Source organism: Salmonella sp. 5800 (assembly GCF_046558195.1).
In the GTDB taxonomy this organism is placed as follows: Bacteria; Pseudomonadota; Gammaproteobacteria; order Enterobacterales; family Enterobacteriaceae; genus Salmonella; species Salmonella enterica.
Genome location: NZ_JBGDOX010000006.1, coordinates 1 through 111,304, shown reverse-complemented (window position 1 = coordinate 111,304; position 111,304 = coordinate 1). Strand labels below are relative to the sequence as shown.

Here is a 111,304-nt window from a genome sequence, read left to right as displayed (position 1 = left end):
AGAGTACTCGGCTACGAACCGAGCGGTCGGAGGTTCGAATCCTCCCGGATGCACCATCTCTTACTTGATACGGCTTTCACCGCGGTATCAATATCGGCAGTAAAGCAAGTTTTCCGATGCATCCGTAGCTCAGCTGGATAGAGTACTCGGCTACGAACCGAGCGGTCGGAGGTTCGAATCCTCCCGGATGCACCATATTCTCCGTACTTTCAGTGATGAAGATACGGATAAGATAGCGGTAATCACCGCTGGCACCAGGAAGGATAACGTTGCGTCAGCAACGGCCCGAAGGGCGAGCCGTAAGGCGAGTAATCCTCCCGGATGCACCATCTTATTTAGTGTGGCAGTAAATGCGACATCAAATCTTGTAGTAAACATCATTTCCAATGCATCCGTAGCTCAGCTGGATAGAGTACTCGGCTACGAACCGAGCGGTCGGAGGTTCGAATCCTCCCGGATGCACCATATTCTCCGTACTTTCAGCGATAAAGATGCGGATAAGATAGCGGTAATCACCACAGGCACCAGGAAGGATAACGTTGCGTCAGCAACGGCCCATAAGGCGAATAATCCTCCCGGATACGTCACTGCCCTGCAATCGCTTTTCCCCTTATCCTGAATATACCTCTTCATCTCTATTAGCGACAAAATCAACCAATTGCGATAAAGTACTGTCTGGTTATTCGGTTTGCGAGAACACGATGTACGCACGTTATGCTGGTTTGATTTTTGATATGGACGGTACTCTCCTGGATACCGAACCCACGCATCGCAAAGCGTGGCGTGAGGTTTTGGGGCGCTATGGTCTTCGTTTTGATGAACAGGCAATGGTCGCGCTTAACGGTTCGCCAACCTGGCTTATCGCCCAGTCAATCATTGAGCTTAACCATGCCGATCTTGATCCCCTGTCACTGGCGCGTGAGAAAACCGACGCGGTAAAAAGCATCCTGCTGGACTGCGTAGAACCGCTGCCGCTGGTTGAGGTGGTTAAAGCGTGGCATGGGCGGCGTCCCATGTCGGTCGGTACCGGTAGCGAAAGCGCTATCGCGGAAGCCTTGTTAGCGCATCTGGGGCTGCGTCGTTATTTTGATGCGGTTGTGGCGGCAGATCACGTACAGCATCACAAACCTGCGCCTGACACCTTCCTACTGTGCGCCCAGCAGATGGGCGTCATGCCGACGCAGTGCGTGGTATTTGAAGATGCCGATTTTGGTTTACAGGCGGCGCGGGCGGCGGGAATGGATGCCGTGGATGTTCGACTATTGTGAGTGACGGACTGTCGCTCCTGTCTCTGTTTGCCAGTAGTTTTCTCAGCGCGACGCTGTTACCCGGTAATTCTGAGGTGGTTTTGGTTGCTATGCTGGTCTCCGGCGTCAGCCATCCCTGGGTCTTAGTCTTAACAGCAACAATGGGTAATAGCCTTGGAGGGGTAACTAACGTTATTCTTGGGCGTTTCTTTCCGCTGCGCAAAACGTCGCGCTGGCAGGAAAAAGCGACTGGCTGGCTAAAGCGTTATGGCGCAGCCACACTATTATTAAGCTGGATGCCGGTCATCGGTGATTTGTTGTGCCTGTTAGCGGGATGGATGCGCATCCCGTGGGGGCGGACGATCTTTTTTTTGTGTCTTGGTAAGGCGCTGCGCTATGTTGCGCTCGCAGCGGCGACGGTTCAGGGCATGATGTGGTGGTAATAATTGTAGGTTTGGCATGTATGGCCGCCATTACAGTTATGCTTATTAAAACGATTTGGACAGGCGGGAGGTCAATTTGATCCCGGACGTATCACAGGCTCTGGCCTGGCTGGAAAAACATCCTCAGGCGTTAAAGGGGATACAGCGCGGGTTAGAGCGCGAAACGCTGCGTGTCAATGCTGATGGCACGCTGGCGACAACAGGTCATCCTGAAGCGTTAGGTTCAGCGCTGACCCATAAATGGATTACCACGGATTTTGCGGAAGCCCTACTGGAGTTTATTACGCCAGTCGATGGCGATATCCAGCATATGCTCACCTTTATGCGCGATCTCCATCGGTATACGGCCAGGAAACTGGGCGATGAGCGGATGTGGCCATTAAGTATGCCCTGCTATATTGCGGAAGGGCAGGACATAGAGCTGGCGCAGTACGGCACATCCAATACCGGGCGTTTTAAGACGCTCTATCGCGAAGGGCTGAAAAATCGTTATGGCGCCTTGATGCAAACCATCTCCGGCGTACATTACAATTTTTCATTACCGATGGCGTTCTGGCAGGCGAAATGCGGCGTTACGGAAGGCGAAGCGGCAAAAGAAAAAATTTCTGCCGGCTATTTTCGTCTGATTCGCAACTATTACCGTTTTGGCTGGGTCATCCCCTATCTGTTTGGCGCGTCTCCGGCCATTTGCTCCTCTTTCCTGCAAGGAAAGCCAACCACATTACCGTTTGAAAAAACGGACTGCGGCATGTACTACCTGCCGTATGCGACGTCGCTGCGTTTGAGTGATTTGGGCTATACCAATAAGTCGCAAAGCAATCTCGGAATTACGTTTAACGATCTACATGAATACGTTGCAGGTCTGAAGCGCGCGATTAAAACCCCTTCCGAGGAGTACGCGCGGATTGGTGTGGAAAAAGACGGTAAGCGGCTACAGATTAACAGCAACGTTCTGCAAATTGAAAATGAGCTGTACGCGCCCATTCGTCCCAAGCGCGTGACGCGCAGCGGCGAATCGCCTTCTGACGCGCTTCTGCGTGGTGGTATTGAGTACATCGAAGTTCGTTCTCTCGATATTAACCCGTTCTCACCGATCGGCGTAGACGAGCAACAGGTGCGCTTCCTCGATCTGTTTATGGTCTGGTGCGTATTGGCCGATGCGCCGGAAATGAGTAGCGATGAGCTGTTATGTACGCGTACTAACTGGAATCGCGTTATTCTGGAAGGGCGTAAGCCGGGCCTGACGTTAGGCATTGGCTGTGAAACTGCGCAGTTCCCGCTGCCCAAAGTAGGGAAAGATCTCTTCCGCGATCTGAAACGCGTGGCGCAAACGCTGGACAGTATCCACGGGGGAGAGGAGTATCAAAAGGTGTGTGATGAGTTGGTCGCCTGCTTTGATAATCCTGAACTGACATTCTCCGCCCGGATCCTACGGTCTATGATTGATGAAGGCATTGGCGGCACCGGGAAAGCGTTCGGTGAGGCTTACCGTAATCTGTTACGCGAAGAGCCGCTGGAGATTTTACAGGAAGAAGAGTTTATTGCTGAACGTGACGCTTCAGTACGTCGTCAGCAGGAGATTGAGGCGGCGGATACCGAGCCGTTTGCCGCGTGGCTTGCAAAACACGCCTGACCCAAAAGAAAAAGGCCACTCACGGAGTGGCCAAAATTTCATCGCTGAAAACAGGGATGATGATAACAAATGCGCGTCTTTCATATACTCAGACTCGCCCCGGAACAAAGAGTTCAGTTTATTTTTAAAAAATTATCGGAGGTGACTAAATGCCATTATTAGATAGCTTCGCAGTCGATCATACCCGGATGCAAGCGCCGGCGGTCCGGGTTGCAAAAACGATGAACACCCCGCATGGCGACGCAATCACCGTGTTTGATCTGCGTTTTTGCATTCCGAACAAAGAAGTGATGCCGGAAAAAGGGATTCATACGCTTGAGCATCTGTTTGCTGGCTTTATGCGCGACCACCTCAACGGTAACGGCGTTGAGATTATCGATATCTCGCCGATGGGCTGTCGCACCGGCTTTTACATGAGCCTGATTGGCACGCCGGACGAGCAGCGTGTTGCCGACGCCTGGAAAGCGGCGATGGCGGATGTGCTGAAAGTGCAGGATCAAAACCAGATCCCGGAGCTGAACGTTTACCAGTGCGGTACGTATCAGATGCACTCGCTCAGTGAAGCGCAGGACATTGCCCGTCATATTCTGGAGTGTGATGTGCGCGTGAACAGCAATAAAGAGCTGGCGCTGCCGAAAGAAAAACTGCAGGAACTGCATATTTAGTCTTATTGGTAAGCGTTTCCAGTATTTAAATTAACCCCGGTCTATGGCCGGGGTTTTTTATTGCTTAATATAATTTGCGTTTATTATATTTGCGGCGAGAATACATTTTAAATTAAGTAATGCCTGGCCTGTTAAATAATAAAATGTGATCTGGTAAACAGAAAAGGCGGATAACTCACGATGCCAGAGTGTATTGATCACATAAACTAAAAATCATAAATAATTAATAGAAAAACATAATGGAATGCGCCAGATATCCAGGTAATAACAAGACTCTACTAATAGCCGGTCGATGGGGTTTTTAGCAAATCTTATCTGGTATACATCAAACTTAAGGGATAAAAAATGAAGGCTAAATATTTGGCGCTGATGATCGGTGCTTGCTTTTCTCATAACCTTTGGGCAGCGAATAATATCACTATTGAGCAGCGTCTGGCTGAACTGGAGCAACGTGTTGTTAATGCTGAAAAACGGGCATCCGATGCCGAGGCGCAAATTCGCTCGCTGAAACAGCAGCAGGTCGCCGCTACGCCGACGGTGAATGTCCAGTCCGCCGAGCCCATTGCAGCAGGTAAAACGCCGCCGAAGCTGACCTTATCCGGATTCAGCGATATTAAGTTCTATGGCGATGTCGAATTTAATATGGATGCGGCAAGCCGTTCCGGTAGCCTGACCTCGATGAGAACGTCAGCGAATAAAGATTGGGCATCAGGAACCAATGAACGCTGGGATATTAACGGACGCCTGTTGTTGGGCTTTGATGGCTACCAGCGGCTGGACAACGGTAATTTTGCCGGATTCTCTGTACAGCCTCTGGCGGACCTGACCGGAAAAATGAACCTTGATGATGCCGTTTTCTTCTTTGGTCGTGAGAATGACTGGAAAATTAAGGTTGGTCGTTTTGAAGCCTACGATATGTTCCCGCTGAATCAGGATACGTTTATTGAATATTCGGGGAATACAGCGAACGATCTTTACAGTGACGGTTACGGCTATATCTATATGATGAAAGAAGGACGGGGACGTAGCGACAGTGGGGGTAACTTCCTGCTGAGTAAAACCATCGACAACTGGTATTTCGAAGTTAACACATTGCTGGAAAATGGCAGTACGTTATATACCGAGAAGCAGTACCACGGAATGGATTTAACCAACGATAAAAACGTGGCTTACGTCCGTCCGGTTATCGCCTGGCAAAACGGGCGTTTTTCAACGGCGATAGCGATGGAAAGTAACGTTGTTAACAACGCCTATGGCTATTATGAGAATGGGAAGTGGATCGATCAGTCAGATCGTACGGGCTATGGTTTTACCATGACCTGGAATGGTCAAAAAACTGACCCGGAAGATGGCGCAGTGATTAACCTGAATACCGCCTATATGGATGCGACCGATGAGACAGATTTTACCGCTGGGGTGAATGCGCTGTGGCATCGATTTGAACTGGGTTATATCTATGCGCATAACAAAATCGAAGCCTTCAATGCTACTAATATCGATGCCGTTTGTGAGGACGATTGTTGGATCACCGATCCCGGCAATTATGACATTCACACTATTCATGCCTCATATTTATTCCCCAACGTGATGGATATGAAAAACTTTAACATCTACCTCGGTGCCTATGCTTCATGGGTAGAGGCCAATCCGAATAATGGCGATAACAGTGAAGATGCGCGTTACGGCGGGCGTCTGAGATTCAAATATTTCTTCTGATTGTTGGTCTACTAAAAAAGGGATCCGCAGATCCCTTTTATCAGATAGTTAGTGCGCGCCGCCACCGCCGCCGCCCGCACCGAAGGGCGGTTTGGCGAACCACACCAGGCCGAGCAGCACCAGGAAGATCCCCGCCGACATCCAGAAGATTTCGTTGGCGGAAATAATCAGCCCCTGATTCGTGATTTGCTGGGCTATCCAGCCTGACGCCTGTTGGTGCGTCATCCCTAAGCCTTCCAGTTTATCGTACATAGCCTGAGCGTTTGGATTATACGCCGTAACCGACTCCGTGAGCTGAGCATGGTGTAGCGACTCACGATCGGTCCACATAGTGGTGGTAATCGAGGTGCCAATTGAACCTGCCAGCGTTCGCGTGAAGTTCGACAGGCTTGATGCCGCCGCCAGCCGTTCTGGCGGTAACCCGGAGAGCGTAATGGTGGTCAGCGGCATAAAGAAGCAGGCGACGGCAAATCCCTGAATAAACTGCGGCCATGCGGAAGCGCCGAAATCCATACCCGGTTCGAACGTCCAGGCGCGCCAGTAAAAACAGACGGCGTACATAATGAAGCTGAACGTGACCAGCCTGCGCATATCCAGTTTATGCGCGAAGCGTCCGATAATCGGCGACAAAATTACCGGAATAATGCCGACTGGCGCCGACGCCAGACCTGCCCACGTTGCGGTATAGCCGTACACCTCTTGCAAAAGCTGCGGCAGTAGAACAATGGCGCCGAAATAGAGCATATAGGCAAGGCTGATGCACAAGCAGCCAATCGTGAAGTTACGCGATTTAAAAAGAGAAAGATCGACGATAGGGTGATCGTCGGTCAGTTCCCAGACGATCAGGAAACTGATGGCGATGACGGCGACCACGGTCAGGATGATAATTTCCTGTGAGGAGAACCAGTCCAGCTCTTTACCGCGATCGAGCATAATTTGCAGGCTGCCGATGCCAATCACCAGTAACGCCAGCCCGACGGCGTCAATACGTCGCCGTTCGGTATGCGTTTCACGTCCGCGCAGCGTGTGTAACGTCATCAGGACGACGGCGATGCCAATCGGCACGTTGATGAAGAAAATCCATCCCCAGTGGTAATTATCACTGATGTAGCCCCCCAGAATCGGGCCGCAAATCGGCGCGACAATGACGGTCATTGACCAGAGCGCCAGCGCAATGGAGCGCTTTGCAGGCGGATAGTTATTCAGCAACAGGCTTTGCGAGAGCGGAATCAGCGGCCCGGCGACCACGCCCTGCACCACGCGGAAGAAGATAAGCATATTCAGGCTGCTGGATACGCCACAGGCCCAGGAGGCCGCGGCAAAGGCGACCGTCGACCACATGAACAGTTTGACTTCGCCAAAACGTTTCGCCAGCCAGCCGGTTAAGGGAATCGAGATAGCGTTCGCCACCCCGAAAGAGGTGATAACCCATGTCCCCTGGCTTAGGGAAGAACCCAGGTTCCCGGCGATGGTCGGAATCGCCACGTTGGCAATGGTGGAGTCCAGCACCTGCATGAATGTCGCCAGCGACAGCGCGATCGTCATGATGACGAGCTGCGCGCCCTCCAGCGGTTTTTGCTGTTGCATCACACGCACCTCAGGATTAACCCGCGTTAGCCTGTACGATGTCGTCGATCAGTTTATTGACCGGCGCGAGATTAATTTCGCGTGCGTTACTTTCGGCAACCGGCGTCGTTCGTACCTGGCTGGCCAGTACCTGACCGTCGCGATTAGCGGTATCCACGGTGACCAGCGTCGATAAACCAATACGCAGCGGATGTTGTTCTAACTGGCGGGCGTCCAGTTCGACGCGTACCGGCAGACGTTGAACCACTTTAATCCAGTTACCCGTCGCATTTTGCGCGGGCAGCAGGGAGAAGGCGCTGCCTGTTCCCATATCCAGACCGACGACTTTACCGGTGTATTTTACGTCGTCGCCATAAATATCAGTAATCACCGTCACTGGCTGCCCAATGCGCATATTCGCTAATTGGGTCTCTTTAAAGTTAGCGTCCACCCACAGATCGGTTGCAGGCACCACGGCCATCAGCGGCGTGGTGGGGCTGATTTGCGCGCCAGGCTGGACGGCGCGGCGAGAGACATAACCAGTCATTGGGCTGACGATGCGGGTACGCTCCAGCGCCAGCCAGGCGTTACGCACTTCGGTCGCCGCTTGTTGAACCGCGGGCTGATCTTCCAGTTTACTGTTGAGTATCATTGCCTGGTTGGCATTGTACTGTTGAATGGCGACATCCAGCTGTGCCTGCGCGCTGGCGACGGCATCGCGGGCGTGTTGCAGCTCTTCACGACCAATAAGATTGGCATTACCCAGCGGCACACGACGGTTAAGGTCGCTTTGCGCTTGCGCCAGGGCGGTTTTTTGCACGTCGATATTCGCCTGCAACTGCTTGCTGTTAATCATCAACTGGTGCGTCTGACGCACGCTGGAGGCCAGCGCCGTTTTGGCTTTTTCAAACGCTTGTTTGGCGTCAGTCTGATCGAGCGTGACCAGAACATCGCCCTCTTTTACAAAGTCGGTGTTATCAGCCCAGACTTTCGTCACGCTGCCTGACACCTGCGCCATGATTTGAACCTGGTTCCCTGCCACGTAAGCATCATCTGTCTCTTCAATATGACGCAATACTAAAAACCAATAAATTCCATATGCCACGGCAATAATAACAAAGAGCAAGGTAAGAAGTAGCAGCGCTGTTTTGCGTTTGCCTTTCTTCTTAGCCGGTTGCTGCGGGGTTTGGATCTCCGCATTTGCGCTCATGTTGTTCTCCACGATCTTATTATTCACATCGGCTGAGCCGACCTGTTGTCAGAAAGGCCAGCAGTAACGCGTGCCGGCCTGTCCGCTTTCCTGTTATTAATCTGGATTTTTGAGCGGGTCGGCGCTTTAGCGCAGCGCCTCAAGAACAGTGCCTTCCTGCTCCATTTGATCAAGACGCGTCAGGAGTTTACGAGTGATGTGCTCAAGTTGATCTTTTTCGGCAGTGCTAAGTGATGACCAGAGTTGATGCAGACAATGATGCTGAGGCGGAAGCACTTCTTGCAAAAATGCCTGACCTTTCTCCGTTAATTGCAGATGCAGGCAACGGCGGTCGTTATCGCTCTCACGACGCTCAATCCAGCCGCGTTTTTCCAGCTCATCTGCAATGCGTGTCGCATTGGTGCGAGATGAACCCAGCGCGCAGCTTAATTCAGACGGCTGAATACTGTGGTTTTCCTGAGACTCCAGCGTAATCAACGCCATAAACAACGTCTCGTTAATCCCTTGAGCCTTCAGCATCTTATTGCGGTTTTCCAGGAGCTTGCCTTGCATGTGCATACAAAGACGAGTCAAAAGAATTTCCTGATAAGGAAAGTCTTCGTGACGGCTGGCGCGAAATTTTAGCATTTGTTCAATGGGCGTAAACGAACTATCCATTTGGGCATGACCTCATTAATTTCAGCCGATATAGTAACGACAGTGACAAATAAAGTAAATGTATTATTAATACAAAATCATTCTTTCAGGCTATAAAGCAACCAATGATACGCAGACTGAGACGCCAGCGGGAACATTGGGCCCGGTAAAGCGCCGCCTGCGGCAAATCCAGGAATGACGAGAAAAGCGTGAGTGCCTGCATGAAAAAATCAGGAGAGAACGATAAGCGGGAGGGGCGAAAGCCGGGTAAACGGCCTTACAACCCGATGCAAAAGCCACCGGAATATCACGGATAGCTATCGGTGAACGACCTTCGAATCCTTGAACGGGCGCTATTGGCCTGGGAGCAGATGGGGATGCAGGGCTTTCCATAGAATTATATTATTCTTCACCGGTATAAAAATAACCATGATAAATGAATAGCATAACCTTAACAGACTGGGGAGCTCCTTAACACCCTAAGGAGCTTAAACAAAGGTAAACGCTCACTATCCGCTTAATTTACGGCTTCCTGTCGGTGAAAACCTCGCCACCAGACCAGTAAATTAAGTAAGGCTACCGTGACACCCGCCAGACAAACGCCGGCCCAGCCGGCATGTTGCCAGGCGGAGGCGGAAATCAGCGACCCCGCGGCGCCACCGATAAAGTAGCTGGTCATATAGCCGGCGGTGAGCCGGTTACGCGCATCCGGATGCAAACGATAGATGACCGTCTGATTGGTGATATGTACCCCCTGAACGGTGAGGTCCAGTACCAGAATGCCAATAATCAGCGCCAGTACCGAGGTGTGCCCAAGCCAGATAGCCAGCCAGGAGAGTAACAGCAGCAGTAAGCCGAATGTGGTGGTGAGGTGAGATTTACCTTTATCGGCAAATCCGCCCGCCGGACGCGCGCCTAAAGCGCCGGCGGCCCCCGCCAGGCCAAACAGGCCAATCATCCCCTCGGAATAGCTAAACGGCGGCGCGGCGAGCAAAAAGGCCATTGACGTCCAGAGGATGCTGAAATTAGCAAAGGTCAGACAGCCCAGCAGCGCGCGGGTACGCAGCAGCTTATCGTGAATAAACAGGCTGAATACAGAACCCAACAGCTGCGGGTAGTTAAGATGGGTGTCGGATTTGAGCTTTGGCAGTCCGCGCCACAACGCAACGGCCATCAGCGCCATCAGCGCCGACGCTACCCAAAATACGGTGCGCCAACCGCCGAGGTTTGCCAGCAGTCCGGCGACCGTTCGCGCCAGCAGGATCCCCAGCAACAGGCCGCTCATAATGGTGCCGACCACTTTACCGCGGGTGGCGGGCGTCGCAAGCGTGGCGGCCAGCGGAACCAGAATCTGCGCCACCACGGAGAACAGTCCGGTTAAGGCCGTTCCGAGTATCATCATGCTAAGCGACTGACTGCTGGCGGTGATCAGCATTCCGCCAGCTGCCAGCAACGTCATGGAGACAATCAGCGTTCGGCGTTCAAACATGTCGCCGAGCGGCACCAGAAACAACAGGCCAGCGGCATAGCCCAACTGCGCGGCGGTAACGATAAACCCTGCGGAGCTGGCGGAAAGCGAAAAGTGATGCGCGATGGTATCAAGCAGCGGCTGGGCGTAGTAGTTGCTGGCGACCGCCAGCCCCGTGGCCACAGACATTAAAACGATCAGCGCCGGGCTAAGCTCATGAGTGGGTTTCGTCATTATGGTAATCGTGATTCAGATAATTATTTCCTGGGAAAACAATCATAGCGGATGTTGATGAATAAAGGGGAACGGTGACGTGATGAATCGTGCGCTTTGAGGAGAGATTGCGTTGGCCGGATAGCGGCGCATGAACTGCGCTTTATCCGGCATAAAAAACGATCTTATTTCTGCGCGGCCAGCGCTTCTTTCACCCAGCCGTCAAACTGCTGCTGGTGGGCGTTGATCCAGCCGTCCACGTGGCCCTGAACATCGGCTTCAGACGATTTACCGGCATGCATCATGGCGTTCTGCGCGTTGATATCCGCCAGCGGCAGCTTCATGATGGCGAACAGTTTCGCCGCCGCCGGGTTTTTCTCCGCCCATGCCTTATTGGCGACAATATGCATGGTATTAACCGGGAACCCATAGTTCGCGCCGTTCGGCAGTTTAGTATCAATATTTTTCTGTTCGCCCGGCAGAGAGGAGAACGGCACCTGTAGCCAGACGACATCTTTACCCGGCTTCATTACGTCGCTCACCCAGTACGGGGTCCAGGTGTAATACAGCACCGGCTTGCCTTCTTTAAAACGGGTAATGGTATCAGCCATCATCGCCGCATAGTTACCGTGGCTGACCTCAACGGTTTTTTGCAGATCAAACGCTTTATTCTGGTGATTGATCACGGCTTCGCAGCCCCAGCCCGGCGAGCAGCCCATCATGTCCGCTTTTCCGTCGCCATTGGTATCGAAGATTTTGGCGATTTTCGGATCTTTTAGCTGAGCGATATTGGTGATGTTGTACTGCTCGGCGGTTTTTTTATCGATCAGATAGCCCTGCGCAGCGCCGGAGACGAAGACGCCCTCGCGGTAAAACTTGTTGTCTCCGCCTGCTGCGGCATACATATCATCATGCAGCGGCTGCCAGTTCACGGCGGTAAACGTCGCATCGCCAGAGGCGATGGAGGTATAGCCTACGTTGTAATCGACTTCACTCGGCTTATTTACGGTATAACCCAACTTTTCCAGCGCCCGGCTGACCAGTAACGTCTGGAAGGACTCTTCAGAAATCGTGCTTTGGATAGGTTGAACGGTAATGCCTTTGCCAGGCAGGTCGGCAGCGAAAGCGCTGGCGGTGACAAGGGTGGCAAACGCTGAGGCAAATATCACAGTATGTCGCATCGTTGTTCCTTTAATTATGGTAGGGAGTTGTAAGCCCGGTAAGCGCAGCGTCACCGGGCGTCAGGAGAGTTACTTAACGAAAGGGCGGGTGATTAGCCCAACAGGACCGGTGGTATACCAGCGACGGTTACCGCGGCTACGCGAGTCGCGCCCGACGGCCTGCGTCAGACGGTCCAGAATAATGGCGAGAATCACAATGCCGACGCCGCCCACGGTTGCCAGCCCCATATCAAGACGACCAATGCCGCGTAGTACCATCTGGCCAAGCCCACCGACCGCAATCATCGAGGCGATGACGACCATCGAGAGAGCCAGCATCAGCGTCTGATTAACGCCTGCCATAATGGTGGGCATCGCCAGCGGTAGTTGCACTTTGAACAACATTTGGCGCGGGCTGGCGCCGAACGAGCGCGACGCTTCAATTAAGTCGGCAGGCACCTGGTTAATGCCCAAGATCGTCAGGCGTATAATCGGCGGTAGAGCAAAAATAATCGTCACCACCACGCCCGGCACGTTACCGATGCCGAATAACATGACAATCGGCACCAGATAGACAAACGCGGGCGTGGTCTGCATCGCATCCAGCAGCGGACGAACTATTTTGGCCGCACGCGGGCTGCGCGCCAGCCAGATTCCCATCGGTAATCCGATCACGACGCAGAACAACAGGGCGGTCAATACCAGCGCCAGGGTAATCATCGCCTGCGACCAGGCGCCGATCGCGCCGATGGCGATCAGCGATATCAGCGTTGCGATCCCCATGCCCACGCCGGAAACCTGCCAGGCAATCAGCGCAAAGAGAATAATCGCCACAGGGGCGGGCATTCCCAGCAGCAGTTGCTGAAAGCCGTTAAGGATGTAATCCACCGGCACACGAATCCCCTGAAAAAGGGGACGGAAATGGGTGACGACCCAGTCGATTCCCTCTGTGACCCAGCTATCCAGCGGGATAAGCGTCTTATGGAACGGGTCCAGAAGAGAAAAGTGTTCAGGGGCTGGCGCGGGCGCGCTGTTCAACCAGTCGGTACTGCCGCCGTCCGTGGCTACGCCTGCCGGTGTTCCCCAGGCATCAGCCGTTTGCGTCGTAGTATCGGCCACCTGTGCGGTATCCCACGGATTCGTTTGATCAGCCATTGTTACCCCCCTCGCGATCTAAAGCCTGTAGCAACATACGTTTTGAAATAATGCCAACATACTGGTGTTCTTCATCGACAACCGGCACCGCGCAGGGCGCCTGGCCGACGTGAGAGAGCAACTCGCTGAGTGGGGTTTGCGCATCAACGACTAAAGGGTCGTCGATAAGCGCCGCTTCAATCCCTTGCGCCTGGCTTAATGCCGCTTTTAATGAGTCGATGGACACGACGCCCACGAATTTATTGCCACGCTCAATGACGTAACCATATTCACGGTCTTCATCCTGTAATAATTTCAGTGCCGAACGGGGACCAAAACCTGGCGTTTTACGAATTAAGCCGACCGGACTGCGACGGGCAATATCTTTGGCGCTAAAGACCTGACTAATATCCACGCCACGGAAGAACGTGCGGACATAATCATTTGCCGGATTATTCAGGATCTCATCCGGCGTACCAACCTGTACGACCTCGCCATTTTGCATAATGGCAATCCTGTCGCCAATACGCATAGCCTCATCAAGATCGTGGGAAATAAAGACAATGGTGCGCTGATGTTTCGCCTGTAATTTCACCAGCTCATCCTGCATTTCGGTACGAATTAATGGATCGAGGGCGGAAAACGCTTCATCCATTAATAAGATATCAGGGTTGATTGCCAGCGCGCGGGCAAGCCCAACACGCTGACGCATCCCACCGGAAAGTTCATCCGGATAGGCGTGAGCGTAATTCTCAAGCCCCACCTGACGCAAGGCGTCCAGCGCTTTTTCGCGACGCTCTTGCGCCGCGATGCCCGCTAATTCCATACCGAATGCCGTATTATCCAGCACGGTCATATGCGGCATGAGCGCAAATGACTGGAAGACCATCGCAATCTTTTTCCTGCGCACCTCGCGAAGCTCAGCGTCTGATATTTTGGCAATATCAACGCCGTCAATCAGTACCTGTCCGCGGGTGGGTTCAATCAGGCGATTGAGAAGGCGTACCATTGTGGATTTACCCGAGCCGGATAATCCCATGATGACAAATATCTCGCCTTCTTCAATGGCCAGACTGGCGTCTTTAACGCCAAGCGATAGCCCCGTTTTTTCCAGTATTTGCTCTTTCGATAGTCCCTTTTCAATATATTTGAAGGCACGCTGCGGATGCTCTCCAAATATTTTATACAGATTCTTCACTTCTAATTTAATTGCCATGCAATAGAATGATTCCTGTTATTTACTTATGTCGATATGTTACCTGATAGAAATAGTTACCTTTTTCTACCCTAACATACTCAGAATCTGAGACAACCCTGAATTTGCTTCTGGCATGAATATTGCGAGGTGCTATCGGCTGTGATTTCCCATGATATAAGGGCTGAACGCGAATGGGGAGGGAGAGATATTTTTTGAGACAACCAGCAAAAATCCACCTGAATTGGAGGAATCCAGGTGAATAATGTCACTCGTATTGAGTGTAGGACATGTTGTAATATTTGCGCGATTTAACCCGGTATTGATTGAAATAAAGGCATGGAAAATGTAACGTTATTTCCCATGCCCGTAAGGTTAAAAATTCCAGTCTTCGTCTTCGGTTTCGACTGTTTTCCCCATCACATAAGATGAACCTGAGCCGGAAAAGAAATCATGGTTTTCGTCGGCATTCGGCGAGAGCGCGGCAAGGATTGCGGGATTCACGTCTGCCATCTCCGGCGGAAATAACGCCTCATAACCCAGGTTCATTAAGGCTTTATTGGCGTTGTAGCACAAGAAGGCTTTGACGTCGTTAACCCAGCCGGTTTCCGCATATAACGCTTCTGTGTAGCAGATTTCGTTGTCGTACAGTTCCATCAACAAATCCAGCGCGAAAAGCTTTAACTCTTCACGCTCGATTGCCGATAGTTTTTGTAGTGCTATCTGATACTTATAGCCAATATAATAACCGTGAACCGCTTCATCGCGAATGATTAAACGAATCAGGTCGGCAGTGTTCGTGAGCTTACCGCGGCTGGAGAAATACATCGGCAGCCAGAAGCCGGAATAGAACAGAAAAGACTCTAAAAAGACGCTGGCAATCTTTTTCTTTAGCGGTTCATCACTGACGTAATGAGCCAAAATAATCTGCGCCTTACGCTGAAGCGGCGGGTTTTCTTCGCTCCAGGCGTAGGCGGCATCAACCTCTTTCGTCTGGCACAGCGTGGAAAAAATAGAACTGTAAGAGCGGGCGTGTACCGCTTCCATAAAGCTGATGTTCGACAGCACTGCCTCTTCATGCGGCGTGATGGCATCTGCCATTAACGACGGCGCGCCTGCGATGTTCTGGATAGTGTCGAGCAGCGTAAGTCCCGTAAACACGCGAATGGTGAGCTGCTGTTCGGCGGCGCTCAGCGTCTGCCAGGCCGGAATATCATTCGATAACGGCACTTTTTCCGGCAGCCAGAAGTTACTGGTCAGCCGGTTCCACACCTCCAGATCTTTGTCGTCCTGGATCTTGTTCCAGTTGATGGCGCTAATACGAGATAATTTCATATGGCTTTCCTTATAGCGCGCAGGATACGCAGCCTTCAATTTCAGTACCTTCCAGCGCCAACTGGCGAAGCCGGATGTAATACAGGGACTTAATACCTTTTCGCCAGGCATAGATCTGCGCCTTGTTGATATCGCGGGTCGTGGCGGTATCGGAGAAAAACAAGGTGAGCGACAGCCCTTGATCGACGTGGCGCGTGGCCTCGGCATAGGTATCAATAATTTTTTCCGGACCGATATCGTAAGCATCCTGATACATGTCCAGATTTTCATTGGTCATAAACGGCGCGGGGTAATACACACGCCCGGTTTTGCCCTCTTTGCGAATCTCAATTTTGGCCACAATCGGATGAATGCTGGAGGTCGCATGATTAATGTAAGAAATCGAACCGGTCGGCGGCACCGCCTGCAAATTTTGGTTATAGATGCCATAGCGCATCACATCGTCGCGCAGCTTTAGCCACATTTCTCGTGTGGGCAGCGTAATGCCGCTGCGGGCAAATAGCGTCCTGACTTTCGCCGTTTTCGGTTGCCAGTCGTCCTGTAAATACTGCGTAAAATAGTCGCCGCTGGCATAGCGCGACTGCGCAAATCCGGCGAAGGTTTTGCCGCGTTCGCGGGCCAGCCGCATTGAAGTATGCACGGCATGCCAGGTAATGGTGTAAAAATAGAGATTGGTGAAATCCAACGCCTCCGGCGAACCGTAGGCAATGCCTTCTCTCGCCAGATAGCCGTGCAGATTCATTTGGCCCAGACCGATGGCATGAGAGGCGGCATTACCGGCGGCTATTGAGGGCACGCTGCGTATATGGCTCATGTCCGACACCGCCGTCAGGCCGCGAATAGCGGTTTCTACGGTACGGCCAATGTCCGGTGAATCCATGACGTGAGCGATATTCAGCGAGCCGAGATTGCAGGAGATGTCATGCCCGATGTGGGTATAGTCAAGGTTATCGTCGTAACGGGAGGCGCTATTGACCTGTAAAATTTCTGAGCACAGGTTGCTCATATTAATGCGACCAGCAATGGGATTCGCGCGGTTTACCGTATCTTCAAACATGATGTAGGGATACCCGGATTCGAACTGAATCTCCGCCAGTGTTTGAAAAAAGTCACGGGCGTTAATATAGGTTTTACGCACGTGCGGATCGGCAATTAATTCATCGTACCGTTCGCTAATGGCGATATCGCCAAACGGTTTGCCGTAGCGTCGTTGTACGTCATAGGGCGAAAAGAGCGCCATTTGCGCGTTTTCTTTCGCCAGCCGGAAGGTGATATCCGGGATCACCACGCCGAGAGAGAGCGTTTTGATCCGGATTTTTTCGTCGGCATTTTCCCGTTTGGTATCCAGAAAACGCAGAATATCCGGATGGTGCGCATGGAGATAAACCGCGCCGGCCCCCTGGCGCGCGCCAAGCTGGTTGGCATACGAAAACGCGTCTTCCAGCATTTTCATCACCGGGATCACGCCGGAAGACTGATTCTCAATGCGTTTGATCGGCGCGCCCGCCTCGCGCAGATTGGAGAGTAAAAACGCGACGCCGCCGCCGCGTTTGGAGAGTTGTAGCGCCGAATTCACCGCCCGCCCGATCGACTCCATATTGTCTTCGATACGGAGCAGGAAGCAGGAGACCAGTTCCCCACGCTGCTGTTTACCGCAATTTAAAAAAGTCGGGGTAGCGGGCTGAAAGCGACCAGAAAGCATTTCATCGGTCAGTTGGGTGGCCAGCGTTTCGTCACCCTGCGCCAGCGTCAACGCCACCATAGTCACCCGATCTTCAAAGTGTTCCAGATAACGTTTGCCGTCGAAGGTTTTCAGCGTGTAACTGGTATAGAACTTCCAGGCGCCAAGAAACGTCTGGAAGCGAAAGCCGCTGGCGTGGGCGTGCTCGAACAGGCGAAGGACGAAGGCGCGGTCGTAACGCGCGAGGACGGCGTCATCGTAATACCCTTCCCGAACCAGCGTCTCCAGACGTTCATGCTGGCTGGCAAACGTCACGGAATGCGGGCGGACGTGAGCGGCAAAGAAGGCGTCGATCGCCTGCTGGTCCTTGTCGAACTGAATATGGCCTGCTTTATCATAAAGATTCAGCATCGCGTTCAGGGCGTGGTAATCCATGGTTTCCTGCATTACGCGCTCCGGGGTAGTTGTTGCCAAAATTCATTTACTCCTTTTCGGACGTTATCGATGTCGCGTTGTGTGCCCATGAGCTCAAAGCGGTACAGCCAGGGGACGCCGCATTTTTGTGCTATCACATCGCCAGCGCATCCCCAGGCATCGCCGAAATTGCGGTTACCGGAGGCGATGACGCCGCGAATGCGCGCCCGGTTGTGTTCATCATTTAAAAAGCGGATCACCTGTCGCGGCACCGCACCGGCCATCCCGCCGCCGCCGTATGACGGCACAACCAGAATGTACGGTTCGTCTACCTGAATTCGCTCCCGTTCATTGAGCGGAATACGCGTGGCAGGCAGCCCCAGACGCTGCATAAAACGGTGCGTATTTTCAGAGCTGCTGGAGAAGTAGACGAGCGCGCTCATGCGTTTGCCGCGTGGGGTGTCGGGTGCAGACGGTTAATCATGTCCGGGCGGAAGCCAGACCAGCTCAAATCGCCCGCCATCACCACCGGTAATTGACGAAACCCTTGCGCCCGGAGCGTATCCGCTGCATCCGGCACCAGATCGACGTTCACCATCTCAAATTCAAATCCACGGCTTTCCATCGCCCGCTTTGTGGCGTGGCACTGAACACAGTTATTGCGAGTGTAAATAGTAATGCTCATGATTCGTATTTCCATTTAAAATGAGGAAACGGCGCGATGAAACGCGTCGGATTGTCGTGTGTTGATACAGGAAATACTAGATGTAGTTGAATTAAGATTCAACCATACAAGATATGGGAATTTTCGATTGATTTTAACGCCGCTGATGAACGCAGCGGGGTAGGGGCGGCATGGCTAATTTTTGCCGGATGGCGGCGTGAACGCCCGATCCGGCCTGCAGGTTGACGCATAACAGAGTTGGCTGACATCTGCGCCATCCGGCAACAATGCGTCACATTCGCATACCGATCGCCAGACGGTTAAAGCAGTTCATTAAACCGATGGCGAAGGTCAGATCGCTGATTTCACGCGCGCTGAAATGATCGAGCAGCGGCAGGTAAACATTATCTTCGGCGTGGGTTTCAGCAATGTGCGTCACCGATTCCGCCCAGGCTAACGCCGCGCACTCTTGCTCGCTGAAATGGTGGCTTACCCGCCATCCTGCCAGCGCATCTAATTTAGCTTGATTTACGCCAGCCTTACGCAGCGCTTTACTGTGCATCTCCAGGCAAAATGCACAGCCATTTATTTGCGAAACACGCAGGTAAATCAGCTCCATCAGAGTGAGGTCAAGCGTGCTCTTTTCCAGCGCGTTTTTCGCCTGCACCAGAGCGCTATAAACCTCCGGGCTCAGTTCATAATAGGGTTGGCGTAACGTCGTCATCATGTTTCTCCTCGTGTTGATGACGAGCACTGTAGCACTATAATGGTCTGTAAAAGAGAGCCATATTTTTACAGAAAAAGCAGACCATATGCCGCGCTATCAGCACATCGCTCGTCAGTTAAAAACGGCCATTGAGCAAGGAGAACTCGCGCCCGGAACGCGTTTGCCGTCCAGTCGGACGTGGGCGCAGGAACTGGGCGTTTCTCGCGCCACGGTGGAAAATGCCTATGGCGAGCTGGTGGCGCAGGGCTGGCTGGAGCGACGTGGCCAGGCAGGCACGTTTGTGAGCAACGCTCTACGGTTTGAGACGGCGCCGCCGATACCCGTTGTTTTTGCCGGAGAAAGTCCGGAACCGAAACCCTTTCAGATGGGGTTACCGGCGCTGGATCTCTTTCCACGCGAGAAGTGGGCGCGAGTAATGGGGCGTCGGTTGCGCACGCAGACACGCTTCGATCTGGCATTAGGCGACGTCTGCGGCGAGGCGATTTTGCGCCAGGCGATAGTCGATTACCTGCGGGTTTCGCGTAGCATTGAATGTCTGCCGGAACAGGTATTTATTACCTCCGGTTATGCAGATTCTATGCGGCTAATCCTGCGTACATTGTCTGTACCGGGAGACAGCATGTGGGTGGAAGATCCCGGTTTTCCGTTAATTCGCCCGGTGATAACGCAGGAGGGGATTACGCTGGCGCCGATTCTGGTCGATGCCGATGGGCTGAATGTCGCGGCGGGGATGCGGGATTGCCCGCAGGGACGCTTTGCATTGGTGACGCCCGCCCATCAAAGTCCGTTGGGGGTGGCGCTGTCGTTAACTCGCCGACGGCAACTTCTGGCATGGGCGGCGAATGTGCAGGCCTGGATTATTGAAGATGACTACGACAGCGAATTTCGTTATCACGGTAAACCGCTTCCGCCGCTCAAGAGTCTGGATGCCCCGCAGCGAGTGATTTACGCCGGAACGTTCAGTAAGTCGCTCTTTCCGGCATTACGTACCGCCTGGCTGGTGGTGCCGATAAAGCAGATTGAGCATTTCCGCCAGCAGGCGTCGCTGATGCCCTGTAGCGTACCGTTGTTATGGCAGCACACGCTGGCTGATTTTATCCGTGATGGCCATTTCTGGCGGCATCTGAAAAAGATGCGTCAACATTATGCTCAGCGACGGTTATGGATTGAAGAGGCGCTGGCAGAACAGGGATTTGTCGTGACATTACAGAAAGGCGGTATTCAATTGGTTATTGAGGTTGAAGGTGATGATAAAGCGCAGGTAGCAAAAGCGAATCAGGCCGGACTGGCGGTACAGGCGCTAAGCCGTTGGCGAGTGGTTTCGTCAGGAAAGGGGGGCATTTTACTGTCGTTTACCAATATTACTTCCGCTGCCATGGCGAAACAGGTCGCGTGGCAGCTTCGACAGGCGATACAGTAACCGTTTCGCCGAATGGCGCGACCTGGGCCTGCGGCAATGATGCAGGCCCAATAAAGTATGTCGCCATCCGGCAGCGCACGTCGTTAGCGACGCAGGCTAAGCAGCGCCCCGATAAAAATCCCTACCGCTGCGGCGGTTCCTACGCTGCACCAGGGTTTTTCACGCACAAACGTATCCGCGCACCCCATCGCATCACAGGCGGCTTGTTTTACGCGAGTACGACCCTGCATCCGCGCCCGGGTCTCTTTCAGCAACGCCTGTGCTTTACGTCGCGCAGCCTCGGCTTCGTCTTTCGCATCGCTTCCCCAGGATTTAAGGACATCTTCCAGACTGTCGGCTAATCGATTGACATCATTCTGAATATCCTGAACACCATCATCGACGTCGTTTCGGTTCGGTTTGTTAAGCATATGATCCTCCATTGATTTCGATGTAGCTTTCAGTGTAGTTCATATTTTTACCTGCTGAGGCTTGTTACGGCGATATCATGCGTTTCTGGACTTTTCTGAAAGCGTTGATAACGCGCTATCGGGTAAGGTAAGCCCGCAGTAAAAGAGAATGAGGATAAAATATGTATTTACGACCTGACGAGGTGGCGCGGGTACTGGAAAAGGCAGGGTTTACCGTCGATGTGGTGACGAATAAGACGTATGGTTATCGACGCGGCGAGAATTATGTTTATGTTAACCGCGAGGCGCGTATGGGGCGTACCGCGCTGATCATTCACCCCAGATTAAAAGACCGTAGCTCATCACTGGCTGACCCGGCTTCGGATATTAAAACCTGCGATCACTACCAAAATTTTCCGCTCTATTTAGGCGGCGAGACCCACGAACATTACGGTATTCCCCACGGCTTTAGCTCCCGAATAGCGTTAGAACGTTATCTGAATGGGCTTTTTGGCGACGAAAAAACCGACTAAAAGCGCGACTGGCAATGCCAGTCGCGACGCTAACTTACGCCTTAGCCTGATGATAGCTGCTCACTTTAAACAGGCGGCGACAATAATCCAGGAAGTAGCCATAAACCGCGCCCATTAACATTGAAACAACAATGTTTGAACTCACGGCGGCCACTATCTGATGCCAGCCGGCGCCGACGGTCAGCAAGATGATAATATAAACGGGTGACTGAAAGGTGACATAGGCCAATACATCCGCCAGGTTTTTGGCCCATCCCGCCGGGCTTGCCTTACGCGCGACGCGCATAATCAGATCGCGGTAAACGCCGTATGGCCATGCAATCAAAATGTTGACAGGTATCGCCACCAGCCTGGAAGAAAGCGACTGCTCAAAGCTCATTCCGGAGAGGAATATCTCGATCAACATGTTCACAACAGAACAGTAAACAACCATCGCAAACGTGTCTGCTACGGCATGACGCAAGCGTGACTGTGGAGAGAACATGTTAATGCTCCTTGTAGCGTATCGATCAGAATGAGGTGATGGTTGGTAGTGAAATCATAAAGCACTTTTGTCTTTGCATAGAGTATATCCCTATATAATAACTATCAACTAGTGCAATATTTTTATTTATAGACTTTTTGTCGATAAAATACTCTGTGGTTGTGTGTTTTTTGCTCGCGGCGAGATTTTCGTTGTTGTTAGTTATTAATTACTTTTAAATCAATGCATTATAATGCATTGTTTTTCTGGCGATTTTCAGCCACATTCCAAATGTTGTCAGATGCGATGTATTCTCGGCTAACGGCACGCGCTCTACTTTTCTCAGCATAATTATAGCTATTGCAGGCTGATTTTTAGCATAAAGCTCTGATGATGATTTTTGAATGGTTAATCTCTTATTGTGCTGAAATATTCACTTCTGTATAAGGTCAGCCACCGTGAGGGTCACCGTGGTTACTGAGATACGCAATACGCTATATACGCTATGGATTTCGAGTTGCTTAAAGGCGGCAAGGGAGTGAGTCCGCGGGAGTATAGATAACGATGTGACTGGGGGGAGCGACAAATCTGCCGGGAGCAGATTTGAACGTCGCGTGCGACGACCCGTCAGGGCGAGGCCCATGGATGAGCCGGGTAATCCGTAGCCAACACATAAGCAACTTGAAGAATGAAGGGTATAAACAGCCGAACGGGAAACCTACAGATATACCGTAGGCAGAATAACCTGAAACACACAGGGGGTAATGAATATAACCTTCTGGTTAACAGATTAATATAATTAATCGAGTTATACTGAGTATATCTGTATGAACTTTAGGATCTGGAAATATAATCAATAATCGCATACAATACCGCCTGTAATAGTTTTTGTTTTCTGCGTTAAAAGGTTTTTATTGATATGAATTTGATGTTACAGAACTTAAATAATATCCGCACGCTGCGCGCTATGGCTCGCGAATTCTCCATTGACGTTCTTGAAGAAATGCTCGAAAAATTCAGGGTTGTCACTAAAGAAAGACGCGAAGAAGAAGAATTGCAGCAACGCCAGCTTGCCGAGAAGCAGGAGAAAATTAATGCCTTTCTGGAGCTGATGAAAGCAGACGGTATTAACCCGGAAGAGTTATTTGCCATGGATTCAGCAATGCCGCGTTCTGCTAAAAAGCGCCAGCCGCGTCCGGCAAAATATCGTTTTACTGATTTCAATGGCGAAGAAAAAACCTGGACCGGACAAGGTCGTACGCCTAAACCGATTGCCCAGGCGCTGGCGGCGGGGAAATCTCTGGATGATTTCTTAATCTAATCACGGATAACCTTTAACAGATGGCGCTGCGTTTCCTGTCTCTATTAACCGGGACTCAGGGAACGTTGCGCCATGCTCATTCTGATAAATCAGCACACGCCAAAATCGCCCTCTTCGCAATAGGGGGTGACATCTGCCGCTTTGAGGATCAATTTTTCGCCCTGCTCATTACCGACCTGTACCGCGACAATATGATCCTCGTTGACTTCAATCACTTTCAGTTTCGGCCCACCCATTCGGGGCTGTACGATATCGCCTGGTGTGAACATCACGCTCTCCTGTTGAACAATGGTATAAACCCGCCTTCAGTCTACTACACACCTACCGACGCGCGGTGAAGGTACCGCTTAATGAGTACGGGTATTCCAGGGCATTTTTTCCAGTAGTCGCGCCATTCCGCAGAAGCCGGTCATGCCTGCCAGCATTAACCCGGCCCCGACAAAACCGCTAATGAGGAAAAAGCCGCCGTGGACCGTATAGCCCAGAATCACCCCAAGCAACGTCAACCCGCCGGCGGCGATTTGCACCTGACGCATCAGTGGCAACGGTTGCGATTTGTCTTCTGTGACGGGCAATCCTGCCGCTTTCCATCCGTCGATACCGCCTTCCAGTAGACTGACCTGAGCTGGGGCGGCAATGGCCTGTAGTTTTGCTGCATTGCTGCTGGTTCGTTTACCTGACTGACAGTGAAAAATAATCTGTTCCGCTCGCAGGTTGGCGGGCAAATCGCCCTGTTCAAGCCGGGAGAGAGGCGCCAGTTGCGCATGTGGAATATGCTCGCGCAGATATTCATCGGCGTCGCGTACATCAATCAGTTTCGCGCCTTGCGCTATCAGCGCTTGCGCCTCACGGGGGGAAACTATCCCAATGGACATCGTGCCTCCTTATGGACAATAGAGATTCTTTAACGTGGCGATAATCGTATTAACCGCCTCATTTTTAATGAAATAGTGAATGCGCTGGGCATCGCGTTGACTATCAATCAGTCCTTCTTCCCGCATCCGCGCCAGATGTTGCGACGTCGCGGAGGGGCTTAGCCCGGTAATGCGCGCCAGTTCGCCTGCGCTGGTTTTTGGCGAACCGCAAAGCATACATAAAATCAGTAATCTTTTTGGGTGGCTCATCGCTTTGAGCAGGGCCGCCGCCTGTTCTGCGCTGGCCTGAAGTTGTTCAAGCTCTGTCATAGTTATTTAAGCATTTTCTAAATTTAGTTAATTCTAAAATAAACGTCAACCTAATGCCAGCGTAAAGAGCGTAAAGGAGGGTAAAAGCGCGGCGCGCGACTGGCAGGCTCAGGTAAACTGACTATGCTTAGAGATAAAATCTCTTTTTAAACAATGACTAATTTTGCTTGTATGGAGTGTATATGGGTTTCTGGAGAATTGTATTTACGATTATTTTGCCTCCGCTCGGCGTACTTTTAGGAAAAGGGTTCGGTTGGGCATTTATCCTTAATATCCTGCTGACATTACTCGGATATATTCCGGGGCTTATCCACGCATTTTGGGTTCAGATGCGTCATTAATTACCGGCCACCGGCGGCGCATAAGCGCCGCTTATCAGGATAACCTCATTCCCTCTGCTACACTTTTCTTTGTGTATATTTTTGACAAGCGAGGTGAATATGGGACTTTTCAATTTTGTAAAAGATGCAGGTGAAAAACTCTGGGACGCGGTAACCGCTAATCATGATAAGGACGATCAGGCGAAAAAAGTCCAGGAACATTTAAATAAAACGGGAATACCCGACGCTGACAAAGTGAATGTGCAAATTGCTGATGGAAAAGCGACAGTGACGGGGGATGGGCTGAGTCAGGAGGCAAAAGAAAAAATTCTGGTTGCCGTGGGGAATATCGCCGGGATTAGCAGCGTTGACGATCAGGTTAAAACCACGACGCCGGCGGCTGAAAGTCAGTTTTATACCGTAAAATCAGGCGACACCCTGAGCGCTATTTCAAAGCAAGTGTATGGTAACGCCAATCTGTATAATAAAATCTTCGAGGCAAATAAACCGATGCTGAAAAGCCCGGAAAAAATATATCCGGGACAAGTGTTGCGTATTCCTGAAGAATAATGGCTATCAAGCCGCGCCTGGCTACATTTTTCCTGCCATCGCCTGGCGAATAATGGGAATCGGCGTCAGCAAATGCTGACGCATTAATTCGCTGGCGCGTGCCGCCTCGCGCGCCAGTATCGCTTCGGTTAGCGTGTGATGCTGGATATGTTTATCTTCCAGCATCTCGACGGACAGAACGGTTTCACGTAACCAAATAAAGCGGTAGCGGGCCGCCAGGTCAAATAAGCGTTCGCGCATCTGTAGCAGATAGTGGGAGCCGCACCCGGCGACAATGGCGGAATGAAAGGCCTGGTGGCGCTGATCCCATTCATCGAGCATATGTTCACTGGCATCGCTGGCTTCCAGTTTGCTGAGCATATGCGCTCGCGCCAGGATCTCCGCCTCCCACGCATCATCGCCGCGTTCAATCGCCAGGCGTACCAGCATCGCTTCCATATTGGCGCGCGCGTCAAAAATATCGAGGAGTTCCGCCTCTGACATGGACGCCACGCGATAGCCTTTTTGATTCACCACGGTGACCAGCCGTTCCGCCACCAGTTGTGACAGCGCCTCGCGCAGCGGCCCTACGCCGAGCGCATAGCGGGCGGTTAATAAACTCATCCGCAGTTTCTCATCCGGCTGATAAGTGCCGCGAATAATGTCATTTTTAAGCCAGCGATAGCCATCTATGGCCGTCGGTTGGGAAAGGGCGGTCATCTTTTACTCCTGAGAAGCTTCCCGGCTGACGCCGGGAATAACTAACGTAGGTTTTGCAGGGGGGCTTTTTGCCACCTTATCAGTTTTTTCCAGCGAGACATAATGGGGACAGTACCTATTATGCCCAGCCCTAACAGCCCCGTCGAAATGACTTCTAGTTGCTGTGCTGGTCGAAACAGCATCACCACCAGGACAAAGCAGATAAAGCCGATAACCAGCCAGGTGAGCCACGGATAAAGCCACATTTTCAGCTTAATTTCTCCGCCCTGCGCCAGCAGAATTTTACGCATCCGCAATTGCGAAATCGCAATCACCAGATAGACCAGCAGCGCGATGGCGCCAGAACTGTCGATAAGAAATTTAAACACTTTTGCCGGGGCGTAATAATTGACGATAACGGTTAAAAAGGCCGCGCCGGTAGAGAGGAGAACCGCTACCCAGGGCGTTTTGCTACGGTTAGTTTTTCCCATTATCGCAGGCGCATCGCCGCGGCGGCTAAGGGAATAGAGCATCCGGGACGCGGTATATAATGCGGAGTTCAGACAACTGGTCACCGACAACAAAATCACGCAATCCATAATGAATTTTGCGTGCGGAATATGAAGCAGCTCCAGTACCGAACGGTACGAACCTACGCTTTTCAGACCCGGCATATTCCACGGGATCAGCGCCACCACCACAAAAATGGAACACAGGTAAAAGATGGAAATTCGCCAGATAACAGAATTGGTGGCGCGTACGATATGTTTATCCGGCGTATCGGATTCCGCGGCAGCAATAGTGACGATTTCCGCGCCCATAAAAGAGAACATGGTGATCAACATGGCGCTTAACACCGCGCCGAAGCCGTTAGGCATAAAACCGCCGTGATCCCAGAGCCGGGAGATACCGCTTACCTCGGCATACGGATAAAAACCGCTAATCGCCGTCGCGCCCAGCGCGATAAACGCCAGAATGGCAATTACTTTACATAGCGCCAGCCAGAATTCGAACTCGCCGTAATTTTTGACGCTCAATAAATTGCTTCCGGTTAAGGCAAGCGTAATCACTAATGAAAATAGCCACACCGGAATACCCGGTATCCATGAATTCAGAATAATGGCGGCAATATTGGCCTCCAGCGGAATAACCAGCACCCAAAACCACCAGTATAACCAGCCGATGGTATACCCGGCCCAGGGGCCGATCGCTTTATCCGCATAGGTGGAAAAAGATCCGGTATCTGGCGTGGCGACGGCCATTTCAGCCAGCATTCGCATAATCATGACGACTAAAAGTCCTGCGAACAGATAGGCCAGCAGTACCGCAGGGCCGGCCTCCGCAATCGCCACGCTGGAACCGACAAACAGGCTGGCGCCGATGACGCCGGCGATCGATAACATGGTGACGTGGCGTGATTTCAGCCCGCCCCCTAATGCATGTGATTCTGACAATTGCCCCATCCTAAAACCTCTTTATTGTTATTGCGCTCGTTTACCGGATGGCGCCTGGCTTATTCGGCCTACAATCGAAACGGTTTTTGTAGGCCGGATAAGACAGTTACGTCGCCACCCGACGCTGCTTATTGGACATTACGCTTGTTTCGCCTCATCAAAGCACTGGGCGATAATCTCCAGGCCTTGCCGAATCTGCGAGGCCTCAATAGTGAGTGGAACGAGGATGCGCAAGATGTTGTAGTAAGGACCGCAGGAGAGCAGAATTAACCCTTTCTCGCGGGCGCGGGCCACAATGTCGGCGGTCAGAGTCGCGTTCGGTTTGCCGGGGTCGCCATTTTCGAACAACTCAATGGCGATCATGGCGCCCAGTCCGCGCACGTCGCCAATCTCACGGTGCGTTTCCGCTATCTCCATCAGGCCATCGCGCAGCGTTTTGCCAAGCGTATTCGCCTTTTGCAGTAGATTTTCCTGCTCGAAAATGTCCAGTACCGCCAGCGCGGCGGCGCAGGCAATCGGGTTTCCGGCATAGGTGCCGCCCAGCCCGCCCGGCGCGATAGCGTCCATCACGTCTGCCCGGCCGGTAACGCCTGCCAGCGGAAAGCCGCCGGCGATCGATTTCGCAAACGTGGTTATATCTGCCGCAACGCCCATCTGTTCCATGGCGAACAGCGTACCGGTCCGGCCCGCGCCGCTTTGCACTTCGTCGGCAATCAACATAATGCCGTGTTGGTCGCATAGCGCGCGCAGTCGCTGCATAAACGCGGGAGAGGCAGCGTAAAATCCGCCTTCGCCCTGTACCGGCTCAATAATAATGGCGGCGATATCTTCCGGCGCGGCATCATTTTTAAAGATGCGTTCAATGCTTGCGATCGCGTCGTCGTCGCTGATGTTGTGTAGCGGGCAAGGATAAAGCGCGCGGTAGACATGGCCTGGCATCAATCCCATACCAGCAGAGTACGGGTGTACTTTCCCGGTCAGAGAGAGCGTGTAGTGGGTACGACCGTGGTAAGCGCCGCTAAACGCGATAGCGCCGCTGCGTTTTGTCGCCGCGCGGGCGATTTTCACGGCGTTTTCAACCGCTTCTGAACCGGTCGTGACCAGCAACGTTTTTTTGGCGAAATCGCCCGGTACCTTCTGGTTCATGCGTTCGCACAACGCCAGATACGGTTCATAGGCCAGCACCTGAAAACAGGTATGGGACAATTTCTTCAACTGCGCTTCGACCGCTGAAACAATGCCCGGATGTAAATGACCGGTGTTCAGGACGGCAATGCCGCCCGCGAAATCGAGATACTCACTGCCTTCGACATCCCAGACCCGACAATTTTCCGCCCGCTCGGCGAAAATCGGGTGAATCTGGCCCACGCCGCGAGGAACGGCGTTATGACGGCGCTGCATTAAAGCGTTATTGGTATTCATTAGCGACTCTCCTGTTAAAGGCCGATGCACATATATTTGATTTCTAAATAATCTTCGATGCCGTATTTGGAACCTTCACGGCCTAATCCGGAGGCCTTAATACCGCCGAAAGGCGCGACTTCGTTGGAGATAATGCCGGTATTAATACCGACGATGCCGTATTCCAGCGCTTCGCCGACGCGGAAAACGCGGCTTAAATCGCGTGCATAAAAATAGGCTGCCAGGCCGAACTCGGTATCGTTAGCCTGCCTGATGACATCCGCCTCGTCGCTGAAGCGGAACAGAGGCGCGAGCGGCCCGAATGTCTCTTCTTTGGCGACTTTCGCGTTATCAGGGACATCCGCCAGAATGGTCGGTTGAAAGAAGTTGCCGCCCAATTTGTGCGCTTCACCGCCCGTAATGACGCGGGCGCCTTTTTCCAGCGCGTCGGCGATATGCTCCTGGACTTTCGCCACGGCTTTTTCATCAATCAGCGGCCCGATAGCAACGTCGGCTTGCAGACCGTCGCCGACCGCGAGCTTATTTACCGCCTGGTTGAGTTTTTCCGCAAAACGATCGTAAACGCCGTCCTGTACATACAATCTATTGGCGCAGACACAGGTCTGCCCGGCGTTGCGAAACTTCGAAGCCAGCGCGCCCTCGACGGCTTTATCCAGATCGGCATCGTCAAAGACGATAAACGGCGCATTACCGCCCAACTCCAGTGATACTTTTTTAATGTCTTTGGCGCATTGTTCCATTAGCTGGCGGCCAATCTCCGTCGAGCCGGTAAACGACAGTTTGCGTACCAGCGGGTTGCTGGTCAGCTCGCCGCCAATATCGCTTGCCGAACCGGTAACGACGTTAAATACGCCTGCGGGAATTCCGGCGCGCTGGGCCAGTTCCGCCAGCGCCAGCGCGGAAAACGGCGTCTGGCTGGCGGGTTTGAGTACCATTGTGCAGCCTGCGGCCAGCGCGGGGCCGGCTTTACGGGTGATCATTGCCGAGGGAAAGTTCCACGGGGTAATCGCGGCGGTGACGCCGATGGGCTGTTTAATCACCAGCAGCCGTTTATCGGCCTGATGACCTGGAATCGTGTCGCCATAGATACGCTTCCCCTCTTCGGCGAACCATTCAATAAACGAGGCGGCGTAGCTAATTTCGCCTTTCGCTTCCGCCAGCGGTTTACCCTGTTCCAGCGTCATCAGACGCGCCAAATCGTCCTGATGTTCCATCATCAGATTGAACCAGCGACGCAGGATATTGGCTCGCTCTTTGGCGGTGAGCGCGCGCCAGGCGGGCAGGGCGCGATTGGCGGCGTTGATGGCGTCGCGCGTCTCTTCCGCCCCCATTTTGGGCACATTGCCGAGCGGTTTCCCGTTGGCGGGGTTGCTCACGGGGATGACATCGCCGCCGCGCGCGTCGCGCCAGTCGCCATCGATAAAGGCCTGCTGGCGGAACAGGGTAGAGTCGTTAAGTTGCATAATTGCTTCCTGTCTGAAGGGTTAACGGGTAAATGCGGCGTGTAATGCGTCCACGCTGCGTGCCGCACGCAGCGCACGTCCGGGGTTGCTCTGGCTTGCGCGTAGCGCCTGAACTTTGCTGACGATATGCGCGCCGATAGGTATCGCGGATGTCGCCGCCGGGGAGGGGGCGTTACAGGTGTGAATGGAACGCGGCGTCGTGACAAACAGAAAATCATCAATCAGTTTGCCGTCCGGTGAAACCGCCTGCGCCCGCACGCCTGCCGGCCAGGGCTGGAGATCGTTGACGGTCAGGCTGGGGCAATACTTTTGTACTCGCCGCAAATAGCCGCTTTTGCACAGCGAGTTTTTCATCTCGCCTAGTCCGGAAAGCAGATGGTTTTGCAGTACGCGGCGAATGCCGGCGGAGCGGAAAATCTCCAGGGTGTCGGTGAAGGAAACGTCGCGCTTACGGTAGCCTTCGCGTTTAAGCGCCAGCACCGCATTCGGCCCGACCGTAACGCTGCCATCGATCATGCGGGTAAGATGGACGCCGAGAAACGGCATTGCCGGATCGGGGATCGGGTAGATCAAATGGTTAACGATCCGGTTGTGTCGCGGGGCCAGACGAAAGTACTCGCCGCGGAAAGGGCAGATAATAAAACCGGGCTCCACGCCCAGCATTTTGACCAGCCGATCCGCCATCAGTCCTGCACAGCCGATAAGCGTAGCGGTTTCTATTTCCCGACCTTGCGAGGTGCGAATAACAATGCCAGCGGCATGTTCTGTCAGCGCGCTGACCTCGGCATGGTAGATGATCTCGCCGCCTTTGGCCTGAAAGCGGTTCGCCATGGCCGTCGCGACATCGCGATAGCTGACAATCCCGCTGGAAGGGACAAAAATCCCGCCCAGGCCAATGATATTGGGTTCGCGTTCACGCAGCTCCGCCGCGCTTAACCACTCGCGCTCTAAGCCGTTGGCCGCCGTCCGCTCCCATAGCGCGCGCATCCGCGCCATTTCCAGCTCCGAGGTGGCGACCAACATTTTGCCGCAGGTGTCGTAGCGGATGTTGTTTTGATCGCAAAAGGTTTTGGTCGCCTGATTGCCCGCCAGACAAAACCGCGCTTTGAGGCTGCCGGGCGTGTAGTACACCCCGGCATGGATCACGCCGCTGTTATGCCCGGTCTGGTGGCAGGCTGGCGCGGACTCTTTTTCCAGCAACGCGATGCGCGCATCCGGGTAGACATCAATAAGTTGCATGGCGGTCGACATGCCGATAATGCCGCCGCCGATAATCACAAAATCATACATCCGCGTAATTCCTTCGCCGTGGCGCTTATTGGTGAGTTTGATAATGGCTGGCGGCGTAGGCGAAGTAACCTCGCTGGCGCATCAGCTCGCGACGCAAGTCAGGATGCGGCGTAAAACGATCGCGTCCATGTAGCCAGAACAGATTGTTAATCAGCAGGAATTTGCCGACCGGTACCGGCACGGAGAGGATGTTTTGACTGGTTTCCAGCGCGTCTGAAAGCTCGCTGAGCCAGACGCCTTCTTCAAAGTCTTTTGGCTGGACGAACTGGTCGATATAACGCATGACCGGGCGGCCTTGTTGGTCGACATCAAACACCGGGTGCCAGACGTCATGGCTAACATTCTTGCTTGGCGGCGCCGCCCAGCGCATGACGCGACGCGCCAGCGGATGGGTAAAAAACGACTCCAGATGTTCCCAGTCATCAAGGTGCAGCAGCAGCGAATTACCGCCTTCCATATTCTGTTCGTCGATTTTCATCATCAGCACGTAGTCGGTCACCTCCTCAACATAGGTACCGTCATTGTGCAGTTCCATTACGCGGTGGGGCTGGCGCAGGTAACTGTCGGAGTTGTCGACGTTTTTGACCACGAAACGCGCGTAATACTGGCCGCTCATCGCATCGTAGTTGGAGCGACCAATAAGATGCGCCACCGCCGTCGCCAGTTTGACCATCTCTTCTGCCTGTGCGACATCATCGATCCCTTCGGCGCTGATCAACAGCGCGCCTTGTGCACGGTTGAGGAGCGTTTTGATCAACAGTGGTTGTAGCTGATTGCCGCACAGATCGTCGAGGATCTTGCCGATTTTGAAACGTAAGAAAGATTTGTATTCCAGCGCCTGCACCGGCCACTGCGCAACCTGATGGAGAAATTGTCTTGTGGTATCCGCCGTAAACGTTAACGCCAGCAGGCGCGGCGACTGCGCCGAAGGGGCAAGGGTGAAACCAGTATGGCGTTGGGCTAAATCATCTGTGTTCGCTTTTACGGCAGTCAGTGCATTCATCAGAATCATTCCTCTCGGTAGATGGTCAGGGAGACATGGCGATGCTCATTTCGTAGCCATAAATTAAAAATATCGACATTTTTCAGGAACGCGTATGAAATAACCGCTTTTGTTTAATTATTGTGATCAAAAACAACAAATATTTAACAATGCGAAAGGTGAGGTTAACGGCGCCACGAGCCTGACAACGGCAAGAAGGGGGGAAAATGAGCGAGTTATGGGGAGAGTGATGCTGGCGGGGTTGCCCGGCCTGGCACATGAGCGCGTAGGCCGGACAAGTACAACGTATTTCAGCAGTCAATTAACCGGCGTCAACCTGCGGTTTACGGCTGTGTTTACGGATCAGACGTAACACTGGCGGTACGACAATGACCATGATCGCCATGATCAGCAGGGCTTTGGCAACGCCGCTTTGCCACAAAATCGCCATATTGCCGTTACTGATGGAGAGTGCGCGACGCAGGTTCTGCTCCAGCATTTCCCCTAGTACGAATCCCAGGATCAGCGGCGACATGGGGAAGTGCATTTTACGTAAAATGTACCCTAACACGCCGAGCGCGACCATCAGCACCAGATCGAAGGTGGTGCTGTGTACCGCATACACCCCTACCGCCGATACGGCAGCGATGGCGGGTACCAGGAACCACAGCGGAATGGTGAGCATACGGGTGAACAGACCGATCAACGGGATATTCATGATCAGCAGCATCACGTTCGCAATCAGCAGCGCAGCGATGAGTCCCCAGACGATATCCGGCTGTTCGGTGAACATCGCCGGGCCTGGCGTGATGTTGTACAGCGTCAGCGCCCCCATCATCACTGCCGTAGTGCCGGAACCGGGAACGCCCAGCGTCAGCATCGGGATGAAGGAGCCGCAGGCAGAGGCGTTGTTTGCCGCCTCCGGCGCCGCGACGCCGCGAATATCCCCTTTGCCGAAGCTATCGCTGTTGCCGCTGAGTTTTTTCTCGGTCATATAGGTAATGGCGCTGGCGATGGTCGCCCCGGCGCCGGGCAATACGCCGACAAAAAAGCCGATTACCGAAGAACGCAGGGTGGTGCCGATACACTGCGCGCCTTCTTTCAGGTTGAACAACATTCGACCCGTTTTGCGGACCATTGTTTGCCCGCTGCTGGTATGTTCCAGCATTAAAAGTATTTCTGATACCGAGAACAGGCCGATCACCACGACGATAAACTGTACGCCGTCGGAAAGATGAACGCTGTCAAAGGTAAAGCGATAAACCCCGGTGTTGGCGTCCACGCCGACGGTCGCAAGGCCAAGACCGATCAGCGCTGCCAGAAATGATTTAAGCGGGTTTTGCGCCATCATGCTGCCAAGACAGGCGATGGCAAAAACCATTAAGGCGAAATATTCCGCCGGACCAAAGGCCAGCGACCATTGCGCCAGTAAAGGGGCGAACAGAATGATGCCGCCGATAGCGATTAATGAACCGAAAAATGAGCTGACTGCGGAAATCGACAGCGCTACGCCGCCTTTCCCTTGCTGCGCCATTGGGTAACCGTCCAGCGCCGTCATGATCGCCGCCGCATCGCCGGGGACGTTGAGCAATATGGAGGAGATCCTGCCGCCATACTCACAGCCAATGTACACCGTCGCCAGCAGAATTAGCGCCGACTCCGCAGGCAGATGCAACGCAAAGGCCAGCGGCAGTAAGATTGCCACGCCGTTGATCGGTCCTAGGCCCGGCAGCAGACCGACGATCGTGCCCACGAAGCAGCCAATCAACGCGATAACCAGGTTTTCCGGCGTCATCGCCACCGCAAAGCCCTGAGAAAGATATATCCAGGTATCCATCGTTGCTCCGTTAACTCAGCCAGGCGCCGAGAGGTAAGGTGACATCAAGCAGCCGGTCAAAGGCATACCACAGCAGAATACCCAATACCGCGCCGGAGATACCCGCCGCCGGAATCGTGGCGCCGAACAGCATCCCGATAACCATGGTGAGAAGCGCGGTGGCGATGGGAAAACCCAGCCATTCGAATCCCCAGGCATACATCAACAGGATGATGATCATGGTAATTAGCTTTTGCAGAACATGGCGGCGCGGCCAGCTAACCGTGTCGGGATGGCGCAATAACAGCGCCAGCGCGCAGAGCGCCATCAGGCCGATAATCCCCAGCGGAAAAGGGCGGGGGCCGACGGGTTCATAGCTGTATTCGCTTTGGATCTGCCAGGCGATGAATAGCCCGGCGATACAGAGCAACAGCCAGATACCCGCAAAGATACGATCGCTCATCATTGCCTCCGCGATTATTTCGCGAGTCCGAAGGCTTTCGCCTGTTCACGGTAATCAGTAACCTGTTTTTTCACGTAGTCATCGAGCTGCTGGCCGGTCATGTCGAACTCAAACAGGCCGCGCAGATCGCGCTGCTTTTTAAACTCGTCGGTTTGCTGGAGCTTCTTGAAGGTATCCACCCACCACTGGTAATCGGCATCGCTGACTTTGGGCCCGACGTAGAAGCCGCGAATAATCGGCCACACCAGGTCGTAGCCCTGTTCTTTAGCGGTAGGGATATTGGCAAGCTGGCCCGGCAGACGATTTTCTGAAAAGACGGCAAGTACGCGGATTTTGTCGCCGCCCAGATAAGGCACCATTTCACTGAGATCGCCGGAGACAACCTGAACATGGTTGCCCATTAATGCCGTCACCGGCTCGCCGCCGCCCTCAAAGGCAACGTAGCGCATCTTGTGCGGGTCGACGTTCGCCTTTTGCGCCAGCAACGCCGACTTCATCCAGTCCTGGCTACCAATAGAGGCGCCAGCGCCAATGACCACGCTGTTGGGATCTTTTTCCATCGCTGTCATCAGATCTTTCAGCGTTTTCCACGGGGAATCCGTACGCACGGCGATCATGCCGTAATCAGTGCCCACGCTTGCCAGCCAGCGCACATCATCCACGCCGTAGCGACCAAATTTCCCCTGCGACAGGTTGAGCAGCGAACCGCCGGAAAAGGCGACCACAGTCCCGGGTTCGCCAGGGCGTTGGGCGACTATCGCGTTATAGGCCACAGCGCCGACGCCGCCAGGCATATACGTTACCCGCATGGGTTTCTCGATAGCGCCAGTCTCCAGCAAACTCACCTGAATCAGCTTACAGGTGAGGTCGAAACCGCCGCCAGGTTTGGCTGGCGCGATACATTCCGTTCGCGACGGCGCCTCCTGCGCCAGAACAGAGGTACTCATTAATAAAATGCTTGCAGTAAGGGTACGAAGTAATTGTTTTTTCATTTTTTATCCTCACGCCGGACGTCCGGATTTTTCAGGTTCGGAAGAAGATTTTTGTGATTATGTGAGCCGACATGTAGCAGTTCGGTTGCGTGATTGTTAAAACAATAACCTTTCAATTCCCTTTCAATGCGGCAGAAACTTTACAGGATGTGATATGCGTCTCTTATTGGCGGAAGATAACCGTGAGCTGGCTCACTGGCTGGAGAAAGCGCTGGTGCAAAACGGCTTTGCCGTGGACTGCGTATTTGACGGCCTGGCGGCTGACCATCTTCTGCACAGTGAAATGTACGCGCTGGCGGTGCTGGATATCAATATGCCGGGAATGGATGGACTGGAGGTGGTGCAACGGCTGCGTAAACGCGGTCAGACCTTGCCCGTTTTGCTGCTCACGGCGCGAAGCGCGGTGGCGGATCGTGTAAAAGGTCTCAACGTCGGCGCCGATGACTATCTGCCGAAACCCTTTGAACTGGAAGAGCTGGATGCTCGTTTACGGGCCTTGCTGCGACGCAGCGCTGGGCAGGTTCATGAAGTTCAGCAACTGGGTGAATTGATCTTTCATGATGAAGGGTATTTTCTGTTACAGGGACAGCCGTTAGCGCTGACGCCGCGTGAGCAGGCGCTCTTAACCGTATTGATGTACCGACGAACGCGGCCGGTTTCGCGTCAGCAGCTTTTTGAACAGGTGTTCAGCCTGAACGATGAGGTAAGCCCTGAAAGCATCGAACTTTATATTCATCGACTGCGTAAAAAACTCCAGGGAAGCGATGTACGAATTACGACGCTGCGCGGCCTGGGTTATGTGCTGGAGCGCGGCGATGAAGTGGGTTAAGCCGCAATCGTTGTACCTGCAACTCTTACTGTTCCTGGGGTTGCCGCTGATTCTGCTATGGGGGCTATCGGCGTTTAACAGCTATGTCAATGCGCTACAGGCCGCTACTCAGGCTTATGATCGCACGTTGCTCTCCTCGGCGCGAACGGTATCGGAACGGCTGGTGGTGCGCAATAACCATCTGGAAGTTAACGTGCCCTGGGTGGTGCTGGATAGCTTCGAGCTTAATATGAATGATCGACTCTATTACAAAGTCGTCGACCCTTCCGGAAAGGTCATTTCCGGTTATGACGATCTGCCCGCCATGCCGCCCGCTACGCCCCGTACCCGGCTTTATCCGGCGCTGGCGTGGTTCTATCATACCGAGTATCGCGGCGAGGCGATCCGCGTGGCGCGTTTGCTACAGCCGGTCAACGAAGGCGGCATTATCGGCATGGCGGAGATTTATGTCGCAGAGACGCTGCAGTCCCGTCGTTATCTGGCGGGCCAACTGCTGTTCTCTTCCTGGATCTCACAGGGGCTGCTGGTGTTGCTGACCCTGGTGCTGGTTGGCTGGTTATTACGCCGGATCCTGCGCCCTATGCGTCAACTTTCGTCATTAATGGTACGCCGCGAACCGGGTCTGCTAACGCCGCTGCCGGAACTGCTGCCGTGGTCGGAAACACGCTTGTTAATCGTGGCGTTTAATCGCTACATTGACAGGCTCCGCGGCATCCTTTCCCGGCAGGAACGCTTTAGCGCCGATGCTTCTCACCAGTTAAAAACGCCGCTGGCGGTGTTAAAAACGCAGGCGGCGGTGGCGTTAGCCAGCCGGCACCCTCATCACTGGTACGAAAGTCTGCAGGCGATGAGCGTAACGCTGGATAGCACCATTCAGCTCACGGAAAGATTGTTGCAACTTTCTGCGGTAAAGCATAAAGAGCAGGGCGAGCGGCGTTTTTCCCCGGTGAATCTGTACGATATCGTACAGAGCGGCTGTTTTACCCGCCTGGCGCAGGCGCGGAGTAAACATATCGACCTGGGCTACGAAGGCGAACAGGAAGCGATGTGGATCGAGGGGGATGAGGTACTGCTTAGCGAGCTGTGCGGAAACTTGCTGGATAATGCGCTGAAATACACGCCTGAGCAAGGCATCGTCACCGCGCGGCTTGAACGGGATGGCGATGCCGTGACGCTGGTTGTCGAAGATAGCGGCCCCGGCATTGATGATGAACACATCCATCTGGCGCTACAGCCGTTCCACCGGCTCGATAACGTAGGAAATGTGGCCGGGGCGGGCATTGGTCTGGCTTTGGTCAATGATATCGCACGCCTGCACCGTACTCATCCCCATTTTTCCCGTAGTGAAGCGTTGGGAGGGTTATACGTTCGGATACGCTTTTTAAGCCTTGTTCCGCAGTAATGCGCACAAATGTGTCAGCGGTAAAGCACGTTTACAAAAAGTCGCATCTTGAGGTGTGACGTTTTAATCAAATGATCATACATTCCCCCTACAAACCGTAGCGTTAATTAAAAATATAGTGGGTGCAGGGGCATGAATAATCATACTAAACGACGGGGAATAGCATTAACCGTCTTTCTTGTTGGGGTTAACATCCTGGCCTGGATTTGGGCGTTCTGTGTTTTTCATCACCATGCCGTCATGCTAAGCGCAGCCATACTGGCGTATAGCTTTGGGCTGCGTCATGCGGTTGATGCCGATCATATTGCGGCCATTGATACCGTCACCCGTAAACTGATGCAGCAGGGTAAAACGCCTTTAGGCGTGGGGGCGTTTTTTTCATTGGGTCATTCGACCATTGTCGTTCTGGCATGTCTGGCGATTGTTGTGACGTCGATGGCATTTCGCGATCGTATTGATGTTTTGCATCAATATGGTTCATTGATCGGTACGGCTGTTTCCGCTTTTTTTCTGCTGGCGATGGCCCTGCTTAACCTGTTTATTTTGTTCAACGTCTGGCGGCAATTTCGCTCGGTTACCCGCGGCGAGTCAGTGAGGGCGCATGACGAGGCGATACCTAGCGGGCTGATGACGCGTATATTTCAGCGTACGTTTCGTTTGGTCACTTCCAGTTGGCATATGTATTTTGTCGGTTTTCTGTTTGGTCTGGGATTTGATACCGCAACCGAGGTTGGATTGCTGGGCATTTCCGCTTCAGCAGCCAACCAGGGGCTATCTCTCTGGTCGATGATGATTTTTCCTGTGCTGTTTACCGCCGGGATGGCGCTGGTGGATTCCCTGGATAACTTTGTCATGGTCGGCGCTTACGGTTGGGCTTTCTCGCATCCATTACGTAAGCTTTATTATAATATGACCATTACCGCCGCATCCGTCATTGTCGCGCTGGCGATTGGCGGGCTTGAGGCGCTGGGGTTGATTGATGATGCGTTACAGTTAAGCGGAACATTTTGGCAGACCGTAAGCACGCTTAACGATCATATGGGGAATGTGGGCTTCTGGGTAGTGGGCGCTTTCGTGCTATTCTGGCTGCTCTCGTTGTTGAATTATCGCTGGCGCGGCTATGATAAAATCACCCTCAATACCTGATTGATTTCTGTAAAAATAGCATTTCGGCAGTGGTGTCATATCATTGCCGAAGCATTTTATCTCCTGAGAGTATATTCTTCCTGGTAAGTGCGTTATTTTTCATGCTTGCCTTTCGTTATCAATTTAAGCAATCCGATATAACATACAATACCAAAAATAATAATAACAGTTGTATACCCAAGAATCAGCCAGTCTGCATGTGTCATAATATAATCCAGTTATCAGGTATCCCGTGTTAAGGCGATCTTTAAGCCTGTTGTCAGCAAGAACCACTGTACCCGTTCAGTGCTGTTGGCAATAACGTATTGTTTATGCACAAGAGCGTTGTTACAAATAACGTATACATTGAGCATAGACCTCACCCACATTTTTGTAATGCCATAAAGCAAGGCTACACCTTTAATCTACTGACGGTATGCCAGGCCAGAAGAGATAAAAGGGTAGTTGTCATCATCATCTGTTCCTGACGCCAGGTTAATGACACATACATATGAAAATGTATAACCGCTGCACGCTTTTTAGCACGTTATCTGTAACATACCGTGTTAATCAATTCCGTAAAACCGAGTGTAGTGTAAGTGAATTTCGAGTAATTGTCATTATGATTATATGGTGGTTAACTTATTTTTCAAATTATGATTAAACTTTCGTTTTTTATCAGTTCATCAGGACTTATGAAAAATCTGGACGTAAAAAACATATTTACGTCCAGGCTTTCTTTTTAGCAAATCGATTTTCCGGTAAAATAGGGGGTCGACCACATGCGCTTATATTCCCATTCAGGCCTTAGTATGCCGATGGAAAAAAGTAATTTTTTTTGTCTTTCCTGGCAGTAATGTCTGGCGCGGTTAATATTTAGCCACATTAGTATGCTGCCGGGACTGAGTGGCCTGAACTCATTTTTAATTGCACCATTAGATACGTCAAAGTAGACGTTCATCTGGCTTTCAGATTTCAGTACGATATCAAATGCACAGGGTATCCCTTCAATATAAAGAATATGCCCAAACAGAAGGTGATGCAGTTGACTAAAAAAGTTGGTAAGGTTATCAGCGGGATAGCAGGATGAAGTATTGCCGAAACGAGACCGAAATAACTCGATAAAAATATGAGTCAGTTCATCAGAAGAACAATCAGCAACGCTTTTTACACTTCCGCCTTTTTTAAGAAACCGCTGATATTCATTACGGCGTGTTTTTTCAAACTTAGAAGAGAACGTTTCTTTGACCAGACAATTTTGTTTCTTTCTGGCGAGTTTCCATATGGCATTGCGTATTTGTGGCTGATGCAACGCCGAAAGTCGGTTAGTACGATCGGGCAAGAAGCAGCGTAAATCTGGCGCCATCGGAATAAGTATCTCATCTGAAGATAGCGGGAAGGTTCTGCGCGTCAGGATGCCAATATTCTGATCATTACAGATAAAGTAGGCGCCTTTAATCTTATCATCTTCTTTATAGTGGAAGAATTTAAAATGCCAGTTATAGCGCTTCATGAAATAATCCACAATATCTGGGTGCATATTGATACTACCGCCGTATTGCGTAAACACCTCCCGGTATAGGGAAAAGGAAGACGGTTGCCAGCGGGTTAATATACGCTTAACTTCTTGTATTTTCACCAAAACTCCTGACTTAGCTTACTGAAAATTCTATTTTGTATTATTTTTTCGCTCAACCAAATAAAAAAGTGAAAAATGTTTAGCTTGTATTTAATGGTTAACATGCTAATCGATGACGTTATGGTGAAGGGAATAAGATTAAGATGTTGATCATAGCATGAGTGAAAGCGACGGTTTAATGCCGCGCTTTTCACTCGCAAGCCATTCTGTATTTAACCATCCAGTAGCGATACAGATTTCAAAGAGATCCGCTGAACGGTAGCAGGATCTGCGCATCCGCGTATGAAATAGTTCTACCGGGAGAGGCTGTTAACCTCTTGTATTATTGTATCCAGAATATGATAGCGTTTCCGATACTCTGCGCGTTTTTTGCTGGGGATACTTTCAGGCGCTTTACGCATCACCTGTGATGGCAGATGATATAAGGCACCTTTCTTAACGCCGTTTAGCGACTCCCAGAATTCACTATAGCTGGCCACAAAAGTTTTTTTCTTCTGGAATAAGTACCGGAGTTGACGATAAACATGGTTGTTTTCACTTACCGCATAAATCTCGTCGACATTACAGGCCAGCATCAATGTCGCAAATGCTTCATACAGCATCCGTTTAGGAAAGAGACCGTAACAATCTTTGGTGGCGTTACGTATGACTTGTGGGCCGACATGTTTACTGGGCCCTTGTAACCCGGCAACCAGCGCTATTTGCTTCCCTTCATGGCGTATAAAGGAAAATGATAAACGTGCCAACGGCGTATCATTGAAGCACAGCGTTAATGTCAGTTCACCTTCTCTGTCATAGCCGCAGGGACCGCAGTAGATATCTACCAGAGCACCGTTTTTTCCTTCCAGGTGAGCGAGTAAGATTTGTTCCTCGGACAGAAGGATCTTTTTAATTTTACTTTCCGGAAAGGACTGAACGAACTGGTAGTGTTCCAGAATAGCCCTTGCCCGGCAACGTATGCTAAGTCCGGTATACAAATAGGGCCGCTGGATTTTTGCCGGCAATAGGGGACGATGAATGATCAGCGTTCTGGGCTGAGACAGATGGCATAATTCATTGAAGTATTTAATTGTCGTTACGGGGTTAATAAGGCAACGTAATACAAATTTATAGCGAAACTTACGCTCTCCCCAGCGTTTATGGCGATAAGGCGTCTGCGCCATGACTTCTTTTAACATTAATAATGGATTATATCTTTCCATATCACTTTGCTGCATCGTCATACTACGTCCCTACTACTCGATAGACTTATAACCGAGACGGTAGCCTGATTGAGTTAAACGTAAAGGCAACGAAGAAGGCCTGTACAGACGACGTTGTTAAACAGTTTATCAATGGCAGCAATAAAACGCCTGAACACGCTTTTTAATAGATTTTCTGCTAATGAGTGGGATGAGTCCTGAACGTAGTATTAAAACGAATGCCGTGTTTATTATTTTAAATAATGTTTATACTCTAAATAATTCGAGTTGCAGGAAGGCGGCAAGCGAGCGAATCCCCAGGAGCTTACTAAAGTAAGTGACTGGGGTGAGGGAACGCAGCCGCAGCACATGCAACTTGAAGTATGACGAGTATAAGCCAATATATTTATTTGGCTGGTATTGTGTAAGTCAGACAGCAAAGCGTCGTGATGCGTGATTATGTAACCAGACGCAAAGGGGGTATTCACCTTATCTCTAAATGCAAATCTATATGATAAATTTTATCATGTACTATGTTGCTCTCTGGGAGAAAATATTATGCAGCGTTCACTCGGTAGTCTGGCCGGTATGGCTACATCTGCTTTTGGCGCGGGGACTTATGCTGCTATGCGGCAAGCCACCTCTCCCAAAACTATTCTGGAACATATCATTAACTTTTTTACCTGTGGTGGGGTACGTCGGAGAAATGAAACACAGTATAAGGAATTGATAGAGGTTATGGCTGATACATTGAATAGTTCAATGCCTGGCAGAGGTGCTCCGTTGCCAGAAAACATTATACTGGAGGATATGGGCGGGTGTCGTGTCGAATTTAATCTTCCTGGTGAGAATAACGAAGCTGGACAAGTTATTGTACGAGTCAGTAAAGGCGACAATTCTGAGACAAGAGAAATTCCGCTTGTCTCTTTTGAAAGAATATGTCGAGCTTTACTATTCAGAACCGAGTTTTCTCTCCCTCAGGATTCTGTAATATTAACTGCCCAGGGAGGCATGAATCTTAAAGGCGCTGTCCTTCCCGGAGCAAATCTGACGGCAGAAAATTTATGTGACGCAGACTTAAGCGGCGCAAATCTATCGGGAGCATTATTAGGCAACAGTAACTTAACGAACGCCTGTCTGGAAGATACTATTATGTGTGGCGCTATCCTCGATCACGCTAATCTTACTGGCGCCAATTTACAACACGCGAGTCTGTTAGGCTGTAGCATGGTAGAATGTAATTGTTCCGGTGCGAATATGAATCACGCTAATGTTTCAGGCGCAAACCTTATACTTGCCGATATGAGCGGTGCGACATTAAAGGGTGCTACTATAATGGCTACTGATATGGAAGGCGCTGTCTTAACCCGGGCAAACCTGCAAAAGGCGAGTTTCATTTCTACTAACCTGGGCGAGGTTGATTTGTCCGAGGCTAATTTAAAAAATACCAGTTTTAAAGATTGTACACTAACCGGTTCATGTACCGAAGACGCCACAATGTCTACGAGTACACAAGCACTTTTTAACGAATTTTATAGTGAAGATATTTAGTCCTTTTTGACGTAAATCGAAAATAAAAGCAATGTAAGAATAACAATCTGCTACTGAATAGTAGCTGAGAGTTAATTATTTACAGTATCTTTTATTATTACAGGAGTATGCGACGGTAAAAATATCTGAATAACCATTTCTATTTTCTCAAGTAGAACTTCCAACTAAAGCGAATTGTTTGAAAAGGAAAACGTTATGCCTGGATGTATAAGTGCCTGTTCGTGCGTTGCCAGCCCGACGCCTCCCGAGCCTAAGGGCCCCCCCGCGCCTAAATGGATAGAGTTAAAAGGTTATTGTGTTACATGTACTCATGAGTCTGATATTCGCCCGCCTTCTGAAAGGGAAGACAAACGACAGAGAAAAGTGCAGGCGATTGAACTTTATTGGTTGCGGCGTCTCCTGGACGACTTGGGAATACAAGAAGGTACTTCTCAAGACACGGCAGTAAAACCCACTAACTGTGGGTTGTCATATTTTCCAGTAGCTTCTGGAGAACGAGAAACCGATGTTTGATGGTTTTCTGTCTGCAAAGCGCCTGATAATTATTACCAGGCGCTTTGTATTTTGGCGCCAACATCACTTTCATTGTCATATATCGAATGACTACAATCGTATCCGATCCCGCCATTACCCTGACGGAAAGTCTCTGGCAAACTGTAAGAACGGTTCGCCGTCTGCAGGGAAGCGGCGGTGAACCCTGAACCGCGCTATACCATCTTACCTGGTTGTTTCTTGTAATTAACGCATTGAAAAATAGTTTTATTTCTCTATTCCTGTTTTGTAAAACTTCCGTTCAGTAGGCGCATTCTGCCACCCTTCCCGGATTTACTGGCAAAGTGGAGCCCGGACAGAGAGTCATATTGCAAAATCCCATTTCCGTTTTTTATTACCAGATTTTTGCGGTCGAAAGATTGCCTTTTTCTTAATTGAATGATAATTATTATCATTAGCATATGATAATAATTACTATATAGACGTAACCTGGCAAGGATGTGAGCTTGAGGGCAACAGCGCTACTTTAGACATTATTTAGGGAATGGGTATGAGAGTTAAGAAGTTCATCTGGTTAATAACCGTGGTTTCTACAGGGGTTAATAGTCCATTATCAGCAGCAGAATCTACTGACGACAACGGCGAAACGATGGTGGTTGAATCCACCGCCGAGCAAGTATTAAAGCAACAGCCGGGCGTTTCGATTATTACTCGTGACGATATTCAAAAGAATCCTCCCGTTAACGATCTTGCCGATATTATTCGTAAGATGCCTGGGGTTAATCTTACCGGCAATAGCGCCTCGGGGACGCGCGGAAATAACCGACAAATTGATATTCGTGGTATGGGGCCGGAAAATACTTTAGTGCTGATTGACGGCGTGCCGGTGACGTCGCGAAATTCGGTTCGCTATAGCTGGCGCGGAGAACGCGACACCCGTGGCGATACAAACTGGGTACCGCCGGAGATGGTAGAACGTATTGAAGTGATCCGTGGGCCCGCCGCCGCTCGCTATGGCTCCGGTGCCGCAGGCGGGGTGGTGAATATCATCACCAAACGCCCCACTAACGACTGGCATGGTTCGCTGTCGCTCTATACCAACCAGCCGGAAAGCAGCAAAGAGGGTGACACCCGGCGGGGTAACTTTAGCCTTAGCGGCCCGTTGGCTGGTGATACGTTGACGATGCGCCTGTACGGTAATCTCAACAGAACCGATGCCGACAGCTGGGATATTAACTCCTCCGCCGGTACCAAAAATGCCGCCGGACGGGAGGGGGTCACCAATAAAGATATTAATAGCGTCTTCTCATGGAAAATGACCCCGCAGCAAATCCTTGATTTTGAAGCGGGATACAGTCGGCAGGGGAATATCTATGCCGGCGATACGCAAAACAGTACTTCAAACGCAGTTACCAAAAGTCTGGCGCAGTCCGGGCGGGAGACCAATCGCCTGTACCGGCAGAATTACGGTCTAACTCATAACGGCATCTGGGACTGGGGGCAAAGCCGCCTGGGGTTCTACTATGAAAAAACCGATAACACCCGCATGAATGAGGGGCTCTCCGGCGGCGGCGAGGGGCGTATTACCAACGACCAGACGTTCACCACTAACCGCCTGACCTCGTATCGCACCAGCGGCGAGGTGAATGTTCCGGTGATATGGCTATTTGAGCAAACGCTCACCGTCGGCGCGGAGTGGAACCGCGATGAGCTGAACGATCCTTCCTCTACCAGTCTGACGGTTAAGGATAGCAATATCGCCGGGATTTCCGGTTCGGCGGCTAACCGTAGCAGCAAAAATAAATCGGAAATCAGTGCGCTGTACGTTGAAGATAATATCGAACCCATGGCCGGTACCAATATTATTCCGGGTCTGCGTTTTGACTATTTGAGCGAATCCGGGAGTAATTTTAGTCCCAGTCTTAACCTTTCCCAGGAGTTAGGTGAATACGTCAAGGTGAAAGCCGGTATTGCCCGGGCCTTTAAGGCACCGAACTTGTATCAAACCAGTGAGGGGTATTTACTCTATTCGAAAGGCAACGGTTGTCCAAAAGATATTACGTCGGGCGGCTGTTACCTGGTCGGTAATAAGAACCTCGATCCTGAAATTAGCATCAATAAAGAGATCGGGCTGGAATTTACCGTAGACGATTACCACGCAAGCGTCACGTATTTCCGTAACGATTATCAGAATAAGATTGTCGCAGGTGATAAGATTATTGGCAGAAGCGCATCTGGCGCTTATGTATTGCAGTGGCAGAACGGCGGTAAGGCGCTGATTGAAGGTATTGAAGCCAGCATGGCTGTTCCGCTGATGCCGGACCGTCTGAACTGGAATACCAATGCGACTTATATGATTGCTTCTGAGCAAAAAGATACCGGCAATCCCTTATCGATAATCCCGAAATATACGGTGAATACCTTCCTCGACTGGACTATCACCAGCGCGCTCTCCGCTAACGTCAACTGGACGTTATACGGCAAGCAAAAACCGCGAACACATGCGGAGTCGCGTAGTGAAGAGACCAAAGGATTGTCCGGGAAAGCGCTGGGGGCTTACTCACTGGTCGGTGCTAACGTTAACTACGATATCAATAAGAACCTGCGTCTTAATGTCGGTATCAGCAATATCTTCGATAAACAGATCTATCGCTCCGCCGAAGGGGCAAATACCTATAACGAACCGGGTCGGGCTTATTATGCCGGTGTGACGGCCTCGTTTTGATAGGTTATGCCCGCCGCTGGCGGGCATATTCTGGCGACGGGTTAATGGCAGCGTGGTTTTTGGCTTGCCGGTTCGCGACTGATATCCAGCAATGCATTGCGAAAAGAGGCGTTAAACATGGGCCCGTGGCCCAGGCCCGGGTAATGCTGCAGGGCCGCGTTAACGCCGTTGTTCTCAAGCGTTCTCACGGTCTCCTGAACTTTTTGCAGGAGCTCGGCCATCTGGCGTTGCCTGCTATCTCCATTCGACGCTGAACCTTCCATTATAATGAGTTTTTTATGGCAGAACGGCGACGGCTTCACTGTCGTAAGGCGATTCAACAGGGCAAAATTATCCCTGCTGAGTGACGGGCTGGCGCTGTAATAGATATGAAAGAAGGATGACGACAGCCAGGAGTCCAAAACGAACAGGCCGCCATAAGAATGTCCCCATACCCCGCGCCGTTCGGGGTTGATGGTTATTCCTTGTTCCACCTGCGGCGCGATATGTCTCTCCAGTAGCTGGCGGAACGCTGGCCCGCCGCCGGTTTTACGATGAAAACGCGGGTTATTTTCACTGCCTTCGCGATCGATTCCCGGCGCCGGCGTATAGTCATAAGCTCTGCCGTTAAGATCAAACGGCAGGTTAGTCTGATAGCCAATCGCCACAATCACCGGCGGCGAGCGGTCTGCCAGTTGTTTGAGCAGCGCCTCCGGCAGCCTGTCCATCACTGCATTGCCGTCCAGCATATATAAAACAGGATAACCCGACGGCGGGGCGGCTTTATTGGGAATAGCGGTCCATACCCGGTAATGTCTTGCGCCATCGGCAGATTGAAAGTCATTGACCCTAAAATGGTAATATCCCGAACCTTTATCAGCAATATTCGGCCCTAATGGCTGCATATCCGGCTGCGCATAACTCAGCGCGCTAAAACAAAAACTCACTAAAAATAGCGCCATGCGATAGCACTTGTTGTGGTACTGGCGACCATACATCGGATGTGATTCCTTTTTGGCAGGTGAAGTTTTATCGGGGCAGTAGACGTAATCCGTCAATCAGCGCGCCGCGCCACCAGGCATAATCGTGACCGCCGGTGTACACGCTGCAATGGCTTTCAACGCCGGCGGCGCGCAATTTTTCATGCAACTGTTTGACCTGCGGGACCGTCGAACCTTCCAGCGATCCCACGCACAGATGCGTACGTACGGCTGGCGAGGGCGCGGATAACACATGTTCACTGACCCATGAGCGCTCTTCTGCGCTGAAATGGGGCGGGCGATTGCGGTTGTCCGGCGTCCACCACATAGAGGGGGAGTGGCTCAGCACCAGGCCGAAGCTCTCTGGCGCGTGGCGGGCCGCCATCAGCGCGGTCACGCCGCCGAGGCTTTGTCCTGCCAGCACCGTTTGTGTACGGTCCGCCCACTGTCGTTCCGGGTATTTGGCGCGAAGGGTTGGCAGCAGGCGTTCGGCAATGTCGAGCACCAGCTCGCGGCGACCGCCGAGGATTGCGACGCGTTCACCCGCGTTGATGTTATCAATGCCGAGTACGGCCACCGGCGCGATGCGTCCGCTGCGGATGGCGGCGTCAATGGCGGCGCTTACCCCAAGATGGTCGAACCAGATCTCGCCATCCGTGAGTACCAGTAAGCCCAGCGGTTGTACGACAGGAACGTCAGGAAGATACAGCCGCACACGGCGACGTTGTCCGGCAAGCCGATGTTCTGAGGTGAAAAGCTGCCCGGCGTAAGCGCGACAGCCTGACCACTCCTCCTGTGCCGGGGCATGATCCAACGCCAGAACAGACTCCTGCGTATTACCCCGAACATTTATTCCCGGCGTGCTGTTCAGCGGGTCCGCCCTCCCGACAAGGGAGGCGAAACGGCTTCCAAGCTGCAACACCGTCTCGTCCGGGGTTTTCGGTGGTATTTCGACCATCGTATAGGAACCGCAGTAGGACGTCGGTAAGCGAAGCGTCAGATGCCAGATATCCGTTGTGGGCAGTTGCGTCATCATACCTTTCGCCACGTTATCTTTATCGGTGACACGGTTCAGGCGAACATAAACCCCCCGCAGAGGAGAGGCGGCACGCCACAGGAAGGTGACTTCCCGTTCATCGTCTGCGCCGTTAATGGCTGTCACCAGCGGCAGCGCGAGCGAGTTTGCTTCTCGCCAGAAGTGAGAAGCGTCAACCTGTCTTCCGGCGGCGAGTTGGCGGCGAAGGCGCGTAGCGGTCTGTATAGCGACAGGAGCGACGGGCGGGCTCAGTCTCATTCTTTGTATTCCATCTCGTTTATATTTCGGTCAGTATCAATAGCTAAAGCGGCTGTTACAGGAACAGCCGCTTGCGGGCTTTCTTTTGCGTAAATCGTGGCGATAAAAACTATCCTACGACCTCTCCTTGCGTATCGCGTGTCTGGCCGACGCTGGCCCGCCACAGACGAGCATACAGGCCATGAGCCGCTATCAACTGCTCATGGCTGCCATATTCAGCGATACATCCTTTATCGATTACGACAATCACATCGCAGCGGCGAGCGGTGGTCAGTCGGTGCGCGACGATAAGCGCGATGCGTTTCTCGGTATGCGTCACTCCGGTAAGCGAGGTTATTAAGCGCTCCTCGGCGCTGCGGTCGATACGCGCTGTCGCCTCGTCGAGCAGCAGAATGTGCGCCTGCGCCAGTTGGGCGCGGGCGAGGGCAATCAACTGACGCTGGCCCGCGGACAGATCCGTGCCGCCGTTATTGACCGGAGTACGAAACCCCAGCGGCAGATGTTGCACAGTTTCAAAGAGTCCCGCCTGTCGCGCCGCGATCTCCACCTCCGTGTCGCTGCTGTCTGGCCGCGAATAGCGGATATTTTCGGCAATATCGCCGCTAAATAATGCGACATCCTGAGTGACCAGCCCCGTCTGGCGACGATAATCACTAAGCGACGCGGCATCAATTAGGCGCTCACCGACACGGATTTGCCCGCTGCCAGGAGAGTAGAGCCCGGCCAGCAGCTTGATCAGCGTCGATTTGCCGGCGCCGCTACGTCCGACCACCGCGACTACCGTTCCTGGCGGAATGGTGAGCGAGAGCTTATCAAGCACAGGTTGCGTTTTTTCGGGATAGCGGAATGTCAATGCCTCCAGACGTAGCGCGCCGCCAGTGCCAGGCGTTATGGAGGACGGTTCAATATTCTCCGTTTCCTCAGTCGCCAATAGCGCATTGATATGTTTGCCGCTGGCGGTCGCCTGCTGCCAGGAATCGACAATGCCTGACAACTGCTGTACCGGGCCATAAAATTGTCCCAGTAGCAGGAAGAACGCCGCCAGTATCCCGGGCGTCATTTCGCCTCCGGCGACCCGGGTCGCCCCGATTAAAAGCACGGCGGCATAGGCGGCCTCGGTGCAGAAGGTCAGGAACGGAAAATAGACAGCAAGGTATTTTTGCGCCCGCACGCGGGTGGCGCGGAAGTTGTCTGATAACGCCCGTAGCCTGGCGGCTTCCTGCTTCTGTTGACCGTGTGACTGCACTACCCGCATACCGGAGACCTTTTCCTGAAGCGTACTGTTCACCTTACCAATTTCCAGCCGTGCCTGGGCGTAAGCAGGCGAGCTCAAACGGCGGTAAATCCACGTCGCCAGTATCACTACAGGTACGGCGCTTAATGCCGTTAACGCAAGAATGGGGTCAAGCCAGAACATTGCCGCGGCGATAGCGACCATCGTCACGATGCTGGTGGCCGCGCTGGCAAGACCGTTTTGCAGAAATCGGGCGAGTGAATCAACGTCGACGGTCATGCGAGTAAGACGCGAGTCGATGTGCTTCTCGTGCCAGGGAAGACTCAGGCGTAGCAGGTGGCTGAAGCTGCGTAAGCGTACCGTATGCTGTACCGACTCTGCCGCGCGGGCGGCGAAGATCGTTTGCAGCGCATAGCAGCACCAACCGATCGCTACCAGACACAGCGCGAGCAGAGCGCATATGCCAATAGTCGACATATCCCCTGCGGCAACGCCTGAGTCAATACCGCGCTGCAAAAGCACCAGCACGCCAACGCCTGCGGCGGAATCAAGCGCGATAAGCAGGGCGGCGATGACGAACATCCAGGCTACTGGCGTCAACAGCGATGAGACTTGACGCCCGTGGCCTGCCAGCGCCATCTGTACGGCGCGTTCTGGAACGCGCGTCATCCGGTCGACAAAACCTTTTCCGGCGGTTGTCTGGCGCTCATGCGCGTCGTCGGATTTTACCGCCTGCGTTGTTGGCCATAGCGTACGTTGTTCTGCCGGGGCAAGGGCGAGAAAATCCCCCTCGCCGCTCATCAGCGAGCGAAACGTCGGACACCTTGCATCCAGCTCCGCCTGGGTACCGATATCCACGACGCGGCCTTTATCCAGCACGACGATCCGATCGGCTAACTGCAGTGTTGAACGGCGGCGTGCAATCACCAGCAGCATATGCTCATTATCGGCATAACGACCAAGAGCCGTGTTAATTTCCGCTTCAGTACCGGCATCGACCGCCGAGGTGGTGTCATCGAGAATCAGCAGTTCCGGCGCGGTAATCAGTGCCCGGGCTAGCGCAATACGCTGGCGTTGGCCGCCGGAGAGGTTGCTTCCGCGTTCGGTCAGTCGGGTGTTGAACCCCTGCGGTAGCGCATTGATGAACCCGCTGGCGCCTGCGGCATCGGCGGCGCGTCGAATGTCGTCCTGAGTCGCTTGCGGGTGCCCATAGGCGATGTTTTCCGCCACCGTACCGGCAAACAGAAACGCGTCTTCAAACACTACGCCAGCGCGACGACGAAGCGCCGTCAGTTTCAGGTCGCGAATATTCTGTTGACCCGTAGTGGTGTTGAGCCATACTCCGCCGGAGGTGGGATCGTAAAAGCGCGCCAGCAACATCAGCAATGTTGATTTTCCGGAGCCGGAGGCGCCAACCACCGCCACGGTTTCACCGGCGTGAATGGAAAACGAGATCTCATTGAGGATACGGTTACCGTTGTCGTAGTGGAAACTCATCTTCTCCACGTCCAGCCCGATAATCTGACCCTCAACCGACTCAGTACCGTCTTCCATGCGAGAACGCGTGTCGATAAGCGCGAAGACGCGCTCTACCGACGCCTGTGTGCGCTGTGCGATAACCAAAAACGATGCCAGTACGCGGGTAGGGCCGGTCAGCATAGCGAGAAAACTCGCGAACGCAACGAAGGTTCCCAGATCGATGCGCCCATTCATTACCGACCAGCCGCCATAGCACAGCAGGACGATTTGCCCTATCACTGGTAGCGCCAGCATGGTTGCGCCCGGCATCGCCTGCGAGATAGCGGCGCCGATGCGTACCCGCACCATCTGCCGCGACTGACCATCGAGCCAACGCGTTTCGCGTAACTCCGCCACGCAGGACTTCACCACTGAGATCTGTTCCAATACTTCGCGCATATGTTCCGTCATGTGCGCCAGCCGGTCTGAGGCAAGCCCCGTTTGCGCGAAAACACGGCGACGGGCGCGCAGGGCGGTAATAGCAAGGGCGGCCAGTACGCAAATCACGATAAGCGTCATGGATGGCGACATCCATAGCATCACCGCGATACCGGCCACATAGTAAGTGAGCACCGCCAGCGGCACCGGACACATCTGTAGCAAGGTGTGTACCTGTTGAAGATCGCTGTTGGTACGCGAAATGACCTGCCCGGTACGCAAGGCGTCCTGGCCTGCGCCGTCCAGTTTCTGAATACTGTCGAACGCACGGCTACGTAACGTATGCTGAACCCACAACGAGAGTTCTCCGGCATAGCCGCGGCGCACGTAATTCCCGATAAAATCAAAAAGGGCAATTAACAGCAGGCCGCAGGCAAGTAACGGCAGGTGGGTCGTATCGCCTGCTATCGCGTCATTGACGGCCTGACGCGTTATTAGCGGCGTCAGCGCAGCCAGTAAAATGGTCGATACTGATGCTACGATGACAATGATGCTCAGTGTTTTACGTTCCCAACACACGCGGGCAAGGCGAACTATCCAGGCACGAGCGGGCATGGGGGAATGAGTCGCGGGCATTAAGCCTCCTTATCGGTGAAAGATGAGATATGGCGACACACGCTGGGTTCAGCCGCCATATTGTCATTGCGCTGCCGCGGTTAGCCGTGTTGCAGCATGGCGATCAGTTTTTTTGCCACCTCGGTCGGGCAAGGCTGGGCCGCCATTTCCGCCGCGACCTCCTGTGACGCCTCGCGAAGCGCGCGATTACCGAGGAAGGTATTGATCATGCTGCTCGTAAGCCCGCTCTTACCGGGAATAATTCCGCATCCGCGCTCGACCACGGCGCGGGCATTGACGGGTCTGTCGGCACCCTGGCCAAAGACTATCTGCGGAATGCCGGCATGCAGCGCCGTCAGGGTGTTGCCTGCGCCGCCATGGTGGATAAAACCGTCGGCGCCGTTAAGGAAAACGCCCATCGGAAGCCAGTCGACCAGACGGACATTCGGCGGCAGAGAACGTAAATCCGAGCGGGCGTTTGCCGAAAGATGCAGGATGATTTCGGCATCTACTTCGCCGGCAGAATCCATTACCCAGGAAATCAGATCCAGGCCATCCACCATCGGTTTGACGGTGCCGAGGCTGACCAGAAGACGCTTGCGATCAGGTGTACGTTCCCACCATTCTTCCCAGACGGCGCCGCCGTTATACGGGACGTATTGCATGGAGATAACCGGCTCTCCGTCATTTTGCAGTATGCTCATGCTGGGCGGTGTGACGTCTATCCACGCCAGATCTCTTGGTGGCGCGCTGACCCCATGGCGGCGGTAGGCGTCAGAAAGTGATTTCGTCACGCCTTTGATGTGCCAGGGCGTATGACCGAAGCCGACGGTTTGCATCACTACCGGAATGTCATACTTAGCGGCAATCAGTGGTCCAACGACCCCAAGAGGAGGGTAGACGATGAGATCTGGCCGCCACTGCCCGGCGAACGCGACCAGCGGGTCAGTCATCTCTTCGCTGAAGAATGAGAAGTTCCCCATTTTTGTTCCAATGTTATTTTCTTTTCGTAATGCCTCCTGACGGCGATAACCCGCTTCCGAATCGAAACCAGGCGCAGCGTCAAATACCACCAACCCAGCTTCGGCTGCTTTCTGTGCAAATTTTCCACCGCTTGCAATCAGCACTTCATGGCCATTAACACGAAACGCTTGCGCCAGGGACAGCACAGGGTATAGCAGTCCATACAGTGGTGGACCGACAAACAGAATACGCATGAGAAATCCTCTCTCTCCACGTCATACATCGAATAAGTCGCTAATGAGAATGATAATAATTACCAATATCATTTGGAAAATGCAATAACTAATACGACACTTGAGCATGTGATGATTTTTTGCGTAAAAATCGGGAAAGAGGAGAGCGTTAAGCGGTGAAGTTTGGTTTCAGGCTTATTTACGTGCGTATGGTCGCAAAGGCAAAGCGCCAGGATTGGGGAACTGGATTCGCATACCAGACGCCCGTGGATTATTAATGATAACTTCGCAAATAACCTTTCAGACAATGAGGTAAACGTACCGACAGCAAGGTAACGGGAAACGTCGGTAGTAGTATTGATAACACGTTGCCGGGCAATTTAATGGTATCCGGCGGCAGATCGTGTTCTGTGCAGACTTTCCGGCGTTAAATCCCGTATCACCTGCGAGCCTGGACTATCTCTGTGGTATCAACTCTGTAGTAATTTTGTCCCCTTCGTCTTCATTAACCAATGAAACCAGCTTTACGTTACCGTTCGAATGTTGCGAACGAACAGCTCCTTATGCGGATATCGTCACCGCTCTGCGATTTTTATAGCGCATTAGCCACACGATTTATTGGTTCTTGAAAACCAAGGTTTTTGATAACCAATGTTATGCCAGGCTTACCTGTGTCATCCAGGTTATCGACACTTGAGGCATAAACTTTACTATTTTTTCTGTCCGTAATTGCTTACATCTAACATTTTGATTAAAAAGCCTTTCCAGGTGAATACTGTGTCTGGTAGTGTTTTGAGCGATGTCGTCTATAGCTGGATGTAACATAGGCCTTATCGTGAGCGCGCTACACTATATATGTTAATGCGTTGAATTTTTTTCTCTTTTTAATTAGATGCTGTCTTTTTCGTATACCCTTTCGGTTTATTTATGCCATACGCCTGTATTACAAAAATGTTATATCCATCCTGTTGTAATTTTTATTTTAATTCATTCGTTTTTTTATGCGGCTTGCCGGAAAATATCTGTATAAGGTAGATACGCCAATACCAAAAATAATAGCTAGTTGCTGCCGAGGATGGCCTTTCTCTAATAGCCGACTAATCTGTTCCTGTTCATGTTTGTTGATCGCCCGAGGGCGCCCTCCCAGTCGTCCTTGCGCTCTGGCGGCAGCCAGTCCGGCAAGGGTTCGCTCGACAATTAATTCTCGCTCCATCTCGGCCAGTGCTGACATTACATGAAAAAAGAATCGCCCCATCGCGCTACTGGTATCAATACTATCGGTTAAAGAATGGAAGTGAGCTCCACGTTCATGTAATTCTGATATTAACGCCACCAGGTTTTTCACGCTGCGGCCCAGTCTGTCTAATTTCCAGACGACAAGAGTATCGCCTTTATTTACATACTTTAACGCCCGTTTCAGGCCGGGGCGGTTTGCAATCTTGCCACTGATACGGTCCTCAAAAATGCGGTCACAATTTGCACTAGTAAGCGCATTACGCTGTAAATCGATATTTTGGTCAATTGTTGACACCCGAATATACCCAATAGTAGCCATGATTTTCTCCTTTACATCAGATAAGGAAGAATTTTAGTCGCTTTTCTCATGGGAGATTGCTTTATCAAAAACCTTCCAAAAGGAAAATTTTATGGCACAAGTAATCAACACTAACAGTCTGTCGCTGCTGACCCAGAATAACCTGAACAAATCCCAGTCCGCACTGGGCACCGCTATCGAGCGTCTGTCTTCTGGTCTGCGTATCAACAGCGCGAAAGACGATGCGGCAGGTCAGGCGATTGCTAACCGTTTCACCGCGAACATCAAAGGTCTGACTCAGGCTTCCCGTAACGCTAACGACGGTATCTCCATTGCGCAGACCACTGAAGGCGCGCTGAACGAAATCAACAACAACCTGCAGCGTGTGCGTGAACTGGCGGTTCAGTCTGCTAACAGCACCAACTCCCAGTCTGACCTCGACTCCATCCAGGCTGAAATCACCCAGCGCCTGAACGAAATCGACCGTGTATCCGGCCAGACTCAGTTCAACGGCGTGAAAGTCCTGGCGCAGGACAACACCCTGACCATCCAGGTTGGCGCCAACGACGGTGAAACTATCGATATCGATCTGAAGCAGATCAACTCTCAGACCCTGGGTCTGGATTCACTGAACGTGCAGAAAGCGTATGATGTGAAAGATACAGCAGTAACAACGAAAGCTTATGCCGATAATGGTACTACACTGGATGCCTCAGGCCTTGATGATGCGGCCATCAAAGCGGCCATTGGTGGTACGACTGGTACGGCTGCTGTAACGGGTGGTACAGTTAAATTTGACGCAGATAATAATAAGTACTTTGTTACTATTGGTGGCTTTACTGGTGCTGATGCCGCCAAAAATGGCGATTATGAAGTTAACGTTGCTACTGACGGTAAAGTTACACTTGCTACGGGTGCAACTAAAACCACAATGCCTGCTGGTGCGGCAACTAAAACAGAAGTACAGGAGTTAAAAGATACACCAGCAGTTGTTTCAGCAGATGCTAAGAATGCCTTAATCGCTGGCGGCGTTGACACTGCCGATGCTAATGCCGCGACATTGGTCAAAATGTCTTATACCGATAAAAATGGTAAGACAATTGAAGGCGGTTATGCGCTTAAAGCTGGCGATAAGTATTACGCTGCAGATTACGATGAAGCGACAGGAGCAATTAAAGCTAAAACCACAAGTTATACTGCTGCTGACGGCACTACCAAAACAGCGGCTAACCAACTGGGTGGCGTAGATGGTAAAACCGAAGTCGTTACTATCGACGGTAAAACCTACAATGCCAGCAAAGCCGCTGGTCATGATTTCAAAGCACAACCAGAGCTGGCTGAAGCAGCCGCTAAAACCACCGAAAACCCGCTGCAGAAAATTGATGCCGCGCTGGCGCAGGTGGATGCGCTGCGCTCTGACCTGGGTGCGGTACAGAACCGTTTCAACTCCGCTATCACCAACCTGGGCAATACCGTAAACAACCTGTCTGAAGCGCGTAGCCGTATCGAAGATTCCGACTATGCGACCGAAGTCTCCAACATGTCTCGCGCGCAGATTCTGCAGCAGGCCGGTACTTCCGTTCTGGCGCAGGCTAACCAGGTCCCGCAGAACGTGCTGTCTCTGTTACGTTAATTTATTTCGTTTTATTCAGCCCCGTGAATCCGGGGCTTTTTCATTCAGCATAGATGAATATATCTTTATGGAATGTATAGCTGTAAATGATATTTCCTACGGGCGAGAGGCTGAAATATGGCCGCGGGATTATTCTATGCTTGCTCGTCGAGTTCAATTTCTACGTTTTAATGATATCCCTGTTCGATTGGTGAGTAATAATGCCCGGATAATCACAGGCTACATTGCGAAGTTTAATCCGAGGGAAAATTTGATTCTGGCTTCGGATAAACCTAAAGGAAATAAGCGCATTGAAGTTAAATTAGAGTCACTGGCAATTCTTGAAGAATTATCAGGTAATGACGCTTTTAATCTTTCGCTGGTGCCGGCTGACGAATTTAATCTTCAGCAATATACTCCATCAAGAAGAGATTATTTCTCGATTTGCAATAAGTGCTATAAACAGGGGGTCGGTATCAAAATCTATATGAAGTATGGACAGGTTTTGACTGGCAAAACGACAGGTGTAAATGCGTGTCAGGTTGGTGTGAGGACATCCAATGGCAATCATATGCAAGTTATGTTTGACTGGGTGAGCAGGATCACGTCTTCGGATTATGCTGAATAACGCATACGGTAATAAAAAATTCCGTGAGAAAATATTGCTCCTGGAGGAACAGAGACCATTCGACAGCGCATAGATAGTTTCGCCGCTGCTCGTGCCACTACGGCCAGGACGCTTAAAGCAGCTGACAGAAAAGAATTGATCATTAAGCTTCGCAAAGAAGGTCTGCTGAATCTTCGCAAATCTATGGATACCGTAGCCCAACATCCTGGCGTCTCACGGGCAACTGCTTATCTTTATGCTCGACAGTCTGACTGCGAGCTTTGCCCCAGCCAGCCAGGACTCTCAGTGAGTGTTCTATTTTCTTTGACTCTCGTATTCCAATTCTTTCGGGAGTTATTGGTGAGACTTTTGGCGTTTTGCCCTGTCACCCATCGCGCAGCCGCTTTACCCACCGCGTCATTTGACTCCAGTGTCCGTAAGGTTCTCTGCAATCCTCACCAGGCGGCAATGGACGTAAAAAAGCCCGCAGAGCTTGTGCTATACGGGCTTAGTAGACTTTACTGAACTTCAGTACATCAATATTTGGTGGGCTGGCGGAGTCTGAATAAATTTCCCAACCTATTAAAATTAAGAGATTTTTTCGTATTCAACTTTCAGTTGTGTACCTAAGCGTGTACCAATTTTCTCACAGTAGCAGCGTTGTATCTCGTATAAACAGGGAACTAAATATGCTGTTAATCATGGGGCAGCATCATTAGGAGGGTATACATTGACCGATGTGCTTACACGATGAAACTCTAGTATGTTGCCAGTATGGTGACCAGGGATAGCTTCAAACACCCCAAGAAATCGGTACAGTGTCCTGTTCAACTCATCACGAGAATGTGCCATAACAATTCGTTTATCCCAGCGTTCTGTGTATCCCTCATCATCTTTTATATTCCGCTCTATGATTTTGTTACCATCATCAGTCAATTCATTTCCCCAATCTGAATTTCCATATAGTTTTGGAAACCAAACCATGCATTTTCCTGATAGACCCATTGCTTCACTTATGTGAGAAGGAATGCTCCAACCGCCAGACTGATGATGTCCTTTGTTGTAACCGAAACAGTTCAAAGCATCCCGGTGGTATCTGAAGACGGCATCTGGACCTACAGATATCCTTCCTGCCTTAAGATGAGGACGAGCTGTATATTTATTATCATAATCCCATTCTTTGAATTTTTTATCTTTAATCATTCTATTTTTACGATTGCGTATCAACTCAATAAATTCATTGATATAACGATCGAAAATTTCAAGACTTATTTCGCTGGCGGGAATTCTTTTCTCTAAAAATCCTGTGACTTCAGTAATATCCATACGACGTTTCGCATCATCTATTTGTGATTGCTCACTGTTGTGATGCCCTTCATCAATTTCAAGATAAAGTTCCAGTTGTGGGAAAAATAAATCTGCCAAATAGATTTTCCCATTTTCTTTTCTGACACATTGCTGGCAGACAAATTCAATATCGGGATCATTTAAAAGATGATAAATGCGAGTTACTGCATAATGTTCCCATCGTTTTTTTGAGGTTTTCGTAAGTGAACGCAGGATGTAATCAGTTTTATCCATTTATATGTCTTCCTTCTTAGTTCTTCATGTAATGTGACTTTTCTTATGAAGATAGTGTTACCTATCGCCATAAGATGCGTAAGTATTTTTTTAATCTAACTGTTTATACTGTTAACTTCGATGATTTTCTATTTTATATCATGTGGTTAAGCGGTGGTGAGTTGGTGAGGAGTGAAAAGTCGACTCTTCCCCTTTGTGATTTTTGCTCGTTCTGGATCTGCCCGGTCAGGCGATGTGGTGGGGGGATAAAAAGTTTTTTTAGGTTTTACTGTTCACACTGTTCACCTTTGGTTTTTTATTAATAATTTCATGGTGATACAGGGTGAATATACGGTGAAGGGTGAACAGTGGATTGTTCACCTTGTGGCAATGGCCAGAAAGGAAAAGACCGGCTGTTGCCGGTCTGAGTGAGGTTATGTTGCTGCGGGTTCGTCGCACTTCGGCAGCCAGTCGCCGTAGCTTTCCTCTTTCAGCGACAGATTGGTTTGTATCCCCTGCTTGGTATGCCGCTTCTCATAATTCAGGCCGAACTCTTTCAGCATCATGGGCAGTCCCAGCCCGAACATTTTCAGGCTGAGCACGTTCCTGTATCCGTTAGCCTCCATATAGGCCAGATACGCGTGATAGAGATATTTACGATAATTACGCGGGATGATGCTGGCATTCCCCATAAACATCCCGTTGGTCTGCGGGAGCATTTCCAGATAGCCGCAAAAATCAAACGTCGGGTCAGCATCGCGCTTGATGTTGAGCGCCTCGTCGGAATTCTGCTGTGACTGGAGCAGTGCGCGGGCTGCCATCGGGTCGCTGAACTTCTGCATGAGCTGGCGCACAATCACGGCCAGCTCGCGCGCAATTTTATCCCTGAGCTGCGGGTCGCGTTCCTCCGGCGCAATTTGCTCCGGGAAGTGAATAATCACCCGGCGACGTGACACACCACCGCTGCGGTCGGTGAAGCGCATGGGGTTATTGTTCACGGCCAGAATCACCGCCGGAATATGGGTGGAGTACGCATCCTTGTATTTCGGGTCAACGGAGACCGCATCACCGCCGGTGATGGCCTTGAGTCCTGCCCCGTCACCGCTCCATTTCTCCTGGTCAGGCAGACGGATAAGCGAGAAGCCAATCAGGGAGGCACGCTTGCGCGGGTCTTCCAGTGTGTCGATATCGGCTGACGTGGCGTTATCCTCCCCGGCGAGCAGGGTCGCGATTTCAGCCAGAATACTTTTGCCACTCCCGCCGGGACCGGTCACTTCGAGAAAGAGCTGCCAGTCGTAACGGTTCGCCAGCACCATAAACAGCGCGGCCAGAATCACGTCGCGTTTTTGTGGATTTTTGCCGGCTGCACGGTCGAGCCAGCGCCAGAAATCCGGCGCGTGCGTCTCCAGCGTTTCCCCCTCCACCGGCGGGGTGAAATCCACATCGCATAAGGTGCGCAGCCAGTGCGATTTGTGGTGCGGGCTGAATACGCCGCTTTGAGTATCGAGTACCCCGTTGCGAAAGCCAATCAGACGGCGCGCCGGTGTATCCTGCTGCGGAATAATCAATTTCAGGGTCTCCACCACCGAGGCAATTTTCCCCGACGAGAACGGGGCGCGTAAGCGCTGGAATAAATCAGCCACATTCCGTGAAAAAGTGGCGGCAGGGATATTTTTCCAGATGCCGTTTTCATAGCGGGACAGGAGCTGGCCGTTCGCATCCACCGCCAGCGCTTCGCCGTAGTGCTCATGCACCCGCAAAGCCTTGTCGCTGGCGCTCATGGCGGTAAATTCCGCCTCGCTCATGGTGTCGAATGGGCTTTGCGCCGGTGGCCGGATGGCGTCATAAATGGCTTTCCGCGTGGCCTCCTCGCCGTACTGTATAAACGCATCATTCCAGTCACCGAACACCGGCGGCAGGGCAACAATGCCCTCACAGGCATCTGCGGCCGCAGCGGCTTTACTCTGGCCGTCGCCGTTAAGGTCACGGTCGGCAGCGAGCACAATCTGACAGGCCGGATATTTCTGACGGGCAAGGCTCGCCAGAGAAAAGAGGTTCACGGAGGACAGCGCCACCATGACGGTTTCCCCGGTCAGGTGATGCACGGTGAGTGCGGTCGCATAACCCTCTGCAATCCACAGGCGTTTTCCGGCCTGTTTTTTCCCTTCGATGATATGACATGCCCCTTTGACCTGACCGCCTTTCAGGGTGCGTTTGAGACCGTCAGCATTGATAAGCTGAAGGTTAACCAGTGCGCCGGTATCGTCATGCAGCGGCACCACCACATCCCCGGCGCGGAACGTCACGCCGCCGGTTTTATGCATGACGGTGAGCGTCAGACATTCCAGAACGGGGAAACCCTTGCGGGTGAGGTAGGCATTGCCAGTGGTCGTGTAGGTTTTCTCCATCAGTTTTACGGAAAGCTCTGCCGCCGCTTTCCGGTCGGCCTCCGTTCCGGCTTCTGCGGCTGCAATCATCTCCGGGGCAACCGGTGACAGATTGCCGGTCACGGCGTTCACCTTCCCGGCGGCCTCAGAGGCTGATACACCGAACACCTTCTCGACCAGTTTCAGTCCGTCACCCGCGCCGCACTGGTTACAGAACCACGTGCCGCGCCCCTCTTTATCGTCAAAGCGAAAGCGGTCAGAGCCACCGCACACCGGGCAGGACTGATGGCGGTTTTTAATCACCTTCACACCCAGCGCAGGGAGAATGCGCGGCCAGTGGCCGCACGCCTGTTTTACCGTTTCTGTTACGTTCATTTTCATGGTTATTTTCTCCCTCAGTGCAGTACCGGCGACGTGATATGACGGGCGCAAAGCTCATCCATCACGGCCAGCCCGAGAAAGGACAGCGACGGCGCGGCTTTGAGTGGTCCGGCTTCCATTAAATCTTCCAGCAGGGCACAGGCAATCTGGCGGCCTTTTTCCTCGCCGTACTGGCGCAGATAAAACCCTTCGAGCTCGGCGGCAATGGCGCTTTCCAGCGCGTCTAGGGTGAGGTGCGGGTAGCGGTGCTGGCGTTCGCACAGGGTCAGCCATGCACAGGCCACTGCGCGACGATACAGCGCGGCGCGTAATACGGGCGGTAATGGCTTTTTCATACGTTACCCTCCCCGGTAAGCCACTGCTGATTGCAGCGTTCGACCACGCCGTCGAGCTGGGCGGTCATGAGGTAAATCACGGAGGTGAGCTGTAAGTGCTGCGCCGGGTCACGACGAACGGTGGCGCAGTCCTGCACCTGCATCAGGTCGCCGACGAGCTGGCCGACATTGCGCATGTGCTCCAGACATTCGAGGTCACGGGCGGTAATGGTAGTGTGTCTCATGCGCGCACCTCCGCAACCGGCAGACGGCCAGCAAACGAGAGGACGTAATCGCGAACAAGAGAAAGGCGTGCGGCGTGCTCATCACCGGCAACGGTGCGAAGCATACAAATACGGGGTTTACGGTCTGCGCGACGAACAGCGGCAAATACAAAGACAAACTGCGGGTGTGACGGGGTGAGGGTCGTAGCCATAGTGGCAACCTCCATTGAGTAGCGGTTATTGCCACCACCGGAGTTCCTACGCTCATGGGTGGTGACCCGAACGGGGGTAGGAATACCGGCCTCAATGAATACCGGCCAGCCCGAAGGCTGCCCCGCCCGGATCACCATTACCTGACAGGGGCTAAGGTGTAAACACCACAGCCCGAAAAATGGGTGTGCCTGAGCAACGACGTAAAAAAAGACGCATGGCGCGTCCGGTGTCGCCATTGAGTAACTCGGGTTCCTACGCCCGGCTGCCGATTTTGCGACAGCGGGAAAACTATACCTGGAAACGGCGAAAAGAAGCAAGCCAGAAAAAGGGGCTGTTTGCTGAACGGTCATCATCATGCGTCATAGCCCCGGTTACGTTCGGCAATGCGATCCGCCATCCATGCAGTGATTTCAGACTGCGCCCACGCCACATTTTTTCCGCCGAGGGAGATTTGTTTCGGGAAGGCTTCCCGGCTGATGAGATCATAAATGGTCGAGCGGGACAGGCCGCACAGATGCATCACTTCGGGCAGACGGATAAAGCGCTCGTGAACGGTATCAGAAACCGGCATCAGCGGGGCGGCAGGGGCAGAAGACGGGGAAGAAAAAGCGATGTGCATCGGGCTACCTCACAAAGTCCATACAGTGCCGGTCGTGTCCGTCCGGCTTCGGGTAGCTCTCTATTTTGTGAATATTTTCCCTCAGGGCAACAAGTCATTTTGTACTGCTCCACCACACAACAGAGCGTTTTTTATACAGTGGCAAACGTTGGCCGTTTTTTGGCAAACGTTGGCAAACCGGTGGCCCATTGCTGATTACTTTTGTTTATATATTTATTATTTTTAATCACTAAAAAGTCTAAGTGGCTGACTGGCTGAACAAACTGAAGGGTGAACAGTGGTGAACAGACGGTGAACAGTCAGACCTTCAACTGTTCACCCTTTAACTTACTGTATTACTTATCTTTTTATTTAAGGTGAACAGTGGTGAATAGTTATAAGTAAAAAAACAAACGGTGAGTAAGGTTTTCCTGCGACCTTTCCCTGGCCAGCCTGATTTTAAGGTCTGTTTGTGCCAGCACTCTGACAACGGCAATGAATCGTGTTGTTGTGCAGGAGGCGTCAGAATCATTTCAGGTTGAACACACGGAGAGCCTGAACATGAAACCCGAACTCATTATCAAAGCCATGCAGACCGTTATCAGTAAACAGGATGAAGGCGCGGAACAACGTATTGCCGGTGCGCTGGCCGCACTTAACGAAGCAAAAGACGCACACACGGCCAGCATGGGTAAACTCAGCGACATTGAGGCTTCCATTCAGCGTTGTGAGCAGGAACGACAGACCGCGCTCAGTGAAAGTGCACAGGCCGAACAGGACTGGCGCAGCCGCTTTCGAACTCTGCGCGGCAACCTCACTCCCGAACTGAAAGCTGAACACAGTAAACGTATCGCCAGCCGCGAACTGGCTGATGAGTTTACCGGTCTGATTACCGAGCTGGAGAAAGACAAAAACCTCGCCATGCTTGGCGCATGCTCCTCCGGTACGGCTTACATCAGCGCCCATGAAAAAGCGTTCACTACCTACGCCAACAGCGAGTGGAAGAAGGCGCTGACCGGTATCAGCCCCGCACTGTTACGTGTCTTTCTGTTGCGTATACGGTCGCTGGAAATGAGCGGAGAAACCTCGCCGCGTGCGACCGTGACCCGCGAGCTGGGTGATGCCCTGAATCTGCAGTCAGCCCTGTATCATTTTGATATGGAGCAGGAGCCGGTTCTGTCCGTAACGGGCATGAATCGCCCGGTCATAACCGGGGTTGATATGGCGCTGTTAAGAAGCCCGGCCAGACGGATGAAGCTTGCCGCTGAACTGGCCGCAAAAGACCACGAACAGGCAGAGGGCTGAATCATGTTTCACTGCCCGTTCTGCAAAAAGACCGCGCACGTCCGTACCAGCCGGTATCTGTCGGAAAACGTCAAACAGCGTTATCACCAGTGTACCAATATCGAATGCTCGGCCACTTTCCGCACCATCGAGTCGGTTGACGGTGTGATACGTGCCGCACCGGAGAAACCCGACCCCGCGCCGCGTAAAGTACAGGGCTGCTACAGTTCGCCGTTCCGGCATTAATCAGGAGAGAGACACGTGACCACTGTGACAATACAGCAGGCCTTTGAGGCCTGTCAGACGAACAAAAATACCTGGCTGAAACGTAAAGCCGAACTTGCAGACCTTGAACGGGAATACCGTGAACAGCTCCTTGCCGGTGACGAACAAATCCCGCGCAGAATGCAGGATTTGCGCGACAATATCGATGTGAAAAAATGGGAAATTAATCAGGCCGCCGGTCGCTATATCCGCTCACATGAGGAGGTGCAGCACATCAGCATCCGCAACCGTCTCCATGACTTTATGCAGCAGCACGGCGCGGAGCTGGCCGCCACGCTGGCACCTGAGCTGATGGGGTATAACGAACAAATTCCCGCAGTAAAACAGAGCGCCATGCAGCACTCGGTTGATTATCTGCGTGAAGCCCTGTCGGTGTGGCTGGCCGCAGGTGAAAAAATTAATTATTCCGCGCAGGACAGCGATATTTTAACGGCCATCGGATTCAGGCCTGATGCGGCCTCGCGGGATGATAATCGCCAGAAATTCACCCCGGCACAGAACCTGATTTACACCCGCCGACGTGCAGAACTGGCCGCACGGTAGCACGCAAAAAAATCCGCAAAATTCCGCTATTTTTTCCGAAAAAAGCCATGCATCCATAAGGTGCATGGTTTTGCATGCAAATCCCCGTATTTTATTTTCCCCACCGCGGCAGTACCGGCGCGGCCTGAGCCGGTTCATGCACCTGCATTAAAAGCGACCTCTTAAGCGGGCAGGCGTGGCGGGGAGAGCATTGCGCGCAAACATATGTAGATATATTAATCTGGTAGAAAATAACAAAGGCTCAGCTAAGTGATAGTTGAGCCTTTGTTAATCTAGATACGAATGCTCGCAGAGTCTTTTTGTTGTGCATCAATATGAATAATCTTTGAGGCTCTTAAACCTTCATTTTCTGCTGCAATTCTAGCCTGCTGGACCTTTTGGTATTTTTCTCCTAAATGACCGATATCAACTATTACGAAAAATGCTCGATCTGTATCATCACCATTTCTATAAATTTCTAATTGCTTTTCATATCCGTGCAGTAATTTACCATTGGATGATAACTTAACTTCAACTAAAACTTTCTGCTCGAATCCTTGCGAGACTTTGAAGTCAACAGGTCCATTACCAGAGTCAGCCTCAGGGCTAATGTCTAAGTTATTGGCTTTGCAATATGAATAAGCTACTGCAAAAAGTAAACGTTGAGCCGCTTTTTCTTTTCTTGGTTTTTTATCATCTGCCCACATTTCCTTCCATAGACCTTTGTTTTCAATTAGATCTTTGAATTGGGTTAATATCTCATCAACCAAATTTTCTACCTCATCTAAGGTTAGTTTTTTATTAAACTTAGAAAGATTGAAAGGGTATTTTTTATCTATTGAAGATACAAGTCTTGACCAAAATAATTCACCATTCTTATCAGCTTTAAAATCGTAAGGCTCTTTTTCTACTTCTTTTATTAATTCTAGGAGGTCTTCAAAATATTCTTTTTTCTCTAAAGCTCGTCGCTTGGCTTCAGCTTTTTCTTTTTGGGTCATTGATGCGAGCAGTTTACCAATGTTGGTATTAATTCTGTCACGTAGGTCCGTGTTTTCTTTCATTGTACTGACTGCACCGCTCCAGTCAGTGGATATAGGCAAATCACGGACAACATCTTTAGGAACTAATATTAATGGTTTATCTGTTAATGGATTATGAGGGGCAATGTACTTTTTCCCTTTAAAAGAAAATTCTTTTGTCGGGATTTGAAGGGTTTGATTAACTCTTTCTGAGAATTTCACTAAGGACTCAAATATTATATTTGTAGTCATGTCACTAATTCTATCAGCCCCAATACCTTCTTCAAATAACGACATGACCATAAATAAGTCAGGATCATCAATATCCATGTTGATAATTTGATAGGCAGTATTCATTGTTGTGTTCACAAGGTGTGGCCCGAATCCTGAGCCTTTGGCTGATGAGCCATAACCCAAACATGTCCATCCTATTTCGGAAAATGAAAATAACTTTTTGGCTGCCTTCCAAGCAACATCATTATCATTCTGAACCTTAGATGCTTTAAGTAATTTAATGATATTTGTGAAAGTATCTATGTATTTCTTATCAGCATCCACTTTCATTTCAGGATGCTTACTTTCAGGGAGGAGCATAGGGTCAATGAAAAGCAACGTATCTGACTCTAATAAAACATCAACAACATCAAGTTGATCAAGAATTGATGGCGAAATGTTAAAGTGTGATGAAACGGTATCAATATTTTTTACTGTGCTCATGTGCAGTCCTTTATCATCTATTAGTAATCATAACAAAATTACCCCACCAGTCCATTAGCTCAACTCTTTGTTTCAAATAAATGGACCGATTGTACGCTTTCCTAACCTCATTCTTATCTGTGTGTGCCAGCGCAGACTCAATCACATCAGAATTAAAATTAGATTCGTTGAGAGCTGTACTGGCTATTGAACGTAAACCATGTGCAACTAATTTTCCACCATAACCTATACGTTTTAAAGCAGCATTAGCAGTCTGACTATTCATCGGCCGCTTTGGATCATTTCTACTAGGGAAAATATGTTCACGATGAGCGCTGATTGGCTTCATTACTTCCAAAATATCTAAAGCCTGAGGTGACAAAGGGACAATGTGTTCACGCTTAGCCTTCATTCGTTCGGCGGGAATCGTCCAGAGTTTGGCATCGAGATCGATCTCGACCCACCGAGCACCAGAAGCCTCAGAAGGGCGCACTAGGGTCAGGAGCTGCCACTCAATAAGACATCGAGTCGAAACAGACAGATTCGACATGACCAGAGAACGCATCAGCTTAGGTAATTCTTCTGGTCGTAGCGTGGGCATGTTCTGCTTTTTGGGTTTCTCAAATGCCATTCCAACACCTGATGCCGGGTTAGTATCGATCAGGCCGGTGTTGACTGCGTAAATCATTATTTCGTTAATGCGCTGGACCAGGCGACGAACAGTCTCTAATGCGCCGCGTGCTTTGATTGGTTCCAATGCTTCAACTATCGTTCTGGCCTTAATCTCCTGAACAGGTATCGCGCCTATTGCTGGAAATACGTCTTTATCTAGAGAACGCCAAATATCCTTCGCGTAGTCCTCTGTGACGCTTTTGCTCTTCATTTTGAACCAGTTGGAGGCCACAGTTGAGAAAATGCTATCCAGCTCAATCTGACGTTGCTCTGATGCTTGCTCTTGTTGCTGTTGCGGATCCATCCCCTGCGCGAGCGTAGCCAAATATTGGTCGCGTATCTGACGAGCTGCTGCGAGTGTAAGGGCAGGGTATGAGCCGAGACTCAGGTTAGTTCGGCTATTACTTACTGGACGTTGGTATCGGAAGCGCCAGAGCTTTTTACCAGATGTTTTCACGAGTAAGAACAGGCCGTCCCCATCATGCAGAGTGAAATCTTTTTCTCGGGGTTTAGCTTTAAGGATCTCGTTGTTAGTGAGGGGGCGTGTGATGCGCGCCATGTCTGGATTCCTTCCATAATTGGTACACGTTTAATGGACCACAGTATAGCGTGTACCTAAACGTGTACCAATTTTCTCTGGATTTAGCCGGATGTTCTCGGACAATGACAGACACAAAAAAGCCCGCAGAGCTTGTGCTGTGCGGGCTTTCTGTACTTCACCGGACATATCCGGATCATCATTTGGTGGAGCTGGCGGGAGTTGAACCCGCGTCCGAAATTCCTACATCCTCGGTACTACATGCTTAGTCTGTCTTTACATTCGCCTGGCACCTGCGGACGGACACGCCACTACCAGACTAGCCTGATTAGTTTTAACGCTTCAACCCCAGGCAGGGCATCCGCGCGATCTCTTTTGGGTTTGACCTCTCTTGATCCCCGTCCTAAGAGCGGAGGCTAGGGAGAGAGGGCTCTAAGCAGGTTATTAAGCTGCTAAAGCGTAGTTTTCGTCGTTTGCGACTATTTTTTTGCGGCTTTTTACGAGGCCAACCGCCCCTCGGCATGCACCTTGGGTTTCGCAAATCCCGTCGAATCCAGAATCAGCCCCAATGTGTAAGGTAAGTATAACAGACTTGTGACACGCGTGACCAGCCCCCGTATCTTCTTATCTTCAACGATTTACCGCTCGCGCAGCGCTTCTTTCGCGCGATTAAACGGTTTGATTAAATAGTCGACAATGGTTTTTTCACCGGTTTTGATATCCACCGTGGCGATCATGCCTGGAACAATCGAAAAACGGCGTCCTGATTTATTTTGTAGATAGTCTTGGTGGGTGCGGATAAATACGCGATAGTAGAAAATTTCCGGTTTCACTTTATCCTGAATGGTGTCCGGTGAAATGGTCTCCACCACGCCGTCAAGCCCGCCGTAAATGGCGTAATCGTAAGCAGTAATTTTAACCAATGCGCGTTGGCCGGGATGAATAAAGGCGATATCACGCGGCGAAAGGCGGGTTTCAATCAGCAGACGATCGTCTACCGGCACTATCTCCATCATCTCGCCGTTAGGCGGGATCACGCCGCCAATCGTCGTGACCTGGATATTTTTAACAATGCCGCGTACCGGCGAACGCACGGTGAGGCGGGTGACGGAATCCTCGCGTCCTTTTAAAATGGCGGAGAGCATATCGACCTCAGCGTTCGCTTTCGATAACGCTTCGCGTGCCTGCACATAATATTGTGAGCGCAGATCGGTAATTTTTAAGCCTAAATCGCTTTTTTGTCGTTGCAGGCGTAGCACTTCAACATGACTGGCCGCGCCGCTTTTCTCCAGCCGCTGGGTAATGGTCAGCTCTTTATTAACCGACGCCAGCGCATCCCGTAGCTCGGCTTCGGTATCGGCCAGCTGCGCGCGGCGGCTTTTATAGAGACGCGTCTCTGCGGCAATCAGATCCGGCCAGCCGTTCAGCTCAGCGGGGAAGGCGAGAGGTAAGTCGCTGACTTCGGCGGTTAACCGTGCGCTGGAGGCGAGTGAAGCGCGATATTTTGCCGCACTTTCACCCACATTGGACGCCAGACGCGTCGGATCAAGCCGGGCGACAATCTGGTTAGCCTGAACTCTGTCGCCTTCCCGCACCGTCAACTGCGCCAGAATGCCGCCATCCAGCGACTGCAGAACCTGTTCGCGTGAACTGGGGATCACTTTCCCGTTGCCGGTGGAAACCTCATCCAGTCGGCCAAACCACGCCCAGATGCCGAGAATGAGAAATAACAGTGAGCTGATCAGAACAATACGACCCGCGCCGGAAAACGCCCGTTCACGCTGAATATCGGGATCGTCCATCGCGGCATCATGCTGATTGATTTTCATTTTTCCACTCCCGACGGTGACTTTGCATCCGATCCGCGTTAAGCGCCTGCGCTTTTGGCGCATCCATCACCAGTTGTCCTTCTTTCAGGACAACGACACGCTCAACCAGCTCCAGTATTGGTACCCGGTGCGTCGCGACGACCAGGGTTCGATTGCCAAGCCACTGATGTAACCGCTGAATAAACTCTCGTTCCGTATGCTCGTCCAGCGAGGCGCTGGGTTCGTCAAGTAGCACAATATTGGGGGAGCGCAGCAGCATTCTCGCCAGCAACAGGGACTGACGCTGCCCACCGGACAGGCCGTTACCACCCTCCATAATGGGATGATCCAACCCTTTTGCCAGCCGCCTGACGAAGACGGCGCCGCCGCTGACTTCGAGCGCGTCAAAAATCTGTTCATCGTTGGCGTGCGGCGCGCCGAGCGTCAGGTTCTCTCGTAGGGTGCCGAAGAAAAGCCGCGCGTTCTGGCTAAGAAAGCCGATGTTGCGGCGTAAATCCGCCATATCGATGTGCGACAAGCTGAGATTATCAAGCCGGGCATCTCCCTGAATCATCTCCAGGCCGCCCGCCATCGCCTGTAAAAGTGTGGATTTACCCGCACCGTTACGCCCCAGTATCGCAATCCGCTCGCCTGGCATGATCTCCAGACGCACGAGGCGCAGCGGTATGCGTTGATCGTCGTTATGGTAACGAAACTGAGCGTTTTCAAAGAGGTAATGCCCGTGGAGGATGTCGCGGTGTATCAGGCTATCGTCATGCTGTGTCTCGGTGGGCAGTTGCATAATGTTGTCGAGACCCATCTTCGCCGCTTTCACCTGCTGCCAGCGCGCCAGCACGCCGCACAGGTTAGCCATTGGCGCGATCATCCGCGAGCCGAGCATCGACGCGGCGACCACGGCGCCGGTAGTCATACTGCCTTCAATAACCATCGGCGCGCCGAACATAATCACTGCGGCATACACCAGACTTTGTACCGACATCCCCCAACTGATAAGCCCTTGCGTGAGTTTGCGGGTGCGTAGACCCGACTCGCCGGTAATACGGATATAGCTATTCCACTGCTGAAGAAAGCGGTTCTCCGCCTGCATCAGTTTAATATCTTCCAGCCCCTGAACGCTTTCGACCAAGACTGCATTGCGTAGCGTCGCTTCGTGGGCGGCCTGGTTGGCGAGGACAGCCAGTTTTTTTTGCAGTGCGACGCCCGGCAGGATCATCAGCAGAGCCGCCACGGGCGCTATCCATGCCAGCGGTGGGGCAATAATCGCCAGGACTATCATAAACAGGAAAAAGAAAGGCAGATCGACAATGGTCGCCAGCGTTGAAGAGGTAATCATCTCGCGGATCTGCTCCAGTTCGCGTAACTGCGAGATAAAACTGCCGGTGGAACGGGGAATAGCGCTGTTGCGCAGCCTTAACGCATGACCGAATACCCGATCGGAAATGCGCATATCGGCGCGTTTACCGAGCACGTCCATAATGTGCGTACGCGCTTCGCGCAGCAGAAAACCGAACAGCACCGCTACCAGCACGCCGAAGGAGAGCACGTACAGGGTAGGATATGACTGAGCGGGGATCACCCGATCGTAAACCTGCATAGAGAACACAATCCCGGCCAGCGACAGCACGTTAATCAGAAAGGCGGCGACCATTACCGGTAAATAAGGGCGAATATCCTGCAGAACCAGCTCGCGCATCCAGTCGGGTTTAAAGCGGGAGATATAGCGATCGACGCGGCTATCCTTGAGTGCCGATAGCGGGCGTAGCGCGGCAACATAGAGGATCTCCGGCAATAACTCGCTGAGCGTCAGGCGGTTACGCTGACCCTCTTCTTCAATCACAAAAACGTCTGCCGCATCTTCGCCATTAACATGCTCGATGACCAATAACTGCCCGTCCCGGAGCTCGACAACTAACGGCAATCGCCACTGACTAAATGCCGTTTTGTCTATGTCCGGCGCATGAAAGGATAAACCCGCCTGCCGCGCGAGCTGCGTTAAGGCGGTCGTTCTGCTTTTACCCCTAAGCCACGGGGCGTTGGCCTGAATTGAACCGGGAGAACAGGCAACGCGATAATGACCGGCGACATAGCTGATGGCCTGCGCCCATTGGCTTAGCGCACGCTCACTGAGTACCTCTTCTACATCGGGGGCGGCGCGGGTCATGGCTGGATCTCCACGGATTGAATGCTGCGATGATTTAACGCGAACGCCTGACGAAGCGCGCCGGTGTTATACAGACAGTTCAGTTGCAACTGATGCAACTGGCTTTCCGTTTGCAGTTCGGCAAAACGCGCCTGGTAAACTTCCTGCTCCGCATTAAGTACGTCGAGCAGCGGTCGGGAACCGAGGTCAAGGTATTGTTGCTGATACAGTTCGCGCGTGCGTTCGCTAAGCTGCTGTTGCCGACGAAGGATTTGTAACGCGCTGGCAAGACTCATTGCCTGGCTGCGCGCCTCCATCAGTTTCTGGCGGACATCAAGCCGGGTGCGCTGAATGGTCGACTGAGCCGCGTCTACCGCATGGCTGGCGGCGTTGCGTCGGGCAGTCAGCCCTCCGCCCTGATAAAGCGGCATCTCAACTTTTACCCAGGTGGAATACTGGGTTTTATCCAGCACTTCATGACTGGGATATTTATCATTAAGATAATGTTGTACAGAAGGTTCGAGCGAAATCGTCGGCGTCATTTGCGCGCTGGCATAGTCCAGATTCGCCCGCGCAACGTTGGCCTGCGCCCAGGCGGCCAGTACCGCGGGCACCAGTCGATCGTCGGGAGTCGCCGTCTCACAGCTGCGAGCAAGTTTCGCCGGGAAGTCATTATTGATGCCGTTAAGCGAATTCCAGCCCAGCCAGCTCATCAGTGAGGCTTTCGCACTATCGAGATTGGCCTGATACTGCGCCAGTTGCGAGCGGGCGGATTCGATTCTGGCTTCGGTTTGCACTACGTCAGAGAGCGACGTAGCGCCTTCATCGCTGCGCTGCCGGATAAGTTTACCGATGCTGTCCAGCGCGACGAGCTGTTCTTCCGCCGCGTCTACCATTTGCTGCCAGCTCTGCGTTTGTACAATAGCGTTGGCGGTTTCGTGCGCGACGGTATCAATACTGAGCAACACATTGGCCTGTTGCTGCGCTGCGCCTGCGGTTTCGGCGCGAACCTGGCTTGCCACTTTGCCGAAGTCATAAAGCATTTGCGATACCGACAGCACCAGCGAGGGGCTATACCCGTGATCGGTGTAGGTATTGCTGTACCCATTGTTCACGCCAGCGCTGACTTGCGGATAATATTTCGATTTGGCGACCTCTATTTGTTCATTCTGTGCGAGCAGTTTGCCGACGGCTTCGCGAATAGAAGGATGCCAGTTAACGGCGCGATTGACCGCGTCATTGAGCGTCAGGTTGCCCGGCGCGGCGGCGCTGAGCGGCAACTCAGCGGCGGAGCCATCCAGCGAAGGAAGCATCTGGTCCGTTGCTAATCCTTCGGATGTAATCATTGGCGGCGCTTCTGCGCCCCGGGGCTGGTGATGAAACAAAGCAAATGCCAGTACGATGGCGACAGGCGCGACTCTTCCCATAGTTTATCCCTTTTAAATATCACCGCTTGTTGCCCCGAACGTCGTGGCGTTCGGGGCTTTTTTATCAACCGCCGGTTATCAGGTGGTTGTTCTGCAACAGATCATTTAGCGTGAGCTGCACATTCTCCAGAGTGACAAGGTCAGTGGATTTAAACGCACTGCCGGCGCCGTCGCGATCGACGGATATCACCGTATTGGCGCCGCTGGTATGAACCTGAATAAAGTTACCCAGCGTCGCCGCCTGGTGATCCCATCCCGTCAGCAGTTCGTGGATATCGATCTTGTCGCCCTGCGCGGTAGAGAAGTTTTGCCAGCGATCGGCGCCGTTGCCGCCGGTCGCGTCCGCGCCGTTTAACAGGTGGTAAATCAGCGTATCGCCATAGGCGGAGCCGATGAGAACATCGTTTTGGTTGGTACTGACGATTTGTGGCGCCATATCAATGGTCAATGTGGCGCTATCCGTATGACCCATCTTGTCATCCAGTTGATAGGTAAAGACCTCTTTACTGGTGATGGACGACATCGCGACGCCATTATTCAGGGTGTAGGTGTAAGCGCCATCAAGGTTAATTTGCAATGTGCCGTAATGTCCCTGAATCGTGGCGCTGGTGGTATTCGCCGCGGCGTCCAGCGTGGCGGCGCTGCCGTTATACCCGCTAATGCTCAGGCGGGTATTCACCGTATTAAGCTGATCCATCGCCCCCGCCGCATCGCTGCCGTCAAAAATATTGCCGAGAACGGTATGCGTTCCGGACGTTTCAAAATTATCCAGATCGACGGTGGTGCCGATGACGCGTGGCGTGATCGTCGCCGCCCCGGCCAGGGTATTGGTGCCGGTAAAGTTAAGCGTGTACGTTCCGGCATCCAGCTCCAGGCCGCTCAGGTTGACGGTCACCGTCGCGCTGCCCAGCGTGATATTCGCCACCGGAACGGTTCCGTTGCGTATGACGGTCCCGTTCTCCTGAATGGCCCAGCTAATATTCAGATTGCCCAGCGTAATGAGCGTGGAGACATCAAAGACCAGTGACGCGCCTTTAAGTACGGTGCCCGTTGCAACGTCAAAGGTGCCGCTCCCGCTGCCCGATTTGCCGAGTAGCCCCCAACTGGCGCTGCCGACGCTGGAGTCCAGCCAGGCAGAGGTATCCTGAAGCGTGGCGACGCTAAGGGTATCGCTGACATCATTAATCGCATCCAGCGCCCTGGCGGTTGGCGTGATATTGAGCGAGGCCGTATCGGTATCGCCGTTTGGCGCTTTGACCGTATAGATAAAGCTGTCCGGCGTTTTAATGCTGTCGGCGCCGACGCCATTCTTCAGCGTGTAGGTATAGTTGCCTCTTGCGTCAATGATGAGCGAGCCATACAGCCCGTTTACCTCCGTCGTGCCGGTCGCCGCAATCGCCACGCCGTTTACTTCAGTGAGGAGGGCGCCCGTAGGGGCGACATCATTGGTCAGTACGTTGCCGGTGGTGTTGGCGGTGATACTGTCAACGGCATAGGTGTGGTCCTGGGAAATCGCCAGCGTATAGCCAGTGAGGACGCTAATGCCGCTGGCGGTATTCAGCACGAACAGGTATTCGCCGCCAGGCAACGTCAGGGTCAGCGGCTGGGACTGTCCGGCTAACAGCAGGGTGTTAATCCAGCCCTTTTGCACCCGGAACTGCTCATATTGCTGAATGGCATCGTTGAAGCGATAAACGTACAGATCGAACGTGGAAACCAGTGAGACGCCGCCGACGGTTCCCTGTAACGTCATGGTTCGCGTAGCGCCTTCTTCAACGTTAAAGATGATCGGATTAGTCATATCATCAAGCAGATTCGCGTTCAGTACATTACCAAGTCCGACGCTTAATACCGTGACGCCGCTTTGTGTCGAGGGACCGTTGTTGACGTAGCTAACGTGAGTATCAAAGACCAGAGAGGCGTTATTGTCTGTCGCTATCACGCTGCCCGGTACAGGCGCGGGACCCAGATTGATAACCAGTTGCGCGGCGCTGCTACCGACGCCATTCTGGGTAATGGTGTAGGTGAAGCTCTCTTTATGTCCGTATCCCGCCGTGGGGTTAGTCAGCGTGTAGGTGTAACTGCCATCCTGATTAATGTGCAGCGTGCCGTATTGTCCCTGGATATCCACGCCGCCCGCGCCGACCGGCGTACTGACACCGTTGGCGTTGGTGATGGCGGTGACCGTGGTGCCCGTCGGCGCGGTATCATCAGCCATGACGTTGCCGGTACTGATGGTTGGCCCGCTAATAATACCTGCGCTGGTCTGGTGTACATCGACATCCAGGCTGGTATATGACCCGGTAGCGAGCAGACTGGTGTTATAAGTGAGTACCCGGTACTGGCCTTCGCCCAGGCCGCTCAGGTTCAGGGTAACGCCGCTCCCGGTCAGGGTAAGCAAATTCGCGAAGTCGCCAACGGCGGTGTTGACAATCGTCGTCCAGGCGCCGAGGCTGGTGTCGTAGCGCTGTACCACAATCTCCTGAGTACTGAGCAGCGAAAGCACGATTCCCGTTGCGGCGGCATCGATGGTGACGTCGCCCGTACCACCTTCAGCAATGGTGAACTCAACCTGAGCGGTATCGTTACCCAAAACCGAGGCGACATTGCCAAGCGCGCCAACCAGCAGCAGGCCGTAATCCGAATAGTTTTGCGTGCTGGTGACGGCGGTCGAAGTCAGATCAAGACTGGTGATGTTATCCCTTGCCGCCAGCGGCAGAACCGGCGCGGTAATGCCTAACGCGCCGGAGGCATTACCCGCAGCGTCAGTGGCCGTCACGTTAATGAGCTGACCTTCAATTTGTTTTGTCGGCAAGGTGAGAGACCATGCGCCGTTGCTGCCGGCGGTGGTGGTGAGCGTCACGCCGCCCGCCAGCGTGACGGTTACGGTGCTGTTTGCCTCTGCCTGTCCGGAAAGTGAACCGCCATCGGCGCTGAGCGTACCTGACGGCGTACCGGGCGCCAGCGTATCGACAATCACTGTCGCGGCGCTGGAGACGCTGCCTGTTCCGTTGGCGTTAGTCGCGGTGGCGGTGAAGGCGTGGCTGCCTTCGGTCAAATTACCTGTCGGGGTAAAGCTCCAGTTTCCGCTGGCGTTCGCCGTGGTGGTGCCGAGCAGCGCCCCGTTGTTATAAATGCTCACCGTGGCGCCCGCCTGAGCGGTACCATTCAATGTGGGTTGTGCGTCATTAGTGACCTGACCGTTGGCGATAGCGCCGGTATAAATACCCACATCATCCACTACGTTGGTGATGATCGGTGCCTCCGGCACGCGCGTATCGGGCGCGGTAAATCCGGCGGCAATGCCAGTGTTGCCTGCTTTATCCTGGGCAAATGCCAGTAGCGGCTGACCATTGGTCTGCGCGGGCGTGAGTGTGGCGGTGAAGCTACCTGTACCGTCGGCGGTGGCGGTTCCCAGTACCACACCAGTCTCAGAGGTAATCGTCACTGTACTGCCTGCTTCCGCGGTGCCCGTCACGCGATTACCGGTAGCATTGATGACCAGGTTGCCGGGCGCGCCGGGCGCAATGGTATCCACGAGAATCGTTGTCGATGGCGAAGCGGCGCTAACGTTGCCAGCCGCATCGGCGGCGCTAACGCTATAAGCGTGACTTCCCTGGCTGAGCGCGGCGGTTGGCGTCCAGCTCCAGTTGCCGCTGGCATTGGCGTTCACGGTCGCGACCAGCGCGCCATTATCGAAGATGCTTACCGCGCTGTTGGCTTCCGCGGTACCGTTGAGCGTCGGCTGTGTGTCGTTGGTCGATTGTCCATTGCCAATGGCGCCGGTATTGTTCGGGACATCATCAACGATGCTGGTTATAAGCGGAACCGTTGGCGCAAGGGTATCGACCACGATAGTAAAACCGCTGGTGGCCGGGCTAACGTTGCCTGCCGGGTCGGTGGCGGTCACTGTTAATGTGCGCGTGCCGTCGTTTAACCCTGTCGTTGGCGTGAAGCTCCACGCGCCGCCCGCGTTAGCCGAGGTGACGCCAAGCAGAGTGTTGCCATCATAGATACTGATCACGCTGCCCGCTTCGGCAGTGCCGTTCAGCGTGGGGCGGTTATCATTGGTTATCTGACCATTAGCGAGATTTCCTGTGACCCCGCCCGCGACGTCATCCACCACGGACGTCAGGATTGGCGTTTGCGGCGCGGTGGTATCGACCGTCAGGGTGAAAGCCGTACTGTTCGGGCTGCTGTTTCCTGCGGCATCGGTGGCGACGGCGGTGATGACGTGCGTTCCGCTTGCCAGCGTTGAGGTGGCGACGCTCCACGCGTCGTCAGGCTGAGCCGTTGTCGTGCCAATGACCGTACCATTTTCATAGAGCGTAATCGTGGCGCCGGCTTCTGCGGTGCCGCTGAAGGTTGGCGTAGGATCGTTGGTATTTTGGCCGTTCGCGATCGTGCCGAGGCCTGGCGCCTGATCGTCACTGACTGATGTGATTACCGGCGTCAGCGGCGGCGTGGTATCGACGACGAAATTAACGCTGTCTGAAACGGGACTGGCGTTGCCTGCGGCATCAACGGCAATGACGGTAATTACATGGTTGCCCGTCGCCAGCGAGGCATCGGGCGTGTAGCGCCAGCTACTGCTATTGTCGGCGGGAATTTCAGCCAGCAGCGTGCCGTTATCGTAGAGACGAATAGTTGTGTTGGCTTCACGGGTGCCGCTAATGACAGGGCGCGCCTCGTCTGTGATCTGCCCTGAACTCAGATTGCCGGTAATGGGGCCCGTACCGTCGTAGACCGTATCAATAACAGGCGCGGCGGGAGCCGTGGTATCAATAGTAAACGAGCGTATTTCGGACGCGGCGCTGGTATTGCCTGCCGCATCGGTTGCTGTCGCCGTCAGGTTCCAGACGCCCGCGCCCAGCGAGGTAGACGGCGTAAAGCTCCAGCTACCGTTGGCCTGAACTTGCGCCGTGCCGACCAGCGCGCTGCCATTATAAATCGAGATGGTTGTACCCGCCTCACCGGTACCCGAAAGTGTTGGTCGGGTTTCGTTCGTCGAGCCGCCGTTGGGGACGATGCCCGTTACCGGCGCCGTATTGTCTGCCACGCTGGCGATAACCGGCGCGGCGGGCGGTGTGGCGTCAATCGTCAGCACAAATCCGCTGGACACCGCGCTGCTATTACCCGCCGGATCGGTGGCGCTAAGGGTGAACGTGTGGCTACCGTTTGCAAGCGGCGTCTGCGGCGTGAAACTCCACGTGCCGTCGCTATTCACCGTCGTGGTACCGATGGACGCGGGATTACCGTCAAGATAGACATTAATCGTCGCGCCTGCCTCTCCGCGCCCGTTCAGGGTGGGCGTCGCATCGTTCGTTAGCTGCCCGCTTACCAGGTTGCCGGTAATACCGGGCTGGTCATCCACGACGGAGGTGAGAACCGGGATCGCCGGAGGCGTAATATCGACCACGATCGTCCACGGCGCGGAGACCGCGCTGGTATTGCCCGCCGGATCGGTAGCGCTAACCGTCAGATTATGGCTTCCCTCTGACAAATTGCGGGGCACCGGGAAGGTCCAGCTACCGTTTTCGCCTACCTGAGCTGTGCCAAGCGGCGTACCGTTATCAAAAATGGTGATTGTCGCGCCAGGTTCGCCAGTTCCGTTCAGTATTGGCTGCCGATCGTCGGTGGATTGCCCCGGTAACACCGGAACGGTCGGTTGATTGTTATCGTCAATCACGGACGTGATAACTGGCACATCTGGCGCCTGCGCGTCAATGCTCAGCGTAAAGCCGTCCGAAGGCTGGCCGCTATTGCCGGCGGGATCGGTCGCCACGGCGGTAAAGATATGTGCGATGCTCTCCAGCGGCGCGTTCGGGGTGAAGCGCCAGTTGCCGCTTTGATCTACCGTAGCGGAACCGATTTCTACGCCGTTATCCAGAATGCGGATCGTGGCGCCTGCTTCTCCCGTTCCGTTGAGCGTCGGGCGTGAATCATTGGTGAGCGCGCCGTTATCCAGCGTACCGGTCATGCCGGGGACATCATCCGTTGCGCTGGTAATAACCGGTTGCGCCGGCGCGCTAAGATCGACAGTGATCCCGACCGGTGCGGACAGGCCGCCCGGGCCATTCGCATTGGTTGCCTGGACGGTGAAGTAATGTGTGCTTTCGCTTAATGGCGTCTTGATCTCAAAGATCCAGTTCCCTCTGGCGTCAACGGTGGCAAAGCCTGCCGAATCGCCATCAATGAAAACTTCAACGGTAGAGCCGATATCCGTGGTGCCGCGCAGTGTCGGCGTGGTGTCGTCCGTGGCGCCGCCCGCCGCAATATTCCCCTGTACGCTCCCGACATTATCTTCAATCGCCGTGATGGCCGGGACGGCGGGCAGACCGCTGTCGGAAGCGGGAAAATTCGTAGCCGGGCCGTTATTCCCCGCGCGATCGATAGTAATTGCCGTCAGCGTACCGCCATCGGTTTGCGCCGGACTGAGCGTAACGACGAATTCACCGGTGCCATTAGCGACAGCGCTGCCGACCAGGGTGCCATCGGCATGGTGAATTTCAACGGTAGCGTAAGGATCGGCAAGTCCGGCGACGCGCGTGCCATCGTCGTCCACTGTCTGGACTGTTGGCGCGGGCGGGGCGGTGATATCCACGGTAATGGTGATCGGTTGGGTTTGCGCCGTGGTATTTCCAGCGTCGTCAGTCGCGCTGAAGGTTAGCGCATGGCTGGCTTCTGATAATTCGGGCGTATTGAATGTCCAGGTTCCGTCGGTGACGAGCGCCGTCCCGATTGCCACGCCATTGTCGTAAATCGTGACGGTGCTGCCGTTTTCGCCGCTGCCGTTGATAGTCAGCGTCCGATCGTTAGTAAAGGCGCCATCGGTTAATGGCCCGGTCACTGGCGCAACATCGTCAAGGATTTCATTGACGACGGGCGGCTGCAACGGAACGGTGTCGACGGTGAAGGTAAAGCTGCTCGATACGCCGCTGCTGTTTCCGGCGGCATCGGCGGCAATGGCGGTCAGGGTGTAGACGCCATCCGGCAACGCGCTGGTCACCGCTAGCGTCCAGGTGCCGGTCTCATCGACGGTGACTACGCCTAAAACGCTGCTGCCGTTATAGAGCGTAATAATGCTGCCGATGTCGCCAGTGCCGTGAATGACCGGCGTATTGTCGTCAGTGGTTGCGCCGCTGACAATAGTATCCTGGACTTCGCCGACGTTATCTTCTGCAAAAGTGATAACTGGATTGGCGGGCGCAGTGGTGTCTAGCGTAAAAGTGACTGAGGCGGAAGGTGGACTGATATTGCCCGCTATATCGGTTTCCGTGACGGTAATGGTATAGGTTTCTGGCGTAAGTGCCGCAGGCGTAAAGTTCCAGCTACCGTTATCGCCTACCGTTGTGCGACCAATTTCACTGCCATTATTGTAGAGAATAATCGTGCTGCCGATCTCTCCCGTGCCGCTGAAGGTCGGCGTGGTATCGTTCGTTGCGCCATTATTGCCGATGTTGCCGATAACCGGTGCGACGTTATCGCTGATTAGCGGCGCGTCAGGCTGCGCTGGAGGCTGGGTATCAAGGGTAACGGAGAAAACGCTGGAGGTGGGGCTACTATTGCCTGCGGCATCCGTGGCGGTGGCCGTCAGGATGTTTAACCCTTCGCTCAGATTACGGGTTAGCGGATAGGTCCAGCTACCCTGTGGATTGACCTGGACGGTAGCCAGTTCTACGCCGTTATTGTACAGGGTGATGATGGCGCCGGGTTCGCCGGTGCCGCTGAGGGTCGGCATACGCTGATTGGTAATACTGCCGTTTGCCAGTAGCACCTCGCCTTCTCCACCTGTGATGGCGGCTGACACGATCTGCGGCGCATCCGGCGCCTGGGTATCGATGCGTAGGGTAAAGCTGATGGATTCGGGACTTTCGTTCCCCGCCGGATCGTTGGCGCGAGCGGTCAGAAGGTGGTCGCCGTCGCCCAGCGCGGCAGGCGGCGTAAACTGCCAGCGCCCGTCCGTGCCGACCAGCGCCTGACCTATGGCATTGCCGTTATCGTAAAGGATGATTATGTCGCCTGCGGTGCCGCTACCGCTCAACCGGGGCTGGGATTCCTGGGTAATCTGATTGGTATCAATCGTATTTCCGTCGCCGTCAGCTACGCCGATAACGCCGGGGGCGGCAGGGGCCTGGGTATCAATGGTAATCGTAAAATCGGTCGAAAAAGGCGTGGTGTTGCCGTTACTGTCGCTGGCCGTCACGGTAAAGGTGTAGGTGTCGTCCGCCAGTGGCGAGGCCGTGGTGTAGGCGTAGCTCCAGACGCCGGAATTACCGACGATAATATCTGCTATCCGGGCGCCATTCTGATACAGGTGTACTGTGGAACCCGGTTCACCTGTACCGTTAATCGTTGGCGTGCTGTCGTTAGTGAGCCCCAGATGCGCGACGCTACCGAGAATACCTGGCGCATCATCTGTAATGAAGGTGATTACCGGTTGCTGCGGCGATTGCGTATCGACCACCAGGTCGAATGACGCGGCCGGACTTGCATTGCCTTTAGCGTCGGTTGCGATTACGGTCAGTCGATGCGCGCCTTCACCTAAATTTTGCGACGGCGTAAACGTCCAGGCACCGTTGGGCTGTAGAGTGGCGAGTCCCAGTGAAACGCCGTTATCAAAGACTTCGACACGCGCGCCGGCCTCCGCCGTACCGCTAAGGGTGGGATGGTTGTCGTTGGTGGTTTGTCCGTTAACCAGCGGCCCGGTGAAGCTTTCAACATCGTCCAGCACCTGAGTGATAATGGGCTTATCCGGGGCGGTGATATCGGGCGCTTGCGCTGTGGTTGGCGGGCTGACGTTGTTGGCGCTGTCGGTGGCGGTGACGGTAACCTGTTCGCCGTTGGTCTGTGCGGGGACGAGGGGAAGGGTAAAATGACCTTCGCCATCTGCTTTGCCGCTGCTAAGCGGCTTGCCGTCCGGCGTGGCGATCGTGATGGCGCTACCCGGTTCGGCGGTGCCGCTGATACTGGTGCCATCCTCACTAATTACCACGTTTTTCGGCATTTCCGGCGCGGTACTGTCCGGCGCGATAACCGTCGCGGCGGCGCTTTCGTTTTTCGCGACATCGGTGGCGGTAGCGATAAGCGCCTGGCCGTTAGTCTGCGCCGTATTCAGCGGAACGATAAATTGTCCGTTGCCGTTAGCGACGGCGCTGCCAAGTACGGTGTTGCTACTGTCGCGGATAGTGACCGTTGCCCCGGCTTCCGCCTGACCGCTTACGGACAGACCGTCGGTCGCCACGATAAGACCGTCCGGTGCCGCAGGCGCAGTTTTATCCGGCGCGTTCAGCGTTTCTACCGGACCGCTATTCGCGGCTTTATCGGTAACGCTAATGCTTAATGTTTCGCCGTTAATTTTCGCCGGGCTAATACCTATTGAGAAGGTACCGTCGTCGCCTGCCGTTCCACTACCGAGCGTATTTCCCTGGCTGTCTTTGATAACCACAGTACTGCCAGCTTCCGTAGTGCCGGTAAGTCTGTCGCCGACGTCGCTAACCGCCAGGCCTTCCAGCACCGGTGGCTGCGTGTCGATATCAATGGTAAAGGAGACGGACTGCCCGCTGGTGCCGCGATCGTTGGTCGCGGTAGCGGTAAAGACATGGTCGCCATCGGCAAGTGCCAGCGAGGGGGTAAAGCTCCATTTGCCGTCAGCGTCAGCGACAATGGGCGGAAAGGTCAGTACAGGAAAGCCATTATCGTTAATCGATATCGTACTGCCTGGTTCAGCAGTACCGCTGAGGGTTGGGCGGTTATCATCTGTGGCATCGCCATTTTTCAGTAGCCCGGTAACGGCGCCAGCGTCATCCGTCACGGTAAGGATAGTCGGCTGGGCAGGATACTGTGAATCAGAAGCGGTAAATTCCGTGGTGGGGCCGATGTTACCGACGGCGTCCTGAATACGCGCTTCCAGACGCTCGCCGTGGGTCTGGGCCGGATTCAGCGTGATGCTGAAGTGGTTATTTTCTCCGGTAATCGTGGAGCCCAGGTAATTTCCCGCCGGGTCATAGATCGACACGGTACTGCCAGCTTCAGCGGTACCGCTAACGGTTGTGCCGTCTTGCGCGACATTATCAATGATAGCGGCGTCAGGCGGCGTGGTGTCCACAATGATAGTAGGCGTTGTCGTCACGCGGCTCGTGTTTCCGGCTTTGTCGCTTTGTTCGACGGTAAAGGTATGTTCGCCATCGCTTAACGGCGTAGTCGGGGTAAAGGTCCAGCGTCCATTTTCGTCTACGGTAGCGCTGCCGATAACGGTTGAACCCTCTTTAATCGTGATGGTATTGCCTGCCTCTCCCTGCCCGGAAAATAGCGGTTTTGCCTCGTCAGTCCGGTCATTATTCTGTAGCGGCCCGGTGAGCAAACCGGTGTTATCGGCAATCAGTTCAACGCGTGGGGCATCGGGGCTGAGTGTGTCGATAGTCAGCGTAAAGCGGGCTGATTCGCTACTTTCGCCTTTAACGTTAGTCGCAATGGCGGTGAAATGATTTTCCCCATCCGCTAGCGCGCTGGTAATGGCAAAACGCCAGCTTCCGCTGCTATCAACCGTTGTGGAGCCTATTTCCTGACCATTGGCGTAAATATGGATGACTGTGCCTGCGCTGCCGGTTCCCTCCAGCGTGGGGGCATTGTCGTTCGTAAACTGATTATTGCTCAGCGTGCCGGTGAGGGGAGCGGCATCATCGATAGCGGCGGTGATAGCTGGTGTATCGGGGAGAGGAATGTTGGGCGCATCAATGGTTGCGGATGGGCCGGTATTGCCGGCATCGTCAGTAGCGGTCACGGTAAGTTGTTCGCCGCTAATCTGTGGCGCTGTTAGATCAATACTAAATTTACCGTCGCTATCCGCTTTGCCCTCGCCAACGACGTTACCTGAAGGATCTTTGATGGTAATGGTACTGCCCGCTTCGGCCTCGCCGCTCACCGTTTTTCCGTCCCCTGAAATCAACAACTTGCCGGGAGCGAGAGGCGGGGTAGTATCTACAGGATTACTGCTACCTGGAGTATTGCCGTTAGGGTTACTGCCGCCGGGATTGCTGTTATCAGGGGGATTACCGTCAGGATTGGTGTTATCGGGGGGCGGATTATCGCCATCCGAATGATGGTGGGAATCGCCGCCGCCGGAAGACGCGATAGCGGCAATGCCGCCAGCCGCCACCGCGCCAGCCAGTACCCACGGCCAAACGGCGCCGCCTGCTTCATGGGAAGCGCCGGAAGTGACCAGCAGCTCATTAATATCAGCGATTTGTTCAAAATGTAGCCCGGCTTGCGGATTTTCTACCCACCATAACGTGCCATCGTTTTCCGCCAGTACCAGCTGGCTTGCGCCCAGATCGTTGGTAACGTAAAAGTTTTTAATCGTGATCGTTTCGCCGGAATGGAGCGTCACCACCAGATCCTGATTAATGCGCGTAAGTTGACTAATTTCCTCCCGGGCCACTGATAATTTAACAATTGACGGGGCGTTAAGAGTGACCGCTGAGGATTCCACAGTGGTGGAGACGCCAGTCAATTTCGAAACCACGGCGAGTAGACGCATAAATTAGCTCCTGATGGATTTGCTCTGTGTATTAATTAACGGGCACGACGTTCAGGGCAAAATGCGTAGACGAGCCTTCCCGTTCATCATGAGAGATGAATTTCCGTAGCCATATTCTTTTTTATGAGCGTAGGTGAAGGTCTGGTTTTCTCGCCGAATAACCCTTTATTTTTTGTGCCTGACTAGTGCTTTCGTATTAGATGATATAGTCAGAAAAAAATCTTTCTGCAAATTAAGATCTATTGATAAAGGTGTTAGTGCGTCTGAAATATAACGGAGTTTGTGTTAAGGAGAGGTGGGGTGGGCTAACAACGTATGATGATTTTTTATTTATCTTTATGTTTTATAATGAATTTTAATTTCTTCTTCTTTTTCTTTTTTAACATAAAAACAATACCTTTTGTGAAGGTATTCAGCAATATTAAATTTTATAAAAATCATTTGAAGTATTGTGTTATTAGGCTATAAAAATTTTTTAAACGAAGAATATATTCTTGTTGTGGTATTTATTGCTATTGATAAGCGTCAGACACAGAGAATATATTTTCAAGGCATGAATGAGATATGAATATTGACCAGCTTCATACTGAGAAGCTGGTCACAAAAAATGTCTATTATCGGCCTGCATTTTTCATAATGCGTGCTTTATCCAGTTGCCACTCACGTTCTTTAAGATCGGAACGTTTATCATGTTGTTTTTTACCTTTCGCCACGCCGATCTTCACTTTGCACCAGGCATTTTTCCAGTACAGAGAAAGCGCGACGACAGTATAACCTTCACGATTAATACGGCCATACAGCGAATCAAGCTCACGCTGATTTAACAACAGTTTGCGGGTTCGGGTTGGGTCGCATACAACATGTGTCGAGGCGACCGCCATCGGCGTAAAGTTTGCACCAAACAGCCAGGCCTCGCCATCTTTGAGGATAACGTAACTGTCGCCGATATTGGCTTTTCCTGCGCGCAGAGATTTTACTTCCCAGCCTTGCAGGGCGAGACCAGCCTCGAACTCTTCTTCGATAAAGTATTCGTGCCGGGCGCGCTTATTCAGCGCGATGGTGGCTGAGCCCGGTTTATGTGCTTTTTTCTTCGTCATAAGTGTCGTGAATTCATAGGTAATCTGATATCGAAAACACCCCATTACGTCCTGATGAGGTGCAAAAATCTATCTTAGCATGAGTTGGGCTATGCACGCACAATTAAGGCATGACGGTTGGGGACAGCATTTTTTTTACTCGCTGATAAGTGGTATTATTTACACGATTTATGTTGATGGGAATTGCTATGCCTCAGATTAGTCGGACTGCTTTAGTCCCCTACAGTGCGGAACAGATGTATCAGTTAGTGAATGACGTGCAATCGTATCCCCAGTTTTTGCCTGGGTGTGTTGGTAGTCGCGTCCTGGAGTCATCGCCAGCACAGATGACGGCGGCTGTTGACGTGTCGAAGGCGGGTATCAGCAAGACGTTTACGACGCGTAATCAGCTAACGCGTAACCAGAGCATTCTGATGCATCTGGTGGATGGCCCCTTTAAAAAGCTGATCGGCGGCTGGAAATTTACCCCGCTCAGCCCCGAGGCGTGCCGCATTGAGTTTCAGCTTGATTTTGAGTTTACCAATAAACTCATTGAGCTGGCGTTTGGTCGTATATTCAAAGAGTTAGCGTCCAACATGGTGCAGGCGTTTACGGTTCGCGCCAAAGAGGTTTACCGTGCCGGATAAACTTGTGGTTGAAGTGGCTTATGCGCTGCCGGAAAAGCAGTATTTGCAGCGCGTAACGCTGGAGGAGGGCGCGACGGTCGAAGAGGCGATTCGCGCTTCCGGCTTGCTGGAATTGCGCACGGATATCGATCTGGCGAAAAATAAAGTGGGTATCTATAGTCGTCCGGTAAAACTCACCGATACGGTGCAGGATGGCGATCGGGTTGAAATTTACCGTCCCTTAATCGCCGATCCAAAAGCGTTACGCCGCCAGCGCGCCGAAAAATCGGCTGGCAGATAATTAGCCTCTTTTGCCGGATAACGGTGTGAAAGCCGTACCACACCTGAAGCACAGGCGTGCCTGTAAGCCAGATAAACGTAGCGCCATCAGGCAAATTCGTACCAAATGGCGGGGGAGAGGTTTGCAGGCCTGATGAACGTAACCTCATCAGGCGGTATCACAAAATTACTTCGTCAACGCCGGTTTGTTATCAATATTGGTTAACACGCCGCTGCTGTTAAAGGTGAGCGTCAGAGTCTGCTGCGTCACGTTCTCATGTCCTGGCTGCTGGCGGAAGACATAAAACCAGGTGTTCGTACCAAAAGGATCGGTCATCATCGGCGTGCCTAAAGCATACGCAACCTGTTGTTGCGTCATACCAACACGCACTTTGGCGACATCCGTAGGTGTAAGATAGTTCCCCTGATTGATGTCAGGTCGGTAAACCACTCGCTCCAGAGTGGAACAGCCTGCGGTCAACATCAGGAGTACTGCTGCGGCAGCAGTCAGCGTTTTACAGCGCATAGTGATTGGGTTCCTTTTCGGGCCTGAGCAGTACGTGGCTCATATTAATATGCCGATGATAATAGACCTTTCATCACTTTAAAACCTTTTGCTGTCGGGTCTTACGGCGTTTTTGTTGTGAACTCAGACCTTCGGGAGATAAAAAAGTTTACGCCGCCAGCAGTTCTTTTGCGTTTGCCAGCGTATTACGCGTAACTTCACTTCCTCCCAACAGGCGGGCCAGTTCTTGTAAACGCGCACGTTTATCCAAAGGTTGCATATGGGTTTCGGTCATTGCCCCGTCTGTTTCTTTACTGACAAAGAAGTGCTGGTGACCGCACCCGGCTACCTGTGGCAGGTGAGTGACGCACATCACCTGAGTGGATTCGCCAAGCTGACGCAGGAGTTTACCGACCACGGCGGCGGTTGGGCCGCTGATGCCAACATCGACCTCGTCAAAAATTAGCGCCGGCGTTTCCATTTTGCGCGCGGTAATCACCTGAATAGCCAGCGCAATGCGCGACAGTTCACCGCCAGACGCGACTTTAGCGATAGGCTGCAGCGGCTGACCCGGGTTTGTCGTCACTTTAAACTCCACGCGATCGGCGCCGTCGTTGCTCAGATGATGCTCATCAAATTTCACGTCGATAGTAAACAGACCGTGCGGCATCGAAAGTAAATGCATACTTTCAGTGATCAACTGCCCCAGCTCCTGGGCGTAAAACTGACGCTGTTGATGCAGCGCTTGCGCCGTTTCCAGCGCTTGTTGGTGATGCTTATTAACCGCCAGCGTCAGCGTTTCCAGCGAATCGGCCTGATCGTCGAGCTGCTGCTGTTCTTCGAGCAGTGACTGATAAAGCTGCGGCAGCGCTTCCGGGCTGACGTGATGTTTTCGCGCCAGCGAAATTTGTTTAGCGATGCGCTGTTCAAGCTCAAACAGGCGATTGGGGTCTAAATCCAGACGCTCGCAATAGTGGCGTAATTCATCGCTGGCTTCGGTGAGTTGGATAGTGGCTTCTTCCAGCATATCCAGGATGCCGGAAAGCTTGCTGTCCATACCCACCAGCTCGCTAACCAGTTGTTTTGCGCTATATAACTGGCTTTGCAGGTTAACGTCTTCGCCGTCCGCGAGTAGCGCCAGAGCGTTCTGGCTGGTCGTAAGCAACTGCCCGCTGTTGGCCAGCCGTTTGTACTCTTCGTCAATTTGCTCGAATTCGCCGGCCTGCGGGTTAAAGTCGTTCAACTCTTTTAACTGATATTGCAGCAGTTCCGCGCGCGCGGCGCGTTCCTGGCTTTGTTGTTGGTGATGGGCGAGATCGCGGCAGCTTTGATGCCATAATTGGTAGCGAGCAGCCATCTGCTGCGCTAAAGCGGCTTCGTTGGCATAGCTATCCAGCAGCGATTTTTGCTGTTCGGGTTTGGTAAGCTGCTGGTGCGCATGTTGACCATGAATTTGAATCAGCAACTGACCGAGCTCGCGCAATTGAGACAGGGGCACAGCGGTGCCGTTAATAAAGCCCCGTGAGCGGCCATCGCTGCTGATAACGCGGCGAAGTAAGCATTCGCGACCTTCTTCAAGCTGGTTTTCTTCCAGCCAGCGCAATGCCGCAGGCGTGTCTTTCAGCGCAAAGCGGGCACACAAATCGGCGCGGGTCGCTCCGCTACGGACCATATCGGCCTCAGCGCGACCGCCCAGACACAGACCCAGGGCATCAATCGCAATAGATTTACCCGCGCCGGTTTCACCAGTAATGACGGTCATTCCGCTCTGAAAATCGATCTCAAGCTCACGAACGATAGCAAAATTGCTGATGGTCAGTTGCGCCAACATAGCTGTTTTCCTGTATGAAAAACCATGACTGTAATTAAATACAGTATAAACTGGTTTTTTATACAGTAAAGAGGCTAACGTAAAATTAGAATAATTTTTTTGACCAACCGAGTTTTGTGCTTAATGTATTGAAATAGCTATAGTCTTTGGGATGTATGAGGTTGAGATGGTAATCGCAGCGGCGAATCAGCACATCTTCTCCTTCCTGAATAGGCAGCGCTATCTGGCTGTCGCAGCTAATTTCCAGATCGCTACGGCGATGCGAAAAACGCAGACGAATCGTGCTACTGCTGTTAATGACTAACGGGCGCGCCGACAAGGTATGCGGGAACATCGGCACCAGGGTGATTGCATCCAGTGAAGGGGTCAGAATAGGGCCGCCTGCGGAGAGCGAATAGGCGGTGGAGCCGGTCGGCGTAGAAATGATCAGACCATCAGATCGCTGTGAAAAAGCGAAGGTTTCATCAATATAAACCTCGAATTCGATCATATGCGCCACTTTTCCCGGATGCAGCACTACTTCATTAATGGCTGTGCTGATACGCTTCTGGCGGTCCTGTTGGCAGACCTGCGCTTCCAGCAGAAAACGTTTTTCGGAGATATAGCGCCCTTCCAGCACATCAGATAATTGTTGCAGGGCGTTGTCCGGATCGAGATCGGTCAGGAAGCCAAGATTACCGCGGTTAATGCCAATCACATTGATGTCATAACGCGCCAGCGTACGCGCTGCGCCAAGCATATTGCCGTCGCCGCCCACGACTACCGCCAGATCCGCCTGTTGACCAATTTCCGCCAGCGTGCCGGTTGGCACATTTTTTAGCTGTAATTCGTGGGCGATTTGTTGCTCCACAATGACCTCATAACCCTGATCGCATAGCCAACGGTAGAGCATTTCATGTGTCGTGAGTGCGGTGGGATGACGCGGATGCCCCACAATGCCGATACACTTGAAATGATTATTCATTTTTCTGAGGTCCTTGTAGCGAAGATTGATGACAATGTGAGTACTTCCCTTGAAACCCTGAATCTGATCCCCATAATAAGCGAAGTTAGCGAGATGAATGCGAAAAAAAACGCGGAGAAATTCATGAGTAGTAAAGAACAGAAAACGCCTGAGGGGCAAGCCCCGGAAGAAATTATCATGGATCAGCACGAAGAGGTTGAGGCAGTTGAACCAAACGATTCTGCTGAGCAGGTGGATCCGCGCGATGAAAAAATTGCGAATCTGGAAGTTCAGCTTGCAGAAGCCCAGACTCGCGAACGCGACACCGTGTTGCGCATCAAAGCGGAAATGGAAAACCTGCGCCGTCGTACTGAACAGGATATCGAAAAAGCGCATAAATTCGCTCTCGAGAAGTTCGTCAACGAATTGCTGCCGGTAATCGATAGCCTGGATCGCGCGCTGGAAGTCGCAGACAAAGCCAATCCGGATATGGCGGCAATGGTCGAAGGGATTGAGCTGACGCTGAAGTCTATGCTGGATGTGGTGCGTAAGTTCGGCGTGGAAGTGATTGCTGAGACCAACGTGCCGCTGGACCCGAACGTGCATCAGGCGATTGCGATGGTGGAGTCGGAAGAGGTTCCGGCAGGCAATGTGCTGGGTATTATGCAGAAAGGCTATACGCTGAACGGTCGTACCATTCGCGCGGCGATGGTGACGGTAGCGAAGGCGAAGTAAAAGTCTGATGGCCGATGTAAAGTCGGCCATTTTTTTAGCTTAAAAAATCCTGTACTTCGAGCCACGGCGTGTTGAAATCCTCTATTTTTTTATATTCGCTCATTGGCAGAACGACCACATTATAGGTGTCAGATCCTTCATTCAGATCAAAAATCTGGAAGCCCCTCTTATTGAGTTCGGTCTGGATGCGCTCAAAGATCTCGTCAAGGTAACGGTCCCCGGCTTCACAGACATCGGAGATTTCATCCTCTTGGGTTATTTCGACAAGAAGATTTCTTAATTCCTCAGAATCAGTCAGGTTTTTTGTGAGTTCATAAAAGCGATCTGCGGCAAAATTAGCCAGTTCGCCTTCTTCATCTTCACCTTTCCAGTCAACGAGGTGAATAAATCCTTCGCCGCGTAGAACTTGTAAAAATGCCTGTGCCAGCTCGTTATTTCCGAGATCGCCACCGCTACAATCCAGGACGTCCTGCAACCCATATTCGTCTTCATCTTCGTCTTCAAAGATTTCAGGTTGCGTCGAAAGTTGAGAGAAAATAGTGGGCCATAAGGTTGGGTTGTGCGATAAAAAAACGTTGGCGACGACGTTGAGGTCGTCTGCAAAATTCTTATCCCATTCAATTACATAATCTTCTGACATAACATCAATATCCTTTCTGAATGCCTGAAAAGACATTATTGCATTGTTAAGTAAATGGCAGGAATTGATGGAATCTTAAAAGACGGCGATAAAAAAGGCGAACCGGAGTTCGCCATTGTGTTACTCCGCCACACTCTCGCGCAGCGGTTTTACCGGTACAACCTTTACCTGCTTAATCATATTTTCCTGTACATCGAGAATATCGATATCGTACTGCTCAATGCGCACGCGCGTGCCAGCAACCGGAATTTCCTCCAGCGCCTCCAGAATCACCCCGTTGACGGTGCGCGCGTCATCTTCCGGCAGGTGCCAGTTAAACGCTTTATTGATTTCCCGGACGTTGGCGGTACCGTCAATAATGACCGAACCGTCGTTTTGCGGCGTGACCTCTTCCGCCAGTGTCGGCGACATCGATGTGGTGAAATCGCCAACGATCTCTTCGAGAATATCTTCCACGGTGACCAGCCCCTGGATATCGCCATATTCGTTGACGACCAGTCCGACTTTCTTTTTATTACGCTGAAATTTAATCAGTTGTGTACTGAGCGGCGTACCTTCCGGGACGTAATAGATTTCATCGGCGGCGCGCAGCATCATCTCTTTGGTGAACTCTTTTTTCTCGGCCATTAACCGCCAGGCTTCACGCACGCGCAGCATACTGATGGCGTCATCCAGCGAATCGCGATAGAGCACAATGCGTCCGTGCGGCGAGTGGGTGAGCTGCCGCTCGATAGACTTCCAGTCGTCATTGATATCGATCCCGATAATTTCATTACGCGGCACCATGATGTCATCCACGCTGACCTTTTCCAGGTCGAGAACCGACAGCAGCATATCCTGATTGCGGCGAGAGATTTGCGAACGGGATTCATGCACGATAGTGCGTAATTCCTCTTTGCTTAACGACCCGCTGACCACGATGTCCGTTTTAATTCCCATCAGACGCATCAGCAGGCGGGTGATGGTGTTAAGTAACCACACCAGCGGCATCATCAGTATCTGTAACGGCGCCAGCAGGAAGCTGCTGGGATAGGCCACTTTTTCCGGATAGAGCGCGGCGATAGTTTTGGGCAGGACTTCGGCAAAAACTAACACGACAAACGTCAGTACCCCGGTGGCGATAGCCACGCCGGCGTCGCCGTAAAGCCGCATACCCACAATCGTGCCGAGCGCCGAGGCAAGAATGTTGACCAGGTTATTGCCGATCAGCACCAGGCTTATCAGTCGGTCGGGTTTACGCAATAATTTTTCTACCCGTTTTGCCGAGCGATTACCTTGCTTCGCCATATGGCGTAAACGGTAACGGTTTAGCGTCATCATTCCAGTTTCGGAACCGGAAAAATAGGCCGAGATGACCACCATGATGATTAATATGATAATCAGCGTGGTGGTGGAGATGTGTTCCAGGGGAAACTCCTTTAAAAGCTTAGCTTACAAATTGCTGTAATATGCGGCTACCAAAATAGGCCAGCGTCAGAATACCCGCGCCTGCGACGTTAAACCACACGACCCGCCGACCCCGCCAGCCTTCATGGTAATGCCCCCACAGCAGAACGATATAGACAAACCATGCCACGATAGAGAGCACGGCTTTATCAATATTTTCAGTACTGAACAGGTTATGCATGTAAAACAGGCCGGTACACAGAGTAAGGGTCAGCAGTACGACGCCAATCTGCGTGATATGAAACATTTTGCGCTCAATGCTCATCAATGGCGGCATTTCATTACTAAACGCCAGCTTTTTGTTCTTCAACTGATAGTCGATCCACGCCAGTTGTAGCGCATACAGCGCGGCGATTATCAGCGTCGCGTAAGAGAAAAGCGACAGACCGATGTGCACCATCATGCCTGGGGTCGCTTCCAGATGCGTAATATATTCATTAGGCATAAACGTGGCGAAGGCCAGGTTAATCAGCGCAAAAGCATAGACAATGGGTAGAAGTAGCCAGCCGCGATTACGCGACGCGACAATGGTCATCACCGTGCAGATCATCAGGCTGACCAGCGAACCGACATTCAGCAGGCTCAGGTTTTGTCCACTGTCGCCGCCGGGCAGAATACGCGATTCCAGCGCGACAGCATGGCACACCAGCGCGATGACCGCAGAAAGAATAGCCATACGCCGCCAGCCGCTGTTTTTTTGCAACAGTCCGGGAACGATCAGCGCGAGGCTGAAGGAGTAGGCGACAAGGGCAAGTAAAGCAAAAACGGGCATAGTTGTGTCGACAGTTGACCAGTGAGAAAGAGAAGCAGTATAGCGTTACGTGACCGCAGCTCCAACCGTTGCATAACAACAAAGACGGCTTCATGGTATACTGTGGCGAAATTCTGTAACTGTGTCGCTGCGGCGACCAACCGTTTCCACCCCAGGCGAGAGACAATGTTTGATAATTTAACCGATCGTTTGTCGCGCACGCTGCGCAATATCAGTGGCCGTGGGCGCCTTACTGAAGACAACGTTAAAGAGACGCTGCGCGAAGTGCGCATGGCGCTGCTGGAGGCTGACGTTGCGCTGCCGGTAGTGCGTGAGTTCATCAATCGCGTAAAAGAGAAAGCGGTTGGTCATGAAGTTAACAAGAGCCTGACCCCAGGGCAGGAGTTCGTCAAGATTGTCCGTAGCGAACTGGTTGCGGCAATGGGCGAAGAGAACCAGACGCTGAATTTAGCTGCGCAGCCGCCAGCCGTAGTATTGATGGCGGGTCTGCAGGGGGCGGGTAAAACCACCAGCGTCGGTAAGTTGGGTAAATTCTTGCGCGAGAAGCACAAGAAGAAAGTGCTGGTCGTCTCTGCCGACGTCTATCGCCCGGCGGCGATCAAACAGCTCGAAACGCTGGCTGAGCAGGTTGGCGTGGATTTCTTCCCGTCTGATGTCGGCCAGAAACCGGTTGATATCGTCAACGCCGCGCTGAAAGAAGCGAAGCTCAAATTCTACGACGTGCTGCTGGTGGATACCGCCGGTCGTCTGCATGTTGACGAAGCGATGATGGACGAAATCAAACAGGTCCACGCTTCTATCAAGCCAGTAGAAACGCTGTTTGTCGTCGATGCGATGACCGGTCAGGATGCGGCGAATACCGCAAAAGCCTTTAACGAAGCGCTGCCGTTAACCGGCGTGGTGCTGACCAAAGTTGATGGTGATGCGCGTGGCGGTGCGGCGCTCTCTATTCGTCATATCACCGGCAAGCCGATTAAATTCCTCGGTGTCGGCGAGAAAACCGACGCGCTGGAGCCGTTCCACCCGGATCGTATCGCCTCGCGTATTCTCGGCATGGGCGACGTACTGTCTCTTATCGAAGACATCGAAAGCAAAGTTGACCGCGCACAGGCTGAGAAGCTGGCGACCAAACTGAAGAAAGGCGACGGTTTCGACCTGAACGACTTCCTGGAACAGCTCAAACAGATGAAAAACATGGGCGGTATGGCCAGTCTGATGGGCAAATTACCGGGCATGGGGCAGATTCCGGACAACGTTAAATCGCAGATGGATGACAAAGTGCTGGTGCGTATGGAGGCGATCATCAATTCGATGACGCTGAAAGAACGCGCGAAGCCGGAAATCATCAAAGGTTCCCGTAAACGCCGTATTGCACAAGGCTGCGGGATGCAGGTGCAGGACGTTAACCGCCTTCTGAAACAGTTCGACGACATGCAGCGCATGATGAAGAAGATGAAGAAGGGCGGGATGGCGAAGATGATGCGGAGTATGAAGGGGATGATGCCGCCAGGCTTCCCTGGCCGCTAATTTCCCGGCCTGGCTCACTTGCTATTTCGGCTCCGGGGTGTGCTCGCCATCCTCACGTACTGCGTGTACGCTGCGGTGGCTGCGCGCACGCCGGCACCGAACTCGCTGCGCCGCCGACGGCCTTCTACAGCAGAGTTATTAACTGTTGATTGCTTTTTTCCCAGAAATCAGTAAAATTTTCGGGCTTTTAATATGACGCCGGGCTCCGTTCCTCGATGGGGCCCGGTTGTTTTATTCACACAAGAGGATGTTATGGTAACTATTCGTTTAGCTCGTCACGGCGCTAAAAAGCGTCCGTTCTACCAGGTTGTTGTCACCGACAGCCGTAATGCACGCAACGGTCGCTTCATTGAGCGCGTTGGTTTCTTCAACCCAATCGCTAGCGAAAAAGAAGAAGGCACCCGCCTGGATCTGGATCGCATCGCTCACTGGGTTGGCCAGGGCGCAACCATTTCCGATCGCGTTGCGGCGCTGATCAAAGAAGTAAAAAAAGCAGCTTAATCTGTCACGGTGGTCATGATGAGCAAGCAACTCGCCGCACAAGTACCCGCTGAACCGGTTGTACTGGGGAAAATGGGTTCTTCATACGGTATCCGTGGTTGGCTCAGAGTGTTTTCCTCCACTGAAGACGCCGAAAGCATTTTTGACTATCAGCCCTGGTTTATCCAGAAGGCGGGTCAGTGGCAGCAGGTACAGCTGGAAAGCTGGAAGCACCACAATCAGGATCTGATCATCAAGCTGAAAGGCGTTGACGATCGAGATGCCGCGAATCTTCTGACGAATTGCGAAATTGTCGTGGATTCCTCGCAACTTCCTGCGCTTGAGGAGGGAGACTACTACTGGAAAGACCTGATGGGCTGCCAGGTAGTCACCGCTGAAGGCTACGATCTCGGTAAAGTTATCGACATGATGGAAACCGGGTCGAATGACGTTCTCGTCATTAAGGCGAACCTGAAAGATGCATTTGGTATCAAGGAACGACTAGTACCGTTCCTCGATGGGCAGGTTATCAAGAAAGTCGATCTCGCTACTCGTACTATCGAAGTAGACTGGGATCCTGGTTTTTAAACCACCGAATAAACGGTAATAAATGGCGTTATGGGGATTGGCTTGTGTTTATTGGCATAGTTAGCCTGTTTCCTGAAATGTTCCGCGCAATTACCGATTACGGGGTAACTGGCCGGGCAGTAAAAAAAGGCCTGCTGAACATCCAAAGCTGGAGTCCTCGCGACTTCACGCATGACCGGCACCGTACCGTGGACGATCGTCCTTACGGCGGCGGACCAGGGATGTTAATGATGGTGCAACCCTTGCGGGACGCCATTCACGCAGCAAAAGCCGCGGCAGGTGAAGGCGCTAAAGTGATTTATCTGTCGCCTCAGGGACGCAAGCTTGATCAAGCGGGCGTTAGCGAGCTGGCCACGAATCAGAAGCTTATTCTGGTGTGTGGTCGCTACGAAGGCGTAGATGAGCGCGTAATTCAGACCGAAATTGACGAAGAATGGTCAATTGGCGATTACGTTCTCAGCGGTGGCGAACTACCGGCAATGACGCTGATTGACTCCGTCGCCCGGTTTATACCGGGGGTTCTGGGGCATGAGGCATCAGCAATCGAAGATTCGTTTGCTGATGGGTTGCTGGATTGTCCGCACTATACGCGCCCTGAAGTGTTAGAGGGGATGGAAGTACCGCCAGTATTGCTGTCGGGAAACCATGCTGAGATACGTCGCTGGCGTTTGAAACAGTCGCTGGGCCGAACCTGGCTTAGAAGACCTGAACTTCTGGAAAACCTGGCTCTGACTGAAGAGCAAGCAAGGTTGCTGGCGGAGTTCAAAACAGAACACGCACAACAGCAGCATAAACATGATGGGATGGCATAGGCCCCCGAATATCAGTTTACCCAGGATAAGAGATTAAATTATGAGCAACATTATTAAGCAACTTGAACAAGAGCAGATGAAGCAGAACGTACCTTCCTTCCGTCCGGGCGATACCGTGGAAGTGAAAGTATGGGTTGTTGAAGGTACCAAGAAACGTCTGCAGGCATTCGAGGGCGTGGTTATCGCTATTCGTAACCGCGGTCTGCACTCTGCATTCACTGTTCGTAAAATTTCCAACGGCGAAGGCGTTGAGCGTGTCTTCCAGACTCACTCTCCGGTAGTTGACAGCATTGCTGTTAAACGTCGTGGTGCTGTTCGTAAAGCTAAACTGTACTACCTGCGTGAGCGTACTGGTAAAGCGGCTCGTATCAAAGAGCGTCTGAACTAAGAACGCGCTTTCGCAACATCCGAAAGCTTGTAGAAAAGAAGGGGCTGGCATTACGCTGGCCCCTTTTTTATGGGTTTGCTCCACGCCATAGACGGTTGCATGATTAGGTTGGGTCTGTGGTCTCAACGCTGAGTCAGAAACGGCCAGGCCCGTTCCTTAGTTTAGCGAGCGTTCCGCACGCCGGTGTTTAGCCTGATACATATTTCGATCGGCCAGTTCTTGTAGTTTTTCGGCAGTGGCATGTTCCCATGTCAGCGCAAAGCCAATACTCAGGGTCATCGTTATCCGCTGGCCGTTATGCAGTTCAAAAGGTCGATTAAACGCCTGGGATAGCGCTGCGCAAATACGTTGTACTTCATATTCCGAATGTACATCGTAAAGCACCATCGCAAATTCATCGCCGCCGAGTCGGTAAGTCTGATAACGGCTACCACCGAATTCCGCTAATCTTTTGGCAACCTCTATAAGTACGCGGTCGCCTGCCGCATGTCCCCAGGTATCATTAATATATTTAAAGTTATCGCCATCCAGAAATAACAATGCCGAACTGCTACGAGCGGAATTGTCCTTCATCAGCGCGTTAATACAGCTGCGAAATGCCGCGCGATTGGCAAGCCCCGTCAGCGGATCGTGCAGCGCGGTACGTAGTAACTGGGCATTTTTAGCCTGAAGCCGTAGCTGCCATTCTTCCATCTCATCCAGAAGGCTATTGAAATCCTGCGCAAACAGGTGAAATTCCGCAATACGCTCATCAGGTACCCGGCGTGAAAAATTTCGGTTAGTGCGAACGTCGTGTACAACTTCAGTAATATTTTGCAGCGCATCCACAACGCCATTGTGTAAATAACGCGTGAGCAGCAGGGCAATGCCGGATGCCAGCAGAATACATCCTGTCAGCACTGCCAGCGATAGCCAGATAAAATGACCAATAAGGCTGTCGCGGGCGACAAGCCGTACTTCGCCGATAGCCCTGCCGTTGTGCCAGACGGGTTGCGATACCGGCAATGGAAAAAGCCAGTGGCTAATTAAGCCGATGAGCTTATCGTCTGCGGCTCGCGCATCATAGCGCCATGAGGCGATAGTACGGCCATTTTTATCGCGGACCTCCGCCGCTGAAAATTGTCCCTGGCGTCCCAGTGTGGCGAGCGTTTCCGCTGCGGCCGCGTTATCGGAAAATACCAGTGCCGCTTCAAGGCTGTGGGCCATTGTGGCGGCGGTCAAATCGAGATTTTTTTGCGCATACTGTTTGAGCGTAAGGACAGACGCAACGCAAATTAATAGCCAGATCAATGTCATCGTAAGCAGCACGCTGATTATACTAATCCGCCGTAGTGTGCGTTTAAATGTTGGCCTGGACAGAGAAAATTCCTTATTCATGCTTTTGATTCCGTGCAAGCATTAATACTTCTGGATTTACTCTCACGCCGCTATGCGAGAGGGAGTCCAGGTTGACGGAAAATTTGACTTCATCATTGTTAATGATCAGACAAAATGCGCTGCCAATAATACATTCGGTATTTTGCTCGGCAATTAATAACAAGGCATTAACTGGATAATGACGCGTTAACTCCACCTGATAAGCTGGCGATTCATTGCCAAAGTAAAAACCATCACAGCGGGCGCTCAGGGCTTCTTGTGTGGTACGGATGACAAGCGGTTGATAAGGGAAAGCCCAGTCAGCCTCTTCGCTAAGTACCCTGACAAAACGCGCAGATGAAAATATGCATAGCCTTGGCGGCCCGGATAACGCCGGCCAGTGTGTATAACTGACAATACCGGAGACGATGGCGCGTACGGATTTCTCTTCTTCCGTGACGCGTTGAGCATACAGAGGCAAGCTTGCTAATAATAGCGATAACAGAAGGATAAATCGGTGAGAAAAACGCATTAACAAGTCCCCACCATCTTCAGTCGTAAAGCATTAAAATACATCCGTGATTGTTTGTAGCAAAATAACATTATTTTGCCATATCGTCATTATGTCTTATTGATAATATGAATAATTTAAGTGGCATCCCTGATATTAAATTCTTGTGATAATGGTATTAATCACCCTGTATCAGAAAGTAAAAATATGTGTGCGGAGAAAAAATAATCAAAAAATAGCGAGCATCGCTCATTTTACCGCTTTTCTGAGGCTGGGAATAAAATAATTCACTTGTTGTGTAAAGTTTTTGATACGAAATGAAGGGGTTTAATCTATGATTGCGCATGGTGTAAATTTTATTTTACGTAATATGGATTGAAATCTTTACTTTTTGTGGTATGGTTTAAACATCCTCGTGGAGGATCAACTATCGCAAACAAGAAAAGACAGGATCGCCATCATGCAAAAAGACGCGCTGAATAACGTACGTATCACCGATGAACAGGTATTAATGACGCCGGAGCAGCTTAAAGCGGCCTTTCCGTTGAGCCTGGCGCAGGAAGCGCAGATAGCGCAGTCCCGGGGAATCATTTCTGACATTATTGCCGGGCGCGATCCGCGTCTGTTGGTGGTATGCGGTCCTTGTTCTATTCACGATCCTGAAACCGCTCTGGAATATGCCCGCCGATTTAAAGCCCTTGCCGCAGAGGTCAGCGATAGCCTCTATCTGGTAATGCGCGTCTATTTTGAAAAGCCGCGGACTACCGTCGGCTGGAAAGGGCTGATTAACGATCCTCACATGGATGGCTCATTTGATGTGGAAGCCGGGTTGAAAATAGCGCGTCAGCTACTGGTGGAACTGGTGAATATGGGGTTGCCATTGGCGACCGAAGCGTTGGATCCGAACAGCCCGCAATACCTGGGCGATCTGTTTAGCTGGTCGGCGATAGGCGCGCGCACAACCGAATCGCAAACCCACCGCGAAATGGCGTCTGGTCTTTCTATGCCGGTCGGCTTTAAAAACGGCACGGATGGCAGCCTGGCGACAGCGATTAACGCCATGCGCGCCGCTGCGCAACCTCATCGTTTTGTTGGCATTAACCAGGCCGGTCAGGTTGCGTTATTGCAAACCCAGGGAAATCCGCATGGCCATGTAATTCTGCGTGGCGGCAAAGCGCCAAACTATAGCCCGGCAGATGTCGCTCAGTGTGAAAAAGAGATGGAACAGGCGGGACTACGTCCTTCGCTGATGGTAGATTGCAGTCATGGTAACTCCAATAAAGATTATCGCCGCCAGCCAGCCGTTGCCGAATCTGTGGTTGCGCAGATTAAAGATGGCAATCGTTCAATCATTGGCTTAATGATTGAAAGTAATATTCATGAGGGTAATCAGTCTTCCGAACAGCCGCGCAGCGAAATGAAGTATGGCGTTTCCGTCACCGATGCTTGTATTAGCTGGGAGATAACCGATGCCCTGTTACGTGAAATTCATAAAGATTTGAGCGGCCAGCTGGCGGTGCGCGTCGCATAAGAGGTTGTTATGGTTGCTGAATTGACCGCATTACGCGATCAAATAGATGATGTCGATAAAGCGTTGTTGAATTTACTGGCTAAGCGCCTGGAACTGGTTGCCAAAGTCGGCGAGGTGAAAAGCCGTTTTGGCCTGCCTATTTACGTGCCGGAGCGTGAGGCCTCTATGCTGGCTTCACGACGGGCGGAAGCAGAAGCGATCGGTGTCCCGCCCGATCTCATTGAAGATGTCCTGCGCCGGGTAATGCGTGAATCTTACTCCAGCGAAAATGATAAGGGGTTCAAAACGCTTTGTCCTTCTCTGCGTCCGGTCGTCATTGTGGGCGGCGGCGGACAGATGGGGCGTCTGTTTGAAAAAATGCTCACGCTGTCGGGCTATCAGGTCCGTATTCTGGAACAGCAGGACTGGCCGCGCGCCAGGGACATTGTCGCCGATGCCGGAATGGTGATCGTCAGCGTGCCGATTCATGTTACTGAACAGGTCATAGCGCAACTGCCGCCCCTGCCGTCCGACTGTATTCTGGTCGATCTGGCATCGGTGAAAAGCGGTCCGTTGCAGGCAATGTTGGCGGCCCATGATGGCCCCGTGTTGGGCTTGCATCCGATGTTTGGTCCGGACAGCGGGAGCCTGGCGAAGCAGGTGGTGGTCTGGTGTGATGGGCGTCAACCGGAAGCGTATCAGTGGTTCCTTGAGCAAATCCAGGTGTGGGGCGCGCGGTTGCATCGAATTAGCGCTGTCGAGCACGATCAGAACATGGCTTTTATCCAGGCGTTGCGCCACTTTGCTACCTTCGCTTATGGGCTGCATCTGGCGGAAGAGAACGTCCAGCTTGAGCAGCTTCTGGCGCTATCATCGCCGATTTATCGACTGGAGCTGGCGATGGTCGGGCGTCTGTTCGCCCAGGACCCGCAGCTGTATGCGGACATTATTATGTCGTCGGAGCGCAATCTGGCGCTTATCAAGCGTTACTATAAACGTTTTGGCGATGCGATCGGGTTACTGGAACAGGGTGATAAGCAGGCTTTTATCGACAGTTTTCGCAAAGTTGAACACTGGTTTGGCGATTATGCCAGACGCTTCCAGAATGAAAGCCGTGTGTTATTGCGTCAGGCGAATGACAGCCGACCATAATGATGACATCTATACTAAAAGCCAGCTTTGCTGGCTTTTTTCATTTAAGGAACCGTTATGACTACGCCGCACGTTTTATTTGATTATGTCGGACATCTACCAGAATGCCCCACATGGAGCGAGGATGAAAGCGCGCTGTATTGGACCGATATCCTGGAACAGGAGATCCATCGTTACCATCCGGCGAGCAGGACGCATAGCGTGCTGGCGTTTCCGGAAGAGGTAGGCTGTTTTGCCTTGCGTGAGCAGGGCGGATTTATTGTGGCCATGCGTCATGCTATCTGGCTGGCCGATAAAAGTGGATTATTGCAGCGTAAGGTTTGCGACAATCCCTCTAATACGAAACTGGCGCGTTTCAACGATGGCGGCACTGATGGCGATGGACGTTTTTATGCCGGAACGTTCTGGGCGCCAGGTGACTATAATGGCGCGTTGCTGATGCGGATCGATCATGACCTGACGGCAAAAGTGATCCAGTGCGATATCCAGGGACACAACGGCCTGGCGTTCAGCCCGAATAACCAGTGGATGTATACCTCCGATACGCCGAATGGCGTGATATACCGCACGTTACTTGATAAGCATGGCGAACCGGGCAAGCGTGAACTTTTTCGCCATTTTGGCGAAGGAGAAGGACTTCCCGACGGCGCGGCGATGGATAGCGAAGGGTGCTACTGGAGCGCGATGTTTGACGGCTGGCGCGTGGCGCGTTTCTCACCGCAAGGAGAGCAGCTGGAAGAGTACCGGTTGCCGGTACGTTGTCCGACGATGGTTTGCTTTGGCGGCGCAGATATGAAAACGCTGTTTATTACAACAACCAGAGAAAATATGTCTGCTCAGGAAGTGGCGGATTATCCGCTCTCCGGCGCCATCTTCACCCTGCAGGTAGCCGTCGCAGGGATGAAGAAAAGCCGTTTTATTGAACGTCAGGCAGGTTCTACCGGCACGACGTTTTCGCTGGGATAGCAGCCAAGCACTTTCATTGAGCGCGTGATCTCGCCCAGCTCTTTTAGCGCGCTTTGCATTACCTGCGACTCCAGGTTCGCCTGAATATCGAGATAAAACATCTCTTCCCACGGATTGCCGTGAATGGGGCGCGACTCCAGTTTCGTCATGATGAGATTGTGGTTACGCAGCACCAGCAGCGCTTCGACCAGCGCGCCAGCTTGCTGCCCGGTGGCTATTAACAGAGTGGTTTTTGCCGGAACTTGGTCGGAAACATTAATGGCTTTGCGCGCCAGTACCAGAAAGCGGGTGATATTCTGCGTCTGGTTTGCGGCGATGCGTTCCAGCACCTGTAAACCGTGCAACATGCCGCCTGCCTCGCTGCCGAGCGCCGCGACGCGCGGAGAGTTCGCCTGCGCGACTTTTTCCATCGCTGCCGACGTACTCTCGGTATAGTTGATTTTCCAGTGCGGATAGCGGCTCAAAAACTTACTGCACTGCTGGAACGGCTGCGGATGGCTGTACACCGTTTCGATGGTATTCAGATCCGTAGTGCCGGAAACCAGCACGCAGTGATCGATAGTGACGGTCATCTCACCGACAATTGACAGACTGGTGTGTTGCAATAAGTCGTACACATCGTTGATAGCGCCGGAGCTGGTGTTCTCTATCGGAACCACGGCGTAATCGGCCTGGCCGGTTTCGACCTGATGAAAAATATCGGTGAATTTTGCGCAACCGCTCTCAATAAATTGCTCAAAATGGCGTGCAGCATACTGGCGCGCCGCGAGATGAGAATAGGAGCCTTTCGGCCCAAGAAACGCAATACGTGCCGAATGAGGGTGAGTATTATTCAGATGTTGTTGCAGCAGCGCCTGCTGAGTAAGCACGGAGTCTTCAATGATAAGCTGGAACAGACGGGTAATGTAGTGTGCGTCGAGATGGTGGGCTTTACCGAGATGGATGAGCCTGTCCAGCAGCGCGCGTTCACGATCGATATCCCGAACCGGACGATGCGACAGTAGTTTTGCTTGTCCCACTTCACTCGCCAGCGCGCGTCGTTTTGCCAGTAAGGCTAGTAACTCTTCGTCTAAAGCGCTGATTTTATCTCGCAGCGCCAGTAATGGGTTTTCCGATGTCATAGTGTTGCCTTTTTTGTTATCAATAAAAAAGGCCTCCCGGTGAGGGAGGCCTTCTTGTTCGTCTTCGCATTCTTTATCACATGACGAAACGCCTCCCGGTCAGGGGAAGATAAAAAAGAATGCGAAGAAAAACCGGGTTAGCTTCATAACTGTTTCCTTTGTGTACGTAAGTACAGTACCCGTACTGTTTTAATCCTGTCAACAAAAAACGCGCCCGAAGGCGCGTTGGCGATACACTCAATGTAAGGGACTACTCTTCTTCTGCTTCGACGAAGCTGGCATCTTTCACCGATGCGGTGGCACGACGGGCTTCGCCTTTGTGCTGCACTTTATTGAGCTGCCGTTCCAGCTTGTTGATCAATTCATTAATAGCGGTGTACATATCTTCGTGTTTTGCGCTGGCGACCAGATGTCCGTTCGGTGTATTAATGGTGGCGTCAGCAATAAAGCCCTGTGGCTCTTTAGACAGAATGATATGAGGATTAATCAGGTGAGTTTGCCATTTTTCCAGTTTGGCGAGACGGTCTGCGACATGTTGGCGGATTGCCGGAGTAATTTCCATTTGTTTACTGGTAATGTTCATTGTCATAAATTTTACCTCTTGTCTTTCCCGTCTTGGTGATTCCAGCATACCGTTCTTAATGTCAAAATGTGTGATGTAAATCACATTATTTTGTCACTTTTTGTCAAGGCGAACTTTTTGTGAGGCATCGCAGGAAGAAGCGATCTTTTACTTGAGGAATGGCTGAAAGCAGGCCATATTTGACTGGATGCGTTGCAGTGAAATCATTTCTGTTGCATCAGATATCGAATAAAAAAACGGCAGCCGGAAGGCTGCCGTTTTGCTTGTTGGTATTGCTTCAGGTGTTTTTGCTGTTAGCGGCAATAATTTTCGCGACTTTGTCAGCCTGCGCATTCAGCTGCATCTGACGATAGGCGTTTTCCATCAGCGGCAACGCATCGCGCGTGGCCTGCGTATCAGGATAATTGCGTAGCATACCTTCTACCCGGTTTACGACCGCAACCCATGCGCCGCGCGCGGTATAGTACTCTGCGACAGAATATTCATATTTCGCCAGACGGTCTTTCAGGAATACCAGACGCTTAGTGGCGTCGGTGGTGTACTGGCTATTAGGATAGCTGCGTACCAGTTTCGAAAAGTCATTGAACGCCGCCCGCGCATGTTGCGGATCGCGATCGCTGCGATCGACGCCAAAGAAACCCTGCAGCGCGCTATCATCCAGCGCCATGTTCGTCAGGCCGCGCATGTACATGACATAGTCAATATTAGGGTGCGTTGGATTAAGACGCATAAAACGATCGATGGCGGCCTGCGCTAGCGGCAAATCGGCGTTTTTGTAATAGGCGTAGATAAGATCCAACTGCACCTGCTGAGAATACGGTCCGAATGGATAACGATTATCTAACGCTTCCAATTGCGTTATTGCCTGTTTCCAGTTACCGTCCTGCAGCTTTTGCTGAGCAGTCGCGTAGATTTCATTCGGCGGATTATCGGGCACCTCTTCCTTTGAACCCGAGCAACCCGCCAGAAACAGGCTCAACGTGGCTGCTGCCACCAGATATTTCATGCGCGTCATGACGTTTTGACTTTCCTCAAAATGTTTTACGGGAGATTCTCTGTTCCTGCTCCCGGTTAAGACCAGCTACAATAGCACACTATATTAAACGGCAAAGCCGTAAAACCCAACGTTAAACGAAGAAGCTGTATATGGCACAACGAGTACAACTCACCGCAACGGTCTCCGAAAACCAACTCGGTCAACGCTTAGATCAGGCTTTGGCCGAAATGTTCCCGGATTATTCACGTTCGCGTATAAAAGAATGGATTTTGAATCAGCGCGTGTTGGTCAATGGTCAACTTTGCGATAAGCCAAAAGAAAAAGTGTTAGGCGGCGAGCGGGTGGCTATTGATGCGGAGATCGACGAAGAGATTCGTTTTGAAGCGCAGGATATCCCGTTAGATATTGTTTATGAAGATGACGATATTCTGGTTATCAACAAACCACGCGATCTGGTGGTACATCCTGGCGCGGGTAACCCGGACGGTACGGTACTGAACGCGTTGCTACATTATTATCCGCCGATTGCGGATGTTCCGCGCGCGGGCATTGTGCATCGTCTGGATAAGGACACGACGGGGCTGATGGTGGTGGCCAAAACCGTTCCGGCGCAAACGCGCCTGGTGGAGTCTTTGCAGCTGCGCGAGATTACCCGCGAATATGAAGCGGTCGCGATCGGACATATGACGGCGGGAGGAACGGTGAATGAACCCATCAGTCGTCACCCGACCAAACGTACCCATATGTCGGTGCATCCCATGGGCAAACCGGCGGTGACCCACTACCGCATTATGGAACATTTCCGTGTGCACACGCGTCTTAGGTTGCGTCTGGAGACTGGGCGTACGCACCAGATCCGCGTGCATATGGCGCATATTACGCACCCGTTAGTGGGCGATCAGGTCTACGGTGGTCGTCCACGTCCACCGAAAGGCGCATCGGAAGAGTTTATTTCCACGCTGCGTAAGTTTGACCGCCAGGCGCTTCATGCAACGATGCTGCGTCTCTACCATCCTGTATCGGGTATCGAAATGGAGTGGCACGCGCCGATTCCACAAGATATGGTGGACCTTATCGATGCGATGCGCGCCGATTTCGAAGATCATAAAGATGATGTGGACTGGTTATGAATGCACTGATTGTCCCGCAGTGGCCGCTGCCGAAAGGCGTCGCAGCCTGTAGTTCTACCCGTATTGGCGGGGTGAGTTTACCGCCTTACGACTCGCTGAATCTGGGCGCGCATTGCGGCGATAACCCGGAGCATGTTGAAGAGAACCGCAAGCGTCTGTTTGCGGCGGGCAATCTGCCTTCGAAACCTATCTGGCTTGAACAGGTTCACGGTAAAAATGTGTTGAGGCTTACCGGAGAACCTTATGCCTCCAAACGTGCGGATGCGTCTTACAGCAATACGCCAGGAACCGTCTGCGCGGTAATGACGGCAGACTGCCTGCCTGTGCTATTCTGTAACCGTGAGGGAACAGAAGTGGCGGCGGCTCATGCGGGCTGGCGCGGATTATGTGAAGGCGTACTGGAGGAAACTGTCACCTGCTTTGCTGACAAACCAGAAAATATCATCGCCTGGTTAGGTCCGGCGATCGGCCCGACCGCGTTTGAAGTGGGGCCGGAAGTGCGTGACGCATTTTTAGCAAAAGATGCGCAAGCCGATAGCGCATTTTTGCCGCACGGGGAAAAATTTCTGGCGGATATTTATCAGCTTGCACGCCAACGTCTGGCGAATACCGGCGTTGAACATGTCTATGGCGGGGATCGCTGCACCTTTAGCGAAAGTGAGACTTTCTTCTCTTATCGTCGCGACAAGACGACAGGTCGTATGGCAAGTTTTATTTGGCTGATATAACCTAAAGAATCAAGACGATCCGGTACGGGTAACTTTCTTTTCACATAATTCAGGTCATTCACCTTGAATAATTGAGGGATGACCTCATTTAATCTCCAGTAGCAATTTTGACCTGTTATGGGAGGAGTTATGCGTCTGGATCGTCTTACTAACAAATTCCAGCTTGCTCTTGCCGATGCCCAGTCGCTCGCGCTGGGGCACGACAACCAATTCATCGAACCTCTTCATTTAATGAGCGCCTTGCTGAACCAGGAAGGGGGATCGATACGTCCTTTATTAACCTCCGCCGGCATTAATGCTGGCCAGTTGCGCACCGCTATCGATCAGGCGCTGAGCCGTTTACCGCAGGTGGAAGGCACCGGCGGCGACGTACAGCCTTCTTCGGAACTGGTACGCGTACTGAACCTTTGCGACAAGCTGGCGCAAAAACGGGGGGACAATTTTATTTCGTCAGAGCTGTTTGTTCTGGCGGCGCTTGAGTCTCGCGGCACGTTAACCGATCTGCTGAAATCAGCCGGTGCGACCACGGCCAATATCACTCAGGCAATTGAACAGATGCGCGGAGGTGAAAGCGTGAACGATCAAGGGGCTGAAGACCAACGTCAGGCCTTGAAAAAATATACCGTCGATCTGACCGAGCGGGCTGAACAAGGCAAGCTTGACCCGGTAATTGGTCGTGATGAAGAAATTCGCCGTACCATTCAGGTACTGCAACGTCGTACCAAAAACAACCCGGTGTTAATCGGTGAGCCAGGGGTCGGTAAAACGGCAATTGTTGAAGGACTGGCGCAGCGCATTATTAACGGTGAAGTCCCTGAAGGCTTAAAAGGTCGCCGCGTACTGGCGCTGGATATGGGCGCGCTGGTGGCCGGGGCGAAATATCGCGGCGAATTTGAAGAGCGTCTGAAAGGCGTGCTGAACGATCTGGCGAAACAGGAAGGCAACGTCATCCTGTTTATCGACGAGCTGCACACCATGGTTGGCGCAGGTAAGGCCGATGGCGCAATGGACGCCGGGAATATGCTGAAACCGGCGCTGGCGCGTGGTGAACTGCACTGTGTGGGTGCCACCACGCTGGATGAATACCGCCAGTACATTGAAAAAGACGCGGCGCTGGAACGTCGTTTTCAAAAAGTGTTTGTCGCAGAACCTTCAGTGGAAGACACCATTGCTATTCTGCGTGGCCTGAAAGAACGTTACGAGCTGCACCACCATGTGCAGATCACTGACCCGGCGATTGTGGCGGCGGCAACATTATCTCACCGCTATATCGCCGACCGTCAGTTGCCGGATAAAGCTATCGACCTCATCGATGAAGCGGCATCCAGCATTCGTATGCAGATTGACTCTAAGCCGGAGGAGCTGGACAGACTCGACCGCCGCATTATTCAGCTCAAACTGGAACAGCAGGCGTTGATGAAAGAGTCTGACGAGGCGAGTAAAAAACGTCTCGATATGCTGAATGAAGAACTGGACGACAAAGAGCGCCAGTATTCTGAGCTGGAAGAAGAGTGGAAAGCGGAAAAAGCGTCGCTCTCTGGTACGCAAACTATTAAAGCGGAGCTGGAGCAGGCGAAGATCGCCATCGAGCAGGCGCGTCGCGTTGGCGACCTGGCGCGAATGTCTGAACTGCAGTACGGCAAAATTCCGGAGCTGGAAAAACAGTTGGAAGCCGCGACCCAGTCGGAAGGTAAAACCATGCGTCTGTTACGTAACAAAGTAACGGATGCGGAAATTGCCGAAGTGCTGGCGCGCTGGACCGGTATTCCGGTTGCCAGAATGCTGGAAGGCGAACGTGAAAAACTGTTGCGTATGGAACAAGAGTTACACAGCCGTGTGATCGGGCAGAATGAAGCCGTTGAAGCAGTATCGAACGCCATACGTCGTAGCCGCGCGGGGCTGTCCGATCCGAACCGTCCGATTGGTTCCTTCCTGTTCCTTGGGCCGACGGGGGTCGGTAAAACCGAACTGTGTAAAGCGCTGGCTAACTTTATGTTCGACAGCGACGACGCGATGGTGCGTATCGACATGTCTGAGTTTATGGAGAAACACTCCGTGTCTCGTTTGGTCGGGGCGCCTCCGGGATATGTCGGCTATGAAGAAGGCGGTTATTTGACGGAAGCGGTACGCCGTCGTCCTTATTCCGTCATCTTGTTGGATGAAGTAGAAAAAGCGCATCCGGATGTATTCAACATTCTGTTGCAGGTGCTGGACGACGGTCGGCTGACTGACGGGCAGGGGAGAACGGTCGACTTCCGTAATACGGTGGTCATTATGACTTCTAACCTCGGTTCCGATCTCATTCAGGAGCGCTTTGGCGAACTGGATTACGGTCGAATGAAAGAGATGGTGCTGGGTGTGGTTAGCCAAAACTTCCGTCCGGAATTTATCAACCGTATTGATGAAGTTGTGGTATTCCATCCGTTAGGTGAGCAACACATCGCTTCTATTGCTCAGATCCAGCTGCAGCGTCTGTACAAACGTCTGGAAGAACGTGGTTATGAAATCCATATCTCCGACGAGGCGCTGAAACTGTTGAGCGCCAACGGTTACGATCCGGTCTACGGGGCGCGTCCGTTAAAACGTGCTATTCAACAGCAGATCGAAAACCCACTGGCGCAGCAAATCCTGTCTGGTGAACTGGTTCCTGGCAAAGTGATTCGCCTTGAAGCCAATGATGATCGTATTGTGGCAGTGCAGTAAGTCACAAATTTGAATAAAACGGGCCCTGACGGGCTCGTTTTTGTTTAAAAACCAGGCGAAAATAGACTTTTGGTTCAAGTGTTGTTTGAAAAGTGAACGGTTGAGCTTTTTTTTGCATTTAGGTCTTGTCAGGCTCTAATAACTCCCTATAATGCGCCACCACTGACACGGAACAACGGCATACAGGCCGCCGGGTCAGAAAGGCTTCGTTAAGAAGTCTGTGAGGAAAGCGAAAATAAAGGCTTGACTCAAAAAGAGGAAAGCGTAATATACGCCACCTCGCAACGGTGAGCGAAAGCCGCGTTGCACTGCTCTTTAACAATTTATCAGACAATCTGTGTGGGCACTCGAAGATACGGATTCTTGACGTCGCAAGACGAAAAATGAATACCAAGTCTCAAGAGTGAACACGTAATTCATTACGAAGTTTAATTCATTGAGCATCAAACTTTTAAATTGAAGAGTTTGATCATGGCTCAGATTGAACGCTGGCGGCAGGCCTAACACATGCAA

At 52.3% G+C, this 111,304-nt stretch carries 92 protein-coding genes, 2 tRNA genes, 1 other RNA gene, 1 pseudogene and 1 other annotated feature; of the genes and pseudogenes, 37 read left to right on the top strand and 59 right to left on the bottom strand.

Translation table 11 applies throughout. From position 1 onward, the window contains the following. Window positions 1–118 precede the first annotated feature (118 nt). The 7 genes from ACLJZ5_RS13025 to ACLJZ5_RS12995 all read left to right on the top strand — a co-directional run bounded on the left by ACLJZ5_RS13025 (window position 119) and on the right by ACLJZ5_RS12995 (window position 5,704). Window positions 119–195: transfer RNA gene (locus ACLJZ5_RS13025), tRNA-Arg, on the top strand. Between the two features lie 193 nt (window positions 196–388). Continuing rightward, a tRNA-Arg gene (locus ACLJZ5_RS13020) sits at window positions 389–465 on the top strand. Between the two features lie 236 nt (window positions 466–701). Beyond that, window positions 702–1,268, top strand: a complete 567-nt coding sequence (gene yqaB, locus ACLJZ5_RS13015) for a fructose-1-phosphate/6-phosphogluconate phosphatase (RefSeq protein WP_000271291.1) — start codon at window positions 702–704, stop codon at window positions 1,266–1,268. Then, window positions 1,265–1,690 (top strand): YqaA family protein, encoded by a 426-nt coding sequence (locus tag ACLJZ5_RS13010; protein WP_001279499.1) that lies wholly within the window; start codon window positions 1,265–1,267, stop codon window positions 1,688–1,690. Before yqaB ends, ACLJZ5_RS13010 begins: the two co-directional genes overlap by 4 nt. Before the next feature lie 76 nt (window positions 1,691–1,766). Then, window positions 1,767–3,323 carry a glutamate--cysteine ligase gene (gshA, locus tag ACLJZ5_RS13005; RefSeq protein ID WP_000611821.1) on the top strand — a complete coding sequence of 519 codons (1,557 nt, stop codon included), beginning with the start codon at window positions 1,767–1,769 and terminating at the stop codon, window positions 3,321–3,323. 149 nt (window positions 3,324–3,472) lie between these two features. After that, window positions 3,473–3,988 carry an S-ribosylhomocysteine lyase gene (gene luxS / locus ACLJZ5_RS13000; RefSeq protein WP_001130193.1) on the top strand — a complete coding sequence of 172 codons (516 nt, stop codon included), beginning with the start codon at window positions 3,473–3,475 and terminating at the stop codon, window positions 3,986–3,988. A gap of 345 nt (window positions 3,989–4,333) precedes the next feature. Beyond that, the gene (locus tag ACLJZ5_RS12995; RefSeq protein ID WP_024797811.1) at window positions 4,334–5,704 is read left to right on the top strand and encodes a carbohydrate porin; all 1,371 of its coding nucleotides are present in this window, start codon (window positions 4,334–4,336) and stop codon (window positions 5,702–5,704) included. A 48-nt stretch (window positions 5,705–5,752) separates the two neighbouring features. Here ACLJZ5_RS12995 and emrB read toward each other — a convergent pair whose 3' ends face one another. The 12 genes from emrB to ACLJZ5_RS12935 all read right to left on the bottom strand — a co-directional run bounded on the left by emrB (window position 5,753) and on the right by ACLJZ5_RS12935 (window position 19,104). Then, window positions 5,753–7,291 (bottom strand): multidrug efflux MFS transporter permease subunit EmrB, encoded by a 1,539-nt coding sequence (gene emrB / locus ACLJZ5_RS12990; protein WP_001187298.1) that lies wholly within the window; start codon window positions 7,289–7,291, stop codon window positions 5,753–5,755. 16 nt (window positions 7,292–7,307) lie between these two features. After that, entirely contained in the window at window positions 7,308–8,480 is a 1,173-nt protein-coding gene (gene emrA / locus ACLJZ5_RS12985; RefSeq protein WP_001275600.1) for a multidrug efflux MFS transporter periplasmic adaptor subunit EmrA, read from the bottom strand. A 126-nt stretch (window positions 8,481–8,606) separates the two neighbouring features. Next, window positions 8,607–9,137: a transcriptional repressor MprA gene (mprA, locus tag ACLJZ5_RS12980; RefSeq protein WP_000378431.1), complete on the bottom strand. Its 531-nt coding sequence runs from the start codon at window positions 9,135–9,137 to the stop codon at window positions 8,607–8,609. 496 nt (window positions 9,138–9,633) lie between these two features. Then, the gene (locus ACLJZ5_RS12975; protein WP_000165758.1) at window positions 9,634–10,818 is read right to left on the bottom strand and encodes an MFS transporter; all 1,185 of its coding nucleotides are present in this window, start codon (window positions 10,816–10,818) and stop codon (window positions 9,634–9,636) included. 164 nt (window positions 10,819–10,982) lie between these two features. Then, window positions 10,983–11,978: a glycine betaine/L-proline ABC transporter substrate-binding protein ProX gene (gene proX, locus ACLJZ5_RS12970; RefSeq protein WP_001216618.1), complete on the bottom strand. Its 996-nt coding sequence runs from the start codon at window positions 11,976–11,978 to the stop codon at window positions 10,983–10,985. Between the two features lie 69 nt (window positions 11,979–12,047). Further along, window positions 12,048–13,112 (bottom strand): glycine betaine/L-proline ABC transporter permease ProW, encoded by a 1,065-nt coding sequence (proW, locus tag ACLJZ5_RS12965; protein ID WP_000775021.1) that lies wholly within the window; start codon window positions 13,110–13,112, stop codon window positions 12,048–12,050. Further along, window positions 13,105–14,307: a glycine betaine/L-proline ABC transporter ATP-binding protein ProV gene (proV, locus tag ACLJZ5_RS12960; protein ID WP_000985529.1), complete on the bottom strand. Its 1,203-nt coding sequence runs from the start codon at window positions 14,305–14,307 to the stop codon at window positions 13,105–13,107. The genes proW and proV overlap by 8 nt, the downstream gene beginning before the upstream one ends. Window positions 14,308–14,661: 354 nt before the next feature. After that, complete coding sequence (gene nrdF / locus ACLJZ5_RS12955) at window positions 14,662–15,621, bottom strand: class 1b ribonucleoside-diphosphate reductase subunit beta (protein WP_000777901.1); 960 nt, start codon at window positions 15,619–15,621, stop codon at window positions 14,662–14,664. 10 nt (window positions 15,622–15,631) lie between these two features. After that, the gene (gene nrdE, locus ACLJZ5_RS12950) at window positions 15,632–17,776 is read right to left on the bottom strand and encodes a class 1b ribonucleoside-diphosphate reductase subunit alpha (protein ID WP_024797810.1); all 2,145 of its coding nucleotides are present in this window, start codon (window positions 17,774–17,776) and stop codon (window positions 15,632–15,634) included. Further along, complete coding sequence (gene nrdI, locus ACLJZ5_RS12945; RefSeq protein ID WP_001275401.1) at window positions 17,749–18,159, bottom strand: class Ib ribonucleoside-diphosphate reductase assembly flavoprotein NrdI; 411 nt, start codon at window positions 18,157–18,159, stop codon at window positions 17,749–17,751. Before nrdI ends, nrdE begins: the two co-directional genes overlap by 28 nt. Beyond that, window positions 18,156–18,401 carry a glutaredoxin-like protein NrdH gene (gene nrdH, locus ACLJZ5_RS12940; protein WP_000028870.1) on the bottom strand — a complete coding sequence of 82 codons (246 nt, stop codon included), beginning with the start codon at window positions 18,399–18,401 and terminating at the stop codon, window positions 18,156–18,158. The genes nrdI and nrdH overlap by 4 nt, the downstream gene beginning before the upstream one ends. A 271-nt stretch (window positions 18,402–18,672) precedes the next feature. Beyond that, window positions 18,673–19,104, bottom strand: a complete 432-nt coding sequence (locus ACLJZ5_RS12935; protein WP_000209807.1) for a carboxymuconolactone decarboxylase family protein — start codon at window positions 19,102–19,104, stop codon at window positions 18,673–18,675. Between the two features lie 88 nt (window positions 19,105–19,192). On the opposite strand from ACLJZ5_RS12935, the gene ACLJZ5_RS12930 reads away from it, so the two are divergent. After that, window positions 19,193–20,527: a PLP-dependent aminotransferase family protein gene (locus ACLJZ5_RS12930; RefSeq protein WP_024797809.1), complete on the top strand. Its 1,335-nt coding sequence runs from the start codon at window positions 19,193–19,195 to the stop codon at window positions 20,525–20,527. 83 nt (window positions 20,528–20,610) lie between these two features. Here the strand turns inward: ACLJZ5_RS12930 and ACLJZ5_RS12925 are convergent, their stop codons facing one another. Beyond that, a complete protein-coding gene (locus ACLJZ5_RS12925; protein ID WP_001519557.1) occupies window positions 20,611–20,937 on the bottom strand; it encodes a DUF883 domain-containing protein in 327 nt (108 codons plus the stop codon). A 161-nt stretch (window positions 20,938–21,098) separates the two neighbouring features. Between ACLJZ5_RS12925 and ACLJZ5_RS12920 the strand changes: the two genes are divergently transcribed. Beyond that, window positions 21,099–21,449, top strand: a complete 351-nt coding sequence (locus ACLJZ5_RS12920) for a DUF2002 family protein (RefSeq protein ID WP_000281305.1) — start codon at window positions 21,099–21,101, stop codon at window positions 21,447–21,449. Window positions 21,450–21,483: 34 nt separating this feature from the next. Here the strand turns inward: ACLJZ5_RS12920 and alaE are convergent, their stop codons facing one another. Next, entirely contained in the window at window positions 21,484–21,933 is a 450-nt protein-coding gene (alaE, locus tag ACLJZ5_RS12915) for an L-alanine exporter AlaE (RefSeq protein WP_000492669.1), read from the bottom strand. Between the two features lie 898 nt (window positions 21,934–22,831). Here alaE and stpA point away from each other — a divergent pair. Then, window positions 22,832–23,233 carry a DNA-binding protein StpA gene (gene stpA, locus ACLJZ5_RS12910; protein ID WP_001051100.1) on the top strand — a complete coding sequence of 134 codons (402 nt, stop codon included), beginning with the start codon at window positions 22,832–22,834 and terminating at the stop codon, window positions 23,231–23,233. Between the two features lie 89 nt (window positions 23,234–23,322). Here stpA and ACLJZ5_RS12905 read toward each other — a convergent pair whose 3' ends face one another. The 3 genes from ACLJZ5_RS12905 to ACLJZ5_RS12895 all read right to left on the bottom strand — a co-directional run bounded on the left by ACLJZ5_RS12905 (window position 23,323) and on the right by ACLJZ5_RS12895 (window position 24,417). Beyond that, complete coding sequence (locus ACLJZ5_RS12905) at window positions 23,323–23,502, bottom strand: hypothetical protein (protein WP_000494943.1); 180 nt, start codon at window positions 23,500–23,502, stop codon at window positions 23,323–23,325. A 78-nt stretch (window positions 23,503–23,580) separates the two neighbouring features. Further along, a complete protein-coding gene (locus ACLJZ5_RS12900; RefSeq protein WP_000022011.1) occupies window positions 23,581–24,108 on the bottom strand; it encodes a rhodanese family protein in 528 nt (175 codons plus the stop codon). Window positions 24,109–24,117: 9 nt separating this feature from the next. Beyond that, a complete protein-coding gene (locus tag ACLJZ5_RS12895) occupies window positions 24,118–24,417 on the bottom strand; it encodes an ArsR/SmtB family transcription factor (protein WP_000137432.1) in 300 nt (99 codons plus the stop codon). A 182-nt stretch (window positions 24,418–24,599) separates the two neighbouring features. On the opposite strand from ACLJZ5_RS12895, the gene ACLJZ5_RS12890 reads away from it, so the two are divergent. Both ACLJZ5_RS12890 and lysM read left to right on the top strand, forming a co-directional pair. Next, window positions 24,600–24,758 (top strand): YqaE/Pmp3 family membrane protein, encoded by a 159-nt coding sequence (locus tag ACLJZ5_RS12890; protein WP_000508175.1) that lies wholly within the window; start codon window positions 24,600–24,602, stop codon window positions 24,756–24,758. Between the two features lie 99 nt (window positions 24,759–24,857). Continuing rightward, window positions 24,858–25,307 carry a peptidoglycan-binding protein LysM gene (lysM, locus tag ACLJZ5_RS12885; RefSeq protein ID WP_000522406.1) on the top strand — a complete coding sequence of 150 codons (450 nt, stop codon included), beginning with the start codon at window positions 24,858–24,860 and terminating at the stop codon, window positions 25,305–25,307. Window positions 25,308–25,328: 21 nt separating this feature from the next. On the opposite strand, the gene csiR is transcribed toward lysM, so the two are convergent. From csiR to ACLJZ5_RS12840, 9 genes are all read right to left on the bottom strand, one after another. Then, a complete protein-coding gene (gene csiR / locus ACLJZ5_RS12880) occupies window positions 25,329–26,006 on the bottom strand; it encodes a DNA-binding transcriptional regulator CsiR (RefSeq protein ID WP_000126152.1) in 678 nt (225 codons plus the stop codon). Window positions 26,007–26,047: 41 nt separating this feature from the next. Then, window positions 26,048–27,448, bottom strand: a complete 1,401-nt coding sequence (gene gabP / locus ACLJZ5_RS12875; protein ID WP_000531282.1) for a GABA permease — start codon at window positions 27,446–27,448, stop codon at window positions 26,048–26,050. Window positions 27,449–27,577: 129 nt separating this feature from the next. Then, window positions 27,578–28,861 carry a 4-aminobutyrate--2-oxoglutarate transaminase gene (gene gabT, locus ACLJZ5_RS12870; protein WP_024797808.1) on the bottom strand — a complete coding sequence of 428 codons (1,284 nt, stop codon included), beginning with the start codon at window positions 28,859–28,861 and terminating at the stop codon, window positions 27,578–27,580. A gap of 14 nt (window positions 28,862–28,875) precedes the next feature. Beyond that, on the bottom strand, window positions 28,876–30,324 hold the full coding sequence (gene gabD / locus ACLJZ5_RS12865; RefSeq protein WP_024797807.1) for an NADP-dependent succinate-semialdehyde dehydrogenase: 1,449 nt from the start codon (window positions 30,322–30,324) through the stop codon (window positions 28,876–28,878). A 21-nt stretch (window positions 30,325–30,345) separates the two neighbouring features. Next, on the bottom strand, window positions 30,346–31,614 hold the full coding sequence (lhgO, locus tag ACLJZ5_RS12860; protein WP_023255096.1) for an L-2-hydroxyglutarate oxidase: 1,269 nt from the start codon (window positions 31,612–31,614) through the stop codon (window positions 30,346–30,348). A gap of 25 nt (window positions 31,615–31,639) precedes the next feature. Further along, window positions 31,640–32,617 (bottom strand): glutarate dioxygenase GlaH, encoded by a 978-nt coding sequence (gene glaH / locus ACLJZ5_RS12855; protein WP_000993100.1) that lies wholly within the window; start codon window positions 32,615–32,617, stop codon window positions 31,640–31,642. 301 nt (window positions 32,618–32,918) lie between these two features. After that, complete coding sequence (locus ACLJZ5_RS12850) at window positions 32,919–34,433, bottom strand: tripartite tricarboxylate transporter permease (protein ID WP_000382034.1); 1,515 nt, start codon at window positions 34,431–34,433, stop codon at window positions 32,919–32,921. A 10-nt stretch (window positions 34,434–34,443) separates the two neighbouring features. Further along, window positions 34,444–34,878 carry a tripartite tricarboxylate transporter TctB family protein gene (locus tag ACLJZ5_RS12845; RefSeq protein WP_001574835.1) on the bottom strand — a complete coding sequence of 145 codons (435 nt, stop codon included), beginning with the start codon at window positions 34,876–34,878 and terminating at the stop codon, window positions 34,444–34,446. An 11-nt stretch (window positions 34,879–34,889) separates the two neighbouring features. Next, window positions 34,890–35,867: a Bug family tripartite tricarboxylate transporter substrate binding protein gene (locus tag ACLJZ5_RS12840; RefSeq protein ID WP_024797806.1), complete on the bottom strand. Its 978-nt coding sequence runs from the start codon at window positions 35,865–35,867 to the stop codon at window positions 34,890–34,892. Between the two features lie 154 nt (window positions 35,868–36,021). Between ACLJZ5_RS12840 and tctD the strand changes: the two genes are divergently transcribed. From tctD to ACLJZ5_RS12825, 3 genes are all read left to right on the top strand, one after another. Beyond that, entirely contained in the window at window positions 36,022–36,696 is a 675-nt protein-coding gene (gene tctD, locus ACLJZ5_RS12835) for a transcriptional regulator TctD (RefSeq protein WP_001237934.1), read from the top strand. Beyond that, window positions 36,683–38,098, top strand: coding sequence for a sensor histidine kinase (locus tag ACLJZ5_RS12830; protein WP_024797805.1), 1,416 nt, complete (start codon window positions 36,683–36,685; stop codon window positions 38,096–38,098). The genes tctD and ACLJZ5_RS12830 overlap by 14 nt, the downstream gene beginning before the upstream one ends. Before the next feature lie 132 nt (window positions 38,099–38,230). Beyond that, entirely contained in the window at window positions 38,231–39,244 is a 1,014-nt protein-coding gene (locus tag ACLJZ5_RS12825; RefSeq protein WP_024797804.1) for a HoxN/HupN/NixA family nickel/cobalt transporter, read from the top strand. A 721-nt stretch (window positions 39,245–39,965) separates the two neighbouring features. Here the strand turns inward: ACLJZ5_RS12825 and ACLJZ5_RS12820 are convergent. Continuing rightward, window positions 39,966–40,862 carry an antimicrobial resistance protein Mig-14 gene (locus ACLJZ5_RS12820; protein ID WP_024797803.1) on the bottom strand — a complete coding sequence of 299 codons (897 nt, stop codon included), beginning with the start codon at window positions 40,860–40,862 and terminating at the stop codon, window positions 39,966–39,968. A gap of 293 nt (window positions 40,863–41,155) precedes the next feature. Further along, a complete protein-coding gene (locus tag ACLJZ5_RS12815; RefSeq protein WP_023206563.1) occupies window positions 41,156–42,085 on the bottom strand; it encodes a VirK family antimicrobial peptide resistance protein in 930 nt (309 codons plus the stop codon). A gap of 516 nt (window positions 42,086–42,601) precedes the next feature. On the opposite strand from ACLJZ5_RS12815, the gene pipB2 reads away from it, so the two are divergent. Both pipB2 and ACLJZ5_RS12805 read left to right on the top strand, forming a co-directional pair. Continuing rightward, a complete protein-coding gene (gene pipB2 / locus ACLJZ5_RS12810; protein WP_023136559.1) occupies window positions 42,602–43,594 on the top strand; it encodes a type III secretion system effector PipB2 in 993 nt (330 codons plus the stop codon). Window positions 43,595–44,636: 1,042 nt separating this feature from the next. Continuing rightward, complete coding sequence (locus tag ACLJZ5_RS12805) at window positions 44,637–46,811, top strand: TonB-dependent siderophore receptor (RefSeq protein ID WP_001747679.1); 2,175 nt, start codon at window positions 44,637–44,639, stop codon at window positions 46,809–46,811. A gap of 41 nt (window positions 46,812–46,852) precedes the next feature. On the opposite strand, the gene ACLJZ5_RS12800 is transcribed toward ACLJZ5_RS12805, so the two are convergent. From ACLJZ5_RS12800 to hin, 5 genes are all read right to left on the bottom strand, one after another. Further along, window positions 46,853–47,788 carry an alpha/beta hydrolase gene (locus tag ACLJZ5_RS12800; protein ID WP_024798670.1) on the bottom strand — a complete coding sequence of 312 codons (936 nt, stop codon included), beginning with the start codon at window positions 47,786–47,788 and terminating at the stop codon, window positions 46,853–46,855. A gap of 31 nt (window positions 47,789–47,819) precedes the next feature. Next, on the bottom strand, window positions 47,820–49,064 hold the full coding sequence (locus ACLJZ5_RS12795; RefSeq protein WP_024797800.1) for an esterase family protein: 1,245 nt from the start codon (window positions 49,062–49,064) through the stop codon (window positions 47,820–47,822). A 109-nt stretch (window positions 49,065–49,173) separates the two neighbouring features. Then, the gene (gene iroC, locus ACLJZ5_RS12790; protein ID WP_024797799.1) at window positions 49,174–52,830 is read right to left on the bottom strand and encodes a salmochelin/enterobactin export ABC transporter IroC; all 3,657 of its coding nucleotides are present in this window, start codon (window positions 52,828–52,830) and stop codon (window positions 49,174–49,176) included. Window positions 52,831–52,910: 80 nt separating this feature from the next. Next, complete coding sequence (gene iroB / locus ACLJZ5_RS12785) at window positions 52,911–54,026, bottom strand: salmochelin biosynthesis C-glycosyltransferase IroB (RefSeq protein ID WP_024797798.1); 1,116 nt, start codon at window positions 54,024–54,026, stop codon at window positions 52,911–52,913. Window positions 54,027–54,987: 961 nt separating this feature from the next. Further along, the gene (gene hin, locus ACLJZ5_RS12780) at window positions 54,988–55,560 is read right to left on the bottom strand and encodes a flagellar phase variation DNA invertase Hin (protein WP_000190912.1); all 573 of its coding nucleotides are present in this window, start codon (window positions 55,558–55,560) and stop codon (window positions 54,988–54,990) included. Window positions 55,561–55,651: 91 nt separating this feature from the next. Between hin and ACLJZ5_RS12775 the strand changes: the two genes are divergently transcribed. The 3 genes and pseudogenes from ACLJZ5_RS12775 to ACLJZ5_RS12765 form a co-directional block, all read left to right on the top strand. Further along, a complete protein-coding gene (locus ACLJZ5_RS12775; protein WP_000079790.1) occupies window positions 55,652–57,172 on the top strand; it encodes a FliC/FljB family flagellin in 1,521 nt (506 codons plus the stop codon). Window positions 57,173–57,239: 67 nt separating this feature from the next. Then, window positions 57,240–57,779, top strand: a complete 540-nt coding sequence (fljA, locus tag ACLJZ5_RS12770) for a phase 1 flagellin gene repressor FljA (protein WP_000388874.1) — start codon at window positions 57,240–57,242, stop codon at window positions 57,777–57,779. A gap of 27 nt (window positions 57,780–57,806) precedes the next feature. Then, window positions 57,807–58,028: pseudogene (locus ACLJZ5_RS12765) on the top strand (helix-turn-helix domain-containing protein); the annotation flags it as partial. Window positions 58,029–58,457: 429 nt separating this feature from the next. On the opposite strand, the gene ACLJZ5_RS12760 reads toward ACLJZ5_RS12765, so the two are convergent. The 6 genes from ACLJZ5_RS12760 to ACLJZ5_RS12735 all read right to left on the bottom strand — a co-directional run bounded on the left by ACLJZ5_RS12760 (window position 58,458) and on the right by ACLJZ5_RS12735 (window position 63,456). Next, the gene (locus ACLJZ5_RS12760) at window positions 58,458–59,339 is read right to left on the bottom strand and encodes an AbaSI family restriction endonuclease (protein ID WP_021557107.1); all 882 of its coding nucleotides are present in this window, start codon (window positions 59,337–59,339) and stop codon (window positions 58,458–58,460) included. A 413-nt stretch (window positions 59,340–59,752) separates the two neighbouring features. Beyond that, window positions 59,753–62,086, bottom strand: a complete 2,334-nt coding sequence (locus ACLJZ5_RS12755; protein WP_024797829.1) for a primase-helicase zinc-binding domain-containing protein — start codon at window positions 62,084–62,086, stop codon at window positions 59,753–59,755. Window positions 62,087–62,100: 14 nt separating this feature from the next. Continuing rightward, a complete protein-coding gene (locus tag ACLJZ5_RS12750) occupies window positions 62,101–62,421 on the bottom strand; it encodes a DUF5375 domain-containing protein (RefSeq protein ID WP_024797830.1) in 321 nt (106 codons plus the stop codon). Next, window positions 62,418–62,645 (bottom strand): hypothetical protein, encoded by a 228-nt coding sequence (locus ACLJZ5_RS12745; RefSeq protein WP_001216597.1) that lies wholly within the window; start codon window positions 62,643–62,645, stop codon window positions 62,418–62,420. The genes ACLJZ5_RS12750 and ACLJZ5_RS12745 overlap by 4 nt, the downstream gene beginning before the upstream one ends. Further along, window positions 62,642–63,193 (bottom strand): host cell division inhibitor Icd-like protein, encoded by a 552-nt coding sequence (locus ACLJZ5_RS12740; protein ID WP_031617847.1) that lies wholly within the window; start codon window positions 63,191–63,193, stop codon window positions 62,642–62,644. Before ACLJZ5_RS12740 ends, ACLJZ5_RS12745 begins: the two co-directional genes overlap by 4 nt. Then, window positions 63,190–63,456, bottom strand: coding sequence for a helix-turn-helix transcriptional regulator (locus tag ACLJZ5_RS12735; RefSeq protein ID WP_000546674.1), 267 nt, complete (start codon window positions 63,454–63,456; stop codon window positions 63,190–63,192). The genes ACLJZ5_RS12740 and ACLJZ5_RS12735 overlap by 4 nt, the downstream gene beginning before the upstream one ends. 540 nt (window positions 63,457–63,996) lie before the next feature. On the opposite strand from ACLJZ5_RS12735, the gene ACLJZ5_RS12730 reads away from it, so the two are divergent. From ACLJZ5_RS12730 to ACLJZ5_RS12720, 3 genes are read left to right on the top strand one after another with little or no spacing between them, the layout of a single operon-like run. After that, window positions 63,997–64,740: a hypothetical protein gene (locus tag ACLJZ5_RS12730; protein WP_024797831.1), complete on the top strand. Its 744-nt coding sequence runs from the start codon at window positions 63,997–63,999 to the stop codon at window positions 64,738–64,740. 3 nt (window positions 64,741–64,743) lie between these two features. Beyond that, window positions 64,744–64,965: an ogr/Delta-like zinc finger family protein gene (locus ACLJZ5_RS12725; protein WP_024797832.1), complete on the top strand. Its 222-nt coding sequence runs from the start codon at window positions 64,744–64,746 to the stop codon at window positions 64,963–64,965. A 15-nt stretch (window positions 64,966–64,980) separates the two neighbouring features. Further along, a complete protein-coding gene (locus tag ACLJZ5_RS12720; RefSeq protein WP_024797833.1) occupies window positions 64,981–65,547 on the top strand; it encodes a phage polarity suppression protein in 567 nt (188 codons plus the stop codon). Window positions 65,548–65,819: 272 nt separating this feature from the next. Here the strand turns inward: ACLJZ5_RS12720 and ACLJZ5_RS12715 are convergent, their stop codons facing one another. From ACLJZ5_RS12715 to smpB, 8 genes are all read right to left on the bottom strand, one after another. Beyond that, a complete protein-coding gene (locus ACLJZ5_RS12715; RefSeq protein WP_024797834.1) occupies window positions 65,820–67,262 on the bottom strand; it encodes a hypothetical protein in 1,443 nt (480 codons plus the stop codon). 13 nt (window positions 67,263–67,275) lie between these two features. Continuing rightward, window positions 67,276–68,472: an integrase domain-containing protein gene (locus ACLJZ5_RS12710; protein ID WP_001592518.1), complete on the bottom strand. Its 1,197-nt coding sequence runs from the start codon at window positions 68,470–68,472 to the stop codon at window positions 67,276–67,278. A gap of 183 nt (window positions 68,473–68,655) precedes the next feature. Next, window positions 68,656–69,018: a transfer-messenger RNA gene (gene ssrA, locus ACLJZ5_RS12705) on the bottom strand. 71 nt (window positions 69,019–69,089) lie between these two features. Continuing rightward, window positions 69,090–70,253, bottom strand: coding sequence for an HlyD family type I secretion periplasmic adaptor subunit (locus ACLJZ5_RS12700; protein ID WP_072103235.1), 1,164 nt, complete (start codon window positions 70,251–70,253; stop codon window positions 69,090–69,092). A 7-nt stretch (window positions 70,254–70,260) separates the two neighbouring features. Beyond that, the gene (locus ACLJZ5_RS12695) at window positions 70,261–72,441 is read right to left on the bottom strand and encodes a type I secretion system permease/ATPase (protein ID WP_024797836.1); all 2,181 of its coding nucleotides are present in this window, start codon (window positions 72,439–72,441) and stop codon (window positions 70,261–70,263) included. Next, window positions 72,438–73,847 carry a TolC family outer membrane protein gene (locus tag ACLJZ5_RS12690; protein ID WP_023238312.1) on the bottom strand — a complete coding sequence of 470 codons (1,410 nt, stop codon included), beginning with the start codon at window positions 73,845–73,847 and terminating at the stop codon, window positions 72,438–72,440. Before ACLJZ5_RS12690 ends, ACLJZ5_RS12695 begins: the two co-directional genes overlap by 4 nt. A 64-nt stretch (window positions 73,848–73,911) precedes the next feature. Beyond that, window positions 73,912–85,386 carry a biofilm-associated protein BapA gene (gene bapA, locus ACLJZ5_RS12685; RefSeq protein WP_410958945.1) on the bottom strand — a complete coding sequence of 3,825 codons (11,475 nt, stop codon included), beginning with the start codon at window positions 85,384–85,386 and terminating at the stop codon, window positions 73,912–73,914. Between the two features lie 614 nt (window positions 85,387–86,000). Beyond that, a complete protein-coding gene (gene smpB, locus ACLJZ5_RS12680; RefSeq protein WP_001518569.1) occupies window positions 86,001–86,483 on the bottom strand; it encodes an SsrA-binding protein SmpB in 483 nt (160 codons plus the stop codon). A gap of 188 nt (window positions 86,484–86,671) precedes the next feature. Here smpB and ACLJZ5_RS12675 point away from each other — a divergent pair, with 188 nt between their 5' ends. Both ACLJZ5_RS12675 and ACLJZ5_RS12670 read left to right on the top strand, forming a co-directional pair. After that, window positions 86,672–87,109 (top strand): type II toxin-antitoxin system RatA family toxin, encoded by a 438-nt coding sequence (locus tag ACLJZ5_RS12675; RefSeq protein ID WP_001537508.1) that lies wholly within the window; start codon window positions 86,672–86,674, stop codon window positions 87,107–87,109. Next, entirely contained in the window at window positions 87,099–87,389 is a 291-nt protein-coding gene (locus tag ACLJZ5_RS12670; RefSeq protein ID WP_001112990.1) for an RnfH family protein, read from the top strand. Before ACLJZ5_RS12675 ends, ACLJZ5_RS12670 begins: the two co-directional genes overlap by 11 nt. Window positions 87,390–87,554: 165 nt before the next feature. Here ACLJZ5_RS12670 and bamE read toward each other — a convergent pair whose 3' ends face one another. The 3 genes from bamE to nadK form a co-directional block, all read right to left on the bottom strand. Continuing rightward, the gene (bamE, locus tag ACLJZ5_RS12665) at window positions 87,555–87,893 is read right to left on the bottom strand and encodes an outer membrane protein assembly factor BamE (protein WP_001203445.1); all 339 of its coding nucleotides are present in this window, start codon (window positions 87,891–87,893) and stop codon (window positions 87,555–87,557) included. 148 nt (window positions 87,894–88,041) lie between these two features. Next, window positions 88,042–89,703, bottom strand: a complete 1,662-nt coding sequence (gene recN / locus ACLJZ5_RS12660; RefSeq protein ID WP_000880958.1) for a DNA repair protein RecN — start codon at window positions 89,701–89,703, stop codon at window positions 88,042–88,044. 85 nt (window positions 89,704–89,788) lie between these two features. Next, window positions 89,789–90,667, bottom strand: coding sequence for an NAD(+) kinase (gene nadK / locus ACLJZ5_RS12655; protein WP_001059155.1), 879 nt, complete (start codon window positions 90,665–90,667; stop codon window positions 89,789–89,791). A 123-nt stretch (window positions 90,668–90,790) separates the two neighbouring features. On the opposite strand from nadK, the gene grpE reads away from it, so the two are divergent. Next, window positions 90,791–91,381 carry a nucleotide exchange factor GrpE gene (grpE, locus tag ACLJZ5_RS12650; RefSeq protein ID WP_001518875.1) on the top strand — a complete coding sequence of 197 codons (591 nt, stop codon included), beginning with the start codon at window positions 90,791–90,793 and terminating at the stop codon, window positions 91,379–91,381. Between the two features lie 34 nt (window positions 91,382–91,415). Here the strand turns inward: grpE and ACLJZ5_RS12645 are convergent, their stop codons facing one another. The 3 genes from ACLJZ5_RS12645 to ACLJZ5_RS12635 form a co-directional block, all read right to left on the bottom strand. Next, window positions 91,416–92,021: a hypothetical protein gene (locus tag ACLJZ5_RS12645; RefSeq protein ID WP_001287923.1), complete on the bottom strand. Its 606-nt coding sequence runs from the start codon at window positions 92,019–92,021 to the stop codon at window positions 91,416–91,418. A gap of 120 nt (window positions 92,022–92,141) precedes the next feature. After that, window positions 92,142–93,428 (bottom strand): HlyC/CorC family transporter, encoded by a 1,287-nt coding sequence (locus tag ACLJZ5_RS12640; protein ID WP_127172650.1) that lies wholly within the window; start codon window positions 93,426–93,428, stop codon window positions 92,142–92,144. A gap of 19 nt (window positions 93,429–93,447) precedes the next feature. Next, window positions 93,448–94,239, bottom strand: a complete 792-nt coding sequence (locus tag ACLJZ5_RS12635) for an inner membrane protein YpjD (RefSeq protein WP_001537507.1) — start codon at window positions 94,237–94,239, stop codon at window positions 93,448–93,450. Between the two features lie 165 nt (window positions 94,240–94,404). Between ACLJZ5_RS12635 and ffh the strand changes: the two genes are divergently transcribed. The 5 genes from ffh (at window position 94,405) to rplS (ending at window position 98,034) form a co-directional block, all read left to right on the top strand. After that, a complete protein-coding gene (ffh, locus tag ACLJZ5_RS12630) occupies window positions 94,405–95,766 on the top strand; it encodes a signal recognition particle protein (protein ID WP_000460052.1) in 1,362 nt (453 codons plus the stop codon). A 252-nt stretch (window positions 95,767–96,018) separates the two neighbouring features. Then, entirely contained in the window at window positions 96,019–96,267 is a 249-nt protein-coding gene (gene rpsP, locus ACLJZ5_RS12625; protein ID WP_000256453.1) for a 30S ribosomal protein S16, read from the top strand. An 18-nt stretch (window positions 96,268–96,285) separates the two neighbouring features. Next, window positions 96,286–96,834 carry a ribosome maturation factor RimM gene (gene rimM, locus ACLJZ5_RS12620; RefSeq protein WP_000043266.1) on the top strand — a complete coding sequence of 183 codons (549 nt, stop codon included), beginning with the start codon at window positions 96,286–96,288 and terminating at the stop codon, window positions 96,832–96,834. A gap of 44 nt (window positions 96,835–96,878) precedes the next feature. Then, on the top strand, window positions 96,879–97,646 hold the full coding sequence (gene trmD, locus ACLJZ5_RS12615; RefSeq protein ID WP_000469807.1) for a tRNA (guanosine(37)-N1)-methyltransferase TrmD: 768 nt from the start codon (window positions 96,879–96,881) through the stop codon (window positions 97,644–97,646). A gap of 40 nt (window positions 97,647–97,686) precedes the next feature. Then, entirely contained in the window at window positions 97,687–98,034 is a 348-nt protein-coding gene (rplS, locus tag ACLJZ5_RS12610) for a 50S ribosomal protein L19 (RefSeq protein WP_000065257.1), read from the top strand. A gap of 156 nt (window positions 98,035–98,190) precedes the next feature. On the opposite strand, the gene dgcN is transcribed toward rplS, so the two are convergent. Together dgcN and ACLJZ5_RS12600 are read right to left on the bottom strand one after the other, a co-directional pair. Next, window positions 98,191–99,411 (bottom strand): diguanylate cyclase DgcN, encoded by a 1,221-nt coding sequence (dgcN, locus tag ACLJZ5_RS12605; RefSeq protein ID WP_001030985.1) that lies wholly within the window; start codon window positions 99,409–99,411, stop codon window positions 98,191–98,193. Next, entirely contained in the window at window positions 99,404–99,922 is a 519-nt protein-coding gene (locus tag ACLJZ5_RS12600; protein ID WP_001212379.1) for a YfiR family protein, read from the bottom strand. Before ACLJZ5_RS12600 ends, dgcN begins: the two co-directional genes overlap by 8 nt. A gap of 439 nt (window positions 99,923–100,361) precedes the next feature. On the opposite strand from ACLJZ5_RS12600, the gene aroF reads away from it, so the two are divergent. From aroF to ACLJZ5_RS12585, 3 genes are read left to right on the top strand one after another with little or no spacing between them, the layout of a single operon-like run. Further along, window positions 100,362–101,432, top strand: coding sequence for a 3-deoxy-7-phosphoheptulonate synthase AroF (gene aroF, locus ACLJZ5_RS12595; RefSeq protein ID WP_024797838.1), 1,071 nt, complete (start codon window positions 100,362–100,364; stop codon window positions 101,430–101,432). 9 nt (window positions 101,433–101,441) lie between these two features. After that, entirely contained in the window at window positions 101,442–102,563 is a 1,122-nt protein-coding gene (gene tyrA / locus ACLJZ5_RS12590; RefSeq protein ID WP_000225191.1) for a bifunctional chorismate mutase/prephenate dehydrogenase, read from the top strand. A 57-nt stretch (window positions 102,564–102,620) separates the two neighbouring features. Continuing rightward, window positions 102,621–103,529: an SMP-30/gluconolactonase/LRE family protein gene (locus ACLJZ5_RS12585; RefSeq protein WP_024798637.1), complete on the top strand. Its 909-nt coding sequence runs from the start codon at window positions 102,621–102,623 to the stop codon at window positions 103,527–103,529. Here the strand turns inward: ACLJZ5_RS12585 and pheA are convergent. From pheA to bamD, 4 genes are all read right to left on the bottom strand, one after another. Continuing rightward, window positions 103,490–104,650, bottom strand: coding sequence for a bifunctional chorismate mutase/prephenate dehydratase (gene pheA, locus ACLJZ5_RS12580; protein ID WP_024797840.1), 1,161 nt, complete (start codon window positions 104,648–104,650; stop codon window positions 103,490–103,492). The genes ACLJZ5_RS12585 and pheA overlap by 40 nt on opposite strands. Window positions 104,651–104,672: 22 nt before the next feature. Then, window positions 104,673–104,798 (bottom strand) — a sequence feature (Phe leader region). Then, on the bottom strand, window positions 104,750–104,797 hold the full coding sequence (gene pheL, locus ACLJZ5_RS12575) for a pheA operon leader peptide PheL (RefSeq protein ID WP_010989056.1): 48 nt from the start codon (window positions 104,795–104,797) through the stop codon (window positions 104,750–104,752). Its footprint overlaps the feature before it by 48 nt. A 102-nt stretch (window positions 104,799–104,900) precedes the next feature. Next, window positions 104,901–105,239 (bottom strand): ribosome-associated translation inhibitor RaiA, encoded by a 339-nt coding sequence (gene raiA, locus ACLJZ5_RS12570; RefSeq protein ID WP_000178449.1) that lies wholly within the window; start codon window positions 105,237–105,239, stop codon window positions 104,901–104,903. A 271-nt stretch (window positions 105,240–105,510) separates the two neighbouring features. Further along, window positions 105,511–106,248 carry an outer membrane protein assembly factor BamD gene (gene bamD, locus ACLJZ5_RS12565; protein ID WP_000197660.1) on the bottom strand — a complete coding sequence of 246 codons (738 nt, stop codon included), beginning with the start codon at window positions 106,246–106,248 and terminating at the stop codon, window positions 105,511–105,513. Window positions 106,249–106,379: 131 nt separating this feature from the next. Here bamD and rluD point away from each other — a divergent pair, with 131 nt between their 5' ends. The 3 genes from rluD to clpB all read left to right on the top strand — a co-directional run bounded on the left by rluD (window position 106,380) and on the right by clpB (window position 110,791). Next, complete coding sequence (rluD, locus tag ACLJZ5_RS12560) at window positions 106,380–107,360, top strand: 23S rRNA pseudouridine(1911/1915/1917) synthase RluD (RefSeq protein WP_000079130.1); 981 nt, start codon at window positions 106,380–106,382, stop codon at window positions 107,358–107,360. Further along, entirely contained in the window at window positions 107,357–108,088 is a 732-nt protein-coding gene (gene yfiH, locus ACLJZ5_RS12555; protein WP_024797841.1) for a purine nucleoside phosphorylase YfiH, read from the top strand. Before rluD ends, yfiH begins: the two co-directional genes overlap by 4 nt. A gap of 129 nt (window positions 108,089–108,217) precedes the next feature. Next, window positions 108,218–110,791, top strand: a complete 2,574-nt coding sequence (clpB, locus tag ACLJZ5_RS12550) for an ATP-dependent chaperone ClpB (RefSeq protein WP_001235092.1) — start codon at window positions 108,218–108,220, stop codon at window positions 110,789–110,791. Window positions 110,792–111,304 lie beyond the last annotated feature (513 nt).

What these genes read in the sequence shown, in the direction of transcription:
- yqaB (WP_000271291.1), top strand. Translation starts at nt 702, where the DNA reads ATGTACGCACGTTATGCTGGTTTGATTTTTGATATGGACGGTACTCTC.
- luxS (WP_001130193.1), top strand. Translation starts at nt 3,473, where the DNA reads ATGCCATTATTAGATAGCTTCGCAGTCGATCATACCCGGATGCAAGCG.
- ACLJZ5_RS12995 (WP_024797811.1), top strand. Translation starts at nt 4,334, where the DNA reads ATGAAGGCTAAATATTTGGCGCTGATGATCGGTGCTTGCTTTTCTCAT.
- emrB (WP_001187298.1), bottom strand. Translation starts at nt 7,291, where the DNA reads ATGCAACAGCAAAAACCGCTGGAGGGCGCGCAGCTCGTCATCATGACG.
- emrA (WP_001275600.1), bottom strand. Translation starts at nt 8,480, where the DNA reads ATGAGCGCAAATGCGGAGATCCAAACCCCGCAGCAACCGGCTAAGAAG.
- mprA (WP_000378431.1), bottom strand. Translation starts at nt 9,137, where the DNA reads ATGGATAGTTCGTTTACGCCCATTGAACAAATGCTAAAATTTCGCGCC.
- ACLJZ5_RS12975 (WP_000165758.1), bottom strand. Translation starts at nt 10,818, where the DNA reads ATGACGAAACCCACTCATGAGCTTAGCCCGGCGCTGATCGTTTTAATG.
- proX (WP_001216618.1), bottom strand. Translation starts at nt 11,978, where the DNA reads ATGCGACATACTGTGATATTTGCCTCAGCGTTTGCCACCCTTGTCACC.
- proW (WP_000775021.1), bottom strand. Translation starts at nt 13,112, where the DNA reads ATGGCTGATCAAACGAATCCGTGGGATACCGCACAGGTGGCCGATACT.
- proV (WP_000985529.1), bottom strand. Translation starts at nt 14,307, where the DNA reads ATGGCAATTAAATTAGAAGTGAAGAATCTGTATAAAATATTTGGAGAG.
- nrdF (WP_000777901.1), bottom strand. Translation starts at nt 15,621, where the DNA reads ATGAAATTATCTCGTATTAGCGCCATCAACTGGAACAAGATCCAGGAC.
- nrdI (WP_001275401.1), bottom strand. Translation starts at nt 18,159, where the DNA reads ATGAGCGCGCTCGTCTACTTCTCCAGCAGCTCTGAAAATACGCACCGT.
- nrdH (WP_000028870.1), bottom strand. Translation starts at nt 18,401, where the DNA reads ATGAGCATTACTATTTACACTCGCAATAACTGTGTTCAGTGCCACGCC.
- ACLJZ5_RS12935 (WP_000209807.1), bottom strand. Translation starts at nt 19,104, where the DNA reads ATGACGACGTTACGCCAACCCTATTATGAACTGAGCCCGGAGGTTTAT.
- ACLJZ5_RS12930 (WP_024797809.1), top strand. Translation starts at nt 19,193, where the DNA reads ATGCCGCGCTATCAGCACATCGCTCGTCAGTTAAAAACGGCCATTGAG.
- ACLJZ5_RS12925 (WP_001519557.1), bottom strand. Translation starts at nt 20,937, where the DNA reads ATGCTTAACAAACCGAACCGAAACGACGTCGATGATGGTGTTCAGGAT.
- ACLJZ5_RS12920 (WP_000281305.1), top strand. Translation starts at nt 21,099, where the DNA reads ATGTATTTACGACCTGACGAGGTGGCGCGGGTACTGGAAAAGGCAGGG.
- alaE (WP_000492669.1), bottom strand. Translation starts at nt 21,933, where the DNA reads ATGTTCTCTCCACAGTCACGCTTGCGTCATGCCGTAGCAGACACGTTT.
- stpA (WP_001051100.1), top strand. Translation starts at nt 22,832, where the DNA reads ATGAATTTGATGTTACAGAACTTAAATAATATCCGCACGCTGCGCGCT.
- ACLJZ5_RS12905 (WP_000494943.1), bottom strand. Translation starts at nt 23,502, where the DNA reads ATGTTCACACCAGGCGATATCGTACAGCCCCGAATGGGTGGGCCGAAA.
- ACLJZ5_RS12900 (WP_000022011.1), bottom strand. Translation starts at nt 24,108, where the DNA reads ATGTCCATTGGGATAGTTTCCCCCCGTGAGGCGCAAGCGCTGATAGCG.
- ACLJZ5_RS12895 (WP_000137432.1), bottom strand. Translation starts at nt 24,417, where the DNA reads ATGACAGAGCTTGAACAACTTCAGGCCAGCGCAGAACAGGCGGCGGCC.
- ACLJZ5_RS12890 (WP_000508175.1), top strand. Translation starts at nt 24,600, where the DNA reads ATGGGTTTCTGGAGAATTGTATTTACGATTATTTTGCCTCCGCTCGGC.
- lysM (WP_000522406.1), top strand. Translation starts at nt 24,858, where the DNA reads ATGGGACTTTTCAATTTTGTAAAAGATGCAGGTGAAAAACTCTGGGAC.
- csiR (WP_000126152.1), bottom strand. Translation starts at nt 26,006, where the DNA reads ATGACCGCCCTTTCCCAACCGACGGCCATAGATGGCTATCGCTGGCTT.
- gabP (WP_000531282.1), bottom strand. Translation starts at nt 27,448, where the DNA reads ATGGGGCAATTGTCAGAATCACATGCATTAGGGGGCGGGCTGAAATCA.
- gabT (WP_024797808.1), bottom strand. Translation starts at nt 28,861, where the DNA reads ATGAATACCAATAACGCTTTAATGCAGCGCCGTCATAACGCCGTTCCT.
- gabD (WP_024797807.1), bottom strand. Translation starts at nt 30,324, where the DNA reads ATGCAACTTAACGACTCTACCCTGTTCCGCCAGCAGGCCTTTATCGAT.
- lhgO (WP_023255096.1), bottom strand. Translation starts at nt 31,614, where the DNA reads ATGTATGATTTTGTGATTATCGGCGGCGGCATTATCGGCATGTCGACC.
- glaH (WP_000993100.1), bottom strand. Translation starts at nt 32,617, where the DNA reads ATGAATGCACTGACTGCCGTAAAAGCGAACACAGATGATTTAGCCCAA.
- ACLJZ5_RS12850 (WP_000382034.1), bottom strand. Translation starts at nt 34,433, where the DNA reads ATGGATACCTGGATATATCTTTCTCAGGGCTTTGCGGTGGCGATGACG.
- ACLJZ5_RS12845 (WP_001574835.1), bottom strand. Translation starts at nt 34,878, where the DNA reads ATGATGAGCGATCGTATCTTTGCGGGTATCTGGCTGTTGCTCTGTATC.
- ACLJZ5_RS12840 (WP_024797806.1), bottom strand. Translation starts at nt 35,867, where the DNA reads ATGAAAAAACAATTACTTCGTACCCTTACTGCAAGCATTTTATTAATG.
- tctD (WP_001237934.1), top strand. Translation starts at nt 36,022, where the DNA reads ATGCGTCTCTTATTGGCGGAAGATAACCGTGAGCTGGCTCACTGGCTG.
- ACLJZ5_RS12830 (WP_024797805.1), top strand. Translation starts at nt 36,683, where the DNA reads ATGAAGTGGGTTAAGCCGCAATCGTTGTACCTGCAACTCTTACTGTTC.
- ACLJZ5_RS12825 (WP_024797804.1), top strand. Translation starts at nt 38,231, where the DNA reads ATGAATAATCATACTAAACGACGGGGAATAGCATTAACCGTCTTTCTT.
- ACLJZ5_RS12815 (WP_023206563.1), bottom strand. Translation starts at nt 42,085, where the DNA reads ATGACGATGCAGCAAAGTGATATGGAAAGATATAATCCATTATTAATG.
- pipB2 (WP_023136559.1), top strand. Translation starts at nt 42,602, where the DNA reads ATGCAGCGTTCACTCGGTAGTCTGGCCGGTATGGCTACATCTGCTTTT.
- ACLJZ5_RS12805 (WP_001747679.1), top strand. Translation starts at nt 44,637, where the DNA reads ATGAGAGTTAAGAAGTTCATCTGGTTAATAACCGTGGTTTCTACAGGG.
- ACLJZ5_RS12800 (WP_024798670.1), bottom strand. Translation starts at nt 47,788, where the DNA reads ATGTATGGTCGCCAGTACCACAACAAGTGCTATCGCATGGCGCTATTT.
- ACLJZ5_RS12795 (WP_024797800.1), bottom strand. Translation starts at nt 49,064, where the DNA reads ATGAGACTGAGCCCGCCCGTCGCTCCTGTCGCTATACAGACCGCTACG.
- iroC (WP_024797799.1), bottom strand. Translation starts at nt 52,830, where the DNA reads ATGCCCGCGACTCATTCCCCCATGCCCGCTCGTGCCTGGATAGTTCGC.
- iroB (WP_024797798.1), bottom strand. Translation starts at nt 54,026, where the DNA reads ATGCGTATTCTGTTTGTCGGTCCACCACTGTATGGACTGCTATACCCT.
- hin (WP_000190912.1), bottom strand. Translation starts at nt 55,560, where the DNA reads ATGGCTACTATTGGGTATATTCGGGTGTCAACAATTGACCAAAATATC.
- ACLJZ5_RS12775 (WP_000079790.1), top strand. Translation starts at nt 55,652, where the DNA reads ATGGCACAAGTAATCAACACTAACAGTCTGTCGCTGCTGACCCAGAAT.
- fljA (WP_000388874.1), top strand. Translation starts at nt 57,240, where the DNA reads ATGGAATGTATAGCTGTAAATGATATTTCCTACGGGCGAGAGGCTGAA.
- ACLJZ5_RS12760 (WP_021557107.1), bottom strand. Translation starts at nt 59,339, where the DNA reads ATGGATAAAACTGATTACATCCTGCGTTCACTTACGAAAACCTCAAAA.
- ACLJZ5_RS12755 (WP_024797829.1), bottom strand. Translation starts at nt 62,086, where the DNA reads ATGAAAATGAACGTAACAGAAACGGTAAAACAGGCGTGCGGCCACTGG.
- ACLJZ5_RS12750 (WP_024797830.1), bottom strand. Translation starts at nt 62,421, where the DNA reads ATGAAAAAGCCATTACCGCCCGTATTACGCGCCGCGCTGTATCGTCGC.
- ACLJZ5_RS12745 (WP_001216597.1), bottom strand. Translation starts at nt 62,645, where the DNA reads ATGAGACACACTACCATTACCGCCCGTGACCTCGAATGTCTGGAGCAC.
- ACLJZ5_RS12740 (WP_031617847.1), bottom strand. Translation starts at nt 63,193, where the DNA reads ATGATGATGACCGTTCAGCAAACAGCCCCTTTTTCTGGCTTGCTTCTT.
- ACLJZ5_RS12735 (WP_000546674.1), bottom strand. Translation starts at nt 63,456, where the DNA reads ATGCACATCGCTTTTTCTTCCCCGTCTTCTGCCCCTGCCGCCCCGCTG.
- ACLJZ5_RS12730 (WP_024797831.1), top strand. Translation starts at nt 63,997, where the DNA reads ATGAAACCCGAACTCATTATCAAAGCCATGCAGACCGTTATCAGTAAA.
- ACLJZ5_RS12725 (WP_024797832.1), top strand. Translation starts at nt 64,744, where the DNA reads ATGTTTCACTGCCCGTTCTGCAAAAAGACCGCGCACGTCCGTACCAGC.
- ACLJZ5_RS12715 (WP_024797834.1), bottom strand. Translation starts at nt 67,262, where the DNA reads ATGAGCACAGTAAAAAATATTGATACCGTTTCATCACACTTTAACATT.
- ACLJZ5_RS12710 (WP_001592518.1), bottom strand. Translation starts at nt 68,472, where the DNA reads ATGGCGCGCATCACACGCCCCCTCACTAACAACGAGATCCTTAAAGCT.
- ACLJZ5_RS12700 (WP_072103235.1), bottom strand. Translation starts at nt 70,253, where the DNA reads ATGGACGATCCCGATATTCAGCGTGAACGGGCGTTTTCCGGCGCGGGT.
- ACLJZ5_RS12695 (WP_024797836.1), bottom strand. Translation starts at nt 72,441, where the DNA reads ATGACCCGCGCCGCCCCCGATGTAGAAGAGGTACTCAGTGAGCGTGCG.
- ACLJZ5_RS12690 (WP_023238312.1), bottom strand. Translation starts at nt 73,847, where the DNA reads ATGGGAAGAGTCGCGCCTGTCGCCATCGTACTGGCATTTGCTTTGTTT.
- bapA (WP_410958945.1), bottom strand. Translation starts at nt 85,386, where the DNA reads ATGCGTCTACTCGCCGTGGTTTCGAAATTGACTGGCGTCTCCACCACT.
- smpB (WP_001518569.1), bottom strand. Translation starts at nt 86,483, where the DNA reads ATGACGAAGAAAAAAGCACATAAACCGGGCTCAGCCACCATCGCGCTG.
- ACLJZ5_RS12675 (WP_001537508.1), top strand. Translation starts at nt 86,672, where the DNA reads ATGCCTCAGATTAGTCGGACTGCTTTAGTCCCCTACAGTGCGGAACAG.
- bamE (WP_001203445.1), bottom strand. Translation starts at nt 87,893, where the DNA reads ATGCGCTGTAAAACGCTGACTGCTGCCGCAGCAGTACTCCTGATGTTG.
- recN (WP_000880958.1), bottom strand. Translation starts at nt 89,703, where the DNA reads ATGTTGGCGCAACTGACCATCAGCAATTTTGCTATCGTTCGTGAGCTT.
- nadK (WP_001059155.1), bottom strand. Translation starts at nt 90,667, where the DNA reads ATGAATAATCATTTCAAGTGTATCGGCATTGTGGGGCATCCGCGTCAT.
- grpE (WP_001518875.1), top strand. Translation starts at nt 90,791, where the DNA reads ATGAGTAGTAAAGAACAGAAAACGCCTGAGGGGCAAGCCCCGGAAGAA.
- ACLJZ5_RS12645 (WP_001287923.1), bottom strand. Translation starts at nt 92,021, where the DNA reads ATGTCAGAAGATTATGTAATTGAATGGGATAAGAATTTTGCAGACGAC.
- ACLJZ5_RS12635 (WP_001537507.1), bottom strand. Translation starts at nt 94,239, where the DNA reads ATGCCCGTTTTTGCTTTACTTGCCCTTGTCGCCTACTCCTTCAGCCTC.
- ffh (WP_000460052.1), top strand. Translation starts at nt 94,405, where the DNA reads ATGTTTGATAATTTAACCGATCGTTTGTCGCGCACGCTGCGCAATATC.
- rpsP (WP_000256453.1), top strand. Translation starts at nt 96,019, where the DNA reads ATGGTAACTATTCGTTTAGCTCGTCACGGCGCTAAAAAGCGTCCGTTC.
- rimM (WP_000043266.1), top strand. Translation starts at nt 96,286, where the DNA reads ATGAGCAAGCAACTCGCCGCACAAGTACCCGCTGAACCGGTTGTACTG.
- rplS (WP_000065257.1), top strand. Translation starts at nt 97,687, where the DNA reads ATGAGCAACATTATTAAGCAACTTGAACAAGAGCAGATGAAGCAGAAC.
- dgcN (WP_001030985.1), bottom strand. Translation starts at nt 99,411, where the DNA reads ATGAATAAGGAATTTTCTCTGTCCAGGCCAACATTTAAACGCACACTA.
- ACLJZ5_RS12600 (WP_001212379.1), bottom strand. Translation starts at nt 99,922, where the DNA reads ATGCGTTTTTCTCACCGATTTATCCTTCTGTTATCGCTATTATTAGCA.
- aroF (WP_024797838.1), top strand. Translation starts at nt 100,362, where the DNA reads ATGCAAAAAGACGCGCTGAATAACGTACGTATCACCGATGAACAGGTA.
- tyrA (WP_000225191.1), top strand. Translation starts at nt 101,442, where the DNA reads ATGGTTGCTGAATTGACCGCATTACGCGATCAAATAGATGATGTCGAT.
- ACLJZ5_RS12585 (WP_024798637.1), top strand. Translation starts at nt 102,621, where the DNA reads ATGACTACGCCGCACGTTTTATTTGATTATGTCGGACATCTACCAGAA.
- pheA (WP_024797840.1), bottom strand. Translation starts at nt 104,650, where the DNA reads ATGACATCGGAAAACCCATTACTGGCGCTGCGAGATAAAATCAGCGCT.
- raiA (WP_000178449.1), bottom strand. Translation starts at nt 105,239, where the DNA reads ATGACAATGAACATTACCAGTAAACAAATGGAAATTACTCCGGCAATC.
- bamD (WP_000197660.1), bottom strand. Translation starts at nt 106,248, where the DNA reads ATGACGCGCATGAAATATCTGGTGGCAGCAGCCACGTTGAGCCTGTTT.
- rluD (WP_000079130.1), top strand. Translation starts at nt 106,380, where the DNA reads ATGGCACAACGAGTACAACTCACCGCAACGGTCTCCGAAAACCAACTC.
- yfiH (WP_024797841.1), top strand. Translation starts at nt 107,357, where the DNA reads ATGAATGCACTGATTGTCCCGCAGTGGCCGCTGCCGAAAGGCGTCGCA.
- clpB (WP_001235092.1), top strand. Translation starts at nt 108,218, where the DNA reads ATGCGTCTGGATCGTCTTACTAACAAATTCCAGCTTGCTCTTGCCGAT.